Origin of the sequence: Frankia sp. CcI49 (genome assembly GCF_001983215.1) — a bacterium.
Classification (GTDB): domain Bacteria; phylum Actinomycetota; class Actinomycetes; order Frankiales; family Frankiaceae; genus Parafrankia; species Parafrankia irregularis.
The window spans coordinates 57,672-173,014 of record NZ_MOWP01000008.1; the positions used below are offsets into that span (position 1 = coordinate 57,672).

Annotated in this window: 88 protein-coding genes and 3 tRNA genes (1 of these 91 only partly in view); 67 read left to right on the forward strand and 24 right to left on the reverse strand. The window is 71.9% G+C overall.

All coding sequences use genetic code 11. The features are described from left to right. Positions 1–665: 665 nt before the first annotated feature. The 4 genes from CcI49_RS42475 (at position 666) to CcI49_RS07810 (ending at position 5,265) form a co-directional block, all read left to right on the forward strand. Entirely contained in the window at positions 666–1,148 is a 483-nt protein-coding gene (locus CcI49_RS42475) for a hypothetical protein (protein WP_063793093.1), read from the forward strand. 243 nt (positions 1,149–1,391) lie between these two features. Then, positions 1,392–3,221 (forward strand): SpoIIE family protein phosphatase, encoded by a 1,830-nt coding sequence (locus CcI49_RS07800; RefSeq protein WP_076825379.1) that lies wholly within the window; start codon positions 1,392–1,394, stop codon positions 3,219–3,221. A gap of 171 nt (positions 3,222–3,392) precedes the next feature. Continuing rightward, entirely contained in the window at positions 3,393–4,154 is a 762-nt protein-coding gene (locus tag CcI49_RS07805) for a DUF4230 domain-containing protein (RefSeq protein WP_054566895.1), read from the forward strand. Between the two features lie 538 nt (positions 4,155–4,692). Then, a complete protein-coding gene (locus tag CcI49_RS07810) occupies positions 4,693–5,265 on the forward strand; it encodes an Hsp20/alpha crystallin family protein (protein ID WP_076825381.1) in 573 nt (190 codons plus the stop codon). A 630-nt stretch (positions 5,266–5,895) separates the two neighbouring features. On the opposite strand, the gene CcI49_RS07815 is transcribed toward CcI49_RS07810, so the two are convergent. Continuing rightward, on the reverse strand, positions 5,896–6,786 hold the full coding sequence (locus CcI49_RS07815; protein WP_054566897.1) for an exodeoxyribonuclease III: 891 nt from the start codon (positions 6,784–6,786) through the stop codon (positions 5,896–5,898). Positions 6,787–6,911: 125 nt separating this feature from the next. Between CcI49_RS07815 and CcI49_RS07820 the strand changes: the two genes are divergently transcribed. The 4 genes from CcI49_RS07820 to CcI49_RS07835 all read left to right on the forward strand — a co-directional run bounded on the left by CcI49_RS07820 (position 6,912) and on the right by CcI49_RS07835 (position 12,119). Beyond that, the gene (locus tag CcI49_RS07820) at positions 6,912–7,292 is read left to right on the forward strand and encodes a hypothetical protein (RefSeq protein WP_241839954.1); all 381 of its coding nucleotides are present in this window, start codon (positions 6,912–6,914) and stop codon (positions 7,290–7,292) included. A 10-nt stretch (positions 7,293–7,302) separates the two neighbouring features. Continuing rightward, the gene (locus CcI49_RS07825) at positions 7,303–8,028 is read left to right on the forward strand and encodes a dihydrofolate reductase family protein (RefSeq protein ID WP_116437359.1); all 726 of its coding nucleotides are present in this window, start codon (positions 7,303–7,305) and stop codon (positions 8,026–8,028) included. Between the two features lie 208 nt (positions 8,029–8,236). Further along, positions 8,237–9,094, forward strand: coding sequence for a DUF1206 domain-containing protein (locus CcI49_RS07830; protein WP_076825571.1), 858 nt, complete (start codon positions 8,237–8,239; stop codon positions 9,092–9,094). A gap of 187 nt (positions 9,095–9,281) precedes the next feature. After that, positions 9,282–12,119: an ATP-binding cassette domain-containing protein gene (locus tag CcI49_RS07835; protein ID WP_076825389.1), complete on the forward strand. Its 2,838-nt coding sequence runs from the start codon at positions 9,282–9,284 to the stop codon at positions 12,117–12,119. Between the two features lie 143 nt (positions 12,120–12,262). On the opposite strand, the gene CcI49_RS07840 is transcribed toward CcI49_RS07835, so the two are convergent. Further along, positions 12,263–12,868 (reverse strand): TetR/AcrR family transcriptional regulator, encoded by a 606-nt coding sequence (locus CcI49_RS07840; RefSeq protein ID WP_054566901.1) that lies wholly within the window; start codon positions 12,866–12,868, stop codon positions 12,263–12,265. A gap of 205 nt (positions 12,869–13,073) precedes the next feature. Between CcI49_RS07840 and CcI49_RS07845 the strand changes: the two genes are divergently transcribed. Both CcI49_RS07845 and CcI49_RS07850 read left to right on the forward strand, forming a co-directional pair. Further along, a complete protein-coding gene (locus tag CcI49_RS07845) occupies positions 13,074–14,483 on the forward strand; it encodes an MFS transporter (RefSeq protein ID WP_076825391.1) in 1,410 nt (469 codons plus the stop codon). 40 nt (positions 14,484–14,523) lie between these two features. Continuing rightward, positions 14,524–15,540: a dihydroorotate dehydrogenase gene (locus CcI49_RS07850; RefSeq protein ID WP_076825393.1), complete on the forward strand. Its 1,017-nt coding sequence runs from the start codon at positions 14,524–14,526 to the stop codon at positions 15,538–15,540. Between the two features lie 138 nt (positions 15,541–15,678). Here CcI49_RS07850 and CcI49_RS07855 read toward each other — a convergent pair whose 3' ends face one another. Next, the gene (locus CcI49_RS07855) at positions 15,679–16,086 is read right to left on the reverse strand and encodes a TOBE domain-containing protein (RefSeq protein ID WP_054566903.1); all 408 of its coding nucleotides are present in this window, start codon (positions 16,084–16,086) and stop codon (positions 15,679–15,681) included. Positions 16,087–16,319: 233 nt separating this feature from the next. Here CcI49_RS07855 and CcI49_RS07860 point away from each other — a divergent pair, with 233 nt between their 5' ends. From CcI49_RS07860 to CcI49_RS07870, 3 genes are all read left to right on the forward strand, one after another. Continuing rightward, a complete protein-coding gene (locus tag CcI49_RS07860; protein WP_076825396.1) occupies positions 16,320–17,036 on the forward strand; it encodes a hypothetical protein in 717 nt (238 codons plus the stop codon). A 172-nt stretch (positions 17,037–17,208) separates the two neighbouring features. After that, complete coding sequence (locus CcI49_RS07865) at positions 17,209–17,745, forward strand: BlaI/MecI/CopY family transcriptional regulator (RefSeq protein WP_076825398.1); 537 nt, start codon at positions 17,209–17,211, stop codon at positions 17,743–17,745. 8 nt (positions 17,746–17,753) lie between these two features. After that, positions 17,754–18,782 carry a M48 family metalloprotease gene (locus CcI49_RS07870; RefSeq protein WP_054566906.1) on the forward strand — a complete coding sequence of 343 codons (1,029 nt, stop codon included), beginning with the start codon at positions 17,754–17,756 and terminating at the stop codon, positions 18,780–18,782. Positions 18,783–18,810: 28 nt separating this feature from the next. Here CcI49_RS07870 and CcI49_RS07875 read toward each other — a convergent pair whose 3' ends face one another. The 3 genes from CcI49_RS07875 to CcI49_RS07885 all read right to left on the reverse strand — a co-directional run bounded on the left by CcI49_RS07875 (position 18,811) and on the right by CcI49_RS07885 (position 22,852). Next, positions 18,811–19,638 (reverse strand): L,D-transpeptidase, encoded by an 828-nt coding sequence (locus CcI49_RS07875; protein WP_241839955.1) that lies wholly within the window; start codon positions 19,636–19,638, stop codon positions 18,811–18,813. A gap of 130 nt (positions 19,639–19,768) precedes the next feature. After that, positions 19,769–21,808, reverse strand: a complete 2,040-nt coding sequence (locus CcI49_RS07880) for a class I SAM-dependent methyltransferase (RefSeq protein ID WP_241839956.1) — start codon at positions 21,806–21,808, stop codon at positions 19,769–19,771. Between the two features lie 973 nt (positions 21,809–22,781). Continuing rightward, a tRNA-Gly gene (locus tag CcI49_RS07885) sits at positions 22,782–22,852 on the reverse strand. Positions 22,853–22,900: 48 nt separating this feature from the next. Here CcI49_RS07885 and CcI49_RS07890 point away from each other — a divergent pair. The 15 genes from CcI49_RS07890 (at position 22,901) to CcI49_RS07960 (ending at position 43,978) form a co-directional block, all read left to right on the forward strand. Continuing rightward, positions 22,901–22,973: transfer RNA gene (locus tag CcI49_RS07890), tRNA-Pro, on the forward strand. Between the two features lie 55 nt (positions 22,974–23,028). After that, positions 23,029–24,507 (forward strand): trigger factor, encoded by a 1,479-nt coding sequence (gene tig / locus CcI49_RS07895; protein WP_076825401.1) that lies wholly within the window; start codon positions 23,029–23,031, stop codon positions 24,505–24,507. Positions 24,508–24,804: 297 nt separating this feature from the next. Continuing rightward, positions 24,805–25,446, forward strand: coding sequence for an ATP-dependent Clp protease proteolytic subunit (locus CcI49_RS07900; RefSeq protein WP_076825578.1), 642 nt, complete (start codon positions 24,805–24,807; stop codon positions 25,444–25,446). Positions 25,447–25,518: 72 nt separating this feature from the next. Continuing rightward, positions 25,519–26,163 (forward strand): ATP-dependent Clp protease proteolytic subunit, encoded by a 645-nt coding sequence (locus CcI49_RS07905; RefSeq protein WP_006542685.1) that lies wholly within the window; start codon positions 25,519–25,521, stop codon positions 26,161–26,163. A gap of 391 nt (positions 26,164–26,554) precedes the next feature. Then, positions 26,555–27,850, forward strand: a complete 1,296-nt coding sequence (gene clpX, locus CcI49_RS07910) for an ATP-dependent Clp protease ATP-binding subunit ClpX (protein ID WP_006542686.1) — start codon at positions 26,555–26,557, stop codon at positions 27,848–27,850. Between the two features lie 198 nt (positions 27,851–28,048). Next, positions 28,049–29,398 carry a folylpolyglutamate synthase/dihydrofolate synthase family protein gene (locus tag CcI49_RS07915; protein ID WP_054566908.1) on the forward strand — a complete coding sequence of 450 codons (1,350 nt, stop codon included), beginning with the start codon at positions 28,049–28,051 and terminating at the stop codon, positions 29,396–29,398. Positions 29,399–29,588: 190 nt separating this feature from the next. Next, complete coding sequence (ndk, locus tag CcI49_RS07920) at positions 29,589–30,002, forward strand: nucleoside-diphosphate kinase (protein WP_006542688.1); 414 nt, start codon at positions 29,589–29,591, stop codon at positions 30,000–30,002. Positions 30,003–30,544: 542 nt separating this feature from the next. Continuing rightward, a complete protein-coding gene (locus CcI49_RS07925; RefSeq protein WP_006542689.1) occupies positions 30,545–31,576 on the forward strand; it encodes a rod shape-determining protein in 1,032 nt (343 codons plus the stop codon). A 112-nt stretch (positions 31,577–31,688) separates the two neighbouring features. Beyond that, positions 31,689–32,681, forward strand: coding sequence for a rod shape-determining protein MreC (mreC, locus tag CcI49_RS07930; protein WP_054566909.1), 993 nt, complete (start codon positions 31,689–31,691; stop codon positions 32,679–32,681). A 7-nt stretch (positions 32,682–32,688) separates the two neighbouring features. Next, the gene (gene mreD, locus CcI49_RS07935; RefSeq protein WP_076825580.1) at positions 32,689–33,225 is read left to right on the forward strand and encodes a rod shape-determining protein MreD; all 537 of its coding nucleotides are present in this window, start codon (positions 32,689–32,691) and stop codon (positions 33,223–33,225) included. Beyond that, positions 33,222–35,528, forward strand: coding sequence for a penicillin-binding protein 2 (mrdA, locus tag CcI49_RS07940; protein WP_076825403.1), 2,307 nt, complete (start codon positions 33,222–33,224; stop codon positions 35,526–35,528). Before mreD ends, mrdA begins: the two co-directional genes overlap by 4 nt. 119 nt (positions 35,529–35,647) lie before the next feature. Continuing rightward, on the forward strand, positions 35,648–36,883 hold the full coding sequence (gene rodA / locus CcI49_RS07945; RefSeq protein WP_054566911.1) for a rod shape-determining protein RodA: 1,236 nt from the start codon (positions 35,648–35,650) through the stop codon (positions 36,881–36,883). 99 nt (positions 36,884–36,982) lie between these two features. Next, positions 36,983–39,019 (forward strand): TIGR03960 family B12-binding radical SAM protein, encoded by a 2,037-nt coding sequence (locus CcI49_RS07950; protein WP_076825405.1) that lies wholly within the window; start codon positions 36,983–36,985, stop codon positions 39,017–39,019. Continuing rightward, positions 39,003–39,764, forward strand: coding sequence for a TIGR03936 family radical SAM-associated protein (locus CcI49_RS07955; RefSeq protein ID WP_035954098.1), 762 nt, complete (start codon positions 39,003–39,005; stop codon positions 39,762–39,764). The genes CcI49_RS07950 and CcI49_RS07955 overlap by 17 nt, the downstream gene beginning before the upstream one ends. Before the next feature lie 956 nt (positions 39,765–40,720). After that, positions 40,721–43,978 carry a ribonuclease E/G gene (locus CcI49_RS07960; protein ID WP_083749379.1) on the forward strand — a complete coding sequence of 1,086 codons (3,258 nt, stop codon included), beginning with the start codon at positions 40,721–40,723 and terminating at the stop codon, positions 43,976–43,978. Positions 43,979–44,159: 181 nt separating this feature from the next. Here CcI49_RS07960 and CcI49_RS07965 read toward each other — a convergent pair whose 3' ends face one another. Further along, complete coding sequence (locus CcI49_RS07965; RefSeq protein ID WP_076825410.1) at positions 44,160–44,825, reverse strand: MFS transporter; 666 nt, start codon at positions 44,823–44,825, stop codon at positions 44,160–44,162. A gap of 610 nt (positions 44,826–45,435) precedes the next feature. Between CcI49_RS07965 and rplU the strand changes: the two genes are divergently transcribed. The 8 genes from rplU (at position 45,436) to CcI49_RS08010 (ending at position 54,988) form a co-directional block, all read left to right on the forward strand. After that, positions 45,436–45,753, forward strand: coding sequence for a 50S ribosomal protein L21 (gene rplU / locus CcI49_RS07970; RefSeq protein ID WP_006543759.1), 318 nt, complete (start codon positions 45,436–45,438; stop codon positions 45,751–45,753). A gap of 4 nt (positions 45,754–45,757) precedes the next feature. Continuing rightward, complete coding sequence (rpmA, locus tag CcI49_RS07975) at positions 45,758–46,048, forward strand: 50S ribosomal protein L27 (RefSeq protein ID WP_054566916.1); 291 nt, start codon at positions 45,758–45,760, stop codon at positions 46,046–46,048. Positions 46,049–46,188: 140 nt separating this feature from the next. Further along, positions 46,189–47,838 (forward strand): GTPase ObgE, encoded by a 1,650-nt coding sequence (gene obgE, locus CcI49_RS07980; RefSeq protein ID WP_054566917.1) that lies wholly within the window; start codon positions 46,189–46,191, stop codon positions 47,836–47,838. Between the two features lie 10 nt (positions 47,839–47,848). Further along, complete coding sequence (proB, locus tag CcI49_RS07985) at positions 47,849–48,973, forward strand: glutamate 5-kinase (RefSeq protein WP_054566918.1); 1,125 nt, start codon at positions 47,849–47,851, stop codon at positions 48,971–48,973. 244 nt (positions 48,974–49,217) lie between these two features. Continuing rightward, positions 49,218–50,474 (forward strand): glutamate-5-semialdehyde dehydrogenase, encoded by a 1,257-nt coding sequence (locus CcI49_RS07995; protein WP_076825414.1) that lies wholly within the window; start codon positions 49,218–49,220, stop codon positions 50,472–50,474. A 200-nt stretch (positions 50,475–50,674) separates the two neighbouring features. Continuing rightward, positions 50,675–51,610 (forward strand): MoxR family ATPase, encoded by a 936-nt coding sequence (locus tag CcI49_RS08000; protein WP_054566920.1) that lies wholly within the window; start codon positions 50,675–50,677, stop codon positions 51,608–51,610. A 55-nt stretch (positions 51,611–51,665) separates the two neighbouring features. Continuing rightward, positions 51,666–53,093 carry a VWA domain-containing protein gene (locus CcI49_RS08005; RefSeq protein ID WP_054566921.1) on the forward strand — a complete coding sequence of 476 codons (1,428 nt, stop codon included), beginning with the start codon at positions 51,666–51,668 and terminating at the stop codon, positions 53,091–53,093. 650 nt (positions 53,094–53,743) lie between these two features. Next, positions 53,744–54,988 (forward strand): DUF4349 domain-containing protein, encoded by a 1,245-nt coding sequence (locus CcI49_RS08010; RefSeq protein WP_235497976.1) that lies wholly within the window; start codon positions 53,744–53,746, stop codon positions 54,986–54,988. A gap of 65 nt (positions 54,989–55,053) precedes the next feature. On the opposite strand, the gene pgm is transcribed toward CcI49_RS08010, so the two are convergent. Then, a complete protein-coding gene (gene pgm, locus CcI49_RS08015; RefSeq protein WP_054566922.1) occupies positions 55,054–56,709 on the reverse strand; it encodes a phosphoglucomutase (alpha-D-glucose-1,6-bisphosphate-dependent) in 1,656 nt (551 codons plus the stop codon). Positions 56,710–56,877: 168 nt separating this feature from the next. Further along, on the reverse strand, positions 56,878–57,666 hold the full coding sequence (locus CcI49_RS08020; protein ID WP_054566923.1) for an SDR family oxidoreductase: 789 nt from the start codon (positions 57,664–57,666) through the stop codon (positions 56,878–56,880). Positions 57,667–57,876: 210 nt separating this feature from the next. Between CcI49_RS08020 and nadD the strand changes: the two genes are divergently transcribed. The 9 genes from nadD to CcI49_RS08070 all read left to right on the forward strand — a co-directional run bounded on the left by nadD (position 57,877) and on the right by CcI49_RS08070 (position 65,183). Then, entirely contained in the window at positions 57,877–58,521 is a 645-nt protein-coding gene (nadD, locus tag CcI49_RS08025) for a nicotinate-nucleotide adenylyltransferase (RefSeq protein WP_255354741.1), read from the forward strand. A gap of 127 nt (positions 58,522–58,648) precedes the next feature. Then, entirely contained in the window at positions 58,649–59,038 is a 390-nt protein-coding gene (rsfS, locus tag CcI49_RS08030) for a ribosome silencing factor (RefSeq protein WP_054566924.1), read from the forward strand. After that, a complete protein-coding gene (locus tag CcI49_RS08035) occupies positions 59,035–59,784 on the forward strand; it encodes a histidine phosphatase family protein (protein WP_076825418.1) in 750 nt (249 codons plus the stop codon). The genes rsfS and CcI49_RS08035 overlap by 4 nt, the downstream gene beginning before the upstream one ends. Before the next feature lie 73 nt (positions 59,785–59,857). Then, positions 59,858–59,934: transfer RNA gene (locus CcI49_RS08040), tRNA-Ala, on the forward strand. A 148-nt stretch (positions 59,935–60,082) separates the two neighbouring features. Then, positions 60,083–60,697 (forward strand): hypothetical protein, encoded by a 615-nt coding sequence (locus CcI49_RS43130; RefSeq protein ID WP_076825421.1) that lies wholly within the window; start codon positions 60,083–60,085, stop codon positions 60,695–60,697. Positions 60,698–60,766: 69 nt separating this feature from the next. Next, on the forward strand, positions 60,767–61,846 hold the full coding sequence (locus CcI49_RS43135) for a hypothetical protein (protein ID WP_241839957.1): 1,080 nt from the start codon (positions 60,767–60,769) through the stop codon (positions 61,844–61,846). Between the two features lie 1,288 nt (positions 61,847–63,134). After that, positions 63,135–64,379 (forward strand): helix-turn-helix transcriptional regulator, encoded by a 1,245-nt coding sequence (locus tag CcI49_RS08065; protein WP_076825424.1) that lies wholly within the window; start codon positions 63,135–63,137, stop codon positions 64,377–64,379. 316 nt (positions 64,380–64,695) lie between these two features. Beyond that, a complete protein-coding gene (locus tag CcI49_RS41980) occupies positions 64,696–64,851 on the forward strand; it encodes a hypothetical protein (RefSeq protein WP_158230724.1) in 156 nt (51 codons plus the stop codon). Beyond that, a complete protein-coding gene (locus tag CcI49_RS08070; RefSeq protein ID WP_076825426.1) occupies positions 64,848–65,183 on the forward strand; it encodes a hypothetical protein in 336 nt (111 codons plus the stop codon). Before CcI49_RS41980 ends, CcI49_RS08070 begins: the two co-directional genes overlap by 4 nt. A gap of 584 nt (positions 65,184–65,767) precedes the next feature. On the opposite strand, the gene CcI49_RS08075 is transcribed toward CcI49_RS08070, so the two are convergent. Beyond that, positions 65,768–66,694: a LysR family transcriptional regulator gene (locus tag CcI49_RS08075; RefSeq protein ID WP_076825428.1), complete on the reverse strand. Its 927-nt coding sequence runs from the start codon at positions 66,692–66,694 to the stop codon at positions 65,768–65,770. 79 nt (positions 66,695–66,773) lie between these two features. Between CcI49_RS08075 and gabT the strand changes: the two genes are divergently transcribed. The 10 genes from gabT (at position 66,774) to CcI49_RS08125 (ending at position 80,350) form a co-directional block, all read left to right on the forward strand. Continuing rightward, positions 66,774–68,153 (forward strand): 4-aminobutyrate--2-oxoglutarate transaminase, encoded by a 1,380-nt coding sequence (gene gabT, locus CcI49_RS08080; RefSeq protein ID WP_116437361.1) that lies wholly within the window; start codon positions 66,774–66,776, stop codon positions 68,151–68,153. A gap of 180 nt (positions 68,154–68,333) precedes the next feature. Beyond that, positions 68,334–69,782 (forward strand): ferredoxin reductase family protein, encoded by a 1,449-nt coding sequence (locus CcI49_RS08085; protein WP_076825431.1) that lies wholly within the window; start codon positions 68,334–68,336, stop codon positions 69,780–69,782. Further along, a complete protein-coding gene (locus CcI49_RS08090; protein WP_054566933.1) occupies positions 69,779–70,384 on the forward strand; it encodes an FMN-binding protein in 606 nt (201 codons plus the stop codon). The genes CcI49_RS08085 and CcI49_RS08090 overlap by 4 nt, the downstream gene beginning before the upstream one ends. 55 nt (positions 70,385–70,439) lie before the next feature. After that, complete coding sequence (locus tag CcI49_RS08095) at positions 70,440–71,216, forward strand: FAD:protein FMN transferase (protein ID WP_076825433.1); 777 nt, start codon at positions 70,440–70,442, stop codon at positions 71,214–71,216. A gap of 161 nt (positions 71,217–71,377) precedes the next feature. Continuing rightward, complete coding sequence (locus CcI49_RS08100; protein ID WP_076825435.1) at positions 71,378–72,067, forward strand: response regulator transcription factor; 690 nt, start codon at positions 71,378–71,380, stop codon at positions 72,065–72,067. 13 nt (positions 72,068–72,080) lie between these two features. Further along, complete coding sequence (locus CcI49_RS08105) at positions 72,081–73,583, forward strand: HAMP domain-containing sensor histidine kinase (protein ID WP_076825438.1); 1,503 nt, start codon at positions 72,081–72,083, stop codon at positions 73,581–73,583. 364 nt (positions 73,584–73,947) lie between these two features. Next, positions 73,948–75,519, forward strand: coding sequence for a serine/threonine-protein kinase (locus CcI49_RS08110; RefSeq protein ID WP_076825440.1), 1,572 nt, complete (start codon positions 73,948–73,950; stop codon positions 75,517–75,519). 91 nt (positions 75,520–75,610) lie between these two features. Then, complete coding sequence (locus CcI49_RS08115) at positions 75,611–76,594, forward strand: MoxR family ATPase (RefSeq protein WP_054566937.1); 984 nt, start codon at positions 75,611–75,613, stop codon at positions 76,592–76,594. 13 nt (positions 76,595–76,607) lie between these two features. After that, positions 76,608–77,753, forward strand: a complete 1,146-nt coding sequence (locus CcI49_RS08120) for a DUF58 domain-containing protein (protein ID WP_076825442.1) — start codon at positions 76,608–76,610, stop codon at positions 77,751–77,753. Further along, positions 77,750–80,350 (forward strand): transglutaminase domain-containing protein, encoded by a 2,601-nt coding sequence (locus CcI49_RS08125; protein ID WP_131831032.1) that lies wholly within the window; start codon positions 77,750–77,752, stop codon positions 80,348–80,350. The genes CcI49_RS08120 and CcI49_RS08125 overlap by 4 nt, the downstream gene beginning before the upstream one ends. Positions 80,351–80,494: 144 nt before the next feature. Here CcI49_RS08125 and CcI49_RS08130 read toward each other — a convergent pair whose 3' ends face one another. Next, positions 80,495–82,846, reverse strand: a complete 2,352-nt coding sequence (locus tag CcI49_RS08130; protein ID WP_076825447.1) for an MMPL family transporter — start codon at positions 82,844–82,846, stop codon at positions 80,495–80,497. Positions 82,847–83,185: 339 nt separating this feature from the next. After that, positions 83,186–84,319 carry a class I SAM-dependent methyltransferase gene (locus CcI49_RS39545; RefSeq protein WP_241839958.1) on the reverse strand — a complete coding sequence of 378 codons (1,134 nt, stop codon included), beginning with the start codon at positions 84,317–84,319 and terminating at the stop codon, positions 83,186–83,188. A gap of 655 nt (positions 84,320–84,974) precedes the next feature. On the opposite strand from CcI49_RS39545, the gene CcI49_RS08140 reads away from it, so the two are divergent. From CcI49_RS08140 to CcI49_RS08150, 3 genes are all read left to right on the forward strand, one after another. Then, complete coding sequence (locus CcI49_RS08140; protein ID WP_063793095.1) at positions 84,975–87,572, forward strand: SulP family inorganic anion transporter; 2,598 nt, start codon at positions 84,975–84,977, stop codon at positions 87,570–87,572. 128 nt (positions 87,573–87,700) lie between these two features. After that, positions 87,701–88,297 carry a TetR/AcrR family transcriptional regulator gene (locus tag CcI49_RS08145; RefSeq protein ID WP_054566941.1) on the forward strand — a complete coding sequence of 199 codons (597 nt, stop codon included), beginning with the start codon at positions 87,701–87,703 and terminating at the stop codon, positions 88,295–88,297. 122 nt (positions 88,298–88,419) lie between these two features. Further along, positions 88,420–89,670, forward strand: coding sequence for a nucleotide disphospho-sugar-binding domain-containing protein (locus tag CcI49_RS08150; protein ID WP_054566942.1), 1,251 nt, complete (start codon positions 88,420–88,422; stop codon positions 89,668–89,670). A gap of 23 nt (positions 89,671–89,693) precedes the next feature. On the opposite strand, the gene CcI49_RS08155 is transcribed toward CcI49_RS08150, so the two are convergent. Both CcI49_RS08155 and CcI49_RS08160 read right to left on the reverse strand, forming a co-directional pair. After that, positions 89,694–91,505, reverse strand: coding sequence for a serine/threonine-protein kinase (locus CcI49_RS08155; RefSeq protein WP_131831033.1), 1,812 nt, complete (start codon positions 91,503–91,505; stop codon positions 89,694–89,696). Positions 91,506–91,728: 223 nt separating this feature from the next. Continuing rightward, entirely contained in the window at positions 91,729–92,391 is a 663-nt protein-coding gene (locus tag CcI49_RS08160; RefSeq protein ID WP_054566944.1) for a hypothetical protein, read from the reverse strand. A gap of 762 nt (positions 92,392–93,153) precedes the next feature. On the opposite strand from CcI49_RS08160, the gene mbhE reads away from it, so the two are divergent. From mbhE to mnhG, 6 genes are read left to right on the forward strand one after another with little or no spacing between them, the layout of a single operon-like run. Beyond that, positions 93,154–96,132 (forward strand): hydrogen gas-evolving membrane-bound hydrogenase subunit E, encoded by a 2,979-nt coding sequence (gene mbhE, locus CcI49_RS08165; RefSeq protein WP_076825585.1) that lies wholly within the window; start codon positions 93,154–93,156, stop codon positions 96,130–96,132. Further along, complete coding sequence (locus tag CcI49_RS08170) at positions 96,129–96,641, forward strand: Na(+)/H(+) antiporter subunit C (RefSeq protein WP_054566945.1); 513 nt, start codon at positions 96,129–96,131, stop codon at positions 96,639–96,641. The genes mbhE and CcI49_RS08170 overlap by 4 nt, the downstream gene beginning before the upstream one ends. Then, positions 96,638–98,221, forward strand: a complete 1,584-nt coding sequence (locus CcI49_RS08175) for a Na+/H+ antiporter subunit D (protein WP_076825452.1) — start codon at positions 96,638–96,640, stop codon at positions 98,219–98,221. The genes CcI49_RS08170 and CcI49_RS08175 overlap by 4 nt, the downstream gene beginning before the upstream one ends. Then, on the forward strand, positions 98,218–98,838 hold the full coding sequence (locus CcI49_RS08180; RefSeq protein WP_083749369.1) for a Na+/H+ antiporter subunit E: 621 nt from the start codon (positions 98,218–98,220) through the stop codon (positions 98,836–98,838). The genes CcI49_RS08175 and CcI49_RS08180 overlap by 4 nt, the downstream gene beginning before the upstream one ends. A 2-nt stretch (positions 98,839–98,840) precedes the next feature. Next, positions 98,841–99,107 carry a monovalent cation/H+ antiporter complex subunit F gene (locus CcI49_RS08185; RefSeq protein WP_054566947.1) on the forward strand — a complete coding sequence of 89 codons (267 nt, stop codon included), beginning with the start codon at positions 98,841–98,843 and terminating at the stop codon, positions 99,105–99,107. Further along, positions 99,107–99,541 (forward strand): monovalent cation/H(+) antiporter subunit G, encoded by a 435-nt coding sequence (mnhG, locus tag CcI49_RS08190; protein WP_083473278.1) that lies wholly within the window; start codon positions 99,107–99,109, stop codon positions 99,539–99,541. The genes CcI49_RS08185 and mnhG overlap by 1 nt, the downstream gene beginning before the upstream one ends. A 30-nt stretch (positions 99,542–99,571) precedes the next feature. On the opposite strand, the gene CcI49_RS08195 is transcribed toward mnhG, so the two are convergent. From CcI49_RS08195 to CcI49_RS08210, 4 genes are all read right to left on the reverse strand, one after another. Further along, positions 99,572–100,495, reverse strand: a complete 924-nt coding sequence (locus CcI49_RS08195; protein WP_054566948.1) for a PAC2 family protein — start codon at positions 100,493–100,495, stop codon at positions 99,572–99,574. Between the two features lie 189 nt (positions 100,496–100,684). Beyond that, positions 100,685–101,398 carry a DUF1707 domain-containing protein gene (locus tag CcI49_RS08200; protein WP_054566949.1) on the reverse strand — a complete coding sequence of 238 codons (714 nt, stop codon included), beginning with the start codon at positions 101,396–101,398 and terminating at the stop codon, positions 100,685–100,687. A gap of 116 nt (positions 101,399–101,514) precedes the next feature. Next, positions 101,515–103,404 carry an LCP family protein gene (locus tag CcI49_RS08205; protein WP_241839959.1) on the reverse strand — a complete coding sequence of 630 codons (1,890 nt, stop codon included), beginning with the start codon at positions 103,402–103,404 and terminating at the stop codon, positions 101,515–101,517. A 312-nt stretch (positions 103,405–103,716) separates the two neighbouring features. Beyond that, entirely contained in the window at positions 103,717–104,589 is an 873-nt protein-coding gene (locus CcI49_RS08210) for a class I SAM-dependent methyltransferase (protein ID WP_235497930.1), read from the reverse strand. Positions 104,590–104,957: 368 nt separating this feature from the next. Between CcI49_RS08210 and CcI49_RS08215 the strand changes: the two genes are divergently transcribed. Both CcI49_RS08215 and CcI49_RS08220 read left to right on the forward strand, forming a co-directional pair. Further along, positions 104,958–106,031, forward strand: coding sequence for an SDR family oxidoreductase (locus CcI49_RS08215; RefSeq protein ID WP_076825454.1), 1,074 nt, complete (start codon positions 104,958–104,960; stop codon positions 106,029–106,031). A 67-nt stretch (positions 106,032–106,098) separates the two neighbouring features. Beyond that, positions 106,099–108,006 (forward strand): UDP-N-acetyl glucosamine 2-epimerase, encoded by a 1,908-nt coding sequence (locus CcI49_RS08220; RefSeq protein WP_083749370.1) that lies wholly within the window; start codon positions 106,099–106,101, stop codon positions 108,004–108,006. An 81-nt stretch (positions 108,007–108,087) separates the two neighbouring features. Here CcI49_RS08220 and CcI49_RS08225 read toward each other — a convergent pair whose 3' ends face one another. The 6 genes from CcI49_RS08225 to CcI49_RS08250 all read right to left on the reverse strand — a co-directional run bounded on the left by CcI49_RS08225 (position 108,088) and on the right by CcI49_RS08250 (position 114,692). Continuing rightward, positions 108,088–109,155: a COX15/CtaA family protein gene (locus CcI49_RS08225; protein WP_076825456.1), complete on the reverse strand. Its 1,068-nt coding sequence runs from the start codon at positions 109,153–109,155 to the stop codon at positions 108,088–108,090. A gap of 61 nt (positions 109,156–109,216) precedes the next feature. After that, positions 109,217–110,023, reverse strand: a complete 807-nt coding sequence (locus tag CcI49_RS08230) for an ABC transporter permease (protein ID WP_054566952.1) — start codon at positions 110,021–110,023, stop codon at positions 109,217–109,219. 1 nt (position 110,024) lies between these two features. Next, positions 110,025–111,158 carry an ABC transporter ATP-binding protein gene (locus tag CcI49_RS08235; RefSeq protein WP_076825458.1) on the reverse strand — a complete coding sequence of 378 codons (1,134 nt, stop codon included), beginning with the start codon at positions 111,156–111,158 and terminating at the stop codon, positions 110,025–110,027. Positions 111,159–111,208: 50 nt separating this feature from the next. Further along, positions 111,209–111,754, reverse strand: coding sequence for a transcriptional regulator (locus tag CcI49_RS08240; protein WP_076825460.1), 546 nt, complete (start codon positions 111,752–111,754; stop codon positions 111,209–111,211). 269 nt (positions 111,755–112,023) lie between these two features. Beyond that, positions 112,024–113,517: a glycerol kinase GlpK gene (gene glpK, locus CcI49_RS08245; RefSeq protein WP_076825462.1), complete on the reverse strand. Its 1,494-nt coding sequence runs from the start codon at positions 113,515–113,517 to the stop codon at positions 112,024–112,026. A gap of 425 nt (positions 113,518–113,942) precedes the next feature. After that, positions 113,943–114,692, reverse strand: a complete 750-nt coding sequence (locus tag CcI49_RS08250) for a hypothetical protein (RefSeq protein ID WP_241839960.1) — start codon at positions 114,690–114,692, stop codon at positions 113,943–113,945. Between the two features lie 399 nt (positions 114,693–115,091). Between CcI49_RS08250 and CcI49_RS08255 the strand changes: the two genes are divergently transcribed. Then, a protein-coding gene (locus tag CcI49_RS08255; RefSeq protein WP_054566954.1) for an ArsR family transcriptional regulator crosses the window boundary here: on the forward strand, positions 115,092–115,343 show its beginning. 582 nt of this gene lie beyond the right edge of the window; only the first 252 of its 834 coding nucleotides appear in the window; it begins with the start codon at positions 115,092–115,094; its stop codon lies beyond the right edge, outside the window.

Here is a 115,343-nt window from a genome sequence, read left to right on the forward strand (position 1 = left end):
TGGTGCCCGGCGTCGGACCAGGCGTGACGGGCCGGTACAACACCGGCTCCGCGGGCATGTCTCGCGTCATGGCGTTGCGGGTGCGGTGGTCGGCATCGTCGGACTGACCTCCTTGGCACGGCTGGAAGTGGATGTCGGATGGCGCCGCCTGCCGCCGGGGGCTGGTAACGCCGTCGCGCGATGCGCGAGGTGCCCGGGCGGGGCGTGGCGGTGCGCCCGCACTGTGGGCCGATGGAAGGTGGAACGCGAAGGCGTCTTCCAACGAATAGGTGGGGCGCTGCTTTCCATTCTCGAATCGTCGAACGAACGCACGGTAGCCGAACGTTCCAGGCGGTGTCCTGTTGAGCCTGTGACGGGTTTGACCTGCGTCACGTCATTTCCCGTGCGAACCCGGACATAGTCGCGGGAAGCGGGCGGTCAAACCCTGGGAAAACAGGTTTGGCGGTCGGTTTCGACGGATCGGTTCCGGTGACTTTTCGTCAGCGCTTTGTTTGCCGGCGGCCAGGCATGGTGTCAGCGCGTGACAGCACACCGGATCGGCTGTGCATCGTCGGGCGGCTGCGCGGCGGCTGGTTTTCGGGCAGCGTCGCCGGGTATCTCAGCGCGACCTTGGCCCGCGATGGGTCACGCTCCGTAGTGGAGTTCTTGTCGGTGGGGGGCGGTCGATGCTCTGGTTCGTGCTGACCTCGATCGCGGTGGGGCTACCGGTCTCCGTCGCGGCTCGCGCGGTTCTCCCGGGCTCCCGGCCGCTTGCATTGCGGACGGTGGCCGTCCTCGGGATTCTCGGGGCGCTGGTGGGGGCCGCGGTGGGGCGGGCGTTGCTGGGGGACGGCGGGCTTACCACGCATCCGATCCGGAGGGAGCTCGGCGGGCCCGTTCTCGGTGCGGCGCTGGCCGTCCTCATCGGATGGGGTTTCCGGCTCCACACCTACCGCAGCGGTCCACGTCCTCCGCGGGTACGGCCGTGGTCAGAACACCGGGACGCCGCCCCACAGGCCGCCCCACAGCCGGTGCCGGCCACCTTCGCCCGGCAACCGGCAGCGGCCACCCGACCGTCGGCCGCTGCGACGCGGCCATCGGTCACCGCCACGCAGCCATCGGCCGCGCGCGCCCAGCCGCCGGCCGCTTCCGCCTCGCCCCCGGACTGAGCTCGCCCCCGGACTGAGCTCGCCCCCGGACTGAGGGCCGCGCACCCAGCCCCTGAATGGGCGCCATCGCACCTGGACGACAATGCCCAGGGAGGGCCACGTGTCCGTTGGACGCCCAGTGCCCGCCAGGAGCATACGTCGTGATCGTCTGCCGGCGGTTGCGGGGTGACGGTCGTCGTTCGTGGGGCGATGGGTCGTTCACCGAACGCCGTGAGGCGCGGGCGCGCGACCGGAAGGAGACGAGTGGCTGGGTCGGCGAGTCTGCGGAGCGGTATCCGTGTGCTCGTCGTGATCTCCACGGTCGCCGTCGTCGTCATGCTCTCACTCGCGGTCTTCGCCGCGCTGCGGGCCAGTGACGCCGCGGCCGAGCGGGGGGAGCGCCTCGACCCAGCGGCGACGACCACCGCTCTTCTGCTCGCTGACTTCGTCGCCCAGGAGAGCGCGGTCCGCGGGTACGTGATCACCGGGCAGGAGTCCCTGCTCGAGCGATACACCCGGGCTGACCTCACCATCCCCCGCCAGATGAACCGCCTGCAGCTGCTGCTGGCGGACTTTCCGGACCTGATCGAGGGAACCGTCGCCGTCGAGTCGGCCTACCAGGCCTGGCGCAGCGAGGTCGCCGAGCCCGAGGTCGCCGCGACGAAGGCGGGCGACCTCCAGCGCGCTCGGGAGATCGAGACGGTCAGCGGCCGGGTGCGGTTCAGCGAGCTGCAGACCAGCGTGGCGAACCTCGGTACGGCGATCGACACCGAGCAGACGGCGGCGTCCGGGCGGGTGGAGAGCTCCGCCGTGCTGCTTCTCAGCTCGCTGGGGACCGCCGCGATCGTCATTCTCGGCGTCGTCCTCACCGTGCTCAATGTGCTGCGCAGGTGGCTGTTGCGGCCCATCGACGCGCTGCGCCGGGCGGTGAACGCCGTCGCCGCCGGCCGCTACGACACGCGGATCCCGGAGGTCGGGCCGTCGGAGATCGTGGAGCTCGCGGGCAACATCGACGCCATGCGCGCGCAGCTCGTCCAGCTGGTGCGGCAGAACGAGCGTTCGTGGGAGGCACTGGCGCAGGAGGGTCCGGCGGTGATCGCGCTGCGGGATGCCCTCACCCCGTCGGTCCTGCACGCGCCCGGGCTGCTGCTGCGGGGGCGGGTCGATCCCGCCCGTGGCGAGCTCGCCGGTGACTGGTACGACTCCTTCGAGCTCGCCGACGGCCGGCTCGGGATCGTCGTCGGCGACGTCTCCGGCCATGGCGCGGTGGCCGGTGTCTTCGCGTTGCGTCTCAAGCAGCTGCTCGACGCCGCGCTCGCCCGGGGCGCCGATCCCGGTCCGGCGATCGAATGGGTCGTGAACAGCCTCGGGGAGACCGACGAGATGTTCGCCACCGCGATCGTCGCGGTGGTGGACCCCGCGACCGGGGAGGTCCGGATCGCGAACGCGGGCCATCCGGACGCGCTGCTGCTGCGCCGGACGAGAGTCCCGGATGGTCCGAAGGCAGCGGCGACCGGGCTCGAGTCGGGGCCCATCGCGCGGCCGGGGGAGCGGCGGCCCGGGAACGAGACCGGGTCGACCGGAGGCGATCAGAAACCCGCACCCGTACCCGCGGCCGGCGGCGCCGTGAGCGTGGCAGGCGAAGACGGAGGGAAGAGCGGGCCGTCGCCGGGCACCCAGGCCGCCGGGACCGGCACCAAGGCGCCCGCGGCAGCCGGGGTGGCCAATGGTGACGGTGTGGGCATGGGTGCGGAGCGCCTTCCGGAGCTCCGCAGCCGTGCCGAGGTGACCCGCCTCGGTGCGACCGGCCCCATGATGTCGAGCCTGGTCGCCTCGGGCGGCGCGTGGCGCACCGAGACCCTGTGGCTGGAGCCCGGCGACGTCCTTTTCGTCTACACCGACGGCCTGGTGGAGGCCCGCGACGGCGCGAACCACCAGTTCGGTCTGGACAGGCTGGTCGCCGAGTTGCTGCGGCTCGCGGACCGCGGCCCGGCCGAGCTGTTGGACGACGTCTTCGAGGTCGTGCGCAGGCATGCTCCGGGACGTCCGGGCGATGACCGCACAGCGATCGTCATCGCCCGCACCACCCGCTGAGCCGGCCCGGGGACGGTGAGCGGACGGTCTGGGGCGCCGCAAACCTCCGCCGGCGTCTCCGCCTCCGCGCCGCCGGGGGACTAAGTAGGGCAGAACGGTCATTTCGCACTGTCGGTTGAGCGATCGTGGTGTTGAGGCGTTACGAGATCTTCGCCGGGTACATGTCCCACCATGACTGATGAGTCCGGTTCCCTCCTGCAGGGAACAGCCGCCCCCGACGAGGGTGGTTCCGGCTCGCGGGAGGAACGTGGAGCCACGCGGCGCCTGCGTGGTCCACGGCGGCCGCGGTTCCGGTTCAGCCCCGTACGTCTGATCGCCTACGTCGTGCTGGCCGTGCTCGTGCTGGCGGGAGCCGCCGCTGTCACCGGCTGGCGGCCCTCGATCCCCAACCCCTTCGCGGAGCGCACCATCGACCGCAGCTCACCGGCGGTGYTGCGGTCGCTCGAGGACCTCAGCGAGTACCACGCCGGGAGCGCCCACCTGGAGGTCGTGGTCGACCTCGAGGACGACAGCCGCTGGATCCCGTCGGCGCTGCGCGGTGAACGCACCCTGTTCGTCGGAGTCGGCAGTGTCGACGCCGTCGTCGACTTCGGCGCGCTTGGTGAGGACGCCGTCGTCGTCTCCGCGGACCGGCGGTCCGTGACCATCAGCCTGCCCGCGCCCACACTGTCGGAGCCACACCTCGATCTCGACAAGAGCTACGTGGTGGCCCGCCAGCGCGGTGCGCTCGACCGGGTCGGTGGCCTCTTCGGCGGCCAGAGCAACGACTCGGAGCTCTACAAGGTCGCCTCGACGAAGATCGGTGAGGCGGCTCAGACTGACGGTCAGGTGCTCGAGCTCGCGAAGACGAACACGACGGCCATGCTCCGTGGCCTGCTCGGCGCGCTCGGCTTCACCGACGTCACGGTGAACTACGCGACGGATCCGCGCTAGCACCTTCGGGGCGGCGCCCACTTCTCCGGCGGGAGCCCTTCCAGGCGGTGTCGACGGCCCCAGAACCCCAGCGTATGACGGGTTCTGGGGCCGTTCGCGTACCCGGCGGCGGGGCCCGCCGCGACCGGCCGGATCGCCCTACGTGGCTTTTCTCACCGGCCCGTGAGGTTTGCCGCCCGTCCACGCCGTAACGCCGTTGACCGCGGTGTGCCCGCTCCGGCGTCACGGAAGCCGGGCCCCCGTGACGCCGGCGCTGTCGCGGGCGCGCAGGCGCAGCGCGCAGGCGGGGGTGGGTGCGCCGGTCGGGTGCGGTCCCGAAGTTTGCGCTCGGATCGGGGATTCCGGTCGGAGGACCAACGTTCGACAGGACAGAGCGAATGGTGGGATGGTTTCCGTCACCATCGATATGCAGGTTCCTGAGCGCACTTGCGTTCGTAAGGTTGAGCCACCTAGACTCAGGAACGTGTCAGGGCGGGCCGGAAGGCCTGACAACGCGAGGCTTCGCCAGAGGTCCCGCCCGGAGGGGAGTCACACGACAATGAGCACCTACCTGTGGGACCCGTTTGCCGCGTTCGAGCGCATGGACCGTGAGTTCAACGAGATCGTCCGGCGCTCCTGGGGCTCGCGGGACCGTGCTGTCCGTCCGCTGCGCGCCGTGCCCCGGCCGCAGGGCGTCGTTGCCCGGCCGCAGAACGTCGTGCCGTCGGCCGACGTCCTGGTTGACGGAGACGATGTTCTGATCAACCTGGAGCTGCCGGGCGTCGACGTCGAGAAGGACGTGATGGTGGAGATCGACCGCGGGGCGCTGGTCGTCCGCGGTGAGCGTTCCTCCGAGGAGGAGGAGACCGCGAACGGTCGGGTTCACCGGGAGCGCTGGCACGGCTCGTTCCGTCGCGAGTTCGCGCTGCCGGAGAACGTGGACGCGACAGCGATCAGCGCGCGTTACGACCGCGGTGTGCTGACCGTCCGGCTCGCCGGCGCGGCGGCCGCGCCGCGCAGCACCCGGATCCCGGTGGCCGCGGCGGCGGTGGTCGGGGCGCTCCCGACCCTGCGGGACGACGCTGGAGCGGGCGCCGAGGCCGCGCACGGCGACGAGCACGCCGCTTCCTGACCGGTCCGTGAGCGTGCCCGGCCGGCCGGTGCCTCCGGCCGGCCGGGCGACGCACCCCTGCGCGAGTGCCGTGTCGGTCCTACCGACCCCCGCCTGCCTCGCAGGCGGGGGTCGACACGTTGAGGGTGCTGGCTGCCGGAGAGCTCGTAGCGGAATCCTGTGATGCGGCGTATCCGGGCTCCCAGCATGGGCTTGGCGGAGCCATGCTGGCGGAGTGCGAACCCTGCACGGCCACCCGAGATGATCGCGCCGCTTGGTAGCACCGGCAATTCGCTCAACAGGGGCAACGGGGGCGCAGATGCGCCTGGCGGCCCGCAAGAAAGAAGAATCTTGGTCGTCGGAACGACCAGAATCGTTCACTCTTGCGACTTGCCAAACCGGGCCGCCGGGCCGCCCGGAGGCCCGGCCGCCGTTCATGGAGCGCGAACCTCCCCGTCCACCGACTGACGGCCTTGATCGGCGCCGGTCTGTGCCAGGCTCCAGAACGACTCCAGAACGACCAGGATCCTTAGGCCTTGCTCGGCGTCGGTGCGGGTTCTGGCGTGCTCAGGTTCCGATCGGTTCTGCCGGTCAACCGCCGGTCGCGGTCGCCGGCGGTCGTCTGCCCGGGATGTGACGGGAACGACCTTGTCAGGACGCACCCGGGCGCTGGGCGCCTCCCGCGCGGGATGACGAGCCGCGGGAGGACGACCCTCGTGCCGAGGGCGGCGGGACCATGGGCCCGACGTCGCCGTCGGGCGCCTCGTCCAGGTCGACGACGACCGGGGCGTGGTCGCTGGTGCCGGTGCCCTTGCGGGCCGCCCGGTCGACCCACACCGCGCGGGTGCGGCCGGCCACATCCGCCGTCGCCAGTGCCAGGTCGATGCGCATCCCGTAGTTCTTGGGGAAGCAGAGCTGGCGGTAGTCCCAGTACGTGTAGACAGTCTCCTCCGGCCATCTCGCGCGCATCAGATCGACCAGGCCGGCGCCGTGCAGCTCGCCGAGCGCGGCACGCTCGGCCTCGGTCACATGCGTCGCGCCCTCGAAGGCGGCGATGTCCCACACGTCGGCATCGGTCGGCGCGATGTTGAAGTCGCCCAGTGTCATCACCGGCCCCGCCGGAGCGAGCTCGCCGACCACGTCGCGCAACGCGGCCAGCCAGGCCAGCTTGTAGGCGTAGTGGGGGTCGTCGACCGTGCGGCCGTTCGGCACGTACAGCGACCAGACCCGAATGCCTCCGCAGGTCGCGGCGATCGCCCGGGGCTCGGGCTTCGGGAAGCCCGGATCGCCCGGGAGCCCGCGCTGAACGTCGTCCAGCCCCGCCCGGGACAGGATCGCCACCCCGTTCCAACGCCCGTCGCCGTGGTGGGCCACCCGATAGCCACGGCGGAAGAGATCCTCGTCGAACAGCTCCAGGAAGGCGTCGTCCGCGAGCTTGGTCTCCTGCAGGCACACCACGTCGGGACTCGCACGGTCGAGCCATTCGATCAGGCGGGACTGCCGGGCCTTGGCCGAGTTGATGTTCCAGGTCGCGATCCGCACACTGTCAGACGGTAGTCCTCACCTGCGACAGATCCACGCCTGGACCGCATCGTGACATCCTCGACGTCATGATGCGGATTTCGGCTCCTCACAGGAGCCTGCTCCCGGGCAGGTCGGGTCTGGGCATGGCCATCGCGGTCGCCGCCGGCGCGGCCGGGCTCGTCGGCTGCGACCAGGTCTCGGAGGAGACCAGGTCGGCCGGGGCCACCGTGCTGTGCTCCCAGATCAGGGTCGAGCCCARCGAGATCGAGCAGAACCCGGACGCGGCGCGCCTCGTCGCACTCGTCGTCCGGGATCTCGCGCCCGAGGAGAACATCCGCAGCCTCGCCGGCCGCGTCGCGGACGATCCCACTGTGCTCAGCCCGCGCGCCCAGCTCGCGGACTGGGTCGCCGACCGCTGCGGCGGTGCGGTCGGCGGCACGGGTACCGGCGGCGGTGCGGGTGCCGGCGGCGGCACGTCGGTCGACGGCGACGATCCGGTCGGCGATGACCGTGGGGACGACTAGCGCCCTGGGCGTGCCGGCCCGTCCCTACGTGGTGCTGAGCTGCGCGATGTCGCTGGACGGCCGGATCGACGACTGCTCGCCGAGCCGGCTGATCCTGTCGAGCCCCGCGGATCTCGACCGGGTGGACGAGGTCCGGGCCGGATGCGACGCGATCCTGGTCGGCGCAGGCACCGTGCGGCGCGACGACCCCGGGCTCGCCGTCCGTTCGCAGCGCCGGCGCGACGCGCGGACCGCGGCGGGGCGTCCGCCGACGCCACTGCGGGCTGTCCTGACCCACGAAGGCGACCTCGACCCGGCGGCCCGCATCTTCCACGACGGTGCGGACAGGGTCGTCTACCGGGCGGCCGCCGGCGCGTCCGGCGCGTCCGGTGCGGCCGGTGCGGCCGGTGCGGCCGCTGCGTCCGGCTGCGCCGCGGCCTCGCCCCTGGCGGCGGTGGCGACGGTGGTCGATCTCCCTGAGCCTCCGCTGGCGAGCCTCCTGCGGGACCTGACCGGCCGCGGGGTTCGGCGGCTGCTGGTCGAGGGGGGCACCACGATCCACACCGCGTTTCTCACCGCTGGCCTGGTGGACGAGCTCCACCTGGTGGTGGCACCGTTCTTCGTCGGCGAGGCGGGCGCCCCGACGTTCGTCGGCCCGGGCAGCTTTCCGTTCGACGCGGCGCACCGGCTTGCGCTCGCCGAGGTCAGCCAGCTCGGTGACGTCGTCCTCCTGCGCTATCTGACGTCGCAGGGCTGAGCGCCTGGTCCTGCGTGCCGGTCTCGCGCCCGGCCCGCACTCCGGCTGACCGCGGCGCTGGTCCCCGCCTGCAGTTCCGCGGCTCGGACGTCGTGACTGTCCCATGAGGTGATCGCCATGGTCCTGTTGCTGTTTTGTGGCCTTCCCGCCGGGCATGCGGCGTACGGGCGTTGTGCCCGGAACCGAACCGTACCGTCGGGAGGCGATCGTGTCCGTACACAGCGTCACGCAGGCGGGGCGCCAGGTGGTATCCGCGGGCGAGAGCGCGGCGCACCGTACCCGGCACAGCCGGGCGACGGACCTCACCGCTCGGCTGGGCTTCGCGGCCCGCGGTGTGGTCTACCTGCTCATCGGGGTTCTCGCGATCCAGATCGCCCGCGGGAACCCCGATGAGCGGGCGAACCGGCAGGGGGCGCTGCGCGAGATAGCGGACAAGCCCTTCGGAACCGGTCTGCTCGTCCTGATCGCGGTGGGATTCGCCGGCTACGCGCTGTGGCGGCTGCTGGAGGGTGCGGTCGGGCATCGCGAGGAGGCCGACACGAAGAAGCGGGCCGTGAAGCGGGTTGTGTCCGTCATCAGGGGCGCGATCTATCTGGTCATCACCGGCAGCACCATCACGTTTCTCGCTTCGGACGGGGCCAGCTCCAGCTCCGGGGAGCCCGCCCCGTACACGGCACGGGTCATGGCCCACAGCGGCGGGCGATGGCTGGTGGGAGCCATCGGCCTCGTGGTCGTCGGCGTCGGCGTCGGCATGCTCGCCAAAGGAGTGACCACCAGGTTCGAGGAGAAGCTGATGCGAGCGCGGATGCGGCCCGCGCTGCTGCGCGCCGCCCGGCGCATYGGGCAGGTCGGCTACCTCGCGCGCGGCGTCGTGTTCGGGCTCGCCGGAGTGTTCGTCGTGAAGGCCGCTGTCGATTTCGACCCCGGCGAGGCGAAGGGCTTCGACGGCACACTCCGGTCGATCGCCGACCAGGCCTACGGCCAGGTGTTGCTCGCCTGCTGCGCGGCGGGGCTTGCCCTGTTCGGCGCCTACTCGTTCATCGAGGCCCGTTACCGCAGACTCTGACATCCTTCGTGCGGTGGACCTCGGCGAGATGTGGCAGTCGAGCCGGCCGACCGCCCTGGTTCCGGTGGTGGGCCCTGGTTCCGGTGGTGGGTTTCGTGCCCGGTCACCTTCCAGACAAGTCGGGGTTGGGTAGAGAATCGGTGTGATCAAGTAGGCGGAACATTCGTGGCGGGCAAGGGAGCAACCGGTGGACCGGACCACGCTGAGCGTGATCACCCCGGCAGGTCGGACGATGCTGGCGGGCGACGCGCCGTGCGTGGTGGGTCGTGGTCGTACCTCGGACGTCGTCGTGAACGACGGTCGGGTCTCCCGCCGTCATCTCATGCTCGAACCGGTCGCCGGCGGCTGGCGGGTGCAGGATCTGAGCGTCAACGGCCTGTGGCAGGACGGCCGCCGCGCGGCCGATCTCTTCGTGAGCGCGCATGAGGTGCGGATCAGGCTCGGAGCGGCCGACGGGCCCGAGATCGTGCTGGTCCCGGCCGCCGCGGCGCCGGGTCAGCCGGGTCAGCCGGGTCCCGTAGCGCCCGGTCAGCAGGCCTCCGCGGGCCCGGTGGCTCCGGTTGCTCCCGTCGGTTCGCCGGGCTCACCCGGTGCGGCTCAGCCCGGGCCGGTGAACCCCGCCTGGCCGGGCGCCGGGCCGGCCCATCGTCCGGCGCCGCCCTCGGGCCCGGGGCCGGTGCCAGCACCTGTTCCGTACCCCGGCCAGGCCGCGGCGGCGGGTGGCCTGCCGCCCGCTCCCGCGGGCCCGCAGCTTCCGCCCGCGGCGCCTCCTGGCTGGTCAGCCCCCGCCCGCGGGGCCTCGCCGGCTTCCGGGCCTTCGCCGGTTCCCGGCGCTGGGCCGGGAACCGGAGGGATCCCGGTTCCCGGCCCGCGCACGGGGTCGCTCCCGGTGGATCCGTCGACGTCGCAGAGCGCGATCGTGCATGCGCCGCGGCGGGTGCATCCGCTGCGGCCCGGCACGATCCGGCTCGGGCGCTCCCGTGGCAACGACGTGGCCGTCGCGGACCTGCTCGCCTCGCGCAACCATGCCGAGCTGCGGGTCGGTCCCGCCGGCGTCGAGATCGTCGATCTCGCCTCGGCCAACGGCACCTTCGTCAACGGCCAGCGGGTGATGCGGGCGCCGGTCGGCCAGCGCGACGTGATCGCCATCGGTCACCACCTGTACCAGCTCGAAGGCGACTCGCTGGTCGAGTACGTCGACTCCGGTGACGTCGCGTTCGAGGTGCAGGGCGTCTCGGTGTTCGCCGGGACGAAGCAGCTCATGCACGACATGACGTTCCGGCTGCCGGGGCGTTCGCTGCTGGGTGTGGTCGGCCCCAGCGGTGCGGGCAAGTCGACCCTGCTCAACGCACTCACCGGCTTCCGCCCGGCGGACGTCGGCTCGGTCCGCTACGCCGGCCGTGACCTGTACGCCGAGTACGACGAGCTGCGCCGGCGCATCGGGTACGTCCCGCAGGCCGACCCGCTGCACGCCCAGCTGACGGTGCGGGAGGCGCTCGAGTACGGCGCGGAGCTGCGCTTCCCGGCGGACACGACCGCCGAGGAGCGCCGGACGCGGGTCGGGGAGGTGATCGGCGAGCTCGGCCTCACCGCGCACGCGAACACCCCGGTCAGCCGGCTCTCCGGCGGGCAGAAGAAGCGGACGTCGGTGGCGCTGGAGCTGCTCACCCGCCCGTCGCTGCTGTTCCTGGACGAGCCCACCTCGGGTCTGGACCCGGCGAACGACCAGTCGGTGATGGAGACGCTGAAGGGCCTCGCCAAGGGCGGCGGCGCGGGCTCGTCCGACGAGGGCGGGCGCACGGTCATCGTCGTCACGCACAGCGTGCTGTTCCTGGATCTCTGCGACTACATCCTGGTGCTGGCCCCGGGTGGGCACGTCGCCTACTTCGGCCCGGCCGACGGGGCGCTGCGCTTCTTCGGCAAGGAGGACTTCCGCGACTTCGCGGCGGTGTTCCGGGAGCTGGAGCGCACGCCCGGCGCCGAGATGGCGGCCCGTTTCCGCGGCTCCGAGTACTTCGTGCCCTCGGCGATCGTCGCGCCGGCCGTGCGCAAGGCGCCCACGGCACTGCCGAGCGTGCGCCAGCAGCCGGTGTCCGCGCAGCTCGCGACGCTGACCCGCAGATACCTGAAGGTCGTGCTGGCGGACCGCTCCTACCTGCGCCTGATCTTCGCCTTCCCCTTCCTGCTGGGGATCATCCCGCGGGTCATCCCAGCGCCGGACGGACTCGATCCACTGCCGGACAGGCCCAATTCGGACGCGATGAAGGTGCTCGTCGTCCTGGTGCTGTGTGCCTGCTTCATGGGGATGGCGAACTCGGTCCGCGAGATCGTCAAGGAACGCGACATCTACCGGCGAGAACGGACGATCGGGCTGTCCCGGACCGCCTATCTCGGTTCGAAGATCATCGTTCTGACGGTGATCACCACCCTGCAGTGTGTGATCTTCACGTTGATCGGCCTGCTCGGGCGGGCTCCGGCGCAGGCAGCCCTGCTGGGGGCGCCGCTGGCGGAGTGCCTGATCGCGGTGATCGTGGCCGCGGTGGCGTCGATGATGATCGGTCTGCTGGTGTCGACCCTCGTCGACAACGCCGACAAGACGATGCCCGTCCTGGTTCTGGTGACCATGGGGCAGCTCGTCCTGTCCGGCGGCCTCGTCTCGGTCTCCGGCCGGGCGGGCCTGGAGCAGATCTCCTGGTTCGTACCCGCCCGGTGGGGCTTCGCGGCGCTCGCGTCCACGGATGACCTGAACGAGGTCTCCAAGCTGGGCAACGAGGTGCTGCGGTCCGACCCGGCCGATGCGCTGTGGGAGCACAGCGCGGGGATCTGGCTGCTCGACATCACCATCGGTGTGCTGCTCGCTGCCGCCGCGCTGGCCGCGACGTCGTCGACCCTGCGCCGTATCGACCCCAAGGTGACCCGGCCCACGGCGCAGGCACCTGCAGCCGCGCCGCGTCCCGCGGGGCCACCGGCCATGCCCCCGGCGGGGCCGCCGGTGGGGCCGTGGGGCAGCGGGGGAGCGGCCTGATCCGACAGGCACCGATGTCGCGGCTACGGGTCAGCGGTGGCTGAGACCGCCCGCGGCTGAGGCGATCTCAGCCGCGGGCAGTTCTGCGCGTGGGCGGCTTCGGCTGCCAGCGGCCAGCCGCCAGCTGCCAGCCGTCAGCCGCCTCAGCCGCCGGTAGCCTCGGAGACCGGCGGCGTCGCGGACGGCTGGCCGGGCGGCACCGTGAGTTCGCGCAGCATCCTGAGCAACTGGCCGCGCAGATCGCCGGTGGGCGGCGCCAGCCCCAGCAGGTCGGCGAGCCACATCCCGTCGGCGGCCATGCGGACCAGCGTGGCCAGGGCCGGGTCGATGCGGTCCTCGACGATCCGGCTCTGCCAGGTGTCGTAGCGTTCGCGGAACTGGCGCAGGCGATTCGGGTCGGCGATCAGCGCGGCGAGGACGCCGACCTCCGCGGCGGCCTCTCCCGGCTGGCCGTTGCCCTCGGTGCTGACGTCCAGATAGGCGCGTACCCAGCTCCCCGGCCGGTCGTCGACAACGGCGCGGCCGGTCACCTCCGCGTCGAACTCGTCGTTCCACCGGTCGTAGAGGGCGTCGATGAGTGACGCGCGGGTGGGGAAGTGGTGGAGCAGGCCTCCCTTGGAGACCTCGGCCTCGCGGGCCACCGCGTCGAGGCTCAGCGGCTGATCGCCGTGGCGGGTGAGGACCCGCCAGGCCGCGTCGAGCAGGCGCTGCCGAGTGGCGGCCGGGTCCGAGGCTGGCACGACCGCCATTGTGCACCACCGACCAAGCAAAGACGCTTTGACGTGCGTGTTCATCACGATCCCGGCGGGTTGACCGACCGTCTGGACGGACGGTAGTAGTCGTGGGGGTGAGCCGGGCGGGGACCCGGGCACCCGCCAGGTCCGGGCCGGTGCCCGAGTCCACCGGGCCTGGCGTGGGTGTCGGGCCGGCGGGGGACGGCGGGGGACGCGAGCGATGAGCAGATTGAGGGACGGCCGGGTCGGCATGCCGGCCGGCCTGGTAGTCGACGACGGGGCCGGGCAGGCCTCGTTGACCCACGGATCCGTGGGACGTCTGGTCGTGGCGCTGGCCACCGCCACGATGCTGCAGTGGCTGGGAGCCTTCGCGATCGCGCCACTGCTCCCGCTCTACCTGGAGGAGCGCGACGTCTCCGTCAGCGGCGTCGGCGTCGTGATGGCGGCGTTCTTCGTCGGCTCGCTCCTGTCGCAGTACCCGGCGGGAGTGCTCACGGCCAGCCGAGGGCATCGCCCGGTGCTGCTGGGGGGCCTTGTCCTGTATGCGGTGGGCAGCGTCGGTCTGATCGTCTCCCCGGGCCTCGGCTGCGACGCGGTGGTGCGTGCGCTGCAGGGCGCCGGCGCCGGCGCGTTCGAGGTCGCCGTTCTCACCGCGGTCGCGGCGACCGTGCCGGCGGACCTGACCGGGCGTGCCGTCAGCGCGGTCTACACGGGCCAGATCGCCGGTACCGCGATCGGCCCGATGCTCGGTGGCCTCGCCGGTGAGCGGCAGATGGACCTGCTCTTCCTCGGCGCGGCGGTCGCCGCTGCGGTCGCGGCCGTGCCGGTGCTCATCCTGCTCCGCCCGGACGGGAGAGCCTCCGCCGGCGGTGACGCTCTGCCCCCCGTGGGCCACGCGAATCCCGCGAGCCCCGCCGCGGCTGCCGCGGCGGGGCCGCGCTCGGGGTCACTCCGCGCCCTGATCGGGGCCGGAGTGGGCGGGCTGCTGCTGGTGGCGGCGGTGAACGGGCTGTCGGTCGGAACCTACGAGACCTGCTGGAGCCTCCTGCTGGCCGACCGCGACGTCTCGACAGAGATGATCGGGCTGAGCTTCACCCTCTTCTCGCTGCCGTACATCGTGTGCGCGCTGCCCGCGGGCTGGCTCGCGGACCACAGCGACCGCCGGTGGCTCGTGACCGGCGCGACGCTGGCGATGGCCTGCACCGTCGCCAGCTACTCGTTCATCGACTCCTTCTGGCTGATCATGCTGGTGTGCTGCGTCGAGGCGATCGCCCTGGCGGTCAGCTTCCCGGCCGCCCAGTCGCTGCTGGCCCAGGAGGCCGGGCGTGTGGGTACCGGGCGGGCGCAGGGCCTGTTCACCACGACGCAGACCGCCGCCACGGCGTTCGCGGCGCTGACCTCCGGCGCCCTGTACTCGGCGAACGTGCACCTTCCGTTCCTGCTCACCGCCGTCGCGGCGGTCGCGGTCGCGGCCGTGCTGCCGCTGCTGTGGCGACAGGTCCGGGGCGTCGTGTCGGCTCCCGGCGAGGTTGTCGCGGCGGGGCCCGCGCTGGGGGCGGCAGAGGTGGTGGGGACGGGCTCCGTCGTGGGGGCCGTGCCGGTGGGCGTGGGGCACCGGCGGGTGACCTGACCTCGCCAGCGCCGTCCTGGCGGGTCGTTACGCTGGTCAGATGGGTGAAAACGACAGGGACGTCGCGTCCGCGGGCCAGGACACACAGCCGGCGGCGGCTCCGGTGACCGCCGAGTTCGTGGTCGCGGGGGTGGCCTTCGAGCATCCGATCATGAACGCGGCCGGTACCTGCAAGACGCTGGCGGACGTCACGGCGCTCGCCCGCAGCGCGGCCTCCGCCGTCGTGGTGGGATCGATCACCCGGGACGCTCGGGCTGGCAACAGCGGCGAGGTCTACTGGTCGGGTCCCGGCGGATCCCTCAACGCCCTCGGGCTGCCGAACCGCGGCATCTCCTACTACCGCGAGCAGCTTCCGGCCATGGTCGACGCCGCGCACAACCACGCCAAGCCGCTGGTGGTCAGCGTGGCGGGTTTCGCCGCCGACGAATACGCGGACCTGGCCCGCGTCGCCGCCGACGCGGGAGCGGACCTGATCGAGCTCAACCTCGCCTGCCCCAACGTCTGGGATGGCGGGCAACAGAAGCGGATCGCGTGTTTCGACCCGGGGCAGACCGAGGCGATCTGCGCGGCCGTCGAGGCGGCTCTCGCCGCGGCGTCACGCCCGGCGCCGCCCTACGGGGTCAAGCTCTCGCCGTTCTCCGACCCGGAGGCGCTGGGCGAGCTGGCGGGGCTGCTCGCCCGCCGATCCGGCGTCTCGGGTGGGCCGAGCTTCGTCACGGCGATCAACACCTTCCCGAACGCGCTGGTCCTCGACGATCGGCTGCGTCCTGTCCTCGATGTCGGGCTCGCCGGGCTGAGCGGTGCGGCGCTGAAGCCGGTTGGGCTCGGCCAGGTGCGACAGCTCCGCCAGCTCCTGCCCGAGCGGATGGACATCATCGGTGTGGCGGGCGTCCAGAACGGCCGTGACGTTGTCGACTACCTGGCCGCGGGCGCACGGGTGGTGCAGAGCGCGACGGCCTTCTGGAACAGGGGCGAGGACCCGACCGTGTTCGGCGACATCCTCAGTGACTGGATCGACGCGAAGGACCTCGCGGCAGCCCAGGCCGCGGCCGGCTGACGGGACCTGGCTGACGGGACCTGGCTGACGGGACCTGGCTGACGGGACCTGGCTGACGGGACCTGGCCGAGGGAACCGGTCGGAGCGCGTCCGGTAGCGGCCATCCGGGCGGACTGTGCCGGTGCCGGACGACGTCCGTCAGTGCCGCTCGGGCAGCTCGATGACCACGTTGGTCGCCTTCACCGTGCCGACGGCGAGGACGCCTGGTTCCAGCCCGAGCTCGTCGGCGGCCTCGCGGCTCATCAGCGACACCACCCGGTGCCGGCCGGACTGGATCTCGACCTGGGCCATCACCTCATCGCGGCGCACCCTGGTCACGATGCCGGGAAACCGGTTGCGGGCGGAGGCGCCGACGATGGAGGGCGAACTCAGCGGGAGCTCACCGGCCATGTCGATGGCGAACTGCGCGAGCACCGCGCCTTCGACCGCCTGCCTGCCCGCGCCGTCTCGCACGGTGGGCAGCCGTCCGCCGTCCGCCCAGCGACGCACTGTGTCGTCGCTCACGCCGAGCAGGCCGGCGACCTCGCTGATCCTGAAGGTCGACATGCCGGCACCATATCCGCCCGCAACATCCCCTGCGATTCCGTGAGCCGGCCTGACACGTCGACGCGTCCGTCCGGACCACGCCTCACGCTGTGTTCGGCCTGGTTGATGTCATGCGGGGCGCGGCTGGTTGGCCGGCCCACCGGGAGCTGCCCGGAGAAACCAGCTCCGGGGTGCCCGAAGGTGGCCGGACGCGGGTTCGCCGCGAACCTTGGCCCGGACGGTGTTTTCATCGAATGGTGGCCTGTCGCCGTTCCCGCCGGCGGGGCCCGGTTGGTCCCGTCGACCCGCTGACCGCACGCGCCGCGTCCCGCGTCGGCGTGCCCGGCGTCGGCGTGCCCGCGACCGGTGCGGATGAGGGGCCCGTCCGGGCCGGGGGAGTGCCGGAGCCGCAGGACCTGGACTACCGGTTCGACCTCGATCTCGGCGAGCTGGTGCCGGGAGCCGGGGTCGTCGCACGAGGAGTTCGGCTCGACGGCGCGGCCCTGACGCTCTTCTTCGTGCTACGGCCGTGCGCAGGGGCGGCAGCGTCACCAGGGCCGGCAGCGTCACCGGGGCGGGCACTGGCCGTCTCACCGGCCCGGCCGCTGTTCATGTGCTCCTACCGGCCCGGTGCGCCGGTCGACGACGGGTTGGCGGGCCTCCCGGTCGCCTGCGCCGCGGTCGAGGTGGCCGGGAGCCGGTGCCGGGCGACGTTCCCACCGCCGGTGACCGGTACCTGCCGAGTCCGCTTCGGTCTGCGTCCCTGGGAGGCGGGCCGTGGCCCGGAGCCCGGGTGTGCTCGCGGTGTCGATCTCGTCGGCAGGGACGATCACCGCGGGGGAGCCGACCGAACGGGGCCCGCGGCGTGTGATCCGGGCGGTGACCTGTGTCTTGACCTGCGTACCGGCCGTGCCGTCTATGTTCCCGCGGATACCGGGAACACCGGGAACACCGGGGAGGTCATTGGCTGAGCGGTGTGGTGGTCGTGGGCCTTCGGTGTCCCACCCGGCCCGTTCGTGGGAGTTTCGCCCAACCGCTCGTATCGTGGTGCGATGTGAGGCGGAGGGGAAATGCGCTGCATGGGGGTGCCGCCCGGGCGACGCATCGTTTCGGCTCCCCGAGTACCGCTGGGGAGCCGTTCTGATGGATGACGCGACATCGTCGACCGACGCGGAGCCGTCCGATGCGGCGCCGATCGAGGCAGTGCTGCCCGAGGCAGTGCCGGCCGCGCGGCGCCGGCCACCTGGTTCGCTGGAGGAGGAGGTGCTTGGCGTGCTGCACAGCTCCGGGGAACTCTCTCCCGGTGAGGTACGCGACCTCCTTCCGGACTCCGGGAGGCTCTCCTACAGCGCGGTGGTCACCACGCTCACCCGGCTTCATGCCAAGGGCGTGGTCACTCGTCGGCGCCATGGGCGGGCCTACCTGTACTCGGCGCCCGGCGATCCGGCCACGCTCGTCGCCTGGCGGATGAACCGGCTGCTCGCCGGCCAGGCCGACCACAGACGCGCGCTCACCCACTTCATCGCGGCGCTCTCCCCCACGGACGAGGCGCTGGTTCGGGACCTGCTGGCCTCCGCCCCCGCCCAGCCGGGTGGTGTGCCCCTGGCCGGCGGCGACCTGCAGGCCCACGGCGACGGTGGCGGGGCCGGCACGGCGCCTGGCTCCGAGCCCAGCCGATAGGGCGAGCCGTGGCCGTCGATCAACTGCTTGTCTCGGTCGTTCTCGCTCCGGCCGCGGGTGTGGTCGCCGGGCGCATCCTGGTCGACCTGCTGCCACCGCGCGCCGTGGCCTTCGGCTACACGGCCGCCGCGGGCCTGTTCGCCGCCGCGAGCACGCTGAGCCTGGTCGCGTTCGGCATGCCGGCGGTGGCGCGGGTCGTCGGGCTGTCGCCGGCGCACCAACCGGTGGTGATGTCCTGGCAGTCCGGCGAGATGCCGCTGTGGGCGTCCTGGGCATGCCTGCTGCTGGTCACGGTCGCGATGATCTCGGTGCTGGTGACCGGGCGGAGTCAGTTCAGGTCCGTGCGGGCCGCCCGAGCTGAAGCTGCCGCGCTGCCGGGCACCGGTGAGATCGTGGTGATCCCCGATGGTCGCGCGGACGCCTTCGCCCTTCCCGGCGTCCCGGGGCGCATCGTCGTCACCGAGGGCATGCTCACCGCGGTCGGCGCGGGCCGGCATCAGGCGTTGTTCGCGCACGAGCGGGCGCATCTGGCGGGTCGGCACCACCGGTTCTCCTTCGGCGCACGCCTCGCGGCGGCCGCGTTACCGCCCCTGTGGCCGATGGTCACCGTGATCGACTACGCGATCGAACGGTGGGCCGACGAGCAGGCGGCGAGCGTGGTGGGTGATCGCCGTTCGGTCGCGCACGTCGTCGGCACGGCCGCGCTGGCCGCCACCGAGCAGGCTGTCGTCGAGCAGGCCGCGGTTGAAGAGTCCGCCGTCGTCGGCGCGGCCGAAAGGCGGCCCGGCCGGCGGCTGTTCCCCGGTCGCCTCCGCGAGCCACGCACCGCCAAGCTGCGGGCGGTCGCGGCCGGTGGCGGCCCACGACCCGGCCCTGTTCCGCGGCGGGTCGCGGCGCTGCTCGCAGCCCCGCAGCGGCGTAACCGGCTCCTGCTCGCCGCCCTGCCCGCAGCGCTCGCGCTCGCCTCCTGCGGAGTCTCGATCGAGGCGTTGCTGGATCTGCCCTACCGGCGGGTGTTCGACTACGTCGAGCCCTGAACGCCCGCGGGTGGTGGGCGCAGCGCGCTCAGCCCACGATCGTGATGGGCGTCCCGAGTGGGACGAGACCCACCAGGCGCAGCAGGTCATCGTTGCGCAGCCTGATACATCCCATGCTGACGTCCGAGCCGACAAGGTCCGGGCGGTTGGTGCCGTGCAGCCCGATGATGCCGTCGGCCCCGTTGAACTGGGTGATGACGTCCGAGAAGCCGGAAAGCCCGAAGGCGAACGGTCCCCAGGGGCCGTTCGGGTCCGCCGGGCGCAGCAGCTCGGTCAGGTAGAACACGCCGCGTGGCGTCGGTGTCGAACCGGTGCCGATGCCGACCGGGAGCTTCGCGGCGACCGCCCCGTCACGGAAGACGGTCAGCCGGTGCGCCCGGCGGTCGACCAGCAGCTCGTAGGGCGTCGTCGTGAGACGGACGTCGGCTGCCCGCACCCAGCCGATGCTGTTGTTCGGCCGGACGGGCACCCGGACCCGAAGCCAGTCGCGCTGCCTCTCCTCCACGCCGAGCACCAGGGTGATGCCACGCGGATTGGGATTGTCCAGGGTCCAGCGCGGCTCGCCGCCGCGGCGATCCGCGAAGATCTCCAGGCGGGGCACCGTGGCGTAGGCGACCCAGGCCCAGCCTGCGGGCAGGGCCAGGATCGTGGCGTCGGCCGGCCGCGGATCGTCGGCGTGGCCCGGTTCGTCACCGCTGCGCCCCGCATCAGGCGGGACGATGCTCGGCCCCGGCCGGGCAACGGGCCATGGCCCGCGGGCCTCGCCGGTGACCTGCCCGCCGCAGCCGGCGAGCGCGAACACGCTCACTGCCGCGGCCAGTACCCCCAGCACCCGAGCGACACCCCGTCCAGCCACGGCTCCGTGCCACCCCCCGAGACGCGCGCCGCGCCGGTCCCTCACTGACACGGCCGCTTCGCCAGCAGAGGGTAGTTCGCCGGTCACGGGATCATGGGAAGYCGCTTTGTCGCGTGGCGACTCCGATCCGTCACCTCCGCGCGGCCAGCACCCGGTATGCGTTCGAACGCCGGCCGGCGGTGAGATAGCGGCGGCTCGCCGCATCCCAGGCGATCGCCGCCGGCATCACCGCGGCCGTCACCGCGCCGAGCAGGACCCGCCGCACCCGCGCCGCCGCGGGGCTCGCGACGTCCAGCCACGGGCTGGTCGGTGGCGGGGCGGCCCGCTGCCAGGCCCCCCACAGCGCGATCGGGGCGTCCCCGCCCTGGTGGGCTGGACCGAACCGCACGTCGAGAACCTTCAGCCCGAGGTCGTCCAGAGCGGCGGTCAGGTTGTCGGCCGGGAGGAGGTGCTGATGCTGGGGGACCAGCCAGCCGGGCCAGTACGTGCCGAACCAACGGCCGGTGGGGCAGTGCGGATTCGGCAGCTCGACGAGCAGGTGCCCGCCCGGGGCGAGAACCTGCGCGGCGGCCTGCAGCTCCTCCCGGGGGTCTCGGGTGTGCTCCAGGTAGTGGAACATGCTGACCACGTCGTAACGGTCGCGCAGGGTGGCCGCCAGGTCGGGCAGCCGGCCCCGGTAGGCATGCTCGATCCAGCCCCGGCGTTCGGCCTGGCCGATGCTCTCGCCGATGTCCAGGCCGTCGAAGGACGTCGTCGGCCAGACCTCCCGAGCGGTCGCGCAGAAGTGGCCGAAGCCCCCGCCGACGTCGAGCCAGCGCCGCGGCGCGGGGATGTCGATGCGGGCCCGGTCCAGGTAGGTGGCGGTGTTGCGGCTGAAGAGCTCCTCGACCAGGCGGGCGCCGAGACCGGAGTAGAAGTCCCGGTAGTAGAACTCGAGCCCGGCCAGGGTCAGCCGTGGGTTCTGGAAGACGTGGCCGCAGTCGCGGCACCGGTCGTACCGGAACACGCCGGGCTTCGCCTGGAAGCAGTCGGCGCCGAGCAGTTCGAGTGCCAGCTCGGCTCCGCCGCACCAGGGGCAGGCCGTGAACGGCGGTTCCAGGAACCTGTCGACGCCGGCGGCGAGGTCGGCCGCGTACTGGCGCCTCTTCGCCGCCAGCACCGCGGGCTCCGGCACCGGTGGCCCAGGCCGAGGCGTCCACGCGGCGGCGGTGGCAGCAACGGCAGTGGCAGTGGCAGTGGCAGTGGCATTGGTGGCAGTGGCAGTGGCATTGGTGGCAGTGGCAGTGGTGGCGGTGGCGGCAGGGGCGGTGGTTGTGGCGTCGGTCACGCTCGTGCCAGCGGTGGTTGCCGGTGCGGTCCGCCTGGCGACGACCGGTGAGACGAGAAACCGCAGCATCGGCAGCCGACGGGTGAGCGGGCTGCGGGCCAGCTCACCCGCCGTGAGCCGAATCCGCCCCGCACTCACCATCAGGGGCTGCACCCATCCGAGCAGGGCGGCGCCGAGCGCCCAGGCTGGCACTGCGGCCATGCCGGCTACCACCGCGAGGTCACGGGCGAGCGGCATGAACGGCATACCGGGAGCCCAGGGGTAGGCGGCGAACTCGATCTCCAGCCGCTGCGTCGCGGACCCCGCACCCGCCGAGAGCCCCGGCAGAATCGCCAGCCCCGTCGCGGTCCACGCATGAAGCCGCAGCGTCGCGGTGGCCGCGACGAGCTCGACACGGGTCGGCGTCGGCAGATCCAGTCCGGCGCGTTCCCATACGTCCTGTTCGACGAGCAGGGCCTGGAAGGCACCGCGCCCCGAGGTGAGCAGGCTTGGCCGGTCGGCCCGTGGATCGACCATCCGCGCCAGGTCGAGCACCTCATGGGCGGCCATCTCGGCAGGCACCAGATCCAGGACGGACAGGCCCTCCCGGAGCGCGTACGCACTCGCCGCCCGCCGCTGTGCCTCGTCGAGCCGGACGCCGCCGGCGACCAGGAACCGGTGCGAGGGATGCACGGCCTGCTCGGCTGGCGGAATCACCGCCAGCGCGCGCACCCGCGCACGCAGCCGCAGGCTGTTGAGGCCGATTCCGGCACAGGCGGCGATCGGCAGCCACGCGCGGAGGGTGCGTGTTCCTTCGCTGATGACGCCTCCCGGGGCGAGGGCAACGAGAGCAACACCGCGCACCCTACGGCCGCCACCGCCCCACCAGGACCTGCACACGCGCCACCCACCAGGGGCCCGTGCGGCCCCCTGACCTGCCCGGCCCCCGAAAACCCTCAGATCGCCCGTACGGGCGACGCGAACCCGAAGCGACTGAAGCACCCCGAAGTGCCCGGACGGCCGGAGTCACCCCGCCGACCCGCGGGATCACAAAGGCGATGCGACCGACCACGGACAGTGTCGACTCGGCCCCAAGGTCACCGTCGAGAACCCCCAACATGTGCAAAATCGGCGGCAATCAACGCACAACCATCCGCCATGGGATGGTCGGTCACTCCAGTGGTCCGCCACCGAGTCGGCGACCCTGTGCGCCCGACCATCCGGCGGGGAGCCCCCGAGTCGGGAGGTTCGTCGCCCACCCAGTCGTTCCGGGGCGATTCCGGCCGCCTGGACTATGGCGACGCTCCGAACCCGGCAAATCTCGGAGAGTGTCGAACCGATCCGCCTGGACGCTTCTCCAGTGCCGAGAAACCCGGCTCCGCCACCCCCGAACCGACGACCGACCCGAACTTTCAGCTCAGGGCACAAGACCAGCTCAGGAAACAGGCCCCGGGCACGGGAGCCCAACGCAAGCCGCCCCACCCCCGAACCGGCTTCACCGACACGACCCACACGCCGAAACCCACCAGCTCAGGGCCCTCACCCCCAGGCCCCCACCGCCTAAACGGCCAATGAGGACCCAAGGTCACCACCCCGGAAAACCCCAGCGCCCCAAGGGTTCGGAGGCCCGGGGGCACCACCCCCGAAACCCCAGCGGCTCAGGGGGTTTGGGGGTCCGGGGGCCTCGCCCCCGAAACCCCAGCACACCCACCACACTCCAAACGCCCGGGGCCCCCACCCCGCCAGCGGCAGGGGGGCTCCGGGGGGCAACGCCCCCCGACAAAATAACGGCCAAAGGCCCAAAGCCAACGGCTTTGGGCATAGGAATCCCAGCTCGAGCGGGTGACCGGGATCGAACCGGCATGGCCAGCTTGGAAGGCTGGGGCTCTGCCATTGAGCTACACCCGCGTTGGTGATGAGGACGAGCTTACCCCGTAGGATGGGGATGCAACGCCTCGGGGCGTAGCGTAGTGGCTAGCGCGCCTGCTTTGGGTGCAGGAGATCGGGAGTTCGAGTCTCCCCGCCCCGACCGATACTCTCGGCGCATCACCCCGTCCGACGTCGTACCAGGAGACCGCCGCGCCGTGAAGGCCACCAAGGAGACCCTCAGTCCTACCCGGGTCAAGCTGACYGTCGAGGTGCCCTTCGACGAGCTCAAGCCGTCCGTCGATGCCACCTACCGCAAGCTGGCGCGTCAGGTGCGTGTCAGCGGGTTCCGCCCGGGCAAGGTTCCGCCGCGCATCCTCGACCAGCGCCTCGGGCGGGGTGTGATCCTTGACGAGGCGATCCAGGAGGCGCTGCCGCGCCTGTACTCGGAGGCTGTCCAGGCCGAGGAGGTCGACGTCCTGTCGCGGCCGGAGGTGGACATCACCGAGTTCGCCGACGGCGCTCAGCTGGTGTTCACCGCCGAGGTGGATGTCCGTCCGGACGTGACGCTGCCGGAGTTCGGTGACCTGGAGCTGGTTGTCGAGCCGGCGGTCGTGTCGGACGAGAAGGTCGAGGAGTACCTCGGTACTCTGCGCGACCGGTTCGCGGTCCTGAAGCCGGTGGAGCGTGCGGTGCAGGAGGGCGACTTCGTGTCGCTGGACCTGTCCGCGTCGGTGGACGGTGAGGCCATCGAGGACGCCACGGCCACCGGGATGTCGTACGAGGTGGGCAGCGGGAACCTGATCGACGGCATCGATGAGGCGATCACCGGTGCTTCGGACGGCGACGAGCGCACCTTCGACACCGAGCTGCTCGCCGGCGAGTACGCCGGGCGGACGGCCCAGGTGACGGCGGTTGTCCGTGGGGTGAAGGAGAAGGAGCTCCCGGAGCTCGACGACGATTTCGCCACGACGGCCAGCGAGTTCGACACTTTGGACGAGCTGCGTGCGGATGTTCGGACCCGGCTGGAGACCGTCCGGAAGCAGGAGCAGCTGGGCGAGGCCCGCGAGAAGCTGCTCGACAAGCTGGTCGAGCTGGTCGAGGTGCCGGTTCCGGAGTCGGTGCTGGCGGGCGAGCTGGAGGCGCGTGAGCACCGCCTGTCGCACGAGCTGGAGCACATGGGGACGGACCGGGCGGCCTACCTGGAGACCCTGGGGCAGTCCGCGGAGGAGTTCGACTCCGAGGTGCGTGACTCGGCCGGTAAGGCGATCCGGTCGCAGTTCATCCTGGACGCTGTGATCGACGCGGAGTCGATCGGGCTGGACCAGGGCGAGCTGATGGAGCAGATCCTGATGCGGGCGCAGCGGGCCGGTGTGCAGCCGGATCAGTACGCTCAGCACCTGGCGCAGGGTGAGGGCCTGACCGCCCTGATGGCGGACGTGCTCCGGACGAAGGCGCTGTTCCTGCTGTTGGAGAACGTGAAGGTCGTCGACTCCGAGGGAAACCCGGTGGAGTTGCACCTGCCTCGTCGGCCGTCGGCCGATGAGGGTGACGACGTCGTGGACATCTCCGACGAGCTTGACGCCGAGGAGCTTCCGACGGGCGCGGCGGGTCCGGTGGCTCCGGCCGCTGACGCCGACTCGGACGCTCAGAGCGATGCGGGCGACGCCGAGGCTGACGCGGGCGATTCGAAGTAGTGGCGGGCCCGGGCGTTTCCGGGCCTGACGCGGCGTTGTGGGGCGGCCTCCGGAATTCGGTCCTGATGGACCGGGTACCGGGGGCCGTCCGCGTGTCCGGGAACCACAGGTGGACACCGCAGGGCACGCTGTGGGCTTCGGCTCGGGTCCGTAGGTGCTCGGAGCACAGGGATGCCGGACTGGCCCAGCCTCACGCCCAGCGCGAACATCGAGGGAGAAGCACCGGAACCGGCTCGGGTCACAGATAGTGTCGAGCCGGTCAATCAGATGCCGCCAAAGGAAGCCGAGGATCCGACTGTGAGTGACATCGCCGCCCCTCGCCTGGCTGTCCCGGGCCCGAGTCTGCGCTCTCCCGGCCAGAGCGGTCCCGGCTTCGACGAGCAGGTGTTCAACCGGCTGCTCCGCGAGCGGATCATCTTCCTTGGTTCGGTGGTGGAGGACTCGATCGCCAACGCGATCTGTGCGCAGCTGCTGCTGCTCAACGCCGAGGACCCCCAGCGGGACATCTTCCTTTACATCAACTCGCCCGGTGGATCGGTGAGCGCCGGCATGGCGATCTACGACACCATGYAGTACGTGGAGAACGACGTCGCCACGGTCTCGCTCGGCCTTGCCGCGTCGATGGGCCAGTTCCTGCTCTGCGCGGGTGCGCCGGGCAAGCGTTACTCGCTGCCGCACGCGCGGATCATGATGCACCAGCCTTCCGGCGGCATCGGCGGTACGGCCTCCGACATCGCGATCCAGGCTGAGCAGATGCTGTACACGAAGCGGATGATGCAGGAGCGCATCGCGTTCCACACGGGTCAGCCGGTCGAGCAGATCGAGCGTGACTCCGACCGCGACCGGTGGTTCACCGCCGATGAAGCGAAGGACTACGGCTTCGTGGACCACGTCGTCCAGCGGGCCCGCCAGGTTCCCAGCGAAGGCCCGGTGAGCTGACGTACCCCCACGGCCGCAAGCCGCCGGAGAAGTCCCGACCCTCGTCACCCGCTCTCCTCGGAGGCAGTCACCATGTACGGATCACAGGGCTACTACGGGCCGCAGAGCCGGTACGTCCTCCCCAACATCATCGAGAAGACGTCCCGCGGCGAGTACGGCATGGATCCGTACTCGAAGCTCCTGAAGGAGCGGATCGTCTTCCTCGGCGCGCCCATCGACGACACGTCGGCGAACGATGTGATGGCGCAGCTGCTGTTCCTGGAGTCCGAGGACCCGGACCGCGACATCTCGATCTACATCAACTCGCCGGGTGGCTCGTTCACCTCGCTGACCGCCATCTACGACACGATGCAGTTCGTCCGGCCCGACATCCAGACGATCTGCATGGGCCAGGCGGCGTCGGCGGCGGCGGTGCTGCTCGCGGCGGGTACGCCCGGTAAGCGGTTCGCGCTGCAGAACAGCCGGATCCTCATCCACCAGCCGTCCGCGCAGGGTGAGGGCCAGTCGAGCGACATCGAGATCCAGGCGCGCGAGATCCTGCGGATGCGCACGCTGCTGGAGCGGATGCTCGCCGAGCACACCGGCCGCAACGAAGAGGACATCCGCAAGGACATCGAGCGCGACAAGATCCTCAGCTCCGAGGAGGCCAAGGAGTACGGCCTCATCGACGAAGTGATCAAGACCCGGAAGTCCTCGCGGCTCGCCGCAGCGCGCTGAACCTCCGGTCGCGTGCGGCGTCGCCGGGCCTGCCTTCCCGCGGGCCCGGCGGGGGTCGGGCAGGCCATGGCTGTGGTCCCCGGTGGGTCTGCCGGTTTCACCCGGCAGGCTCCTCGGTGGCGGGCCAGGTGCGACGCATTGGCATCACCACCTCTCAATTCGGACACCCGATCGTGCTGTGACGCCGAACGGGCTGTGTGGACGAGCGGGGACGCCTCCGATGACCGTAGGCTGACCGGTATGAGCCCAGCGATTGGGCTCTCACCGGACGCCCCCGCGGGGTACCGTCCCCACGAGGACGGATACAGGCAGACACGCGACGACCGGGCGGTGCGCACCGCCCCCGACACGCAGGCGACACCATCGTCTGGACGAAGGGACTGAGTCCTCGGTGGCACGCATCGGTGATGGCGGTGACCTGCTCAAGTGCTCCTTCTGCGGTAAGTCGCAGAAGCAGGTGAAGAAGCTCATCGCTGGCCCAGGCGTCTACATCTGCGATGAGTGCATCGACCTCTGCAACGAGATCATCGAGGAGGAGCTCTCCGAGTCCTCGGAGCTGAAGTGGGAGGAACTGCCCAAGCCCCGGGAGATCTACGAGTTCCTCGACGGCTACGTCGTCGGCCAGGAGGCCGCGAAGAAGACGCTGTCGGTAGCCGTCTACAACCACTACAAGCGGGTGCAGGCGGGCAGCTCCTCCAGTGGTGACGCGGCGAAGAGCGAGGTCGAGCTCGCGAAGAGCAACATCCTGCTGCTGGGCCCGACGGGCTGTGGCAAGACCCTGCTCGCCCAGACCCTGGCCCGCATGCTGAACGTCCCGTTCGCCATCGCCGACGCGACCGCGCTGACCGAGGCGGGCTATGTGGGCGAGGATGTCGAGAACATTCTTCTCAAACTCATCCAGGCCGCCGACTATGACGTCAAGAAGGCCGAGACGGGCATCATCTACATCGACGAGGTCGATAAGATCGCCCGCAAGTCGGAGAATCCCAGTATCACCCGGGATGTCTCCGGCGAAGGTGTGCAGCAGGCGCTGCTGAAGATTCTTGAGGGAACGACCGCGAGCGTCCCGCCGCAGGGTGGTCGGAAGCATCCGCATCAGGAGTTCATCCAGATCGACACGACGAACGTGCTGTTCATCGTGGGGGGTGCCTTCGCCGGGCTCGACCGCATCATCGAATCCCGGATCGGCAAGAAGTCCCTGGGCTTCCGCGCGGTGCTCCACGGCAAGGACGACCCGGACTCCTCGGACGTCTTCGGCGACATCATGCCGGAGGACCTGCTCAAGTACGGAATGATCCCGGAGTTCATCGGCCGGCTGCCGATCATCACCAGCGTCTCCAACCTCGACCGCGAGGCGCTGATCCGCATCCTCACCGAGCCGAAGAACGCCCTGGTCCGCCAGTACAAGCGGCTGTTCGAGCTGGACGGCGTGGACCTCGACTTCACGACCGACGCGCTGGAGGCCATCGCCGACCAGGCGATCCTGCGGGGCACCGGTGCCCGTGGCCTGCGTGCGATCATGGAGGAGGTCCTGCTCTCGGTGATGTACGACATCCCGAGCCGCAAGGACGTCGCCCGCGCGGTCATCACCCGCGAGGTCGTGCTGGAGCACGTCAACCCCACCCTGGTGCCACGGGACGTCGCCGCGTCCAAGCGCAACCCGGGCCGCCAGGAGAAGTCGGCCTGACCGCGGGGCCGTGCGGGCGGGGCCTCGCCACGTGGCGGTGGTCTGACCCGGCGGCCTGATCGGCGGACATCCGCCCCGGCGAGTCGCGGAGCAACAGACCGCGGCGCGCCGGGGCGGCCGGCGTTCGGAGGCCGGCGACCTGCGCGGCTGTCTCCCGCGGCGAAGAGGCCGCTTCGGTGATGCCATAACCTCGGCACCGTGACAGACGTGAGCACGGGGAACCCGCCGGACGACGCTGCCGGCCTCGCCAGGGTGGAGAAGGCGCTCGCCGGGCGGTTCCCGCACCGGATGCTTCCCGATCTGGAGCGGATGCGGGATCTCGTGGACCTGCTGGGGCATCCCGAGCGGTCCTTCCCGTCGATCCACATCACCGGGACGAACGGCAAGACCTCCACGGCCCGGATGATCGACGCCCTGCTGCAGGCGTTCGGCCTGCGCCCCGGCCGCTACACCTCGCCGCACCTGGAGACGGTCACCGAGCGGATCAGCATCAACGGCACCCCCGCGAGCGCGGAGGTGTTCGCCCGCGCCTACGACGACGTGATCCCGTACGCCGAGCTCGTCGACACCCGGCACGCCGAGCGGGTCACCTTCTTCGAGCTGCTCACCGCGATGGCTTTCTCCGCCTTCGCGGACGCGCCGGTGGACGTCGGCGTGATCGAGGTCGGGATGGGCGGCACCTGGGACGCGACGAACGTCATCGACGCCCCGGTCGCGGTGATCACGCCGGTCTCGCTGGACCATCCGGAGCTCGGCTCGACGGTCGAGTCCGTCGCGGCGGAGAAGGCCGGCATCATCCGGCCGGACTCGCTGCTCGTGCTGGCCCAGCAGCAGCTGCCCGCCGCGGAGGTGCTGCTGCGCCGGGCCGCCGAGCTGGGCGCCACGGTTGCCCGGGAGGGCCTGGAGTTCGGTGTCGTCGGCCGGCGGGCCGCCGTCGGCGGGCAGATGCTGACTCTGCGCGGGCTCGGCGGGACCTACGAGGAGGTCTTCCTGCCGCTGCACGGCGTGCATCAGGCGCACAACGCGGCGGTGGCGCTGGCGGCTGTCGAGGCCTTCCTCGGCGGTGGGCAGAACCAGCTGGACGCCGACGCCGTGCTCGCCGGGTTCGCCCAGGCGAGTTCGCCGGGCCGGCTTGAGGTGGTCCGGCGTTCGCCGACGATCGTTCTGGACGGCGCGCACAACGTCGCCGGTGCCGAGGCCCTCGCGGCCGCGGTCGACGAGGCCTTCGGCTTCGAGTCCCTCGTCGGTGTGGTCGCCGTCCTGGGCGACAAGGACGCGGATGGCATCCTCGCCGCGTTGGAGCCGGTCTTCAGCAGCGTCGTGATCACGCAGAGCACCTCGCCGCGGGCGATGCCGGCGGACGATCTGGCGGCGGTCGCGGTGGATGTCTTCGGCGCCGACCGGGTCGAGGTGGCGCTGCGCCTGGACGACGCGCTGGACGCCGCGGTGCGCCTGGCCGAGGAGGAAGGCGAGCTGGGCGGCACCGGAGTGCTGGTCACCGGCTCACTGGTGACGGTGGGGGAGGCCCGCCGTCTCCTCGGCCGCTGACCACCGGCCGCTGACCGGCCGCTGGCCGCCGCACCGTCGCGCCACTCCGACGGGTGGTCTCGGGGGAGTGCGCGCGCCGGTCCGGATCGTGGACCCTGTAGGTTTGCCAGGGGCCAACCGGTCGCGCCAGTAGCCGCGGACCGTCCGGCCATCCGCGTCAAAGATGACGAAACGAGTCTGAAGGAGTCCCGTGTCCTCCGAGCGCACCCTCATCCTGGTCAAGCCCGACGGCGTCAGCCGTGGCCTCATCGGTGAGGTCATCGGTCGTCTCGAGCGCAAGGGGCTGAAGATCGTCGCCCTGGAGCTGCGCACGCTGGAGCGCTCGGTCGCCGAGACCCACTACGGCGAGCATGCCAGCAAGCCCTTCTTCGGCGAGCTGGTCGATTTCATCACCTCTGGTCCGCTGGTCGCCCTGGTGGCGGAGGGCCCGCGGGCGACGGAGGCCGCGCGTGGCCTCATCGGCGCCACCGACCCGGTGAAGGCGGTCCCCGGTTCGCTGCGCGGTGACTTCGCGCTGGAGATCGGCCAGAACCTCGTGCACGGCTCGGACTCGCCGGAGTCGGCCAAGCGCGAGATCGACCTGTTCTTCCCCGGCCTGAGCTGACCTGCCGGCACCGGGTGCCCCGTCCTCACCCCTGGTGGGTGGCGGGGTTCCACCGGCGCGGGTGAGCCGCCGGACGGGCGTGGCCTCGTCGAGGTGCTCACCCGGCCGCCGGCCGCCGTGGTCGGCCCGGTGTCTTCGGGTGTTCCGTCCCCGATCGGGGGAAGTCTCGTCCCTGCCGGGTGCCCGATCGGCGGCGGTCCGCCGCTGACCTGCCACCCGTCCACGGATGATGTGGAGCCGGGCGGCGTGCCGCGCGTGCCCCGGTGCGTGTGGGGTGACACGCTTCCCGGTCGGCTCGGCGACGTCGTCGGGGGCGGTCTACGCTTTCACCTACCCGGAGCGTGCCCGGTGGCTCGCCGTAATCGCCGTACCGGCGGTCACGGTGAACGGGTCCACACGAGGCGCATCCGGGCCGTCCCGCCCGTTCGACGAACTCTGTACGCGTTTCGCGCGTTGGTCGGAGAAGGGCCGGTCGGTGTCGTCCGCGTGCGCCGTCCGGATCCGTCCCACCTCGCGCCCCTCGGGAAGGCCGGCACCCGACGATGTCCAGTTCGCTGTCGTTCCTCGGTCGTGACATGGCCGTCGACCTCGGTACCGCCAACACGCTCGTCTACGTCCGTGGCCGGGGCATCGTGCTCAACGAGCCCAGTGTCGTCGCGATCAACACCACGACCTCGGGAATCCTCGCCGTCGGAACCGACGCGAAAAGAATGATCGGCCGTACTCCGGGCAATGTGGTGGCGGTCCGCCCACTGAAGGACGGCGTCATCGCCGACTTCGAGACCACCGAGCGGATGCTGCGGTACTTCATCCAGAAGGTGCACCGGCGGCGTCATTTCGCCAAGCCCCGGCTGGTGGTGTGCGTCCCGTCCGGCATCACCGGTGTGGAGCAGCGCGCGGTGAAGGACGCCGGCTACCAGGCCGGCGCCCGGAAGGTCTACATCATCGAGGAGCCGATGGCGGCGGCGATCGGCGCCGGCCTCCCGGTGCACGAGCCGACCGGCAACATGGTCGTGGACATCGGTGGCGGCACGACCGAGGTCGCGGTCATCTCGCTGGGTGGCATCGTCACCAGCCAGTCGATCCGCACCGCCGGCGACGAGCTCGACACGGCGATCATCTCCTACGTGAAGAAGGAGTACTCGCTGATGCTCGGCGAGCGGACCGCCGAGGAGATCAAGATGGCGATCGGCTCGGCGCACAAGGTGCCGGACGAGCCGAGTGCCGAGATCCGTGGCCGTGACCTGGTCACAGGCCTGCCCAAGACCATCGTGGTGACCGCCGAGGAGATCCGCAAGGCCATCGAGGAGCCGGTGAACGCGGTGATCGACGCGGTCAAGGTGACCCTCGACCGGTGCCCGCCGGAGCTGTCCGGCGACATCATGGACCGCGGCATCGTCCTGACCGGCGGCGGTGCGCTGCTGCGCGGGCTGGACGAGCGGCTGCGGCACGAGACCGGGATGCCGATCCACATCGCGGAGAACCCGCTGCATTCGGTGGCGATGGGGTCGGGCAAGTGCGTCGAGGAGTTCGAGGCGCTGCAGCAGGTCCTCATCTCCGAGCCGAAGCGCTGACGGCCCGCGCGGCGCGGCCGGTGGGGACCGGGCCGCGCCCTCGGCGGCGTGCGGCGGCATGGGAGTGCGGTGACAGGAGTGTGGCGGTGGCAGGCGGCGATGGAGGACCGACGTGGGACGTGACACCAGGCGCTCCCGTCTCGTCATCGCCGTCCTGCTCGTCCTCGCGTTCACGCTGATCACGCTCGACTACCGGACCAGCGACTCGGCGCCCGGTGCCCGGGGGGTGCTGCATTCGATCGTGGGCGGGGTCGAGAACGCGGTGACCACGGTGACCCGGCCGGTCGGCCGAACGGTGTCGTCGCTGACCCACCCGAACCGCTACCACGATCGCGCCGACCGGCTCACCGAGGAGAACGCGCAGCTGCGTCGGCAGATCTCCGACGACGCCGAGATCGACCGGTTGGCCGGTGAGCTCTCGGATCTGCGCCTGCTCGCCGACAAGGGGCAGTACACGATCGTGCCGGCGCGGGTCATCGCGGTCGGTGACGTCACCGGGATGGACTGGACGGTGACGATCAATGCCGGCCGCCGCGACGGCCTCGCCGTGGACAAGGTGGTCGTGAACGCGGCCGGCCTGGTCGGGACGGTCACGTCGGTCACCGACAGCACCGCGGTCGTCAAGCTGATCTGCGATCCGAGTAGCCGCATCGGCGCGCGCCTGGAGCAGACCAAGCTGCTCGGCGCGGTCGCTGGTGGCCAGGGTCCGTCCACTCTGACCTTCACCCTTTATGACGCCTCTTACCAGGTGCAAAAGGGTGACCGATTGGTTACGTTTGGTAGTCTCGACTACGTGGCGGGAGTGCCGATCGGCGAGGTGACCGAGGTGGTGGATGTCGGTGGCCTCTCTCGTACCGCGGAGGTCCGCCCCTTCGTCTCGATCGGCACGCTCGACCTGGTCGGCGTGATCGTCGGTGGCCCCGCCGCCGACCCGGGTGACCGGGTGCTCCCGCCCCGCGCGGTGCCGGGCTCCGGCGCGGCCGGCTCCACCGACGGCCAGGCGCCGAGTGGGCAGGCGCCCGCCGGCCAGGCGCAGAGCGGTGGGGCGCCGGCCGGGCAGGACCCGGCCGGCGGGGGAGCTCCGGCGGCCCAGGGCGCGGGGTGACGCGGCGGTGTGGGATGGCGGGTTCTCCGAGGAACGGCTGCATCCGCGTGCCTTCGCGGCCGCGGTCGCGCTGCTGGCCGTCGCCGTCGTCCTGCAGGTGTCGGTGGTGGCCCGGCTCGGCGCCCCGCTCGGCCGCCCCGATCTGGTGATCGTGCTGCTGGCGATCATCGCGCTGATCGAGGGCCCGCTGCTCGGCGCGGTGCTCGGCTTCGTCATCGGGCTGCTGGCCGATCTGATGTCCACCCACGTGCTCGGGCAGACGGCCCTGGTGCTGTGCCTGGTCGGGTATCTCGCCGGCCTGGTGATGAACGCGGCGGAGCGTTCGATCACCGTTCCGCTCGCCACCGTGGGAGCCGCGGCGGTGTTCGGCACCCTCGGGAACGCCGCGGCGACCGCGATCCTGGGCGACGCGGCGCTCACCGGCGCCCAGGCCCTCGAACGGGCCGCCGCCGCCGGTCTCTACGCGGTGCTGGTGACCCCGTTCCTGTTCCCGATCGCCACGGCCGCCTCCCGCCGCCTGCACCGGGATCGGGGGCGGCTGTGAACGACCGGATGCGGATCCGGCTGCTCATCCTGCGAGTGCTCGTTCTCTCCCTGCTGGTGACGCTGGGCGCCCGGCTGTGGGTGCTGCAGATCCTCGACGGTGAGCGGTACCGCAGGGTCGCCGAGACGAACCGGGTCCGGGAGGTCGTCACCCCGGCGACCAGGGGAATGATCGTGGATGACCAGGGGCAGCCGCTGGTCCGAAACCGCACGTCCCTGGTCATCTCGGTGAACCGGTCGACCATCGACCGGCAGTCCGACAAGGGCCGGGCCGTCCTGGACCGGCTCGCCACCGTGATCGGCATGCCGCGGGCCGACATCGAGCAGCGCATCCGATTCTGCTCGGCCACGGTGAAGGCGCCGTGCTGGAACGGCTCCCCCTACCAGCCGGTTCCGGTGGCGAAGGACGTCTCCTCGGCGCAGGCGCTCGCGGTGATCGAGCATCCGGACCGCTTCCCCGGGGTTTCRGCGGATCTGCAGGCCGTCCGCGAGTACCCGAACGGTTCGCTCGCGGCCCACGAACTGGGCTACCTCGCGCCCGTCTCCCAGGACCAGCTCGACGCCCAGGGCGGTGAGAAGGGCTACCACCTCAACAGCCTGATCGGTGTCTCCGGGCTGGAGTACACCTACGACGACGCGCTGCGCGGGGCGGACGGCGTCGAGCGCCTGGAGGTGGACCGGTTCGGGCGGGTCGCCGGCACCGCCTCCACGACGGACCCGGTCAGTGGCGACCACCTGGTGCTCAACCTGGACCTCGACGTGCAGCGGGCCGCCGAGCAGGCGCTCGGGAAGACGCTGGAGTCGCTCGGCGGTGGCGCCAGGGCGGCGTCGGCCGTCGTCCTGAACGTGCGTACCGGCGGCGTGGTCGCGCTCGCCAGCCTGCCGACCTACAACCCGTCGGTGTTCGTCGGCGGCATCTCCCAGAAGGACTACTCCGCGCTGTCCGACCCGGCGAACGGCACGCCGCTGCTGTCGCGTGCCTACCAGGGCTCGGCCGCGGCGGGCTCGACGTTCAAGGTCGTCTCCACCGCGGTCGCGATGCAGCAGATGGGCGCCAAGGGCGACGAGAAGTTCGACTGCGCGCCGACGCTGCAGGTCGGTGACCAGATCTTCCACAACTTCGACGGGTCGTCGGCCGGCCCGATCACGCTGCACCAGTCGCTGGTCATCTCCTGCGACGTCATCTTCGACAAGTTCGCCTACGACGCCTGGGTCGCCGACGGCGGTCTGCGCAACGGCCGCGGCCCGTACCCGGAACCGAAGGAGTACTTCGTCCACATGGCCGAGGCCATGGGGTTCGGCAGCCGCACCGGGATCGACCTGCCCGGGGAGACCTCGGGCGCCGTCGTCGACCGGGCGGACGCGAAGAAGATCTGGGAGGAGCTGAAGGACTCGTACTGCCGGCGGGCGCAGAACGGCTATCCGGAGGAACCGGACCCGGTCAAGGCGGAGCGGTACCGCAAGTACGCGGCCGAGGCCTGCGTCGACGGCTACCTCTACAACGCCGGTGCRGCCGTGCAGTTCTCCATCGGCCAGGGCCAGTACCTCTCCGTCAGCCCTTTGCAGCTCGCCACCGCCTACGCGGCCATCGCCAACGGTGGCACGCTCTACCAGCCCACGCTCGCGAAGGCGACCATCTCCCCGGACGGCAAGCGGACGAAGCTCGTCGAGCCCATCGTCACCGGCCATCTGCCCGTCTCGCCGGAGATCCTCGCCTATATCCGGGGCGGCCTGCAGGGTGTGACCACCGAGGCCGGTGGCACCGCGGCGGGTGTGTTCGCGGACTGGCCCAGCGATCTCGTACCGGTCGGAGGCAAGACCGGTACCGCCGAGGTCGAGGGCAAGGGCGACACCTCCTGGTTCGCCTCGTTCGCCCCGGCGAACGATCCCCAGTTCGTGGTCGTGGTGAGCATTCCGGAATCCGGGACCGGTGCGGAGTACGCGGCGCCCGTCGCCAAGGAGATCTACAAGGCGCTCTACGGCGTCGGCCAGCCAGCGGCACTGCCCGGCGGCGTGCCGCCCGCCGACCTGCCTGAGCTGGGCCGGGACGGAAGCTTCGGCGGTGGTGCGGGCGCGACCGCCGGCCCGGCCCCGTCGGCGCAGGGCGCAGCTGGGCAGGGCACGGTGGTTCAGGGTGCGGTGGTCCAGGGTGCGGTGGCACCGGGCGTGGCGGGCCCCGAGGCGGCCGCGGCCGGCGCGGTGCTGCCCGCGCTGTGGCCTGCCTCGGGGCCGGCCGCCCACAGCGGAACCGGGCCGGCCGCAGCGACGTCCGCCGCGGGCGGCGCGGGCCGTTCCCCGCCGTGACCGTGGGCGCTCGCGCGCCAGCCGCCTGTGCGTGCGTGCACGCACGCACGCACGCACGCCGATCATCGCCACCAGCACGAACAACCCGCCGACGTCGACTGCCACACAGGGGAGGGGCGATGACGCAGGACCCCGGCCCCACCGCGCTGCGGTCGTCCCCGGTCCTCGTCCGGGGGCGGATCGGGCAGCTGCGGGATCGGGCCTCCGGGCGGCACTCGCCATTGCGGCGCCTCGACTGGCCGCTCCAGATCAGCGTGGTCGCGCTCGCCCTGATCGGTGCCCTGCTGGTCTGGTCGGCAACCCGGCAGCGGATGGAGGAAGCGGGCAGCGACCCGCAGACCTTCCTCAAACGCCACCTGCTGAACCTCGCGATCGGTCTGGTGCTCGGCGCCGCCGCGACCGTGGTCGACTACCGGATCCTGCGGGCGTACGCGCCGTTCGTCTACCTGGGCTCGCTCGTCGGGCTGGTGGCCGTGCTGCTCGTCGGCACCACGGTGAACGGCGCGCACTCGTGGATCGTGCTGCCAGCCGGGTTCCAGCTGCAGCCGTCGGAGTTCGCGAAGGTCGCGCTCGTCGTCGGCGTGGCCATGATCCTCGGCGAGAAGCACGAGGACCGGCACACCGGCATCCGCCGCGGCGAGCCGGGGCATGGTGACGTCCTGCTCGTGCTGGGCCTCGCCGTCATCCCGATGGGGCTGATCATGCTTCAGCCGGACTTCGGGACGGTCATGGTGCTGGTGTTCGTGACTCTCGGGATGCTGGCGGTGAGCGGCGCCCCGCGGCGCTGGGTTCTCGGGCTGGTCCTGTGCGGGGTGCTGTTCGGCGGCGCGATCCTGCAGTTCCACCTGCTCAAGCCCTACCAGGAGGCTCGGCTCACCTCGTTCGTCTCGGAGAACAAGGCGACGTCGTCCAGCGGCTACAACGTCGACCAGGCGATGACCGCGATCGCCAACGGGGGCGTCACTGGCCGCGGGCTGTTCGAGGGCCAGCAGACCCAGGGCCAGTTCGTGCCCGAGCAGCAGACCGACTTCGTCTTCAGCGTGGCGGGGGAGGAGCTCGGGTACCTCGGCGCCGGCGGGGTGATCGTGCTGCTGGGCGTGGTGCTCTGGCGAGCGCTCACGATCGGGTTCCAGTCCCAGGACTCGTTCGGAGCGCTGATCGCCACCGGTGTGGTCTGTTGGTTCACCTTCCAGATCTTCGTCAATATCGGTATGTGTCTGGGCGTGATGCCGGTGACCGGGCTACCGCTGACGTTCCTGTCCTACGGTGGCTCGTCGATGTTCGCGAACATGGTCGCGGTTGGTTTGCTGCAGAATGTCCGTCTACGTTCCAGGTCGGACCCGTACGCGCTCTGAGGGCGTCCCGGGTCATCTCCCGGGCAGGCCTGCGGGTCGCGACAAGGTGCGTCGCCGGGGCCCGGCCGAGCCTCGGCGTGGTGCCGTAGGCTCGCGGACATGCCCGGACAGTCGCTGTTCCCTCTCTTGGAGCCACTGCTCCCACGGGTCCGGAAGCCGGTCCAGTACGTGGGTGGTGAGGGGAACTCGGTCGTCAAACCTTGGGACGACACCACCGTCCGCTGGTGCCTGATGTACCCGGACGCCTACGAGGTCGGCATTCCGAACCAGGGTGTGCAGATCCTCTACGAGATCCTGAACGAGCAGCCGGACGTCCTGGCCGAGCGCACGTACTCGGTCTGGCCGGACCTTGAGGCGCTCATGCGTGAGCATGGCATCGCGCAGTTCACGGTGGACGCGCACCGCCCCGTCGGTGACTTCGACCTGTTCGGGGTCAGCTTCTCCACCGAGCTCGGCTACACGAACCTGCTCACGGCGCTCGACCTGGCCGGGATCCCGCTGCATGCCGCCGACCGGGGCGACACCTCGCCGGTGGTCGTGGCCGGTGGCCACGCGGCGTTCAACCCCGAGACGATCGCGGACTTCGTCGACGCCGTGGTGCTCGGCGACGGTGAGCAGGCCGTCCTGCGGATCACCGACGTCACCCGGGCGTGGAAGGCCGAGGGCTCGCCCGGCGGGCGCGGTGAGCTGCTGCTCAGGCTGGCCCGCCTCGGCCTGGTCTACGTGCCGGCCTTCTTCGACGTGACCTATCGGCCGGACGGCCGGATCTCCGCCGTGACGCCCACCCGGGACGACATCCCGGCCCGCCCGTCCAAGCACACGCTGACGGATCTCGACTCCTGGCCGTATCCGAAGGCCCCGCTGGTCCCGCTCGCGGAGTCCGTGCACGAGCGGATGAGCGTGGAGATCTTCCGCGGTTGCACCCGTGGATGTCGCTTCTGCCAGGCGGGCATGATCACCCGGCCGGTTCGGGAGCGCAACATCGCGACGGTCGGGGCGATGGTCGACGCGGGGCTCGCGGCCTCGGGCTTCTCCGAGGTCGGCCTGCTGTCACTGTCCAGCGCGGACCACAGCGAGATAGGCGAGATCGCCAAGGCGCTGGCCGACCGTTACGAGGGCACGAACACGTCGCTGAGCCTGCCCTCGACCCGGGTGGACGCCTTCAACGTGACACTGGCCAACGAGTTCTCCCGCAACGGTCGGCGCAGCGGCCTCACCTTCGCCCCCGAGGGCGGCTCGGAGCGCCTGCGCAAGGTCATCAACAAGATGGTCAGCGCCGAGGACCTCATCCGCACCGTGAGCACGGCCTACGCGCACGGCTGGCGCCAGGTGAAGCTGTACTTCATGTGTGGTCTGCCCACCGAGACCGACGAGGACGTGCTGGAGATCGCGGACCTCGCTCGTGAGGTCATCCGGGCGGGCCGGAAGGCCAGCGGTCACCGGGACATCCGCTGCACCGTGTCGATCGGGGGATTCGTCCCCAAATCGCATACTCCGTTCCAGTGGGCCGGTCAGGCCTCGTACGAGGTGACCGACCACCGCCTCAAGCTGCTGCGGGACACCGTGCGTGCCGATCGTGAGGTCGGGCGGGCGATCGGGTTCCGGTACCACGACGGGCGTCCGGGCATCATCGAGGGCCTGCTGGCCCGCGGTGACCGCCGGGTCGGTCGGGTGATCGAGCGGGTGTGGCGCGAGGGGGGCCGCTTCGACGGCTGGAGCGAGTACTTCTCGTTCGCGCGCTGGGAGGCCGCGTGCGAGGCGGAGCTGGGCCCGCTGGGCGTCTCGCTGGACTGGTTCACCACCCGGGAGCGCGACGAGCGCGAGGTCCTGCCGTGGGACCACCTCGACTCCGGCCTCGACCGGGACTGGTTGTGGGCCGACTGGCAGGACGCGCAGCGCGAGGCGGAGCTCGACGACTGCCGGTGGACTCCCTGCTACGACTGCGGTGTCTGCCCGACGATGGGCACCGCGAACGAGATCGGCCCCACCGGGCGCACGTTGCTCCCGGTGGTCTCGGTGGCGAGCACCCCTGCCCCGGCGGCCTCCACAACAGCCTCGGCTGTCTCACGTTCGGACGCTTCCTCTTCGGTTGCCTCCCCCTCGAGCATGGTGCCGGCCCGTGCCTCGTCAACCTGAGGGCCCACCGCCGCCCCCGGTCGTGGCACGCATCCGGGTGCGCTTCGCCAAGCGGGGAAGGCTGCGCTTCCTCTCCCATCGCGACATCGCCCGGGCCTTCGAGCGTGGCCTGCGCAGGGCGCGGCTGCCGGTCGCGCTCTCCGCCGGCTTCAGCCCCCATCCCCGGCTCTCCTGGGTTGGTGCCGCGCCCACCGGTGCGGCCAGCGAGGCGGAGTACGTCGAGATCGCCTTCTCCGCGCCGGTCACTCCGAGGTGGGTGCACGAGGCGCTGGACGCGGCACTTCCGCCCGGTCTCGATGTGGTCTGTTGCGTCGAGGCGCAGGGGCGGGCGCTTCCCGACCGCGTCGACGCCTCACGCTGGCAGCTTCGGCTACCCGGCGTGGCTCCGGCGGAGCTGGGCGTGGCCGTTCCTGCGCTCCTGGCGCGGGAATCGCTGGTCGTCGAGCGGGTGACCAAGGACGGCAAGCGTGAAGTTGATGTGCGCGGGGCCGTGGTCTGGGCCGTTTGCCGTGCAGAGAACGACACCTGTGCGATACTGGACGTGGTCGTACGGCACACGACGCCCGCCGTTCGACCCGACGATGTGCTGACCGCCCTTTCCGCGGTCGCTGTTCTCAGCGTTCCGGTGCCACCCGAGCCGACACGGCTCGAACAGGGCCGATTGCGCGAGGATGGAACGCTGGCGGACCCGCTGGCGCCGGACCGCGATGAGGCTGCCCGGCCGGCAGGTCGACTCGAAGCGTGATGAGGGTGTCGCAGGATTGCCGGCGGTGCGAACCGCCGGACCGAGACAGCGGCTTCTGCGCGGTCGCGACTGCTGACGCAGCGCGCCCGGGAGCCCGAAAGGCTTTATAACCCGTGCCCGCCGAAGACCAGACCACCGAAGAGCAGACCGCGTCCGAGTCCGCAGCCGTGCGGCCGACACGTCGGCGACGTGCCGCCGGCCGGCCCGCTGGGCCGCCACCGGAAGCGGCCGTGCCCGTACCCGCAGCCGAGCCGGAGACAGTCCCGGCCGGCTCCGGGGAGTCCAGCGCAGCGGCGCCTGCCGGCCAGGCCGCTGCGGCCATCTCGCCGTCCGAGCCCGCGGTGTCGGTTCCGGCCGACGATGCCGCGGTGACGCCGACGGCACCATCCCAGCCAGCCGACGACACCGCAGGCCCGACGCCGGAGGCGGCGCCAGCCAAGCCGGCGCGACGCGCGGCCACCCGGCCACGGCGGGCGTCCCGCGCGGTCAGCGAGGCCGTGGTGGGTTCCGCCGACCCGGCCGCCGCAGCCGACCAGGCCGCCGGACCCGCCCCGGCTTCCGACCCGGCCGCCACGTCCGCCTCCTCCACCGCCGCCATCGATGCCGGTCCGACCGCTGGTATCGGAGCGGGTCCGACCGCTGATGCCGTACCGGTCGCCGTGGCCGAGAAGCCGACCCGGACCCGCCGTCGAGCAGCCCGGTCATCGGGCACTGCCGAAGCGGGCACGAGCAAGCCGCCCGCGGGCAGCGACGGCGGCGAGACCACCGACGCCGCGGCGGCTGCTGCGTCCGAGTCGTCCGCGGTTCCCGAGGCATCCGCGGCTTCCGAGACGTCTGCTGACACTGCGTCTGCTGACGCTGCGTCTGCTGACACTACGGAGCGCGGTGAGGTCGCCCCCGCCGTGACCAAGCCCCGGCGTTCCCGTGCTCGTCGCACTGCCACGAAGGTCGAGCCGGTGGAACCGGCCCAGCCGTCCGAGCCGGGCGCCGGCGGTCCGTCGGCGACATCGGGCGGAGGGTCCGACGTGGTGGCGGCGTCGGATGCCGAGGCATCCGCGGTCGCCGAGCCGGCCGCACCGGTCGGAGCTGCCGACACAGCCGGTACCGAAGCGCCCGTCAGTACCGATCCGACTGTCAGCACCGGCGCACCGATCAGCGCCGAGGCGCCCGCGGGCGAGAGCGGCCCGGCCGACGAGTCCATGGCGCCGGCCGCGGCCGACGCCGTGACCGCTTCGGTGGTCCAGCCTGGGCCGGCCGCGAAGGCGGGGTCCGGCGAGGCCGGGCCCGACGAGGTCAGCGCCGGTGGCGACACGACCGCTCCTCCGGCCACCGCGAGTCCGGCCGCTCCGGCCGCGGACGCGTTCGCGGCCGCTGGTCCGCAGCCGGCCACGGCAGGGGAGACGGCCCAGCGTCCGGCGCGTCGGCGTTCGCGGCCGGTCACCCCGACCTGGACCAGCGGCGCCGAGGTCGAGATCCCCGCCGCGGCAGCCAAGACACCGGCCCGCCGACCGGTTGCCATGATCATGTTCCAGCAGCCCGAGGTGGCCGCGCTCGACGAGTGGACGCGCCGCCGAGGCCGCAGTGAGCCCACGAGCGACGAGGCACCCGCAACCGGCCCGGGCCGGGCTGGCGACGGTGGCGCGATCGCGGCGCAGGACGATTCCGCGCCCGACGATGTGGCCGCCGAGGAGGCCACCGACCTCGATGAGCTCACCGCCACCGACGCGGCTCCGGAGGACGAGCCGGACGCGTTCGAGCACGATGCCTTCGTGTCCGCCGACACGGACCTGGAGTCGGACGCCGACGAGACCGGTCTCGGTGGAACCCGTCGCCGCCGCCGTGGCCGCCGCGGTCGCGGTCGGGCCCGAGGCGAGGACGAGTTCGGCGAGACCTCCGAGGACGACGGCGGCGAACCGGACGAACAGGACCGGGAGCACGCGGAGGCGGAGGAGCGCGAGGTCACGCCTGGCCGTCGCCGCTCCCGGCGCACCGGGACGCGCGGGTCGTACGACGGCTCGGGCGCCGCGGACGCGGAGGCGGAGCACGGCGCCGACGAGGACGCGGACGAGGACGCCGCGTACACCGTCGAGGACGGCGCGGATGACTCCGCCGACGACGGCTCCGACGACGACGGGTCCGACGACGAGCAGGCCGGCGGCTCCCGCCGGCGGCGCCGTCGTCGGCGGCGGTCCGGGGTCGGTGAGGCCGCGCCGATGGCGGACGACCCGCCGAACACCGTGGTCCATGTCCGTGAGACCCGTAAGGACGACGACCTCGTCCGCGGGGTGAGCGGTTCGACCCGGCTGGAGGCGAAGCGTCAGCGCAGGCGGGAAGGCCGGGACAGCGGCCGTCGCCGGGCGCCCATCGTCACCGAGGCGGAGTTCCTCGCTCGGCGCGAGTCGGTCGAGCGGCGGATGGTCGTCCGGCACCACGGCGACCGCACGCAGATCGCGGTGCTCGAGGACGGCGTCCTGGTCGAGCACTTCGTGACGCGGGCGAGCTCGACCTCTTACGCGGGCAACGTCTACCTGGGCCGGGTCCAGAACGTGCTGGCCAGCATGGAGGCGGCCTTCGTCGACATCGGCAAGGGCCGCAACGCCGTCCTGTACGCCGGTGAGGTCAACTACGACGCCTCCGGCCTCGACGGGCGTCCGCGCAAGATCGAGCAGGTGCTGAAGTCCGGCCAGTCGGTCCTGGTCCAGGTTTCGAAGGACCCGATCGGGCACAAGGGCGCCCGGCTGACGAGCCAGGTCAGCCTGCCCGGCCGTTACCTGGTGTACGTGCCGGACGGGCAGAACGCGGGTATCAGCCGCAAGCTGCCGGACACCGAGCGGGCCAGGCTCAAGAGCATCCTCAAGAAGATCACCCCGGAGAACGGTGGAGTGATCGTCCGCACCGCGGCGGAGGGCGCGAGCGAGGCCGAGCTGGAGCGCGATGTCGAGCGGCTGGTCGCGCAGTGGGAGGACATCCAGCGCAAGGCGCAGAAGGCGAGCGCGCCATCGCTGCTCTACGGGGAGCCCGACCTCGTGGTCCGGGTCATCCGGGACGTCTTCAACGAGGACTTCACCGAGCTGATCGTCCAGGGTTCGACCGAGGCGGCGACGGTCGAGGAGTACGTCGACACGGTCGCTCCCGACCTGCGGGACCGGGTCCGCCGCTATGTCGGCACCGGCGACGTCTTCGCCGAGTACCGGGTGGACGAGCAGCTCGCGAAGGCGCTGGACCGCAAGGTCTGGCTGCCCTCAGGTGGCTCACTGGTGATCGACCGCACCGAGGCGATGACCGTCATCGACGTCAACACCGGGAAGTTCACCGGCAAGGGTGGGAACCTCGAGGAGACGGTCACCAAGAACAACCTGGAAGCCGCGGAGGAGATCGTCCGGCAGCTGCGGCTGCGCGACATCGGCGGCATCATCGTCATCGACTTCATCGACATGGTGCTGGAGAGCAACCGCGAACTGGTGCTGCGGCGGCTCACCGAGTGCCTGGGCCGGGACCGGACCCGCCACCAGGTCGCCGAGGTGACCAGCCTTGGTCTGGTGCAGATGACGCGCAAGCGGGTGGGGCAGGGCCTGCTGGAGGCATACAGCGAGCCCTGCGCGCACTGCAGTGGGCGCGGCGTGACGATTCACCTCGACGGCGCCCACGCGCACGCGGGACCCCAGCAGGTGCCCGCACCGCCCGCGCAGGCGAGCGCTCCGGCCGGGCGTCGGGGCAGGCAGGCGGCGAAGAGCGGCGGCCCGGCCATGGTCGCGGCCGCGGCCGGCACCGCCGCGGTGCCGGCATCGCCTGACGGTCACGTGGAGACGGCGACGCCGTCCGCGGTCCCGGCGGCGCAGCCGGCGTCACCCGACGGCGCGCACGGTGCCGGTGCCGGTGGCGCGCACGGTGCCGGTGCCGGTGGCGCCGACCAGGGCTCCGTGCCGGGGCACGAGGCTGTGCGGCCGGAAGCGGCGCCGACGGCCGAGGGCCTCGACGAGCTGGCGGCGGTCGGCGCGGCGAGCGGACCGGTGGTACTCACCGGATCCGGCGAGCGGGAGAGCACAGTCTTCGCCAACACCGACGATCCGGACAGCGTTCTGCACGCGGCGGCCAACGGGACGAGCGCCTCGCAGGGCGCGGAGAAGCCGGCACGCACCAGGCGGCGCCGGGCCTCCCGGCCGGTGTCGAAGCCGGCCGAATCCCTCCAGCCGTCCGAGGCGGCCGGAAGCTGACCAGAGCGGCTGGGCGTGTTCCCGCGTGTCCGCGCGGAACACGCCCAGCCGCTTCTTTTTTCCTCGCAGGGCTTCCATGCCCTGGTGCATCGCGGGCCTTCGGGGGCACGGTCACCGAGGCGAGCGGCCACGATCTCGGCTGGCTTGGCGAATCTCGGCTGGCCGGCGGCCCGCCGCGGACTCAGGACAGCGGCGACAGGTCCCGACCGACGGTCGTGGGAGCGACGGCCGCGGGCGTGGCCCGGACGAAGCCGTGGCAGCCGCGCTGGCGCACCAGTTCGTCCAGGGTCGCGCGGGACCGTCGTAGCGCGCCGTCCAGCGCCTGACGCGCTCGGGGCTCGTCACCCATCTGCAGCGCGTAGGAGGCGACCACCAGGGTCTGCACCAGATCGTCCTGAGCCGAGAGCGGATCGAGCGGGCGCCCCTCATCGGCCGAAGTCCCCGAGGCCGAGACAGCAGGGTCAGCCGAGGCAGCTGGGTCAGCCGGGATCGCTGGTGCGGTCGCGGCCGGCTCGGGGCCGGCGGTGACGGGCCTGGGGGTGACGGGCCTGGTCAGGCCGCGCCCGTGCAGCGCGAGCCAGCCGGCCGCCGTGGCTGTCAGCAGCGCCCATACCGCCCTGGCCCAGGCGGGGGGATCGATCAGGTCGTTGAAGACCAGCTCCGCCGTGACCAGCGCGACCACGATGGACAGCACGCCGATGGCCGCGGCAGGCGTGCCGGCCGCGGCAGCGCCGCTGGTTGCCTCGGCGCGGCGGCCGGAAGCCGCTGTGAGCAGGAAGCCGCAGACGGCCAGGAGCGCCGTGACGGTGGCCACGCTCGCCGCCCACGTCACGTGCTGCCAGGTCAACGTCTTCTTCCTTCTGGTTGGCCGTGGGTTCGCACGGCGGCTGTGGACCGCGCCGCGGCGGAAGTGCCCGCTGCGGGGGACCCCACATGTTCGCCGTGCCCACGGCGCGCGGCCATGGCCCGTCCGAGTCATGGCCGGGATGGCCTCTTCGGTGGCTGTCTATCGCCCATGCCCAGCTCTGCCTGTGTCTTCCCGTGTCCTCCTGTCGTTCGCTGGTTGACATTCGGCGGCCGGGTGGGGGTCCTGTCCGGGGGTCCTGTCCAGGGGTCGGTCGGGTGAAATCGGGCCCTCGGGTGCGGGCCTTTCTCACCCCCGCGCGGATGACCTGTAAGGTGGACGGACACGGGACAGGCGCGTGCTCGCGATGTCGCCCCTTGTCGGGCTCCCAAGCTTGTCGGGCTGCAAGGCCCTGTCAGGTTCGGAGCCCTGTCGGGTTCGATGTCGCGCGGCCAGCATGGTCCCCGGCTCCGGGATGTTCTGGGCACTTCGAGTGCTCCAGAGGCCCGGCAGGCCGGGTGGCATGGTGGTCTGACGCGAGCGCCGGGCACCGTGAGCAGACGTGGCGGACCGCCATAGCGGTCCATGCGGGATCCAACAGCAGGGAGATCTGGTGTACGCGGTCGTTGCCAGCGGCGGCAAGCAGCACAGGGTCGCCGTCGGCGATGTCGTCGACGTCGAGCTCCTCTCCGGTGAGCCAGGCGCGGCCGTGAAGCTTCCGGCGGTGCTCCTGGTCGACGGTGAGTCGGTCACCCACGACGCTGACGCGCTTGCGTCCGTCGCGGTCACGGCCGAGGTCGTCGAAGTCGTCAAGGGTCCGAAGATTCGGATCCACAAGTTCAAGAACAAGACCGGTTACCACAAGCGCCAGGGCCATCGCCAGAAGTACACGCGCCTGAAGGTGACCGGGATCGAGACGGGGAAGGCCTGACGAGATGGCGCATAAGAAGGGCGCGAGCTCCTCGCGCAACGGCCGTGACTCGAACGCGCAGCGGCTGGGCGTCAAGCGTTTCGGTGGGCAGCTCGTCAAGGCCGGTGAGATCATCATCCGCCAGCGGGGCACCCACTTCCACCCCGGTGACCTGGTCGGTCGCGGCAAGGACGACACGCTGTTCGCCCTCGCTCCCGGCTATGTCGAGTTCGGCCGCAAGCGTGGCCGGCGGGTCATCAGCATCGTCGCGGTCCAGGGCGAGCAGAGCGAGCAGAAGGTCGCGGTCAGCGCCTGACCTGACGGCACGGCCGCAGTAGTTGTCTGAGATGTAGTTGTTCACAGGGCGCCGCGCGTACCACCGCCGAACCGGAGGTGGTACGCGCGGCGTTCTCGTGTGGTCCCGCGGCCGGGCGGGGAGCAGGGAGGTGGCCGACCATGGCGACGTTTGTCGACCGGGTTGTTCTGCACGCCGCAGCGGGTGACGGCGGCCATGGCTGCTGCTCGATCCACCGCGAGAAGTTCAAGCCGCTCGGCGGCCCCGACGGGGGCAACGGGGGCCGCGGCGGTGATGTGGTGCTGCGGGTGGATCACGGGGTGACCACCCTGCTCGACTTCCACTTCCATCCGCATCAGAAGGCGGGTGGGGGCCGCCCGGGCCAGGGCTCGAACCGGCACGGCGCGGACGGCGACGACCTGGTGCTGGCGGTCCCCGACGGCACGGTGGTGATCTCGCCGGACGGCGAGGAGCTCATCGACCTGGTCGGCCCGGGCAGCAGCTACGTCCTCGCCCGCGGTGGGCGCGGTGGGCGCGGGAACGCGTCCCTGGCGTCGGCCCGGCGCAAGGCGCCCGGCTTCGCCGAGCTGGGTGAGCCCGGTGAGCAGCTCGACGCCGTCCTGGAGCTCAAGAGCGTCGCGGACGTCGCGCTGGTCGGCTTCCCGAGCGCGGGGAAGTCCTCGCTGGTCTCGGTACTCAGCGCCGCCCGCCCCAAGATCGCCGAGTACCCGTTCACCACCCTGGTGCCGAACCTGGGTGTCGTCCAGGCCGGCGACCACCCGCCCTACACCGTCGCGGACGTCCCCGGGCTGATCCCGGGCGCGAGCCAGGGCCGCGGGCTGGGGCTGGAGTTCCTCCGCCACATCGAGCGCTGCTCGTTGATCGTTCATGTCCTCGACTGCGCCACGCTCGAACCGGGCCGCGATCCGCTGACCGACCTCGACATCATCGAGGCGGAGCTCGCCGCCTACACCACCGACCTGTCCGACCGCCCCCGGCTCGTCGTCCTGAACAAGGTGGACGTGCCGGACGCCGCCGACCTCGCCGAGCTCGTCACGCCGGACCTGCAGGCCCGCGGGCTGACCGTCTTCGCGGTGAGCACGGCCAGCCGGCACGGTGTGCGGGCCCTGTCGCTCGCCCTCGCGGAGCTCGTCGCGAGCCTGCGCGCCGCGGCGCCCAGCCGCAGCTCCGCCCGGGTGGTCCTGCATCCGCGGGCGGTGGACGAACCCGACTTCACGGTGCGTGCGGTGGGCGACGGCTTCGTCGTCGGGGGTCCGAAGCCGGTGCGCTGGGTGCGGCAGACCGACTTCACGAACGAGGAGGCGATCGGCTACCTCGCGGACCGGCTCGCCCGGCTCGGGGTGGAGAAGGAGCTGGCCCGCTGCGGCGCCGTCCCGGGGGTCGAGGTCACCATCGGCGATGTGACCTTCGACTGGGAGCCGACCCTGTCCGGGCGCGAGGCGCTGCTGCTCGAGGGCGCGGGCGGCGGAAGCGGTGGGAGCGCGGACGGCTACGGGCTCGTCGAGCCGGTCGCCGCGCCGACCGTCGCGACGGTCGGTGGTTCCGGTGGCATCCCGGGCGGTGGCCGGACCGGGCTGCGTGCCGGTGCGGTGCCCGACGTCCAGCTCGGCCCTCGCGGCACCGACCTGCGGCTTCGGACGTCGAAGCGGCTGACCAGGGCGGAGCGGGCGGCCCGCCGGGACGCGGCCGAGGGCTTCGACGAGACCGACGGCTTCGGTACCGACGGCTTCGATGACGCCGACGGCTTCGACAGCCTCGACGGCTTCGATGACGACCCCGAGCGTGGCTAGGGGCCGGTTGATGCCGCGCGCCTTCGTCACCGACGCGTCCCGGATCGTCGTCAAGGTCGGATCGTCGTCGCTGACCACCGCCGCCGGCGGTCTGGACGTCGCCCGGGTGGAATCGCTCGTGTCGGCGGTCGTCGGCCGGGCGGGTCCGGAGGGTGGGCTCGTCCTGGTGTCCTCGGGGGCGATCGCCGCCGGGCTCGCCCCGCTGGGGCTCTCCCGGCGGCCCCGGGACCTCGCCACCCTGCAGGCCGCGGCGAGCGTGGGCCAGAGCTCGCTGGTGCACTGCTACGCGGGAGCGTTCGGCCGGGCCGGCTACCGGGTCGGCCAGGTCCTGCTCACCGCGACCGACGTGATCCGCCGCACGCACTACCGCAACGCCCGCACCACCCTGGATCGGCTGCTGGCCCTGGGCGTGGTGCCGATCGTGAACGAGAACGACGCGGTCGCCACCCAGGAGATCCGGTTCGGCGACAACGACCGGCTGGCCGCGATCGTCGCCCACCTGGTGTCCGCGGACGTGCTGGTCCTGCTCTCCGACGTCGACGGCGTGTACGAGTCGAACCCGCGGCTGGGCCCGGCGGCCATGATCCGCGACGTCCGGTCGGACGCCGATCTCGACGGGCTGACCGCGCAGGGCACGGGCACGGCCGGCGTCGGGGTCGGCGGTATGGCAACCAAGATCGACGCGGCTCGGATGGCGGCGTCGGGTGGTGTCACCACCATCGTGACCTCGGCGGCGCTCGCGGCCGAGGCGCTGGCCGGCGAGGAGGTCGGGACGGTCTTCCACCCGACCGGCCCGCGGCGGGCCTCGCGCCTGCAGTGGCTCGCGTACGCGACCGCCCCGGAAGGGCGGCTGTACCTGGATGACGGTGCCGTGGCCGCGGTCGTGGACCGGCAGGCCTCGCTGCTGCCCGCGGGGGTGACCCGGGTCGAGGGCGACTTCTCCGCGGGTGACCCGGTCGACCTGGTGGATCCGCTCGGGCGTCCGGTCGCACGGGGCCTCGTCGAGTTCGACTCGACCGAACTGCCGGGCATGCTCGGCCGCTCGACGATGGAGCTGGCCGCCGAGCGTGGGCCGTCCTATGAGCGTGAGGTCGTCCACCGTGACGACCTCGTGCTGCTGCTCGCCCGCCGCTGACCGTCTGTCGCCGATCACCTGCGGCCGATCACCTGCCGTTGATCACACGGATCGCCGCCGGCCGAGGTCCGGCCCACCCCCTGACCAACTGGTTACGCGGGTCCGGGGTCCTTGGGCACCGGACGCCGGTAGCCTCGTCGTCGACGGCGTGCGGCCGCGTCGGCGACGCCGATGCCGCCGACGACGCCGGGCCCGGGTCGGCGTCGGCGTCGGATGTCGCGGACTTCCTGGAAGGAATGCGGTCATGAACACCTCGGCGGAGGACGTCCGAGCCAGCGCGGTGCGAGCCCGGCAGGCTGCCGGCGCGCTCGCGCCGCTCCCGCGGGCGGCCAAGGACGCCGCCCTGCTCGCCATGGCCGGTGCGCTCCTCGAACGCCAGACCGAGATCCTCACCGCGAACGCCGTGGACGTCGCCGCCGCACGGGCGGCCGGGACGTCCGACGCGCTGGTGGACCGGCTCACGCTGACACCGTCGCGGATCGAGGCGATGGCCGACGGGCTGCGGCAGGTGGCTTCGCTCGACGACCCCGTCGGTGAGGTCATCCGCGGCCGGGTGCTCGCCAACGGGCTGGAGCTGCGGCAGGTCAGGGTCCCCCTCGGCGTCGTCGGGATCATCTACGAGGCACGGCCCAACGTCACGGTCGACGCGGCGGGGCTGTGCCTCAAGAGCGGCAACGCGGCTCTGCTGCGCGGCAGCGCGTCCGCGCTGCACTCCAACCGGCTCCTGGTGGACGTCCTGCGCGAGGCCGCGGTGGCCACCGGGCTGCCCGCCGACGCGGTCCAGCTGGTCCCGGGTGCCGACCACGAGTCCGTGAAGCATCTGATGCGGCTGCGCGGGCTGGTGGACGTGCTCATCCCGCGGGGCGGCGCCGGCCTGATCCGCACGGTCGTCGAGGAGTCGACGATCCCCGTGATCGAGACCGGGGTCGGCAACTGTCACGTCTACGTGGATGTCGACGCCGACCTGGACACGGCGCTGGCCGTCACGCTCAACGCGAAGACCCAGAAGGTCTCGGTGTGCAACTCGGCCGAGACGCTGCTCGTCCACGCGGGTGTCGCCGCGGAGTTCCTGCCGCGGGTGCTGACCGCGCTGCGCGAGGCTGGGGTGACCGTGCACGGCGACGAGACCGTGCGTGCGGTGGACCCGTCGGCGGTGCCGGCCACCGACGAGGACTGGGCGACCGAGTACCTCTCGCTGGACCTGGCGGTCGGGGTGGTCAGCTCCCTCGACGAGGCGGTCGACCACATCCGGCGGTGGAGCAGCGGTCACACCGAGGCGATCATCACCCGGTCACTGGCGGCGAGCCGCCGCTTCATCGCGGGCTGCGACAGCGCCGCGGTGATGGTGAACGCCTCGACCCGTTTCACCGACGGCGAGCGTTTCGGGATGGGCGCGGAGATCGGTATTTCCACCCAGAAACTGCACGCGCGCGGGCCGATGGGGCTTCCCGAGCTCACCTCGACGACCTGGGTCGGCATCGGGGACGGCCATCTCGTGTAGGCGGTCCGGGCCCGTTCCGCCTCGGTGACCGGAAGGTTTCCGCAGGTGACGGGGGGTGCGGAAGGCGGTGGGATGGTGGCCCGAGGGTGCGGTCCGGAGAATTCCGCAAGGCCGTCATCCGTCGTCAATCCGTCATGTGGTGCCAACCACTGGCACTATGGACAGTGGGTACTACCAGGCACCGGGACCGGAAGGTGGCCATGTCGTCGCAGGGATACGCGTTCGCTGATGTCGCGGATGTGCAGGAGCGGCTCCGGGAGACGGGTTATCTCGCCGACGAGGCGATCGCCACCACGGTCTTCCTCGCCGACCGGCTGGGTAAGCCGCTCCTGGTCGAAGGGCCGGCCGGTGTCGGCAAGACCGAGCTGGCCAAGGCGCTGACCACCGCCGTCGGTGCCGAGCTGATCAGGCTGCAGTGCTACGAGGGCCTCGACGAGGCCCGGGCGCTCTACGAGTGGAACTACAAGAAGCAGCTGCTGCGCATCCAGGCCGGCGCCAACGTCGCGTCCGAGGGCGCGGTCGCGGGGGCCGCCGGGGCCGCGGGGGAGTCGGCCGGTCTCGCCACCTGGCGCGAGACCCACGACGACATCTTCAGCGAGGAGTTCCTGCTCTCCCGCCCGCTGCTCACCGCGATCCGGCGCAGCGAGCCCACGGTCCTGCTCATCGACGAGACGGACAAGGCTGACGTCGAGGTCGAGGGCCTGCTGCTGGAGGTGCTGTCCGACTTCCAGGTGACGATCCCGGAGCTGGGCACCCTGAAGGCGACCCGGCGTCCGTTCGTCATCCTCACCTCGAACGCGACCCGTGAGCTGTCGGAGGCGCTCAAGCGCCGCTGCCTCTACCTGAACCTCGACTACCCGTCGGCTGCCCGGGAGAAGGAGATCGTCCTGTCCCGGGTGCCGGAGCTCGGTGAGCGGATGGCCGAGTCCCTGGTGCGGATCGTGCGCTCGCTGCGGGCGATGGAGCTGAAGAAGGCCCCGTCGATCGCGGAGACCATCGACTGGGGCCAGACGGTTCTCGCGCTGGGCTTCGACACCATGGACGACGCCGCCGTCACCTCGACTCTCGGCGTGGTCCTCAAGCACGCCAGCGACCAGGCTCGCGCCATCAGCCAGCTCAAGCTCGGCGCCAACTGAATCAGGCTCGGCGCCGACACACAGCGGGCGGCCGGCCCCGGACCGGGAGGTCCCGATGAACCTGCTCGACCGCACCGTGGCGTTCACCGCCGCCCTGCGCCGCGCGAACGTCCCGGTGAGCAGCGCCGAGACGGTCGACGCCGTGCGGGCGGTCGGCGCTGTCGGGTGGGCCGACCGGGAGGCGGTGCGGGCCGCGTTCGCCGCCACCATGTGCAAGCGCCCGCTGTACCGCAACGCCTTCGACTCGCTGTTCGACCTGTACTTCCCGCCGCGGATCGGTGACGGTGTCGCGCTCGGCGACTCCGGCGACGTCTCCGGCTCCGGGCAGTCGGCCGACGGCGCGAACGGCCCGGCACCCGAGCTGACCCCGCAGGAGCTGGAGGCCCTTCGCCGCGCCATGCGCGACCAGCTGCGGGACGCACTGCTCGACGGGGACGACGACCGGCTGCGCGACCTGGCCCGCCGCTCGGTAACCGCCTTCGGTGCCGCGCAGAACGGCCCCGGCCAGCGCAGCTACTTCATCTACCGGGTGCTGCGCGCGATGTCGCCGGAGACGCTCATCGCCGACCTGCTCGCCGCGATGCTCGGCGAGGAGGAACGCGGCGGGCTCGGCGAGCGGATCGCCCGCCAGACCATCTCCGACCGGATCAAGGCCTTCGAGGACATGATCTCCTCCGAGGTGCGGCGGCGGATGGCGGAGGAGCGGGGGCTCGAGGCGGTCGAGCGTTCCGCCGTGAAGCCGCTCGCGGACCAGGTCGACTTCCTGCGCGCCTCGCAGCGTGACCTGGTGGAGCTGCGTCGCCAGGTGTATCCGCTGGCCCGGCGCCTCGCGACCAGGCTGACCGCCAAGCGCCGGCTCGGCCGCACCGGGCGGCTGGACTTCCGCCGCACGGTGCGGGCCTCGCTGGCCACCGGCGGCGTGCCGCTGGAGACCAGGCACCGGCCGCACAAGCCGCACAAGCCGGAACTGGTCGTGCTGTGCGACGTGTCCGGATCGGTGGCCTCGTTCGCGCACTTCACGCTCATGCTCACCCACGCGCTGCGGGAGCAGTTCTCCAAGGTCCGCGCCTTCGCGTTCATCGACACGACCGACGAGGTCACCCGGTTCCTGCGCGGTCTCGACCTGGGCGACATGATGGCCCGGATCGCCGCCGAGGCCGACCTGGTCTGGTTCGACGGCCACAGCGACTACGGCCATGCGATCGACGTGTTCGCCGAGAAGTACCCGGACGCGGTGGGCCCGCGGACATCCCTGCTCATCCTCGGGGACGCACGCAACAACTACCGCGCGACGTCGGCCGCGGTCTTCCGCCGGCTGTGCGGGCAGGCCCGCCACTCCTACTGGCTGAACCCGGAGCCGCGCAGCTACTGGGGGTCCGGCGACTCGGCCACCGGGGCCTACGCGGACTTCGTCGACGAGATGGTCGAGTGCCGCAACGTCGAGCAGCTCCAGCACTTCATCGAGCGCCTGCTGCCGACCTGATCCGGACCCGGCCCAGCAGGGCCGGGCGGCCGCGGAGTGTGGTGACACCCGAGTTCCCGAGTGCGACTCTCCAAACGGGGGCGCCGGGCGACCGGGTTCTCGGAGTTCCAGCCGCGTTCATGGAGTGCCCACCTCCCCGCCCACCGGTTAGCGATCTTGATCGGCGACAGTCTGTGACAGGCTCTGCGGCAGCCGAAATCCGTACTTCTTGCGGATCGTCAAAGTGACCGGGGTGGCGAGATTCGTCCGACTGTGGGTGAACCGATCGCCGTCTGGCTGCGTCAAACCCCTTCGACGGCGACGCGGCCCGCGTCCGCCGAACCAGGAGGGCCGCGCGGAGGAACCGCGCGGTGACCTGGGAGGCCAGACGGAGGGGTGCCGCCATGGCGACCACGGTGAGCAGGACCGGACCAACCGGCGCGACCAGTTCAACCGAAGTGACCAGTTCAAGCGAAGTGACCGGGCCAACCGGAGTGACCGGGCTGATCAGCTCGGCTGAACCAATCGATTCAGCTGAACCGGCCGGTCCGGCCGAACTGATCACTCCGCCCGAACCGGTCAGCCCGCCTCGCCCGACCGGCCCGACGGGCCCGACCGGCCCAGGCGGTCCCGCTCCCTCGCGCCGCCGCGGGAAGGTTCTCGTCGGGTTCATGATCCTTGCCGTTGCCCTCGTCGCCGGCGCCGGGCTGGGTAGCCTCGCCGACGCGCTGGATGACGGCTCGTCCGCCGACCTGGCCCTGTCGGTGCCCTCGACCGGAGCGGCGGCCGAACCCGCGGTCGCACCGGCGCCGACACTCGCTGCCGGCAGCGGCGCCGCGGGCTCCGCCCCCGGGTCCGCCTCAGACACCTCGGGGGAGGCCCTCGCCGACTCGGCGGTGTCGCCGGAGGCCGCCGCGCGCGGTGGCGTCGTCGCGCCAAGCCCGGCCTCGACCAGCTCAGGCGGGTCGACGGGCTCCACCGGTGAGCCGGCACGGCCGGCCGGAGCCGAGCCGCGCATCGTCCGTGACGGCAGGACGGAGCTGTCGGTGCCGGCCGGCCGGGTGGAGGAAGCCGTCCAGGCGCTGTCGACGCGGGCGAACGACCTCGACGGCTACGTCGAGTCCAGCGAGACCAACGGAACGCCGTCGACGACCGACGACAGTCACCAGAGCGCGACCGTGACCCTGCGGGTGCCCACCGCGTCGTTCGACAAGCTGCGTTCCGGTCTGGGCGGGCTCGGCACCGTGACGTCGTCCACGACCTCCGCGCGGGATGTCACGGGAGAGTACGTCGACCTCCAGGCGCGCAAGCGGGCTCTCGAGGCGTCCCGCGACGCCTACCTGGCCCTGCTCGCCAAGGCGACGACGGTGGGGGAGACCCTGTCGGTGCAGCAGGCGATCGACCGGGTGCAGGTCGAGATCGAGCAGATCGAGGGCCAGCGGATGGTCCTCGCCGACGCGAGCGATCTCGCCACCCTGACCGTCCGGATCGCTGAGGACGGGGCCGGCGAGATCAGTCCCGCGCCCGAGGACGATCCGTCCGGTCTGGGGGACGCCGTCCAGCGGTCATGGGACCGCTTCGTCAACGGCATCGAGGCGATCATCGCGCTGATCGGCCCGCTGGCGCTGGTCGCCCTGCTCGCAGGCTTCGCCTACCTGGGCGTACGGCTGGTCCGGATCGTGCGTCGGCGAGGCCGCGGCGGCACAACAGCCCCGGTGCCAGCCGCAGGCCCGGTCCCTGCGCCTGTGCCGGCTCCCGCTCCAGTGCCAGCCGCAGGCCCAGCCCCAGCCGCAGCAGCAGCAGTCCAAGCCACAGCCCCGGTCCCGGCCGCAGCGCCGGCCCCTGGCGCGGCCGCCGCGCCGGTTCCGCCCGCCGCGCCGGTTTCTCCGGACGAGCCGGGGACCAGCGCGTCCTGACCTCACCGCCACGGTCGCGGACCGGTACGGCGGTGAGGTCAACCCGGGAAGGCTGGCCGGGGCACCTACCCGGCCAGCGCGGCGTCCACGATGGTCTGGGCCTCCGCGAGCACGGCGGTGAGGTGCTCGGTGCCGACGAAGCTCTCGGCGTAGATCTTGTAGACGTCCTCGGTGCCGGACGGGCGGGCGGCGAACCAGGCGTCCGCCGTCGCCACCTTCACGCCGCCGATCGCGGCGCCGTTGCCCGGCGCGGACGACATCGCCGCGGTCACGGCGCCGCCCGCGAGCGTCGTGGCGCCGAGAGCCTCCGGGGTGAGCGCGGAGAGGATCTTCTTCTGGGCCGGGCTGGCCGGCGCGTCGACCCGGCGGTACGCGGGCGAGCCGAAGCGCTCCGTCAGGTCGGCGTAGAGCCGGCCGGGGTCCCGCCCGGTGACCGCGGTCATCTCGGCGGCGAGCAGGCAGGCGATGATGCCGTCCTTGTCCGTCGTCCACACGCCGCCGGAACGGCGCAGGAAGGACGCTCCGGCGCTCTCCTCGCCGCCGAAGCCGAGCGAGCTGTCGAGGAGCCCGTCGACGAACCACTTGAAGCCCACCGGAACCTCGTACAGCCGGCGCCCGAGGTCGGCGGCGACCCGGTCGATGATCCCGGAGCTGACCAGCGTCTTGCCGACGGCGGCGCCGGCGGGCCAGCCGGGGCGGTGCGCGAACAGGTAGGCGATCGCCGCGGCGAGGTAGTGGTTCGGGTTGAGCAGGCCGGCGCCGGGGGTGACGATGCCGTGCCGGTCGGCGTCGGCGTCGTTCGCCAGCGCCACGTCGAACGACCCGGCCAGCCGCAGCAGCGACGCCATCGCGTAGGGCGACGACGGGTCCATCCGGATCTTGCCGTCCCAGTCCAGCGTCATGAAGCCGAACGTCGGGTCGACCGAGGTGTTGACCACCTCGATGTCCAGCTTGTGCCGGTCGGCGATCTCCTGCCAGTACCGGACGCTCGCGCCGCCCAGCGGGTCGACCCCGATGCGGACCCCCGCCGCGCGGATCGCGTCGAGATCGACCACATCCGGCAGGTCCGCCACATAGGCGCCGACGAAGTCATGCACGGTCGCGGCGGCCAGTGCCTGCTGGTGGGGCACCCGTGCCACCCCGGCCAGGCCCGCTTCGAGCAGCTCGTTCGCCCGGTTCTGGATCGCGCTCGTGGCTGCGGTGTCAGCCGGGCCGCCATGTGGCGGGTTGTACTTGAATCCGCCGTCGGCTGGCGGGTTGTGCGACGGGGTGACGACGATGCCGTCCGCCAGCCCGGCCGGCCGGCCCGATCCCGCGGCGCCTCGCCCGTTGTGGGCGAGGATCGCGTGCGAGATCACCGGTGTCGGGGTGGCCTCGCCCGCGGGGGCGACCCGGACGTCCACCCCGCCGGCGACGAGCACCTCCAGCGCGCTCGCGAGCGCCGGCGCGGACAGGGCGTGCGTGTCCACCCCGATGAACAGCGGGCCATGTGTCCCGGCGGCCGCGCGGTACTCACAGATCGCCTGGGTGGTGGCCAGGATGTGGTCTTCGTTGAACGAGGCGCGCAGGGCGCTGCCGCGATGGCCGGACGTCCCGAAGGAGACCCGCTGGGCCGGGTCGGCCGGGTCGGGGTGGACGTCGTGGTAGGCGGCGAGCAGCGCGCCCGGGTCGATGAGCTCGTCGGGAGCGGCGGGCTGCCCCGCGCGCGGGCTGTTCGGCATGGGCGGGCTCCATGGGATGTGATCGGCTCCCCGGTCAGCCTAGTGCCGCACCCGGCCAGGTTCGCCCCGCCCGGAGCCGGCCCGCCCGGACGCGGCCTGTGCCCCGCCCGGACGTGGCCCGTGCCCCGGCCGTGCCGAGTCCGCTCCCGGCTGGCGACCCGCCCGGGATCAGCCTGTGCGGGGGACCATCGCGTCGAGCGTGCCGTAGTGCTCGGCGAGGCTCGGGTACAGCGCGCCGAGCCCGCCCGCCAGGGCCGCCCGCACCTGGGCGCTCGGTGTGTCCGCCAGGACCTCGGGGGCGCCGGCGGCGACGGCGTCGAGCGCGAGCGCGGCGACGGCCGCGGGATCAACCTTGGGAGCGTCGATCCGCCGCGTCATGTCCGTGTCCATGAATCCGACGTGCAGCGCGGTGACGGTGATCCCGGCGCCGGCCAGCTCGACCCGCTGGGAGTTGGTCAGCGACCAGGCCGCCGCCTTCGCCGCGCAGTACGCCCCACTCGTCGGCATCGCCAGCCAGGACAGCACCGACAGAACGTTGAGAACGGCCCCGCGCGTGCCGTGCGGGCCACTGCCACCGCCACCGGTGCTGTCCGGCCGTTCGCGCGACAGCTGCGGCGCGAAGGCGCGCACCAGGCGCAGCGGCCCGAAGTAGTGGGTCTCCATCTCCAGCCGGATGTCCTCGATGTCTCCGGTCAGCACCGACGCACCGGTCGAGCTGCCGGCGTTGTTGATCAGGATGTCGACGTCGCCGGTGGCCTCGGCGGCGGCGGCGATCTTAGCGGGGTCGGTGACGTCGAGCCCGATCGGGACGACACCGGGTGTCGTGATCGAGCCGGGGTTGCGCGCCGCGGCGTAGACCTTCGCCGCGCCCCTCGCGAGCAGCTCCTCGACGAACCTGCGGCCGAGACCCCTGTTGGCACCGGTGACCAGCGCGACCGACCCCTCGATGGGCGCCATGGCGTTCTCCGTCCGTGCGTGGGTGTGTGGGCACTCTGTGGGCTCTGCGTGGGCTGTTTCGGGGCCGCGCCGGGGCGGCATCCGAGCGGGCGGTCCACGGCCGAATCATAAGTTGGAAAATCCAACTTACTAGGTGGAGTGACGAAGGACATCCTGCGGGCGGAGGTGAGAAGGAGGCACGTGGACTTTGCCCGGGGTTAATGTCCCCACGTGCGACTGGGTGTGATGGGTGGGACGTTCGATCCAGTGCACAACGGGCATCTGGTCGCGGCGAGTGAGGTCGCGGCGCTGTTCGACCTGGACGAGGTCGTCTTCGTCCCGAGCGGCCGCCCCTGGCAGAAGGCCGACCGGGAGGTCTCGGCCGCCGAGGACAGGTACCTGATGACCTTCCTCGCGACGGCGGAGAACCCCCAGTTCACCGTCAGCCGGATCGACATCGAGCGCAGCGGCCCGACCTACACCATCGACACCCTGCGCCACCTGCGCCGCACCCACCCCGACGCCGAGCTGTTCTTCATCACCGGCGCGGACGCGCTCGCGCAGATCTTCACCTGGCGTGACCACACCGAGCTCTTCGGGCTCGCCCACTTCGTCGGTGTGACCCGGCCGGGCTACGACCTGCGCCGCCACGCCAGCCTGCCCGACGAGTCGGTCAGCCTCCTGGAGGTTCCGGCGCTGGCGATCTCCTCGTCCGACATCCGCCAGCGGGTCGCCCGCGCGGCACCGATCTGGTACCTGACGCCGGACGGGGTCGTCCGCTACATCGCGAAACGGGGGCTGTACGGCCCCCGGCCGGTCGCGCCCCCGCTGCCCGAGGGCGCCGGGCGGCCTGACGGGACGGAACATTCGGCCTGATGACCACAAACATGGTCGCCGATTCGCGCAAAGCTGTGTCACGCTGGACATGGCCACTTGACCGGTGGGTGGCCGGCGCGTCCATCGGCGCGCATGACCAGCTCGTACCTTTGGGAGACCAACAAGCGTGACCGCCTCGCCGCGAGCCGTGGAGCTCGCTCTCGCCGCAGCCCAGACCGCCGCCGACAAGATCGGCCAGGACATTCTCGTTCTGGATGTCAGCGAGCGGCTCGCGATCACCGACTGCTTCGTCATCGCGTCGGCCGACAACGAGCGTCAGGTGAAGGCGATCGTGGACGAGGTCGAGGAGAAGCTGCGGACGCTCGGCGCGAAGCCGCTGCGCCGCGAGGGCGAGCGTGACGGCCGGTGGGTCCTGCTCGACTTCGCCGACATCGTCGTGCACGTACAGCGTGCCGAGGAGCGGGAGTACTACGGCCTGGAGCGGCTGTGGAAGGACTGCCCGGTCATCCCGTTCACCGACGCCGCGGTCGGCGTCGGCGCGGCGGAACCGCGGTGAGGCTGCTTCTCTGGCGGCACGGCAGGACGTCCTGGAACGACGCGGGGCGTTTCCAGGGGCATGCGAACCCGCCTCTGGACGAGACGGGCCGCCGCCAGGCCGCGGCGGTCGGCCCGGTGATCAGGGCGCTGCGCCCCGAGCTTGTGATCTCCTCGGATCTGATTCGTTGCCAGGAGACCGCCGCGAGCATCGGGCTGCCCGTGCGGGCCGACGCCCGGCTGCGGGAGATCGACCTCGGTGCCTGGTCCGGCCTGACCGGGTCCGAGGCTGCCGCGCGGTTCCCCGCGGAGGACGCCGCGTGGCGCCGTGGTGAGGACATCCGCCGCGGTGGTGGCGAGACCTACGTGGAGGTCGCGGAACGGGCGTTCGCGGTCCTCGACGAGGTCCTCGCCGAGGGCCTGCCGGTCGAACCCTCCGGGCTTGTCGTCTTCGTGTTGCACGGCGGGACGGCGCGGGCCCTCATCGGGAGGGCGCTGGGCRTCCCCCCGCAGAACTGGTGGGTGTTCGGCCCGCTGCGCAACTGCCGCTGGTCCATGCTCCGGCGGGAGCACGGTGGTTTCCGGCTGGCGGAACACAACAGCGGGCCCCTCGCCACAGGTGCCGCGGCGCCTGATATGGTCGTCAGCGTCGGGCCGGGGAGCGCAGCTCCTCTCCCACCGGCCGAGGCACTTCTGCCAACGCAGGAGGGGCCGACGGAAAGCGACACTGAACCTGTACACTCGCAGACGCAGCCAGCAAATGGCTGAGAGCGGGTACAGAAAATGGTCGTGTAGGATGTAAGCGGTACGAACTGAAGAACTGGCAGTAAGAACTGAATATGGGGCTGTGGCGCAGTCTGGTAGCGCATCACACTGGCAGTGTGAGGGTCAGGGGTTCGAATCCCCTCAGCTCCACCAGAGTTGCCATGTTCGAATCCGGATCATGGCTCCTCTGTCCCTCGGTAAGCGAGACGCCGTCCGGATACGTTCCGGGCGGCGTATCTGTTTGTCCGCTATGAGGTCTGGTGTCGCCGTAGGCGAGTGCGACTGCCGATCCGGTGGGGGAGTGTGGGTCGACGGTCTCGGAGTCCTCTGGAGCGCGCTGGGCGTTGATCAGGTTCTTGGTCTCGGTGGCGAGCCGCTGGCCAAGATCCTTTCCGAGGAGCTGGGCCAGTGGAGCTTGCAGATCGGCCGTGCCGATGCTGCGGTCGAAGATCCAGAACCGTTGGAACACCGCTTGGTTGAGTTGCCGTTTCACGGTCGCGGGTGCTGTCCGGTAAAGGGTGTGGCTGTCCTCGCAGAGCGCGAGAATCTGGTCCAGGACGCGATCGAGGTTGCGCCATTCTCCCTCGCACAGGGCAAGGGTTTCGCGGGCACGGGACAGGGCCCGGTCGATGCGGGTCTGTTCTTCCTTGAGGAACTCCTCGGTGATCGCGTCGTTGTAGTAGGCGCGCATGCACGCGCGGCGCTCGTGTTCGAGGTCGGTGATGGTTTTCTTCTGGCGGGCGGCCTGTTCGGCGCCGTGGGTCGTGAGGGATTGGGTGCTGGCGACGACGAGTTCCCGGATGCGTGCCTTGTGTCGGGGCGTGATCTCGACGCGGCGCCACCATTCCTMGACAAGCTGTTCCACGGTGCTGATGAGAACGTACGGCTGGCGGCATTTTCCGCGCTGGCGGCCTAGGCAGTAGAAATATGGGTAGGTGCCGCCGTGCCGGCCGGTGGCATTCGTGATCCCGAACCGTGAGCCGCAGTGCCCGCAGAACAGGCTTCCCTTGAGCGGGTGGAAGTGGTGTTGCGGCTTCTCTCCCGCGACGTCGCGGGCACGCAGAATCGCGCTGACGCGATCGAAGACAGCGGGCGTGACGAACGTGGGATGCCTGCCGTTCGGGTACTCGACACCGGAGAAGGTGACGACGCCGACGTAGTACTTGTTGGTGAGCATCTTGTGGACGTGGGACTTGTTGAGCGGCCGCTCTGGCCGTTTCCCGGCGGCCCGGTTCGTGAGGCCGCGATGGGTGAGTTCCTCGGTGAGGGACGCGATCGTCCATTTCCCGGTGGCGAACTCCTCGAAAGCCCATTGCACGAGCCGCCACCGGTCGGGGTCGAGTGCGACGTCCGCTATGTTGCGCCCGTCGGTCCTGATCCGGACGTTGAGATATCCGATCGGTGCGAGGCCGGGGGTTCCGCCGTTGCTGGCCTTCTGTGTCATCTTGTAGGCGATGTCCTTGCCGCTTGCGGCCGACTGGTACTGGTTGATCGCGGCCATGATTCCGTGGAGAAGCTCCCCGGACGGTGTCTCGTCGATGTTCTCCGTGGCGGAGACCAGCAGGACGCCGAGGTTACGCAGCCGCATCGTGAAATCGGCATCCTCGTACCTGTCGCGCGCGAACCGGTTCAACTGGTAGACGATCACGATATCGACGTCCCGTTGTGCCTCGATACGGGAGATCATCGCGAGGAACGCCTGCCGCTTGTTCAGGTCCTTGTAGGCGGACGCGCCCGGTTCCACGTACTCGTCGACAACGTCGACATTGATGCTCTCGGCTTTTTCGCCGCACTTCACCCGCTGCGCGGGAAGCGAGATCCCTTCCGGGTTGTAATCCGTACGTACCTGCGACTTGGAGGAAACCCGGAGATAGAACACGGCGCGCAGCCGGCGGATGGATTCGGCGGAAGGCGGAATGGCCGTTTCGGTGACAGCGGCAGGGGGCATGGCAGACCCTTTCGTCCGATGATCGGCTACATCAGCATAACACCCTGCCTTTTAGTCTTTCTTTTCCTTTCGTGCGCTTTTCTTCTCGGTGATGCCTTCCGCGGAACTGTCGTTTGATGTGTTGTCGGGTGTCTCGATTTCTTCGCGGATAATCATGCTCGCCCAGCCGACGAGCGCAGCCGCGAACCCACCACAGTCGATATCAGAATGAGGTTGTGCGATGACGGAGACATGCTGGCGGCGCGCCGCATTCAACGGATCAGACCCGATTCTGTCGCGCGGTCGGAAGAATCGTGGACAAAGGATTTCGCCCGGTCGGGTAGCGGTAGCGGCCGCACAGGGCGGCGCACCCGCCGCCACGCGCGTACGCGCGCGACCGGCGGTGCCGTCCGCTACCCGCCACCCGGCTGTCCGGGCGCAGGTCAGGACGGTCGTGGCGGGTAGCGGCTCGGGTTGCGCAGCCGCTACCGGTAGCGGCCAGCCCGCTACCCGCTACCGAACGTAAAGATCCGTTTGTCTACGTTGATCCACGACAGAATGTGGGTGCCTGTCTGCCCGGGGTGATCGTGAATCCTGCGAAGGTCGTGGCGGTACCGGGGAGGGCGCCTGCCCTCGTCGCGGTCGCGGGGCGCGGGAACCGGGTTTCGGAATCCTGCGGACGGCCAGCACGAACGACGAAGATCCACGATGAGGTCAAGCGCACCCACTCCAGACGACCGGGCCGATGATCAGGGTTGGAAGCCACGGCGCGGAACACCGTGCCTTCCTTCTTGTTATTCCCCGTGAAGGCATCGGGCATTCGCGGCGGAAACCGGGCAGAAAGTCCCGACCTTCGGCAGGAGACGATGATCCCGGATCGACCTCGACGCGGATTCCGTCCGGTGCCGCCTGTGAACCGTTCCGGAGTGTGCCGGACAGGGCATCGGCGCCGCAGCCCAGCTGCGTCGACTGTCACGGAGCGTAGCGATTGGCGGTGTGGGAGGGGTGCTTGCGTTAGCAGCTTGCCTGCTAGCGTTAGCACCCCCTGTTAGCGGCCTAGATGCCCGCTGAGCTGGTCCTAAGCACGTTAGCGCCTAGGAGCGCCAACCCCCGGATTCCTCGGAAAACCGGCCTGTGAGCCCCCCCGGGGAGCCGCTAACCCCTTCCGCGCACCGACGTCGTGGCAGCTACGTTCCGTAGTTTCCGTGGTCGGTGCTCGCGTAGGGCTTCCGGTGTCCGCCGATCTTCGGCAGGTGCTTCTGTCGACGCCACCGGTACGACCCCATGGGCCTGCCGAAGACCTACCAGGGGAGACGGTCCATAACGCGGCCGAGAGACCGGCAATCGTGGCGCGGTTCCGAGTCGCTGGCATCGCGGCGCCGTAGTCTGGTAGGTGGCTGCGCGCGTATGCGGGAAGAGGGTCGCGATGGTAGACGAGCCGGCACCGGGAACCCACCTCCAGAACCTTCGCCGCAGACGCGGCCTGTCGCAGGAAGGGCTGGCCGACAGAGCCGGCCTGAGTGTTTCCACGATCCGCAAGATCGAACAGGGCGGGAACGCCCGGCTCGAAACCTTCCATATCCTCGCCCGCGCGCTTGATGCGGAGACCTCATCGCTGTTCCAGCCGGGTTCACCAGACCCGATCGCCGAGCATGAGGAAAGTAACAAGCTCAATCTCATTCCGTTGCGGCAGGTACTCACGCCGGTTATCGGTCTCGCGGGTGCCGTCACGTTTGATGCGGAAGCGCCTGCCGAGTCCCGGGAAGCCAATCTCCGCGCGGACCTGTCCGAAGCGGTCAGCCGGTACCGTGCCGATGATTTCGAAGCTGTCGCAGCGATGCTGCCCCGAATGATCCGGCAGAGTCACTCGCTGGTGAATCGCGCGGCCGACGAGGAAAGAGCGACACTGCTCCGTCTGCGGGCCGAGATCTTCCAACTCGCCGGGCTTTTCCTTACGCAGGTGAGGCAATATGACCTTGCCTATGCGGCGATTCGTGACGCGATCAGCGATGCCACGGCCGTCGGGGACAACCTGACGGCGGCGTTCGGGGCTATCTCGCAGGCGTGGCTGTTCATCCGGCAGGGCCGTTTCGTCGATGCCGAATCACTGGCGGGTGATATCGCTTCGAAGATCGAGCCGCGCATGTCGACCGCGACCGATGAGGATCTCTCGGCGTGGGGATGGCTTCTGCTGCGTGGCTCCGCCGCCGCGATCCGCAACAACCGGCAGGACTCCTCCGATGAGTTCCTGTCGCTGGCGGACGTAGCCGCGTCCCGGGTTTCCGCCGCGCGGGCACCCGATCACCACAACCAGTACCTGACGACCTTCGGGCCAGCGGTGGTCGCCATGAAACGCGCGGAATCCATGATGGTCATGGGTGACGCGCGCGGCGTTCTGCGGCTGGCGGAGAACATCCCGCACCCGCGATCCGGGCGGCACCGTTCGGACAACCTCAGTCGCCACCTCCTCGACGTGGCCGCTGCCCACACGGACCTTCGGGACTACCGGGACGCGACTGACGTACTGGTCCAGCTGCGGAAGAACTCACCCGAATGGCTGCGTCACCAGCGCAAGGCGAAGGACATCCTGCTCATCCTGCTGCGCAGCCGCAAACGGTCACTCAGTCAGGAACTCCGAGATCTGGCAGACTTCCTCGACATCGCTGCGTAGAAGCAAACGGTAGCTACCACGCTGCGTGGTAGTCCGCCGATGCGTTCGGGAAAGTACCACGCTGCGCCGCTCGTGATCCCCGGGTGCACTGTCTAGATTTCTGTGCCAGGCACCCGGGTTCGGTCGCAGCGGAGGACACCCCACGTCTTTCGGACTCCCGGACCCGGGTTGCCGCCGTCGACAGGAAACACATGTCGATCGGGCCCGCGCGGGTCGGGCGGAGTGGGAGGCCGGACATTGAACAACGAGACCGTCTACGCCATCGTCTGGTACGAGGGCGGCCCGGAACCCAGTATCGGCGGAGTTCTGCTCCCCTATGAATCAGTTGCCGCAGCCGAAAGATCGGCCCGGATGCGCCACCTCGACGGATACGGCCCGGATGCGCCACCTCGACGGATACGATGTGGCGCCGATCGAATTCGATGTCGCGCCCGATACCGATTCCTCTGGTGCTGGGCTGGTGATCCGGTGACACCGGAATTCCGCGAACGTGAGCCGGCGGTTATCACCCTCTACCGGAAGTACGTGATGAACCTCCTCGAACTCGACACCGAGAGCGAGGAGAGGTCGCCACTCAGAAAATCCGACTATCGCCGGGCGCTGTTCGCTATCCTCGGTGCCGACCCGAAGCCGCTGCTCACTGCCGGCAATCAGGTCACCGAGAACGAAGCCGTCGCCTACGAGTATGGTCAGAAAGCGATGCTGGACAAGGTCGTTGTCACTCTCGGCGAACTCTGGAGGCCGCAGACCCTCGCGGCACCCACGGACGATCCGAGAGAAGTCACCCGGAACGACCTCCCGTGACCTCGAAGCGCCGCCCTCCGTATGCCAGGTGCTAGCTAAAGCTAGCGGCCTGGCTAGCACTAGACGTGATCGTGAAACGCAGAAGGCCCACCCGGGGTGCTTACCCCGGGTGGGCCCTCCACTCGTTGGAGCCGTACGGTTACGATCGGCTTTCGCCTGTGGGGCTGACGTCACGTTCTTGCAGGTAGCGGGTGAGATCGGGGTTCAAGCTCCACCCCCTCAGCTCCACGCGATCGGGGTTCACGTGTTCGCATTTCCCTTTGGGAAGATGCTCCCGGGCTCCCGCGTAATATCTGCCCAGGGGGGCGACCCCCTGGAACCCCCGAGTCAGGGGCTCCGCCCCCGAAACCCCCGCCCAATCGGTTCTGAAGTTAGATGGAACTTGGGTGTTGGGGTTTTTTCTTTTTCTCCTGTGCGGCGGCTTTTTGTTGGTCGTGCTGCGAGGTCTCGACCTTGGCGTGACGTGTCGTTCGTCGGTGTGTCGATCGGTGCTGCTGCCGACCGGGTTTCCATGCGTGCGGGGGCTTTTGCCGGGTCGGGCTCCCGTCCGTTCTGAGGCTGGTGCTGATGAGGCGCCAGCGGCATCAGTCGGCCTTTTCCTGCTCGCGCCGTGCCCGGGTGGTGTTGGGGGCGGTGTCGGGGCCGTAGCGGTTGATGATGTAGCGGGCCAGGCGGGTGGCGATTGCCGCCAGGGCCTCTGCTGCTGGGTGGCGGGTGTCCCAGGCCGCGAGCAGCCGGACCCGCAGCGGTGAACTGTCAGCCAGGATCGCTGTGGGCGTGAGCTCGAAACGCGGATCGTCGGAGACGACCGCGACGCCGCGGCCCGCGGCGGCCAGGGCCTGGGCCACGGTTCCGTCGCTGGCCTCGGTCAGATCGGCGTAGGTGAGCCCCGCGGCTGCCACCGCCCTGTCAAGCGCCTCCCTGGCGGTGAACGTCTCCGGCGGAACGACCAGCGGTTGTTCGAGGAGTTCGCCGAGCGACACCGCCGTGCGACCGGACCAGGGATGCGCTGGCGGGACGTACGCCCATACCGGCAGCACCGCCAGCGGCAGTGCGCGGTACGGCGGCCGGACGGTCGCGGTGCCGATCGCGAGGTCGGCGCCGATGGCCAGGGTCTCGGCGGTGGTCAGCCTGTCCGCGGTGAGGATCGCCGGTGTCGGGTCGCCCGCGGTCAGGGTCGTGATGAACGGTGCGACGACGTCGGCGAGGGTCGTGGCCGGGGCGCCGATCGTGATCCGCTCGATACGGCCGGCGGCGTGGAACGTGGCGGCATGCCGGAGCGCGTCGGCGCGGTCGAGCAGCTCGCGGGCGAGTGGCAGCAGCGCCCGCCCGACGGGGGAGAGGGTGAGTCGCCCGCCGGAGCGTTCGAACAGGTCGACGCCGAGCTCCCGTTCCAGCTGGCGCAGCTGCCGGGACAGCGCCGGCTGGGTCACCCGCACCGCCGTGGCGGCCGCGCTGACGGATCCCGCGTCGACGGTCGCCACGAAGTACCGGACCGTCCGCAGCTCCATCGGRCCGTCACCCGTTCCTTCCCGCCAATCACCCATGCCTGCAGAACATGGAATGTGTTCCCAGTTGGAATTAGACAGCATGCCGGGGCGGGCGGAGAGTGGCTCCATGGACATCCCGCAGCACCGACTCCTGGTCACGGGCGTTCCGGGACCGCGGTCACGTCGCCTGGCCGCCCGCAGGGCCGCCGCGGTGGCGTCCGGTGTCGGCTCGACGATGCCGGTCTTCGCTGCACACGCCGGCGGTGGGGTGCTGGTCGACGTCGACGGCAACCATTTCATCGATCTGGGTTCCGGGATCGCCGTGACGACGGTCGGGGCCAGCGCCCCGCGGGTCGTGGCCGCCGTGCAGGAGCAGGCGGCGGCGTTCACCCACACCTGCTTCATGGTCACGCCGTATGAGGGCTATGTCGCGGTGGCCGAGGCGCTCAACCGCCTGACTCCGGGGCGGCACGAGAAACGGACTGCGCTGTTCAACTCCGGCGCCGAGGCGGTGGAGAACGCCGTCAAGATCGCTCGTTCGGCCACCGGCCGGCACGGGATCGCCGTCTTCGACCACGCCTACCACGGCCGGACGAACCTGACGTTGGCGATGACGGCGAAGGAGACGCCCTACAAGCGGGGGTTCGGCCCGTTCGCGGGCGAGGTCGTGCGGGCGCCCCTGTCGTACCCGTTCCGGGACGGTCCGGCGGTCGACGGCCCGGCCGCGGCGATCCGGGCGATCGACGAGATCAGGCGGCAGGCCGCTGTCGAGGACCTCGCGGCCCTGGTGATCGAGCCGATCCAGGGCGAGGGCGGTTTCATCGAACCGGCACCTGGATTCCTGCCGGCGCTGGCGTCCTGGTGCCGGGCGAACGGCGTCGTCTTCGTCGCCGACGAGGTGCAGACCGGCTTCGCGAGGACGGGCGCGATGTTCGCCTGCGACCACGAGGGCGTCGTCCCCGATCTCATCGTCATGGCCAAGGGGATCGCCGGCGGGCTGCCGCTTTCCGCGGTGACCGGTCGTGCCGACCTCATGGACGCGCCGCAGGTCGGCGGGCTGGGCGGGACGTACGGCGGCAACCCGCTGGCGTGCGCGGCGGCGCTGGCCGCGATCGAGACGGTCGAGGCAGGGGACCTCGTGGCCCGCGCCGCGGCGATCGGCGATCTGATGAGAACGCGGCTGCGCGGGTTGCGGGCGGCTGATCCGCGGATCGGGGACGTGCGCGGGCGAGGCGCGATGATCGCCGTCGAGCTCGTCGAGCCGGGCACGACGACACCGGACCCGGCGCTGGCCCGTGCCGTCGCGGCGGCGGTGCATCAGCAGGGTGTGATCGTGCTGACCTGCGGCACCGACGGCAACGTGCTGCGCCTGCTGCCGCCGCTGTCGATCAGCGACGACCTGCTCGCCGAGGGCCTGGACGTCCTGGCCGGCTCACTGGCGGCGACGTCGCCGCTGCAACGAGCGGGAGCCGGACGGTGAGCGGCGGGCCCGCGCCCACCGACTACGCCGTCGTCGGCCCGGCGACGGGCGAGGTCGTGCGGGCGTATCCGACAGCCACCGACCAGGAGGTCGCGGCTGCGCTGGACCTGGCCGCGGAACCTCGGCGCTTTCTCGGGAAGCTCTCAGGGATCTCCCAGGATCGCCGTCCACGGTGGACGCATGCCCACGACCCATCCGCCCGCCAGGCCCGGCCCCGCTGTTCCCGCGGTCGACGGCGGGGGAGCGCCGCCCGCGGGAAACCCGCGCGGTTCGCTGCCAGCCTCCGGGTGGCTGGCGGGTGGGCACCGGTCGGCCGCCTCCCGTGCCGTTCGGCTCGGGCTGGTTCTCGGCGGGGTCGCGGTGCTCGGCATGTGGTGGTTCGACACCGCGGCGGGTGACGTCGGCGGCGCCGGCGAGGTCCTCACCGCCATGGGGGACGTGTCGGGGCTCCTCGCCGCTTATCTGGTCCTCGTGCAGCTCCTGCTGATGGCCCGGGTACCCGCGCTGGAACGGGCCGTCGGCTTCGACCGGCTGGCGGCCTGGCACCGCACCCTCGGGACGAACGTCGTCCTGCTCGTGGTCGGGCATGTCCTGCTGACCGTGTGGGGACTCGGGCTCGTCGAGCATCATCAGCCGCTGTCGGAGCTCGTCTCGGTGGTCATGACCTACCCGGACATGTGGAAGGCGACGATCGGCACCGTCGGGCTCGTCGCGGTCGGGGTGGCCAGCGGGCGGACGGCTCGCGCCAGGATGTCCTACGAGGCCTGGTACCTGCTGCATCTGACCGCCTACCKGGCCGTCGCGCTGGCGTTCTTCCACCAGATCGCGGCCGGCCCGGACTTCGTCGGCCGGCCGTTCAACCGGGCGTTGTGGATCGCGTTCTACGCGGTGGTCGCGACCTGCCTGGTGGTCTGGCGGCTGGGCTGGCCACTGCTGGGCTTCGCCCGGCACCGGATGGTGGTCGAGCGGGTCGTGCCCGAAGCGCCGGGGGTTGTCTCGGTCGAGATCGGTGGGCGGGATCTCGACCGCCTCGGCGTGGCCGCCGGGCAGTTCCTGCTCTGGCGGTTCCTCACCCCGGGCCACTGGCTCACCGCGCACGCCTACTCGGTGTCCGCGCCGCCGTCGCCGCACCGGCTGCGCATCACGGTGAAGGACGCCGGGGACCATTCGGGCGCCCTCGCCCGGCTGCGGCCCGGCACCCCGGTGCTGGCGGAGGGGCCGTTCGGCCACTTCACCGCCGATCAGGTCACGACCCCCGGTGCCCTGCTCGTGGGTGCCGGCAGTGGGATCGGGCCGGTACGCGCCCTCGCCGAGGAACTGGTCCGGCGCGGCGTCGACGTCACGGTGATCTACCGGGCCAACCGGGTGGAGGACCTCGCGCTCGCCGGGGAGCTGAACGCGCTCGCGGAGGCCGGGCGGCTGACCTTCCACCGGGTCGTCGGAAGCCGCCGCGAGCTGGGCTACGACCCGCTCGAGCCGCGCTTCCTGTCAGCGGCGGTGCCGGACGTCGCGCGGCGGGAGGTCTTCGTGTGCGGCCCGCCGGGCCTGATCACCTCGTTGTCGCACGCACTGCGCCAGCTCGGCGTTCCCGCCGTCCGCATCCACCACGAGGAGTTCAGCCTCCGATGACTCGGTCCGGAAGTGACCACGGCCGGGCGCAGGGCCCAGGCCACTGGCTCGGCGGGCGCCTCGGGCTCGCCGCGCTGTTCGGGGCGGTCGTGCTGGTGGTCGGCGCCAAGGCGGTGACGGGCGCCCCGCCGGCCCCGTCGGCGGCGATCGCGACCATGCCGGGCTCGACCGCCGCCGCGGGCTCGACCGGATCCACCGGCTCGGCCGCCGCGGGCTCGACCGGATCCGCGGGAGCGGACGGGGGTGGGGGGAGCGGTTCCTCGTCAGCGGGTGAGTCGGGCAGCTCGGCCGAATCCGGTACCGGCGCCGGGGACACCTCGGTGACAACTGTCACCGGCGATTCGGTCAGCACCCGCTTCGGCCCGGTGCAGGTGCGGGTCGACCTGCGGAACGGGCAGATCACGGACGTCGTCGCGCTGGCCCTGCCCGACCAGAACGGGCGGGACCGGCGGATCAACGCCGAGGCGGTCCCGATCCTGCGCCAGGCGGTCCTCGACGCCCAGAGCGCCGCGGTCGACACGGTGTCCGGGGCGACCTACACCAGCGTGGGCTACCTGCGTTCGGTCCAGTCGGCGCTGGACCAGGCCGGTATCGGTGACTAGCCCACGGGAGGCCGCGGGCGCGCGCCACCCTGGCGGCAGGCGGGTCGAGCCGGTGATGGGCACGGTGGTGAGCATCGCCGTGCGTACCGAACTGCCGCCGGCGGTGCTGGACGCGGCGATCGACAGCRCCGTCGCATGCCTGCACCGGGCCGACGCGGACTTCAGCACCTACCGCCCCGACTCGTGGGTCTCCCGCCTGCGGCGCCATGAGATCGAGCTCGCGGACTGCCCCGGCCAGCTGCGGGACGTCCTGCGCCTGGCCGAGCTGTGTCGACGACGTTCGGCGGGCAGCTTCGACCCGGCCTGGCGGGGCGACGGCACCCTCGACCCGACGGGCCTGGTGAAGGGATGGGCGGCGGATGCGGCCTCGGCGGTGCTGACCGCGGCGGGCGCTGTCGACCACTGCGTCAACGCCGCCGGGGATGTCCGGGTCCGGGCCACGGCCCAGCGGCCCTGGCGGGTCGGGGTCGCTGATCCCCTCGCCGCGGGCCGTCTCGTGGCGGTGGTCGAGGCCGCCGAGATCGCGGTCGCGACATCCGGAACCGCCGAGCGGGGCGCCCACATCGTCTGCCCCGCCACCGGCGTGCCGGTCAGCGATCTGGCGTCGGCCACGGTGGTGGGGCCGGACCTGGCGCTCGCCGACGGCTACGCGACCGCGGCCGTGGCGGCAGGGCCGCAGGCGGTGGATTTCCTGGCCGAGCTGGAGCCGGAGGGCTGGGCGTGGCTGCTGGTCAGCGGCACCGGCGCGATCCGCCGCAGCGGCGGCTTCCCGGGGGCTGTCGCGATGGCCGCCGGCCAGGGCCCGCGGGCGGTGCCTGGAGTGCCTGAATGACGCCGTCCCGGCGCACGGCCGGCCCCAGCTCGGCTCACCCGGCTGGCACACATCCGGCTGGCACACATCCGGGATGTGCGCGAGCGCGCGTCCGTGGGCTTCCCGGCTGCGAATCCACGAGATGGCAGGGGTGAGACTGTGCTGATGGAGCAGAGCGGCTGATGGAACAGAGGGCGACGATCCTCGTCGTCGACGACGAGGAGCCGATCACGGACCTGGTGTCGATGGCGCTGCGCTACGAGGGGTACCAGGTGGCGACCGCGAGCACCGGCCAGGCGGCGCTCACCAAGGTCGCGCTCGGTGCTCCGGATCTGATCGTGCTGGATGTGATGTTGCCGGACGTCGACGGATTCGCGGTGTGTGACCGGCTGCGGCGTTCCGGTCACCACATCCCGACTCTCTTCCTGACGGCTCGGGGCACCACCGAGGACAAGGTGCACGGCCTCACGCTGGGCGGCGACGACTACGTCACGAAGCCGTTCGTCGTCAGCGAGCTGATGGCCCGCGTCCGGGCGATCCTGCGCCGGGCAGGTCACGGTGCCGAGATGTCCGGGGTGCTCGAGTTCGCCGACCTTCAGCTCGATCCCGACACCCGGGAGGTGCGCCGGGCCGGTCGGTACGTCGAGCTCACCGCCACCGAGTACCGGCTGCTGCACGTCCTGATGCGCAACCCGCGGCATGTGCTCACCCGCGCCCAGCTGCTCGACCACGTGTGGGGGCACGACTTCGCGGGCGACGCCCGGGTGCTGGAGACCTACGTCAGCTATCTGCGCAAGAAGATCGACCATGTCGCGCCTGCGCTGATCCACACGGTCCGGGGCGTCGGGTACGTCCTGCGGCTGCCGCGCTGAGCCGAGGCCGGCGGTGTCGATTCGAACCCGTTTGCTGCTTGCCCTGGTCATGCTGATCGGTGCCGGTCTGTCACTCGCGGCGCTCGGCACCCACAGCGCGATCGAGGGGTATCTCGGCGATCGGCTTGACCAGCAGGTGCGTGCGGCCCAGCCGCTGGTCGAGCGGGCGCTGGCACGGCCGTCCGAACCGGGTACGGATTCCGGCGCTGGCCTGGATCCCGACTCCGACGGCGACATCGACCGCGAGTACCTGCCGTCCGACAAGGATCACGACTACCCGCGCTTCGGAACGGCCTACCTCGTCGGCACCTACGGCGCGCTCTTCGACGCGGACGACCGACGAGTCGCCGAGGTGAGGCCGAACCCCGGCGGGACGCCGGGCCAGACGCCACGCCCCGACGTCCCGGGGAGCCTGCTGGACGAGGCGCGGCGCCAGCCCGGCGGGTCCGGCCAGCTCACGGCCGTGCCCGCGGTCGGCGGCGGTGACCGATTCCGCGTGCTGGCGGTCTCCCGCGACCCTGGGCAGGTACTCGTCGTCGCCGTCCCCTACACGGCGATGGACGCGACTCTCGACGACATCTGGCGCATCGAGGTGGTGGCCAGTCTCATCGTCGCCGCAGCCACGGCCGCGCTCGGGTATGTCGTGGTCCGGCTGGGACTGCGGCCGCTGGAGCAGATGGAGCGCACGGCCGACGCGATCGCGGCCGGCGATCTGACCCGGCGGGTCGCGAATGCCGGTCCCCGTACCGAGGCGGGTCGGCTGGGACGCGCCCTCAACACCATGCTGGCGCAGATCGAGGCGGCGTTCCGGCAGCGGGAGAGCTCCGAGAACCGGCTGCGGCAGTTCGTGGCCGATGCCAGCCACGAACTGCGCACGCCACTGACGTCGATCCAGGGGTACGCCGAGATGTTCCACCGGGGCGTCGCCGACCGTCCGGATGATCTCGCCCTGGCGATGCGCCGGATCGAGAGCGAGGCCGCTCGGATGAGTGAGCTCGTCGACGACCTGCTCCTGCTGGCGGGCCTCGACCAGGGAACAAGGCGACGGCCGGAACCGGTCGACCTCGCCGCCGTCGTCCGGGATGTCGTCGCCGACGCCCGTGCGGTCGATCCCACCCGCACGATCACCGTCGAGGTGGCGCCGCTGCTGGAGATCACCGGTGATGAGCCGCGGCTGCGCCAGGCGGTCGGCAACCTCGTCCGCAACGCGCTCGTGCACACGCCGGCAGGTACCCCGGTCGAGGTCGAGGCGGTCCGTTCCGGCGACGGCTGGGGGGTCGTGACCGTCGCCGATCACGGGCCGGGTATCGCACCCGAGGACGTCCCCCACATCTTCGAGCGCTTCTATCGCGCCGATGCCGGGCGTTCGCGTGAAGCCGGCGGCACCGGACTCGGCCTGTCGATCGTCGACGCCGTGATGCGTTCCCACGGGGGTGGTGCGGACCATTCGGCCACGCCGGGCGGTGGTTCGACCTTCAGACTCCGGATACCGGAGGTACCCCGTCCCACACCGTAGGTGCCCGGTGCGCGGGCGTGTCCAATGGCTGACATCCCGCGCCACGGGGGCCGGGGCGCAGGGGACCGGCACACCACTATGCTGATCGCGCAGGTTGTGTTCCGTATACAAGCTGTTTGCCGGGATGCCGTCCTGTGCGGGATGCGGTGCGTGGGCCGGCGCTTCGTGTGTATCCGGGCTGACAACTGGGAACGTGGGGGCGCCGCATGCGGGCAGCCGGGCGGTGGGCCGGCGCAGCGGTTTCCCGTGTGCCTCTGCCCGTCGCGGGGTGGTTTCCCGTCGCTGTGCAGGCGAGGGCCGTGGTTTCGTTCCGTCCGTTTCACATGCTGTGCCCAAACAGGACGTCCACCGCCGAGACCGGGGCATGATCTCCGAGCCGGCATGGTTACGTGCCTGGCTGGGTCTGGCGTTACCGGGATTCCGGGTCGACGGGCTGCTGGGCCGGGGAGCCTTCGGCGTCGTCTTCGAGTGCGCTGACGAGCTGGGCCGCCAGGTCGCCGTCAAGGTGGTGGATCCCAGTGCGTTCAGCGGCGGTCAGGACGCTCAGGCCGAGGCGCTGCGCGAGGCGAGACTGCTGGCCAGCGTCAACCATCCGCACATCGTCGGCATCCATCGCGCGATCCCGGTCAACCTCTCCTTCGAACCACGGCTGGGATTCGAGGCGCCTGGAACGCTCCGTGCCCCACGGCCGGCCGGGGTGGCCGCACCGGATCTGACCGTGATCCTCATCGTCATGGAGCTGCTGCCCGGCGGCACGCTGGGCGATCGTCTCATCCAGGGCATCCGGTCGCCCGAGTGGTCGTGCGCGGTCGTGCTGGCGGTGGCCACGGCACTCGCCGCGGCCCACGACCGCAGGGTCCTGCACCGGGACGTCAAACCGGCGAACATTCTGTTCACCGAGGACGGCCGACCGAAACTGACCGACTTCGGAATCGCGCGTGTCCTCGAGGACTCCGGGGTGCACACCCTGAATCCGGCCGGCACGCCGCGATACATGGCTCCTGAGCAGTTCCGAACCGACCCGCTGTATCCGAGCGCGGACGTCTATGCGCTGGGTCTCGTCGCCTTCGAGCTGTTCAACGGCCGAATGACGGTTTCCGGGGTGGGCCCGGAAGCAGCCAGGTCGAACCATGTCGGCGGCATCCCGGAGAAAGTCAATCGGGTGATCTGGACGGCGTTGGCCTACGCCCCGTCCGAGCGTCACCAGAACGCCCGGGAGTTCGCGTTCGAGCTCGCTACCGCGGCGGCGGAATCGTGGGGCAACGCCTGGCTGACCCGGGCCGGTTTTCAGGCCTTTCTTGAGACCGACATCCAGGCGGCGGCGCTTGGCTACACCGCCCCCGTCTCGGACGCTCCCCGGCCGCACCGCGCCGACCCGCCGATCGCGCCGGGTTCCCCCATGGGGCGCCCTGGCCAGAGGTGGTCCGACAGCCAGCCGGCCGGTCAGCCCCGGACGACGGGACCGGCTGCCGAGGCCGCAACGGACGGACCGTTCGTCGAGCCGCCCGCCGGTAGGCCGCCGGCCGAGCCCGCCACCGGCGGCCCGCCTGTCGAACCGTCCACCTGGGTGCTGGCCGAGCGGTCACCCGTGGGTGGACCGGGCGTCGAACCCGAGCCGGCTGGTGCTGTGCCCACAGCCCCGCCCGCTACCGCTGATCCGCCTGTCACCACCGGCCCGCCTGTCACCACCGTCACCACGGGCCCGCCTGTCACCACGGGCCCGCCTGTCACCACGGGCCCGCCTGTCACCACGGGCCCGCCTGTCACCACGGGCCCGCCTGTCACCACCGGGCCGCCTGTCACCACCGGCCCGCTGGTGGCCCGGCTGCGGGACGGAGCGGATCCGCGGGCTGGCGTGCGGGGCGCGCTCGTCGTGTTCGGCCTGGTCACCCTGATCGCGGCGCTGGTCCTGTTGGCGGTGGTCGTGTACCGCTGACGCGCGACTTCGCCCACCGGCTCGGCGGCCGGTCCATCCCGACGAACAGCCGAACCGACCAAGTAGACGACCCCGAACAGAGGCAGGAGAAATGCCGGATCCGATCAGGCAGCGTGCGGCTGTGACGCCATCGGAGGTGGCCTGGTTCGCCGATCGCTGCAACAGGATCGTCGAGAACGTCGAGCGGGTCATCCGCGGCAAGACGGAGGTGATCCGGCTGGCCGTGACCTGCCTGGCCGCCGAGGGGCACCTGCTCATCGAGGACGTCCCCGGCGTGGGCAAGACCTCGCTGGCGAAGGCCCTGGCCGGCTCCCTCGACGGCGGCACCAGCCGTCGCATCCAGTGCACCCCGGACCTGCTGCCCACCGACATCACCGGGGTGTCGATCTGGAACGAGCAGACCAGCGGGTTCGAGTTCCGCCGGGGCGCCGTGTTCGGGAACGTGGTCCTCGCGGACGAGATCAACAGGGCGTCCCCGAAGACCCAGTCGGCGCTGCTGGAGGTGATGGAGGAGCGGCAGGTCACCGTGGACGGCGCGACCCATCCGGTGCCACGGCCGTTCCTGGTGATCGCGACGCAGAACCCGGTCGAGCACGGCGGTACGTACGACCTGCCCGAAGCCCAGATCGACCGGTTCATGGCGCGCCTGACGATGGGGTACCCGGACTACGGCCCCGAGGCCGAGATGATCCTGAACCGGGCCGCCGGCCATTCCGTCGTGGACCTGGCCCCCGTGGTCCCGGCGGCGGAGATCCACCAGATGACCGATCTGGTGCACCGGGTCTACCTGGCGCAGCCGGTCGTCCACTACATCCTCGACATCGTCGTGGCCACCCGGACGCATCCGGAGGTGCGCCTCGGCGTGAGCCCGCGGGGCGCGCTCACACTGGCTGTCGCCGCGCAGGCGCACGCCGCCGCCCGCGGCTCCTGGTTCGTCACCCCCGACCATGTGAAGGACCTCGTCCTGCCCGTGCTGGCCCACCGGGTGCTGCTCCGCCCGGAGGCGGAGCTGGCCGGCACCACCCCCGAACGGCTCCTGCGCGCGATCGTCGCGTCGGCCCGGGTGCCGGACTGACGGCGGCCGGGAGATGATTACCGGGACGGGGATCGCGGTCGCCTTCGTGGCGGCGTTCCTGGGTATCGCCGGGGTCGCGTTGGGATACCCCGAGCTGGTCGTCGTGGCTGCCGCCGCGGCACTTTCCCTGCTGGTCGCCGGCGCCTGGCTGCTCGTCACCCCGAACGTGACGATCTCCCGGGAGATCCATCCGGCGCGGGTCGTCGAGGGCGAGCCCGCCTTCGCCCAGCTGACCGTCACCAACATCGCCAACCGGCGCTGCCCACCCGCCCAGGCACAGGAGCGGGTCGCCGGCAGATCGGTGGGCGTCGCGTTGCCCGCGCTCGCCGCCGGCGGGTCGGCGCGGCGCACCTACCCGATCCCCACCCCGCGGCGCGGCGTGTTCGAGATCGGCCCGCTGATCATCGCGCACAGTGACCCGCTGCGGCTGGTCCATGTGGGCCGGGCGTTGCCGCAGCGCTCCGTCCTGCGGGTGCGCCCGCGGGTGCACGCCATCCCGCCGTTGCCGACCGGTGGCTCGCCCGACCTGGAAGGCCCGACCTCGGACGCCGCTCCGCGCGGCGGCGTCGCCTTCCATTCGCTGCGGGAGTACGTCCGCGGGGACGATCCGCGGCTGATCCACTGGCCGTCGACGGCGAAGCTGCGAAAGAAGATGGTGCGGCACAACGTGATCCCCAACGACCCCACGATGCTGGTGGTGCTGGACACCAGCGCGGCGCCCTACACGGGTGACGCGTTCGAGGACGCGGTGCGCATCGTGGCATCGTTGGTGGTCTCCGGGCATACCCATGGCTTCCCGGTCGTGCTGCGCACCACCGGTGGCGAGCAGGTGGCGGCCGGTCACGGCCGCGAGTCCCTCGACGCGGCACTGGACCTGCTCGCGGCCGTCTCGCCCCGCGAGGGCGACCCGGGACTGGCCGCGCTCGCCGGCATGGTTCCCGGTGAGCCCGGGGTGGCCCTCGGGGCGGTCACCGGTCAGCCCGCGGCCGGCCAGCTGGCCGCCGTGACGAAGGTCAGGCCCCGGTTCGCGATGGTCAGCCTGGTGCTGGTCGGGGAGCCGCGGGGGCGGCCGACGGTGTCGGGTGCGCTGGTTGTCCACGCGCGTACCAGCGAGGCCTTCGCGGCCGAGTGGACATCCGGGGCGGGGGCGGCCCGGTGACCAGCCCGACGGACGAGATCCGTCCCGCGCATCCCTCCCCGTGGCCCCAGTCCCAGCCGTCCCGAGCCTCCCAGCCGTCCGAGCCGTCGCGGCCATCCCAGCGGCGTCATCCGCTGCGGTGGCTGCGGTCACCGTGGCCGCACCAGCGGGGCCGTGACCGGATCGCCCAGGCCGTGGTCGTCGCGCTCGCCTGCCTGCCGGCCGCGCTGGTCGCCGGCCGGCTGTTCGCCGGGATGCGCTACCTGGCGCCGCTCGCCGGTGCCGTCGTGGTCGCCGCGCTGGTCGCGTGGCTTTCGGCCCATCTGGTGGCGAGAATCGAACTTGTCTGGCTGCTCGGTCTCGTCGGCGGCGTGCTCTACGGCATCGTCCTGACTGCCGGGAACGTGGACCTGCTGGTGAGCGGCCTGCGGGCTGGCTGGCCACGGGTCCTGGCCGCCGCCGTTCCGGCCGAGCCACGCGCGATGCTGCTGATACCGCTGGGCGCGCTGCTGTGGGCGGCGGCCCACCTCGCGGTCGTCCTGGTCGTGCGCACCGAGAACACGCTGCTCCCGCTGCTGCCGCCGGTCGCCGGGCTGATCGGGGTGCTGCTGCTGGTCGGTGACGCCGGCGACGGCGTCACCGCGGCCACCCTCGCCCTCGGCGGCTGGCGGCCGTCGCCGGTGCTGCTCACCGGCGTCTTCATCCTGCTGGCGATGGCCGTGGCGGCGCTGCGAGCGGCGCGGCCGCTGGCGGCTCCCGACCCGGCGACCGGCCCGGCCGGTGGTCCCGACGGGCCTGGCGGGTCTGGTGGGTCTGGCGGTCCGGCCGGATCTCCGGGCCGAGCGCGGCGTGCGCTGAACGGATCACTTGTGGTGACAGTGGTCGTCGTCGTGGTCGTCACGCTGCTGGCGACGGTGATCGGCCGCCAGCTGCCGGTCGCGGCCCGGTTCGACCCGCGTGAGCACGTCAGCCCGCCGGTCGAGAACGTCACCGCGCTCAACCCGCTCGTCCAGGTGCGCGCCCAGCTGGTCGACGCGGAGCATGAGGTCTTCACCGTGCGACTGGCCGACGATCCGAGGACCGGCAGGCCGGCGGCCGCCGACACCCGGGTGCGGATCGCCGCGCTCGGCGACTTCGACGGCGCCAGCTGGCGCGACGACGGCCAGTTCGTCCGGGTCGACGAGACGCTTCCGACCTCCGACGGGTCGTCGGTGCGACCGTCCGCCTCGGTCACCGTGCGTGCCGAGGTAACGTTCGGCGCGGCCGGCAGCGATCTGCTTCCGACGTTCGGCCAGCCCACGTCCGTCACGTACCACCCGGCCGCCGAGGTCGCCGGAGCCGCACCGGCCGGCGGGAGCGGTGACGCGCCCGATCTCGTCTTCCAGCCTTCCTCCGGATCACTCGCCGCGCTGGCCACACCCGCGCGAGGTGACCGCGTCGAGCTGGTCATGCAGGTGCCGCGGCCCAGCCAGCGGGCGCTGGCCGAGGCCGTCCCCGCCACCGGCCCCGCGGCCGAGCCCTACACGACCCTGCCGGGCCGGCCGAGCTGGCTGGAGGCGACCGCCAAACGGCTGGTCGGCGACGCCCGCACGCCCTACCAGCGGCTCGACGCCCTCCAGAAGGCGCTCGCCGGGCCCGGCTATCCGTATGACCTGTCCGCTTCCCCGGGGCACTCCTACGGTGTTCTGAACGACTTCCTCAATCCCCAACAGGAGTCCGACTCGCACGGGTACGCCGAGCAGCACGCCACCGCGTTCGCCGCGCTGGCCCGCGCGCTGGGCTTCCCGACCCGGGTCGCCGTCGGCTACCTGCTGGACCGTAACCGGGTGACCACCGACGGCGCGTTCACCGTCACGAACTGGCAGGCACACGCCTGGCCGGAGGTCCTGCTCGCGGGCATCGGCTGGGTCTCGTTCGAGCCGACCGACATCAGCGACCTGCGCCACCGGGCGCCGACCGTGGAGCCGATGCCACTCGGCGGGAGGAGCATCGAGGCCCCCGCGTCGCTGAAGCCGCTCGAACCACCGGGCGTGGATCCGCCGTCGGACGCCGGCGGCGGTGCGGGAGGCGGAGCTGGTCGTGTCCTTGCGTGGACTCTGCTCATCGCCGTGGTCTCCCTGCTGGGGCTGGTCCTGGCCACCCTGTCGCTGATCATCGGCGAGAAGGCGCGTCGCCGTGCGGCGCGTGGCCGCGGCACCCCCGGCGAACGGGCGCGCGGTGCCTGGCATGAGGCCAGGGACAGGCTCGCCGAGCACGGCGTTTCCCGCTCGCGGGCGCTGACCTACCGCGAGGTGCTCGGCCTGGCGGGGCAACGGCCGGCCACCGCCGCGGTCGAACAGCCGCTGCGCGAGCTCGCGGCGCTGGCCGAGATGGCCCGGTTCGCCGGCGGGGGCGCGGTCGAGCCCGACGCCACGCGCGCCTGGCAGCTCGTCGCGCAGATCCGCCACGGGCTTCGGAACAGCAACGGCCGGGCGAGCGCGCTGCGGGCGAGGATCGATCCGCGGCCACTGCTGCCACCACCACGCGGATCCTCCGATCTCTCGCCGGACCCGGCAGCGGAGGTTCCGCCGGGCGGGCCGGCGGGCCCACCACCACCCTCCTGGGCCGAACCGAGGTAGGCGACACCGACGGGACGTCGCCGTCCGCCTGCCTGATCGCGAGGTCTGACAGGTGCTGTCCGGTGGCCGGCACAGGCGGCGCCCCACGCTGTTCGGTGTTGACCGAACACCGAACACCGAACAGCGTGGGCGTGCGCCGCCGGGTCACCGGCCGATCGGGTCGGGTTGCTGCTGGTCGGTCTCGTCGAGGGGAGCGAGGGGATCCTGCTGCCGGGGCAGGGGGAGGTGCGGGCGACCGACGGCGGGCAGGCCCGGGCTGTCGGCCGTGGGCTCGCTGTCGGAGCGGGGCGTTGACGGCGCCGCGGGGCCGCCGCCGTGGACGTCCAGGTGCGGCAGCACGCGGTCGAGCCAGCCGGGCAGCCACCAGTTCACCCGGCCGAGCAGGGCCATGGTGGCCGGCACCATGATCATGCGGATGATGGTCGCGTCGACGAGCACGGCGACCGCCATCCCGAAACCGACCATCTTCACGGTGACGTCCGGGTCGAGGGCGAAGCCGGCGAACACCGCGATCATGATCAGTGCGGCGGAGCTGATCACCCGGCCGGTGGAGGCGAGCCCCCGCACGACGCTGCCGTGCGGGTCGCCGGTCGCCAGGTAGTCCTCGCGGATCCGGGAGAGCAGGAACACCTCGTAGTCCATGCTCAGCCCGAACAGCACGGTGAACATCAGCACCGGCAGCCAGCTCGACATCGGCACGCTGTGTGGCAGACCGAGCAGATCCGTCCCCCAGCCCCACTGGAAGACGACGGTCACCACGCCGTACGCGGCCGCGATCGAGAGCAGGTTCATCACCGCCGCCTTCAGCGCGACGACCGGTGAGCGGAACACGAGCGTCAGGAGCAACAAGGAGACACTCACGACGAATCCGACCACCCACCACAGCCGGTCGGACATCCAGCGCGACAGGTCGGTGTAGACGGCGGTCAGGCCGGTGATCTCGACACCTGCCGGCAGCACCTCGGCGCGCAGCGTTCGTACGAGCTCCGCGGCGCGTTCGTCGCTCGGCCCGACCGTCGGTGTCACGATGATCACCGCCGCGTCGCCGCTGGGCGCGACCACCGGTTCGGCGACCGCGGCGACATCCGGGGTGGCGGCGAGGCGGCGGACCAGCCCGTCGAGGTCGGTGGCGGAGATCCTGCGCAGGTCGGCCGCGACGATCAACGGGCCGTTCGCGCCGGGGCCGTACTCGGCGGCGATCAGGTCGTAGGCGCGGCGCTGGTAGGTGGAGTCCGGCTGGCTGCCGGCATCCTGCGGCCAGGTGCGCATGCCGAGGATGGGCGCGGCGAGCAGCAGCAACAGCAGCAGGGCACCGACCGCCCAGGGCAGCGGACGTCGCCCGACCCGCTCGGCCCAGGCCGCGGTCAGCGTGCGTCGCGGCTGCGGCTGCGGCTGCGGCTGCGGCTCCGGCCTGGTCTCCGGCTCCGGTTGGGCTGTGCGATCGGCCGTGTCCTGGGCCATGGCCACAGGCGCGCCGGCCGCCGCCGATGCACTGAGGGCGGCGCGGGCGCGTCGGCCGAGCAGCCGGGTCCCCGCGAGGCCGCACAGCGCCGGGACGAGGGTGAGAGCGGTGACGACGACCGTCACCACCACCGCCGCGGTGGTGAAGCCGGTCGTGACGTACGTGTTGAGCCCGACGAGGCGCAGGCCCATCAGGGAGAGCACGACCGTCACCCCGGCGAACAGGACGGAGACACCGGCGGTGCCGTTGGCCCGGGCCGCGGCCTCGGGCACGCTCAGGCCGTTGCGCAACCCCTCGACGTGCCGGGTGACCAGCAGCAGCGCGTAGTCGATGCCGACGCCGATGCCGACCATCGAGGCGAGGGTCGGTGCGATGGTGCTGACGTCGGTGCCGGCCGCGATGAGCGTGATGCCGGCGCTGCCGATACCGAGACCGATCAGCGCCACCGCCAGCGGCACCCCGGCCGCGATGATCGATCCGAACGCGATCAGCAGGATGACCAGCGCGAACGCGATGCCGACCGCCTCGGCGGTGCCGCTGACCTCCTGCACGTTCTCGGCCACCTGGCCGCCGAACTCGGTGGTCAGCCCGGCCTCGGCCGCGGGTGTGACGGCGTCGACGAGCTGGTCGATGGCCTTGCTGCCGCCGAGGTCGGTGACCGGGCGGTCGTAGTTCAGGGTGAACATCGCGGTGTCACCGTCGGCGGAGACCTGCGGCGGGCTGACGACCACGACCGCCGGGACGTCGGCCAGCCGCCGCGCGACGGTGTCCGTGAGCCCGGTCGCGACCGGGCTGCCGTCCCGGGTGTGCAGCACCACCCTGGCCTGGGCCTCCGCGAGCGCCGGGAACTCGACGCGCAGCAGGTCGGTGCCGCGTTGGGAGGCGGTGCCCGGCGCGTCGAAGTCGTCGTGCGGCTCGCCTCCCAGCTGGGCGGCGAGCACCGTCGCCACGACGAGCGCGACGACCCACACGCCGATCACGCGCCAGGGCCGGGTCGCGGCCAGCCGTCCCACCCGGTAAAGGAACCCGGACATCACTCCTCCTTGTTGCCTGGCCTGACGGCCGACGGTGTTGCCCGGCCTGACGGCCGACGGTGTTGCCTGGCCTGACGGCCGACGGTGTTGCCCGGCCTGACGGCCGACGGCGCCTGCGGGGTGAAGTGCCGCGGTCGCACGTTCGTGGGCGGTAGTCCGACCCACGGTGGCTGCGGCCTGTCCGACTGTGGCATCAATATTTGTCAGGATGTGTCGGGCGGGTGACGTGTTGTGGCTGGTAGAGGCGTCGTTCTCCCGACTGCCGGACCGTCTCCCGGTGCGTTCGCCGTTCGGGCGCGTGGCAGTGGCAGTGGTGCGGGGGCCCAGCTGGTCGGCCGGTCAGTCGCCCGTTCGGGAGGCGAGTGCGAGAAAGCGGTGCGAGGCGTCGTCGTGGCGGTCCAGCCGCCAGCCCGCGGCGGCGAGCAGCGGGCCCAGCCGGCCGGGGGCGAGCGGCTCGTCGGGGCGGAGGGTGCGGCCGTGCCGGGCGGCCAGCGCGGCGCGCCCCGAGGGGTGGAAGATCGCCAGACGGCCGCCGGGCCGGCAGACCCGGGCCAGCTCGGCCAGCCCGGCCCGGATGTCCGGAAGGTGATGGACTAGCCCGGCCGCGAACACCGCGTCGACCCGGCCGGACGCCAGGGGGAGCCGGCGGGCGTCACCGAGCAGCAGCTCGCCGGGCCGCGCCCGGCCCTGGTCCCGCGCGACCTCGAGCATCTGCGGGGTGACGTCGAGACCGAGCACCACGCCGGCCGGCCCGACCGCTGCCCTCAGCGGGGGAAGGGCCCGTCCGGTGCCGCAGCCGACGTCGACGACGACCGCACCGGCCCCCGGCGCCAGGTCGGCGACCGCGGCGGCGTAGGCGGCCGCGTCGTCGCCGAACCTCGAGTCCCACGTGGTGGCGCGAATCGCGAAGAAGGCCCGGCTCTCGCTGACGTGCCAGGTGTCGGTGACGCCGAGCCGGTCCGCGACCCGCCGGATCACCGGCCAGGTGAGATCATGCAGGTCGACGATGACGTCCGCGCGGCCATCGAGATCGTCGTCGCCGGTGGAGCGGGTCCGCAGGCCGATCACGAGGTCAGCGGGTCCGTCCGTCGGGCCGTCCGTGGTGCCGGGCGCGGTGGTCGTGCCGGCTGCGCTGGGCGCGCTGGCCGCGGTGGTGAGCGTCGCGGTGGCCGGGAGAGGTGCGGTCGGGGCGAGAGATGCGGTCGGGGGGAGAGCCGGCGGGCGGTCCGCGGTGGTGTGGTGGGCCCGGGTGCAGGGTCGGCCGGCCGTGTCGAGCGCCGCGCCCAGGCGCTCGGCCATCGCCTCGACGGCCTCGATCGCCCGGCCCTCGACCCGTATCCGCACCGCTGGCGCCGGGAGCACCGCCGGCGCCGGGAGCATCGCCATCAGCAGGCCGAGTACCTCGTCCCAGCGGCGGGCCTGCGCCGCGGTCAGCTCACGCGCACCAGTCGGCAACGCACCTTGGTCCGGCATAGCCCACATCATCGACGAGTCGTCCGCCGCGAGCCTGCTGTGGATTGGCGCCGATCAAGATCGCTGGCCGGTGGGCGGGGAGGTTCGCACTCCACGAACGCCGCCGGACCCCCGAGCGTCCGGTGGCCCGGTGGCCCGGTGGCCCGGTTTGGCGACCCGCAAGCGTGAACGATTTTGGTCGTTCTGGCGACCAGAATCCTTCGTTCTTGCGGGTCGCCAGGCGACCCGGTGCGCCTTTCGCCCCTCTTGGGGTGAGTTGCTGGTGCTGCGGTGCGGGGCGGTGCGGGATCCGCTTTGGGTGGCTGTGCGGGTGGGCGCCCACCGGCCGGCCGGCCGGTGGGCTGCCAGTGGGCGTGCCCGCGCCCCCGGGCCGAAAGCCCCGAGCTGACGCGGGTCGCAGGTAGCCGGGCCGTCGGACCTTTAATCCCAGGTCAGCGGCGGCGGCTACCCTATGATTTCGAAGTGACGCGCTAGGCGTCCTATTCCGGATTCTTGCCCGGGTCATCTACCCGGTGGGCACATTCTTCCTGCCGTGCAGTGGTGGTGGAGGCAGGGGTCCCGCTCCAAATCACGTAACGTGTTCGAACCTGTACTACTCAACATCGAGATCTTGATGGCCTGACGCTGACGTTGCGCCCTCGCCGAGGAGACGATCGTGCACGCCGAGCACCACGAGCCAAGAAACAAGCCACCGGCGGGATCCGTCCCGACCGCGTTGCCCTATCCGTCGGAGACGGATTCCCATGCGGGGGCCGAAAGCGCCCCCCGACCTCGTACCAGTTCCGGGCGTTCCGACCAGCCGCACCGCGGCGGTCGCCCGACGGACGCCGGTGTTTCGGAACACCCGAGCTTCCCGGGAATCGGCGACGATCTGGGGTTTTCCTCCACTTCTTCTGCTTCTTCCACGTCCGCCGCCGCGTCTTCCGCGCCCACGGGCACCGCGTCCGCCGCGGGCCGCCTGAACCGCGGCGGCCCGCTCGACGGAGCGCCGCGAGGGGTCTGGCGCCATGACCTCGAAGCATCCGTCGTGGTCTTTCTTGTGGCACTTCCGCTTTCGCTGGGTATCGCGGTCGCCTCCGGAGCGCCGGTGGTCGCGGGCATCATCGCGGCGGTGGTCGGCGGCGTCGTCGCCGGCGCACTGGGCGGGGTTCCGCTGCAGGTCTCGGGCCCGGCGGCCGGGTTGACCGCGGTCGTGGCAGAGATCGTCGTGACCCACGGGTGGCGGGTCGCCTGCTTCATCACCGCAGCGGCCGGCGTTCTGCAGATACTTTTCGGGCTCAGCCGGGTCGCCCGCGCCGCGCTGGCGATCTCACCGGCGGTCGTCCACGGCATGCTGGCCGGTATCGGCCTCACGATCGTCATCGGCCAGCTGCACGTCGTGCTCGGCGGCACCGCCGGCTCCGCGGCGTGGGACAACCTGGTCGTGCTGCCCGGTGAGATCGTCTCGCCGTCGGTTCCGGCCGCGGCGCTGCTGGGCGTGATCACGATCGTGCTGACCGTCGGGTGGCCGCGACTGCCGCGGCCGCTGTCCGCCGTTCCGGCGCCGCTGGCGGCGGTAGCCGCCGCGACCGTCATCTCGCTGCCGTTCGACGTCCCGCGGGTCACCCTGCCCGGGGACCTGCTCGGCGCGATCCAGCTGCCCGAGATCCCGAGCGGCCAGTGGGGTGCCGTCGCGCTGTCGGTGCTGACCGTCGCCCTGGTCGCCAGCATCGAGTCGCTGCTGTCCGCGGTCGCGGTGGAGGCGATGCACTCCGGCCCGCGCGGCGACCTCGACCGTGAGCTGCTGGGGCAGGGGGCCGCGAACACCGTCTCCGGCCTGCTCGGCGGCCTTCCGGTCACCGGGGTCATCGTCCGCAGCTCCACCAACGTCCGCGCGGGTGCCCGCAGCCGGCGCTCGGCGATCCTGCACGGCCTGTGGATGGCCGGCTTCGCGCTGTTGCTCGCGCCGGTGGTGGCCCGCATCCCGCTCGCCGTGCTCGCCGGCCTGCTGGTCGTGATCGGTATCCGGCTCGTCGATCTGGCCCACATCCGGGCGATCGCCAAGCACGGCGAGCTCGCCATCTACCTGACGACCGTCGTCGGGGTGGTGCTGCTCAACCTGCTGGAGGGCGTCCTGCTCGGGGTCGCCACGGCACTGCTGCTGGCGTTGCGCCGGACGCTGGTCGCCCCGGTCCACGTCCATCCGCCGTCCGGCCCCGGATCGCCCTGGCGGGTCGTGGTGGAGGGGGCGCTGACCTTCCTCTCGCTGCCCCGGCTGTCGCGGCGGCTGGCGGAGGTGCCGCCGGGGGCACCCGTTCGGCTCGACCTCGCCGTCGACTACCTCGACCACGGCGCGCACAAGATGCTGGACGACTGGATCGCCGAGCGTCATCGCGCCGGGACGGCGGTGACGGTCGACCCGGTCGGCACCGTCCCGCTGGCGCTGCCTGGCGCGCCGACCCATCCGCGCCAGCGGCGGATCCTGGCGAGCCTGCTGGGTGCCCGTCCCGGCGGCGGCCAGGGCGGTGCGGTCCGGCCACCGCGCTGGCTGGCTCCGTGGTCGTCCTGGCAGCACGGCCATCATCATGATCACAGTCATCTGCTGAACGGGGTCGACGAGTTCCATCGCCGGACCGCGCCGATGATCGAGCCGTACCTCACCGAGCTGAGCGCGGGCCAGCGTCCGTCCACTCTGTTCATCACCTGCAGCGACTCCAGGCTGGTGCCGAACATCATCACCAGCAGCGGCCCCGGTGACCTGTTCACGGTGCGCACGCCCGGTGCCTTCGTCCCCGGGCCGCAGGCGGTCGGGGATTCGACGTTGGCCGCGATCGAGTACGGCGTCGAGGTGCTCGGGGTCCGGACCATCGCGGTCTGCGGGCATTCCGGCTGCGGTGCGATCAACGCGCTGTTCGACCGCGACGGGCACGCCCCGGCTCCGGGTACGGCGCCGCTGCGTCATCTGGAGGGCTGGCTGCGCCACGGCGAGCCGGCGCTCGAACGCGCCGAACGTGTGGCGGGTGGCCTGCCCACGGACGCCGACGAGCTGAGCCGGATCAGCGTCGCCCAGCAGCTGGTGGCTCTGCGCGGGCTGTCCGTGGTGCGGCGTGCGGAGCGGGAGGGACGTCTGCAGCTGGTCGGCATGTGGTTCGACATCGCCACGGCCCGCGCCATCGTGCTGGACGAGACGACCAACCGCTTCGAGGTCCCGACGGTCAGCCTCGTGCCGGCGCTGGAGAGCGGCCAGCGTCTGGGTGACGCCGTCGGGCACTGATCCTCCTCTCTCCCCGCGGCGGCGGTGACGAACGTGCTCGGGCCCCGGTCCGGCGTTCGTCCCGCCGTCGCGCGCGTGACAGGCCGCCCGCGTTCCGCGTTCCCCCATTCGGCGGTAATGTCCATACCGTGAAATCGAGGGTGACCCGCGGCTACCAGCAGCGCCAGCGCTCCGAGGCCGCGGCGGCGAACACCGAACGCATCCTCGCCGCGGGCGCCGAGCTGTTCACCCGGCACCCGTTCGACCAGGTCACGCTGGCCATGGTCGCCGAGCACGCCGAGGTCGGCGTCCAGACCGTGATCAGGCGGTTCGGGACGAAGGACGGCCTGGTGCGGGCGATCAGTGCCTGGATGGCGCCGCAGATCGAGGCGACCCGAGGCATCCCGGACGTCTCCGATCCGGCGGTGGTCGCCGAGCGTCTTGCCCGGCACTACGAGCGGTGGGGCGACGTGACGGATCGGGCGATCCGCCAGCAGGATGCCTCGCCCGCCCTGGCGGAGGTGGCGGAGGCCGGCCGGCGTGCCCACCGCGACTGGACGGCCACGGCGTTCGCCGCGGAGCTCGAAGGCCTGGCCCCGGATCGGCGGCACGATCTGCTGGGCCGGCTCGCCGCCGTCTGCGGCGTCGAGCTGTGGCTCGTCCTACGCCGTGATCAGGCGATGTCCGTGGAGGCGACACGTCACGCGGTCGCGGACCTCATCGCGGCCTGCCTCCGGTCACCCTGACGCCGCAACCGTCTCCCCACCGACTTCTTCTCTGCCTCTCCCGCCCACCCGCCCACGTCTGTCTCTCCCGCCCACGCGACCGGCGCCGGGCGGCGAACCGTCCTGCCCGAAGGAGCGCGACCATGGCCCGTTATCTCGTCTACTGCACCACCGCGCCCGGCCACCTGTTTCCGCTGGTGCCCGGCCTGCGTGCGCTGCGCGACCGCGGCCACGAGGTTCACCTGCGGATCGGGGCCAAGCTCGTCGACGGCCCGTGGACCCAGGGCCTGCATGTCGCGCCGACGGATCCGCGCATCGACGAGATCGACGTCAGGGAGCCCACCACCGGGTCTGGCGCGGCGCGGCTGCGGAAGGCGATCGCCGGGCTCATGTCGCGGGGGCCGCTGGAACGGGCCGACCTCGACCGGGCCATCGCCGAGACCGATCCGGACGTGGTTCTCGTCGACACCAACGCCTATGGCGCCGCGGTCGCCGCCCGGGCGTCGGGGCGACGGTGGGGGATCACCCTGCCGACTCTGATCGCCCTGCCCGGCAAGGGCATCCCGCCGTACGGGATGGGTCTCGCGCCGGCGTCCGGCCCGCTGGGACGACTGCGCGACAGGGTGCTGTGGCCGCTGCTCATCCGGCAGTTCGGCGCCGCGATGCTGCCCCCGCTCAACGAGCTGCGGGCCGGGGCGGGTCTCGCCCCGCTGACCAGCCCACTCGACTATCTCCTCGAGGCCGACCAGGTGCTGGTGCTGACCGGCGAGCCGCTGGAGTACCCACGCTCGGACGTCCCCGCCCACATCCGTTTCGTGGGCGCCCAGATCTACGACCCGCCGGGGGAGACGCCGGCCTGGCTGGAGGAGCCCGGAGATCCCTGGGTGCTGGTGACCACATCGACCGAGTACCAGGGCGACGAGCGTCTCGCCCTGGCGGCGGCCCAGGCGCTGCGTGACGAGCCGGTCCGGGTCCTGATCACGCTCGCCGATGCCTTCGGGCGTGTCGACCTGCCGGCGGCGCCCAACATCCGCGTCGAGCGGTTCGTGCCGCACGGGCCCGTCCTGGAGCGGGCGGCGGCCGTCGTCTGCCACAGCGGGATGGGCATCGTCCAGAAGGCGGTCGCCGCGGGCGTGCCTGTGGTCGCCGTGCCGTTCGGCCGTGACCAGCCCGAGGTCGCCCGCCGTGTCGTGGAGGCCGGCGCGGGTGTGCTGCTGCCGGCTCGGAAACTCACGGCGGACCGCCTGCGGGCCGCCGTCGGCACGGCGAGGGGCCAGCGTGCCGGTGCGCTTCAGGCCTCACGTCGCCTGCTGCGCCAGGCCGGCGGCGAGGTCTTCGCGGTCGCGGCCGAGGAGCTGCTGGCGGGAACCGCGGTGTCGTCGCAGGCGGTCTGAGCCCGCGCCGGGCCTGCTCCCGATCAGGGCGGCGGGTCCGCGGGCGTCGGTGCTCCGGTCGCCGTCGGGGCCGACGAGTCTGGCCGCTCACGAGGATCCGGGTCGGTTCCCGAGCCCGGATCAGTACTGTCGGCCGGCGGGGAGACCGATGTCCCCTGGTGCGGCTGTGTGGGCGGTGGCGTCGGGCCGCCCGGTTCCGATGGCGTCGGGCTCCCACCACCGGCCGGTGCCCCGCCGGTGGTGGCGCTCGGGCGGTCCGCGGGGTGCAGGTGCGAGTGCGTGCCCGCCATGTCGGCCGACGGCGAGGTGACCAGCCAGAACGAACCCGCTTTGCCCGGCTGCTCAACCCGACGGTGACCGTCGTCCGCGTGGGTCTCGGCGCGGGGGGTCGTCGGTGGCGCGACCGGGCCGGTGGCCGGCACCGGGCCGGTGGGTGGGCGGTGGTCGATCGCATCCTGCCCTGGGAACCCGGATCGCGTCGAGCTGTCGCGTTGCGCCTCGGCAACGTCTCCACTCAGATCGTCGCGGTCCGCCGGCTCGCCGGGGCCGTTCACCCCCGCCGGCCCGGGAGTCTCGGTGTGGCTACCGCGTCCGCGCAGGTCCCAGGGGCCGGGCAGTCGGTTGCCCACCGGTGCCACGGCGATGACAGCGATCGTCGCGGCGGCGGTGCCCACGAGGACGCAGAGCCCGACCAGCGGGTGCCGGCCGGCTCGAGCCGGCCGGGCAGGCTCGATCGGCTCGACCCGCTCACCGGGCCCGCTCCCGCCCGATGATCCCAGCTCGCCCCGCGTATCCGGCGTATCCGGCGTATCCGGCGCGTCCGGTTCGTCCGGTGCTGGCCGCTCACCGGGCTGGACCGGCTCGTCCGACGCGTCCGGTGCTGGCCGCTCACCGGGCTCGACCGGCCCGTCCGACACCGCGGGGTGTCGCAGGCGTTGGTCTATCTCGGCGAGCACGGGCACCGGCAGCCAGGTCGTCGTCTGCGCGCTGTCGGACGGCTGGTGGTGGCAGCCGGAAAGGATCTCCCGTGGCGTCGGTCGTTGCGCGGGCACCTTGCGCAGGCACGAGGTGATGAGCGCATGCAGCGCGCCGTCGACGCCGGTGAGGTCCGGCTCCTCCCGGACGACCCGGTAGAGGACGTCCGCGGTGTTGCCCTCCCCGAAGGCGTTGCGGCCGGTGGCTGCGAAGGCGAGCACCGAACCGAGGGCGAAGACGTCGGACGACGCGTCGACCCGTCCACTGCGGGCCTGTTCCGGCGACATGTAGGCGGGCGATCCGACGATGCGCCCGGTGGTGATGGTGCCCGAGTGGAATTCGGCCCGCGCGATACCGAAGTCGATGACCCGTGGTCCGTCGACTGCCAGCAGGACGTTCGCGGGCTTGAGGTCACGGTGGATCACACCGGCCGCGTGGATGGCGACCAGCGCCCGGGCGATCCCGGCGGCGAGCGTGGCGACGCTGGCGGGCGGGAGGGGGCCGTTGCGGGCCACGCTGTCGCGCAGGGTGGGGCCGTGCACGTAGGCGGTGGCGAGCCAGGGGAGGGGCGCATCGACGTCCGCCGCGATCAGGGGTGCGGTGAAGGGGCTCTCGACCCGCCCCATCGCCGCGACCTCACGTTCGAAGCGTCGCCGGAACGTGCGGTCGGACGCCATGTCCGCCCGGATCATCTTGACCGCGACGGGTCGCCGATCGGGGGAGTGCCCGAGGTACACGGTGCCCATGCCGCCGGCGCCGAGGCGTCCGCGGATCCGGAAGGGCCCGATCACACGGGGGTCGTCCGAGGTGAGCGGGGAGACGAACTCGCTCGCGCTCGTGGGAAGGTCTTGTCCTCGCACTGCCTGTCGGCCCTCCTCCGGTGCGCGGCGCGGTTCACCGGCAGGCCCGTTGGCTGTGGCCGTGATCCTGCCAGCGTGCGGGCCGGAGACCGCCCAGGTGGACGCGCATCGGAGTTGACGAGTATCTGACAGTGACGGAAGTTGGCTACCGGACGGCGGGAGCCGACGCCGGGACGACGGGAGCCGACGCCGGGAGTCAGACGACGGGAGCCGACGCCGGGAGTCAGAGGTGAGCCCCGCCCGGGGACGTCGCGGCGGGGGACGGTAGCGGGGCACCTGCCGGCTCGGGCGCCGTCTCGCCCGCCGGCCTGGCCGGCGGCTCGGCCGGCGAGACGGGCACCGGCCCGCGTTGACGAGGGCCGGCCTGCCGACCGCGCCGGGTCCGGCCCCAGGGCTTCAGCGTCGACAGGAACGTGGCCGTGATGAACAGGGCGTTCATAAGGCAGGCGCCGGTGATGATGGCCACCGCCGGAGCGCTGTAGTGAATCTCGCCGTCGGCGGTGGCATCACCGGCCCTGACGATCAGTGTCCGCATGAAGCCGGCGGCGAAGATGACGGCGAACACCGTGATCGCCAGCTTCGTCACGACCCACCAGTGGTGCAGCAGACCCCAGCGGGTCCGTAGCGAGATCAGGATTCCGGTGGCGAGTGTGAGCAGTGCGAGTGGAATGTTGAGCGCCCGGTCGAATACGTGCATGAGCTCGTAGGCGGGATGCCTGATGTCACCGTTGACGGAGGCCGTCACCGCCAGTGCGAGCTGGCCGAGGGCAACCCCGTTCCAGCCCACACTGACCAGTACATGCGCGGTGAGGAGAAGCTGGCGGCTTAATCGCTTCTGCCGTGGCTTTGCCGGGGCCTTGGTGGAGGTGATCGCGGTGGCGCTCATACCGCTGCCCCCGAGGGGCCATGGGCGTGACCCTGATCAGAAAGTGTCATCGTGCGGCGCCGCACCATACCGAGCCCCCCGGGTACCCCAGCTGGACCGAAACCACATACATCGCATTGCCTGATCGGATGGTAGTCCTTTAGTGCCATGATCACGACATGATGCCTGAAATGTATTCCCGGTGCCATTGGTTGCCATTCGACAAGTTCTGGGCGCTGTCCGGATGGCGTGGGAGGCGTCCGGAGGGCCTGGCGGGAGGTGTCTGCCGGCGTGGGGTCGGAAGGTGGGATGGCTACGCTTGGTAGTCGCTATTCGTTTCATTCGGTCGGTGTTTTTTCTTTATGAGCACGTCCGGATGGCCGTGGCTGATGTGCGCCCGCAACGCCGACATCGGTCTGGTTGCGGTGCGTGAGGGGCGGGGTGGTGGTCCGGTCGGGTGCGCGTGGCGCGTGGGTAGCTGGTGGGGCCTGCCGAGTGTCCGGTCTCGGGGTTGGTCGTGACCTGTCGTGAATGTCGGGGAAGCGTTGCTGGCTCGGCGTGTCGCGATGTCGGTTCGGCGTGTCGTCGCGACCGGCGCCCGGGCCGGCGCGGCCGGACGCGGCCGGACGCCGGGGCAGGGCGGGCGGCTCGGCCGGGTGCGCTGGCGCGCCGGAACGGCCGATCCCAGCGCAGCGTGACACTTTGGCAACTCGATACCTGGGGGTGCGGGGAGATGGCCGGAGCGGGGACGGCGCCTGAGGACATGTATGGGTGGCGAGCGGTGTGTTCGTTGCCCTAGGCGCCCACCTGCTCCTCGCCGTCACCCTGCCCGCGCTGGCCGGCCGGTTGGGGCGGGGCTGCTATCTGCTGGCGGCCACGGTTCCCGCCGCCACGTTCGGCTGGCTGGTGGCCCGGATCCCGGCGGTGCTCGACAGCGTGCCGACGGGTGGCGCCGGTGCTGGTGCCGGGGCGGCCGGGAGTGCCGGGCTGACGGAGGTCATCCCCTGGGCGGGCACGGTCGGCCTGGAGCTCGCGCTCCGGCTGACCCCGCTGGCGCTGCTGATGGCGCTGCTCGTGACCGGTGTCGGCGCGCTGGTGATGATCTATTCCTTCTCCTACCACGACGCCGACGGAGCACACGGAACAAACGGAGCACACGGAGCTCCGGCTGGTCCGCCCGCCCGTCCGCGGGGGCTCGGCGGCATGAGCGCCGCGCTGCTGGGGTTCGCCGGCGCGATGCTGGGCCTCGTCCTGGCTGATGACCTGTTCACGCTCTACGTCTTCTGGGAGCTCACGACCGTTCTGTCCTTTCTCCTGATCGGGCAGGACGGGATCGGCGCGGCCAACCGGCGCTCCGCCCTGCAGGCGCTGCTGACGACGACGCTCGGCGGGCTGCCGATGCTGCTCGGTTTCGTTCTGCTGGGGATGACCGCCGGCACCACCCGCATCAGCGCGATCGTGGCCGCGCCCCCGTCCGGCCCGGTCGTGACGGTCGCGCTGGTGCTCGTGCTGGTGGGGGCGGTGACGAAGTCCGCGCAGCTCCCGTTCCATTCATGGCTGCCGGCGGCGATGGTCGCGCCGACACCGGTCAGTGCCTATCTGCACGCCGCGGCGATGGTGAAGGCCGGTGTCTTCCTCATCGCCGCGCTGATGCCGGCCTTCGCCGACGTCCCGGGCTGGCGGGTGCCCGCGGTCGTCATCGGCGCGACGACGATGCTGCTCGGCGGGGCGCGCGCGCTGCGTCAGACCGATCTCAAGCTGCTGCTCGCCTTCGGCACCGTCAGCCAGCTCGGCTTCCTGACCGCACTCGTCGGCTTCGGCTCCCGGACGGCGGCGCTTGCCGGGGCCACGGCGCTGCTCGCACACGGCCTGTTCAAGTCCGCGCTGTTCATGGTCGTGGGCGTCATCGACCACCAGGCGGGAACCCGCGACATCAGGGAGCTGTGCGGTCTGGGGCGGGCCGTTCCCGGTGTCTGCGCGGTGGCCGTGTTCGCGGCGGCCTCGATGGTGGGCCTGCCGCCCTTTCTCGGTTTCCTCGGCAAGGAGGCGGCCTTCGAGGCCTTCGCCCACGGCGGGCCGGGCGACCAGGTGCTGCTGGGTGTCCTGGTGGCCGGCGCGGTGCTGACCACCGCCTACACGCTGCGGTTCCTGTGGGGCGCCTTCGCCTCGCCCTCGGGCCGCCAGCCGCGGGCGATGGCCCGGCCGACCGTGCTGTTCGTGCTTCCGGCGGCGATGCCGGCTCTCGCCGGCCTTGGCCTCGGCCTCAACTACCAGGCAGTCGACCGGCTCGTCGGCTCCTACGCGGACGGCTATCCCAGCTCGGGTGACCGTTACCATCTGGCGCTCTGGCATGGGCTCGGCCTGCCCGTGTGGCTCACCGTGGTCGCGATCGGCGGGGGAGCGCTGCTCTTCGCGGCCGGGCTCCCGGGAGCGTCACCGGCGGGGCGGTCGGGGCGGTCGGCACGGTCCCCGCTGGTCCCCTCGGGTGCGTGGGTCGCGCGGGTGCGTCGGGTGCGTCGGGTGCTGGATGGGCAGCGCGGCTACGAGCAGGCCGTCCGTGCGCTGGACTGGTCGGCGGTGGCGGTGACCGGACGGCTGCAGGCCGGCTCCCTGCCGGTCTACCTGGCGGTCATCCTCGTCATGCTGCTGGCGGAGCCCGGCAGCGCGCTGATCACGGCCTCCTCCTGGCCGCACGAGTTGCCCCTGTGGGACTACCGCATCCAGCTTCCGTTGGCCGCCTGTGTCGTCCTCGCGTCGCTGGCGGTGGTCCGCGCGGACGGACGGCTCACCGCGACCCTGCTGCTGGGCACCGCCGGCTACGGCATCGGCGCGCTGTACGTGGTGGACGGAGCGCCGGATCTCGCTCTCGCCCAGTTCCTCGTCGAGACGCTCTCCCTGATCGCGTTCGTCTTCGTGCTGCGAAGGATGCCGGTTCGCTTCTCGACAGCCGACCGCTCGGCGCCGCTGTGGCTGGGACGGGTCGCCATCGCGGGGGCGGTCGGTGTGTTCGTCGCGGGCTTCGCCATCGTGACCAGCGGGTCACGGGCCACACCGGAGGTAGTGAGCACGCAGTTCATCGCCCGGTCGCCGGCCGAGACGGGTGCGACGAACGTGGTGAACGCGATCATCGTGGACTTCCGGGCCTTCGACACGCTGGGTGAGATCTCGGTGCTGGCGGTCGCCACCCTGGGTGTGGCCTCGTTGTTGCTGTTCGCCCGCACGCCGCCGCCGCGGGAGGCGACCGCGCCGCGAGGCACGACCGGGGGCGGGGCCGCCCCGGGCCCCGGGCGGTCCGTTCTGCTCGAGGTCACGACGCGGGCGGTGTTTCCCGTCCTGCTGGTCTTCTCGCTCTATCTGCTCTTCGCCGGCCACACCAGGACGGGCGGTGGGTTCTCCGGCGGTCTGGTCGCCGGCCTCGCGTTCGTGCTCCGCTATGTGTCCGGACGCCGGCACCGGGTCGGCGCCGCGGTGCCGGTGGTGCCGACCACCGTGATGGGCGCCGGCCTGGTTGTCGCCGGCGTCGCGGCGCTGGCGCCCACGCTGGTCGGTGATCCCGTGCTGGAAAGCTACGTCTTCCACGGTGAGCTGCCCGTCCTCGGGGACGTCGAGCTGGTGACCAGCGTCTTCTTCGACTGCGGGGTCTATCTGCTGATCGTCGGAGTCGTCCTGGAGCTGCTGCGCACCCTCGGCACGGCGGTCGACAAGGAGGCCGACGCCGGGCTTCGCGCCGCCGATGACCCGAGCATCGGGGTGTCGCCGTGAGCCCGGTGAACCTGACGTCGGCCGTCGTGGTGGGCGCGCTTTACACCACCGGCACCTATCTGCTGCTGCAGCGGTCGCTCATGCGCGTGCTGATCGGGCTCGTCCTGCTCGGGCACGGCACGACCCTGCTCCTGCTGCTGGTCGGTGGCGAGAGCGGGCAGCCGCCGATGGTCGGCTCGGTCCCGCCGGAGGCCATGTCGGACCCGCTCCCGCAGGGCATGGCGCTCACCTCCGTCGTCATCACGTTCGCGCTGACGACGTTCCTGCTCGCGCTGGCCTACCGGGCCTGGACGCTGCTCGGCGACGACGAGGTCCGGGATGACATCGAGGACGCGCGCATCGCCCGGATGGAGCGTGGCGGGGGCGAGCCGCCCTTCGGCGCGCCGGGTGATGCGGGCGCGCCGGGTGACTCGGGTGATCAGCGCGAGGCGGGTGATCAGCGTGAGCCGGGTGAGCTGGCCGTGCCCGGCCTGCTGGAACGCCACGACGCCCGCGGGCGGTACCCGTGAGCCTCCTGGTGGTCCTTCCGGTCGTGGTGCCGCTGCTCGCCGCCGGCGCCGTGCTGGTCATCAGCAGATGGATCATCGTGCGCCGGGTGCTGGCGCTGGCCGTCGTCGCGGGTGTCGTGGCGGACGCCGCCGCCATCCTGGTGATCGCCGACGCCGACGGCCCGCTGGTCGCGAACCTGGGCGGGTGGCCCGCACCGGTAGGCATCACGCTGGTCGCCGACCGGCTCTCCGGCCTGCTCCTGCTCACCTCGGCGGTCGTGACCTTCGCGGTCCTCGTCTACGCGATCGGCCAGGGCGTCACCGAGGAGGCACGGCTCGGCCGCAGCTCCGTCTTCGAATCGGTGTATCTGGTGCTCGTCGCCGGGGTGGCGCTCGCCTACCTGACCAGCGATCTGTTCAACCTGTTCGTGGCGTTCGAGGTCATGCTCGTGTCGTCCTACGTGCTGATCACCTTCGCCACCACACCGGGACGGATCCGGGCGGGCATGACCTACGTGATCGTCAGCATGACGTCCTCGTTGCTGTTCCTCACGATGCTGGCGCTGGTGTACGCGGCGACCGGGACGGTCAACCTCGCGGATCTCGCGGGACGGATGCAGCGGCTGCCGCCGGGCCTGGCCGAGACGCTCGGGCTGATGGCGCTCGTCGTCTTCGGGATCAAGGCCGCCTCGGTGCCGCTGCACTTCTGGCTGCCCGACAGCTATCCGACGGCGCCCGCGCCGGTGACCGCCGTCCTCGCGGCCCTGCTGACCAAGGTCGGCGTCTACGCGCTGCTGCGAACCCACACCCTCGTGTTCCACCATGACGGCGCGTGGGTGCTGCTGCTGGCCACCGCGATCGCGACGCTGCTCGTCGGCGCGATGGGCGCGCTGGCCCAGGACAACCTGAACCGGATGCTGTCGTTCCTGCTGGTCAGCCACATCGGCTACATGCTGTTCGGGCTGTCGCTCTTCACCGTGACCGGGTTCACCGGCGTGATCATCTACATGGTGCACCACATCCTCGCGCAGGCCGCGTTGTTCCTGGTCAGTGGCCTGATCACGCGCTATACGGGGACGTCGGTGCCGCGTCGGACCGGTGGTCTGGTGGCCGTGATACCGGTGACCGCGCTGCTGTTCGCGCTCCCAGCGCTCAGCCTCGCCGGGATCCCGCCCTTCTCCGGCTTCGTCGCGAAGCTGACGCTGCTGGAGGCCGGCGCCCAGACCCGCACCTGGCCGGTGGACGTCGCGCTGGCGGCCAGCCTGATCACCAGCCTGCTCTCGCTGTATGTCGTGGCCCGGGTGTGGATCCAGGCGTTCTGGGGCCCGCGGCACGGCCTTCCCTGCGCCGCGCAACAGGGCGCTGAGCAGGGCGCGCGACCGGGCGCGGAGCAGGCCGCCGAACGGAGCGGCCAGGCTGGGCCGGTGACCCGGCCGATGGTGCTCGCGACCGCCGGGGTCGTCGCCGCCGGCGTCGCGGTCGCGGTCTTCGCCGGGCCGCTGGCGTCGCTGAGCGAGCGGGCCGCGGGCGATCTGCTCGAGCCCACCGCGTACATCGACTCCGTCCTGCCCGGCGCGGGTACCGCCGGGGCCCGGCGATGACCGCGACACCGGCCGGGCGGCAGACCGAGAGCGAGCCGCTGGTGGAGAGACCCGGGTCACGTGCGGCGCTTCGCCAGATGCTGCGCCGGCCCGGACGTCTGGTGTGGCTCTGGGTGGTCTGGGCGGCGCTGTGGGGGCGGCTGACACCGCTGGTGATGATCAGCGGTCTGGTCGTCGCGGCCGGTGTGCTTGTCCTGTTCCCGCTGCGGGATGCCGACGCGCCCGTCCGGTTCCGGCTGCTGCCCTCGTTCGCCCTGGTCGGCTGGCTCCTCGCCGATCTGGTCCCGGCGTCGCTGTCGGTCGCGGCCCAGATGATCAGAAACGGGCCGCGGACCCGGTCGGCGATCGTCGAGGTGCCACTGGCCGCGTCCTCGGAGATCATCTCGACGCTGACGGCGAACGCGATCTCGCTGGCACCCGGTGCCTTCGTCCTGGAGATCGACCACCAGCGCGGAGCGCTGTACGTCCACATGCTCGCCGTCGAGGACGACCGGATGGCGGACCGGGTCCGTGACTCCGTCCGGAGCATGCACCATCGCGTGCTGAAGGCGTTCGGCCTCGCGGAGGACGTCCGCCGGCCCACCGGGGCGCGGGCTCGCCCGCCCGGGAAGGGATGATCTTGACCGCTGTCTACACGGCCACCTTCGTCCTGCTGAGCATCGCCGGGCTGCTCACGCTCGCCAGGCTGCTGGTCGGGCCGACCGATCTCGACCGCATCGTCGCGTTGGACGTCCTGGTGATCCTCATCGCCGCGGGAGTCACCGTGGAGATCGGGATGCGCCGTGAGGGCTGGAACATCGCCCTGGTGGCGGTCGTCTCCCTGCTGGGGTTCCTGGGCTCCGTCACCGCGGCCCGGCTGGTGGAGCGACAGGGGGAGATCCGCTGATGGCCAGGCAGGTGATCTGTGCGGTGCTCCTGCTGGTCGGCTCGGTGTTCTGCGTGCTCGGAGCATGGGGCCTGCTGCGGTTCCCCGACGTGCCGTCCCGCCTGCAGGCCGCCACCAAGCCGCAGACGGTCGGCCTGGTGGCGATCCTGCTCGGCAGTGCCGTGCTGCTCCCGTTCCGGTTTGCGGTGGGCCTGCTGCTGGTGGCCCTGCTGCAGCTGGTCACAGCGCCCGTGATTGCGCAACGGGTCGGCCGCGCCGCCTATCGGACCGGCTGTTTCCGCCACGACCTGCTCGTCATGGACGACCTCGCCCGCCACCGCGAACAGCAGGCCGCCGCGGCTGACGCCGCCGGCGACCACCGCACCGGCGCGGATGACGACGCACCGCGCGGCGGACCTGCGGAGCCCGACGGGGACGGCCACCAGCGCCGGTGACATCGCGGGCGGCCGTCGGGGCGGTACCGGTCAGCCGGGCTGGGGGCCGCCCGGTTCGCTCTGCTCGGCGAGGAAGCGTTCCAGCTCCGCACCGAGCTCGTCGCCGGTCGGCAGCGGCTCGTCGCCGTCGACCACCGGCAGATTCGTGCCCTCGCGGCCACGGTGGAACGCGTCGTACTGCTCCTCGATGGCCTTGACCACGTCCGCGGCCTCGCCGCCGCCCTTGATCTGGCTGTCGATCTCGCCGCGGACCTCCAGCGCGGCGGACCGCAGCCCGTCCAGCGGCAGCAGCAGCCCGGTCGCTCTCGACACCGCGCTGAGCAACGCCTCCGTCGCCGCCGGGTAGGTCGCCTGGGCCAGATAGTGCGGGACGTGTGCCGCGAAGCCCATCGCGTCGGCCCCGGCCCGGCCGAGCTCGTACTCCAGCAGGTGCCCGGCGCTGCCGGGAACCGAGACCCGGCGGATCCACGGGTCGTTGCCGACCAGCAGCTCCTTGCGGGTCGCGTGCGCCGTGACACCACACGGCCGGGTGTGCGGAACCGCCATCGGGATCGCGTTGAGCCCGACCGACATCTGGACCCCGAGATCCTTCATGATCGTCCGAACGGCGCTGGTGAACCGCTTCCAGTGCAGGTCGGGCTCCGGACCGGAGAGCAGCAGGAAGGGCGTGCCCGCCTCGTCGTGCAGCAGCTCGATGGCCAGCACCGGATCCTCGTAGCTCTCCCAGTGGTCCTCGTAGAAGACCATCGGTGGCCGCCTGGAGCGGTAGTCCATGAGCTGGTCGACGTCGAAGGTGACGATCCGCTCGTGGTCGAGAGTCGTCGTGAGGTGCTCGCTGGCCAGACCCACCGCGCCGCCGGCGTCGACGACGCCCGTCATCGCCTCGATCAGGATGGGGCGGCCCAGGTCGTCCAGCTCGCTTCTGATCTCATAGAGGTCTCTGGGGTCAAGCATCGGTCGAGCCCTCCCTCACCGATCTGGTCCGCGGGATCCGCGTCCGCTCCTTCCGATTAGAAGGTCGCCGTGGCCGCTCCGCATTCCGGCCACTCGGAGCCGACATCGCCCGAGCCGACATAGGTCGAGCGTGCGGTGCTCGTGCCCGCGGTGCTCYGGAAGACATGATCGAGAATATCAGTGCGCATTCTAGCCGCGGCGGGACCAGACGCGCGCGGACGAAACCAGCCCCGTGGGCTGCCCCGCTGCCCTGGCTCCTGCCCGTCCGTGCTCCTGACCGGGGCGCCCGAGCAGCGAGCCGCTCGTGATCCGCAGGTCGCCGATCAGGCCGGCCAGCCGTAGCCGCAGCCGGGGCATGCCCGGGCGGGTCGGGACCACGGCCAGGTCCACGTGGCGGTCGCCGAGCGCGACGAGGCCACTCACGTCGACGCCGACACCGTCGGGAACGCTGATGGTCAGATCCCCGACCAGTGAGACGAAGCACAGGTCGACGGTGGCCTCCGCGAGAATCCGCTCGTCCAGCAGCGCCCCGCGCAGATCGAGGGCCCAGTTGCCGAGACCGTTGACGATCACTGTCCGGCGGGCCAGCCGCCACCGCCCGAAGCGGCGGCCGTCACCGAGAAGGGTGACCATCCGCGTGGTGGGGGCCTGCGGTGCGCGCCGGGCTTGCGCACCCTCGGGGTGTCCCGCGCGCAGATCGGCCTCGGCTCGTTCGAGCTCGGTGGTGGTGCGAGCCACCCAGGCTCGGTTGGTCCGCTCGCTGAGCTCGCCGAAGGTCAGCCGTCCGTCGGCGCAGGCCGCCCGGAGCCGGTCGGCACTTGCCCGGCGCTGCGCGTTGGTGACCGGTACGGGACCGGAGCCGGGGCCGGGCGCGTGGCCAGGGGCAGGGGAGGCGGCTGGCATGTCCTGACGGTAGCGGGGCGGCTGGCCGCAGGGGTGCCGGAGCCACGGCACCGCGGTGTCGGCAGCAGGACCAGCGGCAGACGGCGGCCGGCGCCGGCAGGTGCCATCCGCCGGAGTCAGTAGATGCAGGCTGCCGCCGCGGTCACCGGCGCTTCCTGCGCCTCGGACGCCGTCGGGGACGGGCTCGTCGGGGGCGCCCCACCGGTCGGGGTCGCCCCACCGGTCGGGGACGCCCCACCGGTCGGGGTCGCCCCGCCGGTCGCGGTCACGTTCGATCCGAAAGCGGCGGCCCTGGCCCAGCTCACGGTCCCGGCGGCTGCGGTTGTGCCGGTCAGCGCCGTGGGCCAGGGCTGGGGCCAGCCGCCGGAGTCCGGCTGGCCGTTCGACCCGGTGGCAGAGGCGGTGACCGTGGCCTGGGGCTGGGATGAGGTCTGGGCGCTCGGGCCGGACTCGGTTGTCGTGCCAGCGGTGTCCGGGGTGGGCGTGGCGGTGGCCTGCGGCGGGGCCGGCGACGTGACCGTTGCCCGGGGCCGTGTGGAGGCCGCCGGCGTCGAACCGGCCGCGGCGGCAGTCGCACTCGGTGTGATCTCGGCGCTCAGGTCAAGCGGGTCGACGGGACCGTCGGACGGCTCGAAGACCGTTGTGCTGCCGGTGACGTCGCGGAAGAACTGTCTCATCGCGGCGGGGTCGTAGAGGAAGTAGAAGACGGGGCTGTTGATCTGCCCGGTGATCGGGACGGTGGAGAAGGTCACCGCGCCCGTGGTCATGCCGCGCATCCGCTCGGCGAGCTCGCGCAGCTCGGAGAATCCGGTCTGGTCGTCCAGCAGCACCGACTCGGTCACCGCGCCGAGGAAGGAGGTCAGCCGGGACGGGCTCAGCAGTACGTTCTCGCTCAGCACCGTGCGGAACATGGCCGCGAGAAAGGCCTGCTGACGGCGGATTCGGGCCAGGTCCCCGTCGGCGAACCCATGCCGTTGCCGGACGAACGCCAGCGCGTTCTCACCAGAGAGATGGTTCACCCCGACCTGCCCGACGAATCCGGAGCTGGGATCGTTCAGGTTCGTCGACCGGACAGTCCGGCCGTTGTCCAGGGTATGTCTTTCGACAAAGGTCGACGCGTTGAGGCAGACGTCGATTCCGCCGATCGCGGCGGTCATCTGCTTGAAGCCGCCGAAGTCCAGTTCGGCGTAGTGGTCGATGCGCACCCCGGCGACCTGTTCGAGGGTCGCCACGAGCAGTGCGGGACCGCCCGCGCTGAAGGCCGCGTTCACCTTGTCGGTGCGTGCGCGGTGCCGGTCGCCGTCGTCATCCGTCCAGGCCGGGATGGGTACCCGCAGGTCGCGGGGGATCGACACGATCTGGGTCGTCCCGTCGGACGCCAGGTGGGCGATCATCATCGTGTCCGACCGGGCGCCGCCGACCTTCGCCGCGTCCGACCCGGTGCGGATGTCGGAACCGACCAGCAGCCAGGTCTCGGAACCGACGGGTGCCGACGGCGGCCGGGTGACGGTGATGTCGGCGGGTGGAGCGATCGTCTCGCGGTCGATCCGGCGGTCGTAGAACGTCACGACGAGCCAACCGGTGGCGGTGATGGCGATGACCACCAGCGACAGCAGCGAGGTCAGGACGAGCAGGGCACGCCGCAGGGGGCCGCGCGGGGCGGGGCGGCCGATGCCGTCGACGCCGAGCTGGTTGGCTCCCCGGGGCCGGCGGATCCACCGGCGGGAGGCCCGACCAGGCTGTGGTGCCGACAGTGCCGACTGTTCCGATGGTTCCTGTAGTTCCGTTGGCTCCGGCGGTATCGACAGGGGACCGGCCTCGTCGGCCTCGGCGCCCGGTTCGACCACTGGCGCGGTGGTCAGCGGTCCGTCGAGGACCGTGTCATCCAGGACCGTGTCATCCAGGATCGCGTCGTCCAGGATCGCGTCGTCGGGGAAGGCGTCATCCAGAGCCGCGTCGTGGAGGACCGCGTCGTCGGGGACGATCCGCTCGCTTTCCGTGGCCACCGGTGCCGTCGGGCTGGATGGATCTCCGACAGGCCGCGTGCCGGCCTCCTCCATCTCGCCCCTCTCACCACACCGGGAGCCAGCTGATGCCGGCGAATGCAGACAATAAGTCAATGAATAGCAATGCTGCTCGTCTGCAACGGTGATGTGATGGTCGCCGCGGGCTGAACCAGGACAACAAGTCTATGTGACGGACGTATTGGACTGTGCGGTTCGTCCACCAAGGTGCACGGAACGTCCTGCAAGCCGACTCGAATCCGGACCCGTCCGATCCGGCGCGTGGCGTGGCTTGATCCGGTCTCGGCCCGCCGCTCAGGGCCGGACGGCCACCAGATGCAGCGAGACCGGATCCGTCTCGACCAGCCCGGTGCTGGGGGTGGGCGTGCGCGAGAGGTGGAATCCGGCGGCGACCAGCCGGCGCCGCGCGGTGTGCTCGTCGTAGTGCCAGCGGTTCTGCGGGTCGGCCGGTTCACGGCGCCGCGGGTGCCGAGCGCGGCGCGGGTCGGCCGGTCGGTGCCCGTCGTTCAGYCGCTGCCAGGCGACGAGTTCGTCGGCGTCGATCTCACCGCGCACATAGCGGTCCACTGCCTGGCGGAGATCTGGCAGCACGAGGTGGAGCGTGCCACCGGGGCGCAGGATGCGGGCGCACTCCGCCAGCACCCGGCCGGCGACGCGCGGCGGCAGCTCCTGCACGACATGCGCGCAGAGGATGTGATCAACCGAGCCGTCGGCCAACGGCAGTCGCCGGCCCGGCCGGTGCCGGACGACAACCGCCGTCCGGCTGGCCTCCCACTGCCGGCGGACGGCCCAGCCACGGCCGCGGCCTCGTCCGGACCGTCCTGGGCGTGCGGGCCTGCGCGGGAGGTGACGGGTGAGCGTGGCCGCCAGCCGTGGCCACCGGACCGCCCGCCAGGCGGCCGTGCCCGTCCGGCGCAGCAGGCTCAGCGTTCGCGAGGCACACAGCGCACGGTGCAGGGCACGGGCCCACCCCAGCGCGGGATACGCGCCGACCAGCCCGGGCGAGTAGGACGGGTCGAGGTTCACGAAGTCCGCGAGCACCAGGTGCGACGAGGTGATGTTCACCCAGATCTCGCCGTGGCTGTTGCGGAGGTGGCGTAGGCGTCGGTCGCGACCGGGCAGCGTGGCGACCTGTCCTGGTGCGGCGGTCCACCGACCTGTTCCCACCGTTCTCCGTCCCGCTCCGCGCGGGCGGCCGGTTCGAGACCTTGCATACCCGCAGAGTTTGCGCTCAGGTGCAGAGAGTAGTGCCATCCTGGTCTGTGTCCGGCATCTCCGCTCGGCGCGCCTCGGGTGTCACTGACCCGCGCGGGTGGTGATGGGCGATGTGGGTCGTGATGTGCGGTCTCTGGTGTCTGATGCCGGCTGGTCTCGGCGCGCCACCACCTCGGATGGCGATCAATTGACTACCTAGAGTCATACTTGCCTGGCGTTGGCTGGTTGGCAGCCAACCGGCGGAGACCAGAACGGCCGGAGACCGACCATCCGGCGTGTCGCCCCTGGCGTGACCACGGTCGGAGAAGGAGGAGGAGCGGATGCGCGTACTGGTTCTCGGTGGCGACGGAATGCTCGGCGGCGAGCTGGTGCGCAGACTCGTCCGCGACCACGACGTCACCGCGACTGTCCGGGCGCACGCTCCGAGCTCGCCGTCGCCGGCCGACCGGGTCCTGTGCGGAGTGGACGTGTGCCACCCGGAGAGCCTGGTCGACGTCTTCGCGGCGACGCGCCCCGACGCGGTCGTGAACGCGGTCGGCCTGACCGCGCGGCGGGTGGGTGAACAAGGCATGCAACCCGCGATCGAGGTCAATGCGCTGTTCCCACACCGCCTCGCCCGGCTGTGCGGTGCCGCGGGCGCGAGGCTCGTTCACGTCTCCTCGGACTGCGTGTTCTCCGGGCGGCTGGGCGAGTACCACGAGGACGACGTCCCGGATCCGGTCGACGCCCACGGGATGACCAAGCTGCTCGGTGAGCTGACCGAGCCGGGAACACTCACGCTGCGGACGTCGGTGCTGGGGCTGGAGACGGCCGCCGTTCCCGCCGGCCTGGTCGAGTGGTTCCTGTCCGCCACCGGCCGGATCCCGGGGTATCGCCGGGTCGTCTACAGCGGCGTCACCACCGCGGAGTTCGCCCGTTTCGTGCATCTAGCCCTGGTCGGGCATCCGGACCTGAGCGGGGTCTGGCACCTCGCCTCCGAGCCCATCACGAAGTTCGACCTGCTCACGATGCTGGCTGACCGGCTCGGCCGGCACAACCTGGAGATCGTTCCGAGCGACGACGAGGTGCGCAACCGGGCTCTGTCCGCACGTCGACTGTGGTCGGTGACGGGCTACCGGCCGCCGGTCTGGGCGGCGATGGTGGACGAGCTGGCGACCGCGATCGAGCGGCGCGAGATCGAGGGGGGCTCCAGACGCGGTTCCGCGCACGGCGCGGACGTGCCCGGAGTGCGCCGGGCGGCATCAGCCGGCCGCCTGACACCTACGTCGCTGCCGACGGCGACGTCGGCCCCAGCGCCTGCCCCAGCCCCAGCCCCAGCCCCAGCCCCTGCGTCGGCCGAGGCCTCGGCGGCGGCGGGCGCGTCGGCGTCGAACGGAGTGCGCGCCGACGCCTGAACCGTGGACCGAGCCAGTAGATCTTCTCCGGTGACAGTGGATCTTCTCCGGTAGAGAGGAGAACGACGTGTCGAGAACGACGGGTGGCACCGACAACGGGGACGGCGAGGAGCCGGCCCGGACGGGCTTCCTCCGGGGGCTGCTCCCCGGTGGGAGGTCGCAGCGCCAGCGCGGTGCGGCGGCGTCGGGTTCCGTGTGGTCGGACCCGCTGCGCTCCGCCCCGGACGGTGCGGTCGCGCCTGCGGACGCGGAGGTGGACGCGGGCGCCCCGGATTCCCCGGCCCGAGGCGGCACAGGTGCCCGGGGTGTCCTGGAGGGACTGAACGCCCTGGATGACGTGGGTGTGCTGAATGCTTCGGCTGGGCGCGATGACTCGGCTGGGCGCAGTGACTCGGCTGGGCGCGATGACTCGGCCGGGCTGGGTGGTGCGGCCGAGCCGGGGTCCCAGCTGCCGCACCGGATTCCGGTGGCCAGGTCCGGGCCGCGCCCAGGCGGCCTGGTGGGCACGGCGGACGGTGTCGTCGGGGACGGCACCGTCGTCCGGTCCGGTCCGACCGTGCCGACGGCGCCGTCGACCCCGTTCACCCCCGCCGGTCCGGCCGGGCCGGCGGCGCCGACCGTGCCGACCGTGCCCAGCCGCCGGCTGTCCCCGGACCGGGACCGGCAGGCCGCCCAGCGGCAGGCCTCGGCGGCCCGCGCGACCGTCCCCCAGCACGGGCTGCGTACGGAGATCGTGGGCGAGCCGTCAGCCGCGCCGACGGTGCGCCGCGGGCCCGCCGAGCATCGGCCGCGGGTCATGGTCCTGGTCGGGACCAGGCCTGAGCTCGTCAAGCTCAGCAGGGTGATGGTCGCCCTGGAACGGGTGGTCGACCTCTGCCTGGTCCATTCGGGGCAGAACTACGACTACGAGCTCAACCAGGTCTTCTTCGACGAGCTGGGCATCCGCAAACCGGACCACTTCCTGGACGCCGTCGGAGCGAGCCCGGCGGAGACCATCGGCCGGGTCATCGCCCGCGCCGACGCGGTCTTCGCGGACGAGTCCCCCGACGCCCTGCTGCTCTACGGGGACTCCAACACCACGCTGGCGGTGATCGCGGCGCGGCGGCGGCACATCCCGGTGTTCCACATGGCGGCGGGCAACCGCAGTTTCGACGACCGCGTGCCCGAGGAGATCAACCGCCGGCTCGTCGACCATCTCAGCGATGTCAACCTCGCCTCGACGGAGCATGCCCGCCGGAACCTGCTGGCGGAAGGCCTGCCGACGCAGCGGATCTTCGTCACCGGCTCGCCGATGAAGGAGGTCCTGAACGCCTACCTGCCGCTGGTCGAGGCCTCCGAGGCACTCACGACGCTGGGCGTGACGCCTGGCCACTACCTGGTCGTCAGCGCGCACCGGGAGGAGAACGTCGACCGTCCCGAGCTGCTCGCCGGCCTGCTGGAGACGCTGAACGGGCTGGCCGCCCGCTACCGGGTGCCGGTCATCGTATCCACCCATCCACGGACCAGGGCGCGCCTCGACGCGCTGGAGGCGACCGGGCGGGCGCCGTCGGTCGACGGCCTCGTCCGGTTCTGCCGGCCCTTCGGGTTCGCGGACTACATCGCGTTGCAGCGGGCCGCGCTGTGTGTGGTCTCCGACAGCGGGACGGTGACGGAGGAGGCGTCCCTGCTCGGCTTCCCCGCGGTGGTGATCCGCGAGGCCCACGAACATCCGGAGGGGGTCGACACCGGTGCGGTGGTCTCCTGCCTGCCCCGCCCCGACCGCGTCCTCGCCGCCGTCGGCCTGGCCACCGGCGAGGCCAGGGGCAGCCGGAGGAACAGCCCCGTCGCGGCCTATGACGTGGACGACGTGTCCCGGCGGGTGGTGCGGATCATCATCAGCCACATCGACTACGTCCGCCGGACGGTCTGGTACGAGCGCCCGGCGGCCGGCGCAGACGAGCCCACCTCCGGCGGGACCCCGCTCGTCTCGCCCTGAGCTGGTCCGGACGCTGGGTCGGTCCGGACCCTGAGCCGGTCCGGAGCAGCGGCTCCGGGGTGTGGTGTCAGGCGGTGCCCGTCACGCGGTGGCGGGTGCGGGAGCTGGGACGCGCGCCGCGGAGCCGGCCCAGGCCGCCTCGGTGGCCGGGGCCCGTTCGCCCATCGCCAGCCAGAGCTGGATGGTGACGATCCACATGATCGTCGCGCCGGCCATGTGCAGGCCGACGAGCAGCGCCGGGATGCCGAGGAAGTACTGGGTGAACCCGATCGCGGCCTGGGCCACGACGGTGAGCAGCAGGGCGTGTGCGCTGCGCCGGGCCTCGGCGGGGACGGGAGCGAGCCGCACGGCGAAGATCATGGCGAGGGTGAGGCCGGTGAGGACCATCGCGCCGTCGGCGTGGAGCTGCGCGACGTTGACGATGTCGAAGCCGAACCGCTTGGTTTCCTCGCTGTCGCCGCTGTGCGGGCCGGTGCCGGTGACGACGGTGCCCAGGGTGAGGACGCCCGCGGCGACCACGACCACGACCCGCGCGAGCCAGGCGAGCTCCGGTCGGACCGCCAGCGGGGTCGGCCCGTCGGCCTGCCGGGCCCGGCGGTGCAGGGCGACGGCGTTGAACAGCAGCACCATCGACAGCAGGAAGTGCGCGGCCACCGTCGCCGGATGCAGCTTGACCAGGACGGTGATGCCACCGAGCACCGCCTGGCCGACGAAGCCCAGCCACAGCCCGAGCGAGAGCAGCAGCAGATCGCGCCGCTTCTCCTGGAGCAGGCGCGCCGCGATGGGCAGGGCCAGCACCACGAGGCCGACCACGATGCTGATCAGCCGGTTGCCGAACTCGATCGCGCCGTTGATCGCGTAGGCCGAGTGGGGGGTGAACGAGCCGTCACCACACTGCGGCCAGGTCGGGCAGCCGAGACCGGAGCCGGTCAACCGCACGGCACCGCCGGTGACGACGATCGCCGCGAGCAGGACGACGCTGGCCAGCGTGAGGCGCCGGAACATGCGCAGCCCGATCACCGGGAGCCGGCCGGTGCCCGCTGCCCGGGCCGCACGGCTCGCCCGGGTCTGGTGGTTGCCGGCAGGGCTGGCGTCGCCGTCGGCGCGGGGCTTGCTCCGACGAGTGGTAGAAGATGGCATCGCGGCCATAGTAATCCGCCGGGTGCCGGCCGACGGGGTGTGCGCCGCCACTACCGGGGTGCCACCCGCCTTACTCCCAGCGGAAGAACCTGGCAGCCAGCCCAAGGGCACCGACGGACCACGCCGCCAGCACGATCAGGTTGCCGGCGCCGGGCCCGGCGCCCTCGGCGAGCACCGCGCGCAGCCCGTCGGACAGCGCCGCGGTCGGCAGCCCCTCGGCTACCACCCGCATCCAGCCGGGCAGCTCCTCGAGGGGGAACACGACCCCGCCGATCAGCAGCAGCAACAGGTACACCCCGTTGGCCGCGGCGAGTGTCGCCTCGGCCCGCAACGTGCCGGCCATCAGCAGTCCCAGCCCGGAGAAGGCTGCCGTCCCGAGCAGTACCAGCAGGACGACCCAGCCCGCGCTCGCCGCCGAGCCGTGCGGCTCCCAGCCGACCGCGAACCCGACCGCGACGAGCAGGACCAGCTGGACGATCTCCACCGCGAGCACGGCCAGCGTCTTGCCGGCGAGCAGGATCGACCGCGGCAGCGGCGAGGCCCCGAGCCGCTTGAGGACGCCGTAGGAGCGCTCGAAGCCGGTGGCGATCGCCTGCCCGGTGAACGCCGTCGACATCACGGCCAGGGCGAGCACGCCGGGGACGAGGAAGTCCACCGAGCGCTGCGCCGCCTGCGAGGTGGGCAGGACGTCCACGGCCGCGAAGAAGACGAGCAGACCGATCGGGATGATCAGGGTGAGCAGCACGGATTCGCCGCGGCGCAGGGTGAGGGTCAGCTCGAGCCGGGTCTGCGCGGCCAGCATCCGCCCGCGGGACGCGGCTCCGGGCGCCGGGCGGAGATCCAGCACGGGGGCAGGTGTGGCCTCGATGACACTCATCTCACTCCAGCTCCGTCCCGGTCAGGTCCAGGAAGACGTCCTCCAAGGTGCGCTGCTCGACGCGCAGGTCCTCGGCGAGCACACCGTTGCTGGCGCACCACGCGGTGACCGCGGCGAGCAGCTGCGGGTCGATGGTGCCCTGCACCAGGTAGTGACCGGGCGGGTTCTCCCAGCCGGTCGTGCCGTCGGGCAGGGCGAGCAGCAGGCGCGCGACGTCGAGGCCGCCCGGGGCGCGGAAGCGGAGCTGGCCCTCGGCGCCGCCGCGGGTGAGCTCGGCGGGCGAACCGGCCGCGACGACCCGGCCCCGGTTCACGATCACGACCTGGTCGGCGAGGCGCTCGGCCTCGTCCATGGCGTGGGTGGTGAGCACCACCGTGACGCCGGACAGACGCAGCTCCTCGATGAGCTCCCAGGTGTCACGGCGGCCCTGGACGTCGAGACCGGCGGTGGGCTCGTCCAGGAAGACCAGCTCCGGGCGGCCGACGACGGCCATCGCGAGCGAGAGTCGCTGCTGCTGGCCGCCGGAGAGCCGGCGGAACGGCGTGCCGGCCACCTCCGTCAGYCCGAGCCGTTCCATCAGCGCGCCGGTGTCGAGCGGGTGGGCGTGGTGCGCGGCGATCAGGCGCAGCATCTCGCCGGCGCGGGCACCCGGGTACATCCCGCCGGCCTGCAGCATCACGCCGACCCGCGGGCGCAGCGCGGCCGCGTCGCGCACCGGGTGCAGCCCGAGCACGCGGACGCCGCCGCTGTCGGCGGAGCGGAAGCCCTCGCAGATCTCGATGGTGGTCGTCTTGCCGGCACCGTTCGGCCCGAGGACCGCCGTCACGGACCCGGCCGAGACGCCCAGCGACAGCCCGTCGACCGCGCGTACCTCGGCCGGCGGGGGGATGCCCTCATCACGCTTGGTCGTGTCGTCCGGCGCGCGGTCGTGGGCGCCATGGGCGGCCCGGGCGTCGCGGGCACGGCCGCGGGACCGGGACGAGCCACGCCTCGACGGGGCTGGTGACCCGGCCTGCGCCTGCGCCGCACCCGCCTTCAGGTACCGCGGACGTGCCTGCCCCGCACCCGACGCACCCGCTGCCCGCCGGTAGGTCTTGACCAGCTCGGTCAGCTCGACTGCCAGGACCTCGGTCACGCCGCTGATCCTACGGACTGCGCGGGGGTGCCCGGTGTGAGCCGATCGCCTCAGTGGCGGGGCTGGGAGCGTGCCGGCCGGACCACGGGCGACCGCCGGCGCATGGTGGTGGGAGCCGCGTCGTCGGGCTCGATCAACGTGCCCCAGGCGCCGAGGCGTTCGTAGAGGACGGCCGGGGTGGTGCTGTACAGGCGGGACAGCGACTGCAGGTCCGATCGCCGCAGGCGCAGCACATCGCGGGAACTGTCCGACCGCAGCACCTGCACGATCGCGATCCACCGGCGCAGCGGGCCGGTCCGCGTCGGCGGCAGCTTCCGCAGCCTGCGCAGATCGATGACGAGCGGGGGCAGGTCGTCGGTCTCGCGGCGTTCGACCGGCGGCGGGACCAGCAGGGTGGCCGGCACGTCATAGAGCTCCGCGAGCTCGACGAGCCGGTGCACCCGCAGGGTGCGGCTGCCGCGTTCGTAGGCGCCGAGGGTCCCGGCGGTCCACCGGCCTTCGGTACGTTCCTGGACGTCGAGGAGGGACAGGCCACGTCGGTTGCGGGCCGCCCGCAGGCGGCGGCCGAGTTCCAGGGCGTAGTCCGCGTCGGTCACGGTCTCCGTCCGGGGGTTAGGTGCGCGGCGAGGAGACGCCAACCGCCCCCTGTTACAGGTTGGCAAAAATCGCGTCGCCGGACAGCCACTTTTCTCAATTCGACGCGATCTACCGTTGGCTTTAAGTGGTCCTGCGGCGTTGTCCGGGTGTGGGACATGATGGTCCGTCGTGTGGGAACTCGGTTAAACGCGGGCGGATCGCCCGTCCGCCCACCAGCTCATGGCCCGACCGCCCGCGGGCCGGCCAGGTCGGTCGCGAGCCGGGCCGGTCAGTCGCGGTCCCAGCCCCGGGAGCGCTCGACGGCGCGCAGCCACTGGCCGTACAGCTCCTCGCGCCGGTCGGCGCTCATGGACGGCTGGTATCTGACCGCGGTGCGCCGCCGGGCGTCGAGCTCGTCGCGCCCCGAGTACAGGCCGGTCGCCAGCCCTGCGAGGTAGCCCGAGCCGAGCGCGGTCGTCTCGGTGTTCTCCGGGACGTCCACCTCGATCCCGAGGATGTCGGCCTGGAACTGCATCAGCCACGGGTTGCTCGCCGCGCCGCCGTCCGCCCGCAGCTCGGTGACGGTCACTCCGGCGCCGGCGGCCATCTCCTCGACGACGTCCCTGGTCCGGTAGGCGATGGCCTCGAGCACCGCCCGGGCCAGGTGCGCCCGGCCGGTGGCCCGGGTGAGGCCGATGATCATCCCGCGGGCCCGTGGATCCCAGTGCGGTGCGCCGAGCCCGGCGAGCGCGGGGACGAAGTAGACGCCGTCGTTGCTCTCCAGCGACGCGGCCAGCGGCGCGGTCTGGGCGCTGTCGGAGATCACGCCGAGGGAGTCCCGCAGCCACTGCACCGCGGACCCGGTCGACAGGATCGCACCCTCCAGCGCGTACGCCGGCGGCTCACCGTCGAGCCCGAAGGCGACGGTGCGCAGCAGGGAGGACTGCGGGGGCGGCAGTGCCGGGCCCGTGTTCACCAGCACGAACGACCCGGTGCCGTAGGTGTTCTTGGCCTGCCCGGGGTCGAAGCAGCCCTGGGCGAACAGCGCCGCCTGCTGGTCACCGACGATCGCGGCGATCGGCACCTCGACACCGAGGAAGACCTCGCGGTCGGTGTGGGCGTAGACCTTCGAGCTGGGCACGATCCGCGGCAGCGGCTCGGGCGGCACGTCCAGCAGCTCGAGCAGCTCGGGTGACCAGTCGCCGCGGGCCAGATCGAACAGCATCGTGCGGGAGGCGTTGGTGACGTCGGTGATGTGGGCCCGACCGCCTGTCAGGCGCCAGACGAGCCAGGAGTCGACCGTCCCGAACGCGACCCGGCCCGCCGCGGCCTCCCGCCGGGCGCCGGGCACGTGGTCGAGCACCCAGGCGGCCTTCGTCCCGGAGAAGTACGGGTCGAGCACCAGGCCGGTGCGTTCCCCGACGAGCTCGCCGTGACCGGCCGCGGCCAGGCGCTCGCAGGCCCCCGCCGTGCGCCGGTCCTGCCAGACGATGGCCGGGTACAGCGGCCGCCCGGTGCTGCGCTCCCACAGCACGGTGGTCTCGCGCTGGTTGGTGATGCCGATCGCGGCCAGGTCGGACGGGCGCCGCCCCGCGTCGGCCAGCGCGTCGGCGACCGCCGCGACGACGCTGTCCAGCAGTTCCTGGGGGTCCTGCTCGACCCAGCCGGGGCGGGGGAAGGACACACCGATCGGGCGGTGGCCGCGACCGACGACGCCGGCCTCGTCGTCGAGAAGGCAGACCGTGGTGCCGCTGGTCCCCTGGTCCACTGCTGCCACGAGCATCGCCGCGCTCCTCCGAGGCCGATCCGCGAGCCGGGTCCAGCAGGCCGCGGCTCGTCACCGAGCCGGCCAGTCACTGAGCCGGACGGCCCCACCACGCCGGACGACCACGGTAGACGACGGATCCAGCGACGCGCCTCAGTGGCTCCTTATCCACATCTGGTGACGGTGTGTGATGTCGGGATGCGCTGTCGGTCCGAGCCAACCCGCCGCACGGCGACCCGCCCGGGACCCCGAGCCCCCGGACAGCACCAGCAGTTCACCTCAAGAGGGCCAAAAGGGGCGCAGATTCGCCTGGTGATCCGCAAGAAAGAAGGATTTCGGTCGTCGGAACAACCGAAATCCTTCACTCTTGCGATCCGCCAAACCGGGCCACCGGGCCACCGGGCTACCGGGGGGCTACCGGATACGGATCAGCAGAGGACGGATCAGGAGAGTGAGGCGAGGTCGACGGCGCCGGCCGGTGCCGTGATCGAGACCTTGGCGCCGTAGTCGGAGAACTCCATCCGGCCCTGCTCACCGTTCAGCATGTCCAGGCGCAGCGGGACGGGGTCGCCGGTGTTGGCCGCCCACAGCCGGGTTCCCTCCGCGCTGCCCGCCGCGACCGCCTGGCGGCCGGCGAGGTCCTCGGTGGTGACCTTGCCGTCCAGCGCCGCCACGTACTCGCCGATGGCCATGGCGAACCCCTCGATCGTGAAGAGGCGGTACTGCTCGGCGTCCTCCGCCGGGAGCCGTACCCATTTGTCGGCCAGCAGGTCGGCCGCGTCACCTTCGCCGATCGACTCGTAGTAGGCGCGGCTGCCCTTGGTGTAGGTGTCGTCCGCCACCTTCACGATCTCGGTGACGACGGAGCCGGAGGTGATGGTGCCCCGGGCCGACGAGCCCGACAACACCAGGTCGTAGCGGGTCGACCCCTCGGCGGACGGGTCCTGGGCGGTGCCGACGACGTGCACGCTGCCGGCGGAGTTCAACGCCTCGACGGAGCGCGTTCCCACCTCGGCCGCGGACGCGTCCTGCAGGCCGTTGGTCTCCTCGCCACCGCAGGCCGCGAGGGCCAGGACCATCGCCGCGACGACGGCCACGACCCGGCCGGCGGCCCGCCGGGTGACCAGGCCGGTCCGGCCGATGCCCGCCCGGCGGATGCCCGCCTGGCCTGGGCTCGGCCAGTCCGTGCCCACCCGAAGTGTGGCTGTTCGCTGTGGGACAGGTCGCAGGGCGGCCGATCCGGCCGGCCCGGCCGGCCGCCCGGTGGCGGGTCGTGAGGCCGCCGGCCGCGGGGCGGTTGGCCGCGGCGCGCTGTCAAGGTCGCCGCCGCGGTCATCGGGGTCACGGTCGCGGTCAATAGCGCGAATCGTCCGCATCTGCAGGTCGCCCTCCTGTGCCGTGGCGTGCGAGGCGAAGTCTCCCATCCCCCGGATGGGCCGGTTCTGGGTGGGTACCGGGTGATCGGTCCCGTTGCGATGGAGACGCCCTGTCAGCTGTCGGTGATCCGGCGTCATGAAGGACGTCGCGCGGGCGACGGGTGATCTCGGGCTCCTCGGTTCGACCGCGTCACGGAAATAGGGCACACTGGTGTTGTGAAATCCGAGCAGGAGGCCCCTACGGGTGCGGCGTCCACGGGTGTGACCGACGGTCGCACCCGTGATCGTGTCGTGCGCCTTCTGCTCGAGCGCGGCCCGTCGACGGCCGCCGATCTCTCCCACGAGCTCGGCCTGTCACCCGCCGCCGTCCGCCGGCATCTGGACGCGATGACCTCGGACGGCACCATCACGACCGCCTCGGCCGTGGCACGTGGCCCACGCGGGCGGGGTCGTCCGGCCAGGCGCTAC

What these genes read in the sequence shown, in the direction of transcription:
- CcI49_RS42475 (WP_063793093.1), top strand. Translation starts at nt 666, where the DNA reads ATGCTCTGGTTCGTGCTGACCTCGATCGCGGTGGGGCTACCGGTCTCC.
- CcI49_RS07810 (WP_076825381.1), top strand. Translation starts at nt 4,693, where the DNA reads ATGAGCACCTACCTGTGGGACCCGTTTGCCGCGTTCGAGCGCATGGAC.
- CcI49_RS07840 (WP_054566901.1), bottom strand. Translation starts at nt 12,868, where the DNA reads ATGGCGGTCGTGCCAGCCTCGGACCCGGCCGCCACTCGGCAGCGCCTG.
- CcI49_RS07845 (WP_076825391.1), top strand. Translation starts at nt 13,074, where the DNA reads ATGAGCAGATTGAGGGACGGCCGGGTCGGCATGCCGGCCGGCCTGGTA.
- CcI49_RS07850 (WP_076825393.1), top strand. Translation starts at nt 14,524, where the DNA reads ATGGGTGAAAACGACAGGGACGTCGCGTCCGCGGGCCAGGACACACAG.
- CcI49_RS07855 (WP_054566903.1), bottom strand. Translation starts at nt 16,086, where the DNA reads ATGTCGACCTTCAGGATCAGCGAGGTCGCCGGCCTGCTCGGCGTGAGC.
- CcI49_RS07860 (WP_076825396.1), top strand. Translation starts at nt 16,320, where the DNA reads ATGGTGGCCTGTCGCCGTTCCCGCCGGCGGGGCCCGGTTGGTCCCGTC.
- CcI49_RS07865 (WP_076825398.1), top strand. Translation starts at nt 17,209, where the DNA reads ATGGATGACGCGACATCGTCGACCGACGCGGAGCCGTCCGATGCGGCG.
- CcI49_RS07905 (WP_006542685.1), top strand. Translation starts at nt 25,519, where the DNA reads ATGTACGGATCACAGGGCTACTACGGGCCGCAGAGCCGGTACGTCCTC.
- CcI49_RS07925 (WP_006542689.1), top strand. Translation starts at nt 30,545, where the DNA reads ATGTCCAGTTCGCTGTCGTTCCTCGGTCGTGACATGGCCGTCGACCTC.
- rodA (WP_054566911.1), top strand. Translation starts at nt 35,648, where the DNA reads ATGACGCAGGACCCCGGCCCCACCGCGCTGCGGTCGTCCCCGGTCCTC.
- CcI49_RS07950 (WP_076825405.1), top strand. Translation starts at nt 36,983, where the DNA reads ATGCCCGGACAGTCGCTGTTCCCTCTCTTGGAGCCACTGCTCCCACGG.
- rpmA (WP_054566916.1), top strand. Translation starts at nt 45,758, where the DNA reads ATGGCGCATAAGAAGGGCGCGAGCTCCTCGCGCAACGGCCGTGACTCG.
- obgE (WP_054566917.1), top strand. Translation starts at nt 46,189, where the DNA reads ATGGCGACGTTTGTCGACCGGGTTGTTCTGCACGCCGCAGCGGGTGAC.
- proB (WP_054566918.1), top strand. Translation starts at nt 47,849, where the DNA reads ATGCCGCGCGCCTTCGTCACCGACGCGTCCCGGATCGTCGTCAAGGTC.
- CcI49_RS07995 (WP_076825414.1), top strand. Translation starts at nt 49,218, where the DNA reads ATGAACACCTCGGCGGAGGACGTCCGAGCCAGCGCGGTGCGAGCCCGG.
- CcI49_RS08000 (WP_054566920.1), top strand. Translation starts at nt 50,675, where the DNA reads ATGTCGTCGCAGGGATACGCGTTCGCTGATGTCGCGGATGTGCAGGAG.
- CcI49_RS08005 (WP_054566921.1), top strand. Translation starts at nt 51,666, where the DNA reads ATGAACCTGCTCGACCGCACCGTGGCGTTCACCGCCGCCCTGCGCCGC.
- CcI49_RS08010 (WP_235497976.1), top strand. Translation starts at nt 53,744, where the DNA reads ATGATCCTTGCCGTTGCCCTCGTCGCCGGCGCCGGGCTGGGTAGCCTC.
- pgm (WP_054566922.1), bottom strand. Translation starts at nt 56,709, where the DNA reads ATGCCGAACAGCCCGCGCGCGGGGCAGCCCGCCGCTCCCGACGAGCTC.
- CcI49_RS08020 (WP_054566923.1), bottom strand. Translation starts at nt 57,666, where the DNA reads ATGGCGCCCATCGAGGGGTCGGTCGCGCTGGTCACCGGTGCCAACAGG.
- CcI49_RS08065 (WP_076825424.1), top strand. Translation starts at nt 63,135, where the DNA reads ATGGTAGACGAGCCGGCACCGGGAACCCACCTCCAGAACCTTCGCCGC.
- CcI49_RS41980 (WP_158230724.1), top strand. Translation starts at nt 64,696, where the DNA reads ATGAATCAGTTGCCGCAGCCGAAAGATCGGCCCGGATGCGCCACCTCG.
- CcI49_RS08075 (WP_076825428.1), bottom strand. Translation starts at nt 66,694, where the DNA reads ATGGAGCTGCGGACGGTCCGGTACTTCGTGGCGACCGTCGACGCGGGA.
- gabT (WP_116437361.1), top strand. Translation starts at nt 66,774, where the DNA reads ATGCCGGGGCGGGCGGAGAGTGGCTCCATGGACATCCCGCAGCACCGA.
- CcI49_RS08090 (WP_054566933.1), top strand. Translation starts at nt 69,779, where the DNA reads ATGACTCGGTCCGGAAGTGACCACGGCCGGGCGCAGGGCCCAGGCCAC.
- CcI49_RS08100 (WP_076825435.1), top strand. Translation starts at nt 71,378, where the DNA reads ATGGAACAGAGGGCGACGATCCTCGTCGTCGACGACGAGGAGCCGATC.
- CcI49_RS08110 (WP_076825440.1), top strand. Translation starts at nt 73,948, where the DNA reads ATGATCTCCGAGCCGGCATGGTTACGTGCCTGGCTGGGTCTGGCGTTA.
- CcI49_RS08115 (WP_054566937.1), top strand. Translation starts at nt 75,611, where the DNA reads ATGCCGGATCCGATCAGGCAGCGTGCGGCTGTGACGCCATCGGAGGTG.
- CcI49_RS08120 (WP_076825442.1), top strand. Translation starts at nt 76,608, where the DNA reads ATGATTACCGGGACGGGGATCGCGGTCGCCTTCGTGGCGGCGTTCCTG.
- CcI49_RS08130 (WP_076825447.1), bottom strand. Translation starts at nt 82,846, where the DNA reads ATGTCCGGGTTCCTTTACCGGGTGGGACGGCTGGCCGCGACCCGGCCC.
- CcI49_RS39545 (WP_241839958.1), bottom strand. Translation starts at nt 84,319, where the DNA reads ATGCCGGACCAAGGTGCGTTGCCGACTGGTGCGCGTGAGCTGACCGCG.
- CcI49_RS08150 (WP_054566942.1), top strand. Translation starts at nt 88,420, where the DNA reads ATGGCCCGTTATCTCGTCTACTGCACCACCGCGCCCGGCCACCTGTTT.
- CcI49_RS08160 (WP_054566944.1), bottom strand. Translation starts at nt 92,391, where the DNA reads ATGAGCGCCACCGCGATCACCTCCACCAAGGCCCCGGCAAAGCCACGG.
- CcI49_RS08180 (WP_083749369.1), top strand. Translation starts at nt 98,218, where the DNA reads ATGACCGCGACACCGGCCGGGCGGCAGACCGAGAGCGAGCCGCTGGTG.
- mnhG (WP_083473278.1), top strand. Translation starts at nt 99,107, where the DNA reads ATGGCCAGGCAGGTGATCTGTGCGGTGCTCCTGCTGGTCGGCTCGGTG.
- CcI49_RS08195 (WP_054566948.1), bottom strand. Translation starts at nt 100,495, where the DNA reads ATGCTTGACCCCAGAGACCTCTATGAGATCAGAAGCGAGCTGGACGAC.
- CcI49_RS08200 (WP_054566949.1), bottom strand. Translation starts at nt 101,398, where the DNA reads ATGCCAGCCGCCTCCCCTGCCCCTGGCCACGCGCCCGGCCCCGGCTCC.
- CcI49_RS08215 (WP_076825454.1), top strand. Translation starts at nt 104,958, where the DNA reads ATGCGCGTACTGGTTCTCGGTGGCGACGGAATGCTCGGCGGCGAGCTG.
- CcI49_RS08225 (WP_076825456.1), bottom strand. Translation starts at nt 109,155, where the DNA reads ATGGCCGCGATGCCATCTTCTACCACTCGTCGGAGCAAGCCCCGCGCC.
- CcI49_RS08230 (WP_054566952.1), bottom strand. Translation starts at nt 110,023, where the DNA reads ATGAGTGTCATCGAGGCCACACCTGCCCCCGTGCTGGATCTCCGCCCG.
- glpK (WP_076825462.1), bottom strand. Translation starts at nt 113,517, where the DNA reads ATGCTCGTGGCAGCAGTGGACCAGGGGACCAGCGGCACCACGGTCTGC.